We start from the raw sequence: 115,343 nt of genomic DNA, 5'->3' as shown, positions 1-115,343 counted from the left end.
CTTCGGTTTTGGCAAACGCGCCTGCGTCAGCCAGTTTTGTCATATTTCCGTTAACCAAATATAAATCGCCGCCTTCCTCAGCCGGTATGCGGTTCATATCCTCCAGTTCACGGATATCGTTGGCAGACATCCAGCCATTTTGTCGACCTGTAGCGTAGCCATTCATACGACTTTGGTAATCACCACGAAGCAGACCGTCCAAATTGAACTTGATAAACAGTGAAGTTTTCTCAGAAGGCAAAATAAGCGATTGCTGGAGACTTTGTTCCCATCGCACCACCCACGGATCGAGAGTGTATTTTACAAACTCCAAGGACTGCTGCTCAATATTGGAGAAACTAGACTTCTCAAGATCACCCACCATATGGGGTGGTACTCGGAAAATCCTCGCAATCTCATTAATTTGGAATTTCCGTGTTTCAAGAAATTGCGCCTGTTCCGGCGGGATACCAATGGCTTGAAACTTCATGCCTTCTTCCAACACAGCGATTTTATGAGCGTTGCCTGTGCCTTGGTAGGCGCTATTCCAACTATCCTTGACCCTCTGTATATCTTTGATTACTCCTGGGTGTTCCAGCACACCTCCAGGATTAGCACCATTGGCAAAGAATGCCGCACCGTACTCCTCAGTGGCAAGGGACATACCGATTGCATTTTTCGCCATAGCGATTGGGCTATAGCCAATGAGTCCATCAAAACCTAAGCCGGGTATGTGTAGAACTTCATCTTTACGGAGTGTGACATAGCCACCTTTGGGATTTAGACCACTTTCGTCAGTATCACGATAGTAGATATAGACCAGCTCTCCGTTTGTTGCTCGGCTAACTTCCATTTTGTTGGGGAGTAGGGGATAAAGAGCCACTGCCTGCCCACGACCGTTTCTGACCACCTGTGCATAGGCATTTCCCCAAAGCAAAAGATGACTCATCAGTGTTTCTCGAAACACAAATGAAGTCATCTCTGGATTTGGTTCATCATGAAGAAGGTAATACAGCGGGTGAAAAGGAATCTTTTCTTTACCTCCATCAGAACGATATCTATATGCATGTAGTGGCAGTCCTGCAATCGCTTCAGCCAGTATCCTTACGCAGGCATACACTGCTGTTGCCTGCATTGCAGTACGCTCATTCACTGTTTTGCCAGATGATGTACCGCCGAATAGGAAGGAAAATGCACTACCCATACGGTTTTGCGGTTTGTCTCTTGACCGAAACAGTCCTTTTATTAGATTCATAGGCGTCACCTCCAAATAAAAAACTGGCAATATTGTGTTAACTATTTAAATTTAAAAGATTATTAAACCTCTCTCATCATATACAGAATCTCCACTATTACCTGAGCCGCAACGGATGGCACGGTCAAGTGCCATGATAGTCGCCACCGCGCCATCTATTTTTTCTGTACTTTTTTCTTTATCCGGCTTCACGTTGCCCGCCGGATCAGTTTTTATAAAGATGTTGTCCATCATCCATCGAAGTACTGGATGCCCACCGTGTGCTATTTTTTCTTCTAATGTCAATTTCATCAGTTCTTTGGTTGGTGGTGACATATCCTTAAAGCCTTGACCGAATGGAACTACAGTAAAGCCTAACCCTTCAAGGTTCTGAACCATTTGAACAGCTCCCCAACGGTCAAAAGCAATTTCTCGAATATTATATTTTTCTCCCAGTTCTTCAATAAACCGCTCAATGAAGCCGTAATGTACAACATTTCCTTCTGTGGTTAGAATATGACCCTGCTTCTCCCAGAGGTCGTATTGCACATGGTCCCGTCGAACTCGTAGGTCAATGTTGTCCTCCGGCATCCAAAAATACGGTAGAACAGTGTATTTATCCGTTTCATCCTCCGGTGGGAACACCAACACAAAGGCTGTAATGTCTGTTGTAGAAGATAGGTCAAGTCCCCCGTAACACACCCGTCCCTCAAGACTTTCTGGTATAACTGGAAATGCACATGCATCCCATTTTGCCATCGGCATCCAACGGACAGACTGTTTAACCCACTGATTCAGGCGCAATTGCCGGAAGCTGTTCTCTTCAGCCGGGTTCTGCTTTGCACTTTCACAAGCAGCTCTTACCTTGTCAATCCCCACCGTAATTCCTAAGCTTGGATTTGCTTTCTTCCACACTTTTGGGTCTGTCCAATCATCCTCTTCTTTCGCCCCATAGATTACAGGATAAAAAGTAGGATCGTATTTTCTGCCCTCAATAATATCAACCGCTTTTTGGTGTGTTTCATAGCAGATACTTTGAGTATCCGTTCCCGCTGTGGTGATAAGAAAATACAGCGGTTGGGTCCTTGCATCCCCAGATCCCTTCGTCATAACATCAAATAGTTTCCGGTTTGGCTGAGTATGAAGTTCATCGAAAACAACACCATGTATATTGAAGCCGTGTTTGGAGTAGGCTTCAGCCGACAATACCTGATAGAAGCTGTTGGTCGGCAGGTACACCAATCGCTTAGTTGAAGCCAGCAACTTTACACGTTTATTCAGTGCTGGACACATCCGCACCATATCGGCCGCCACTTCAAATACAATTGATGCCTGCTGGCGGTCGGCGGCACAACCGTACACCTCCGCCCGCTCCTCACCATCACCGCAAGTGAGGAGAAGTGCGATTGCTGCGGCAAGCTCGCTTTTTCCCATCTTTTTAGGTATCTCTACATAAGCAGTATTAAACTGCCGATATCCATCTGGCTTTAAAATTCCGAATAAATCACGGATTATTTGCTCCTGCCAATCGATAAGTTCAAAAGGCTTACCTGCCCATAAACCTTTCGTGTGGGATAGTGCTTCGATAAAAGCCACAGCGTAATCAGCAGCATCCTTATCGTAATATGACCCATCAGCTATAAAGGCGGTCGGCTTATATTTCTTCAGTTTCCGCATAAACACCGCCCCTTTTATGAAAAAGGACAAAAGAAAGAGCCTCAATCCTAAAGATGAAGCCCTTTCCTTATCCTGTTTAAATTTTATTTACTTATTTTCATCCACTTCCCCTGTCAGTATGAAATGGGCATACTCCGCTTTATGGTCTATTAAATAGACTACTAATTCATAAAACCCTCGTTCATTTGCTTCATACTGGACTCGGTTCACATCAAACATATTTGTGACTCCACTTTCTCGGATGGAAAGGATTTGTTCCTTGATTATCTCATTCATTGGCTACCTCCTCCGATTCTACTGAATCGGTTGTTGCTTTGCGCAGGATTTCCACATCGAAGCATGCACTCTTATAGCCTTCTAAAATTGTACTGTAGTAATAACAGCTTGGCTGTCCAAGCGGTCTCCCGTCATTCATAATGTAGACCATTGCCTTGACGGTTTTGCCGTTCAATTTCACTTTTACGGTTTCCTTGCGATAAAGGAAAGGCCATCCTTCGTAGCGGTCAAGTGCCGCTTCATCAGCTGGTGTGATTTCCCACACCAAAACTGGTACATTGTCCTCCTTAAAAGGCTCAATGGTTGCCACAGCGCCCGCGTGTGCTCCTCTAAATAACAAGCGGTGGTTATTGATTTGGCTTGTTCCTACCACCTTCGCTGTGGGGCATCTGTTGGCCATTTGCTCCAGGTTAAGGTTGGAACCATAGGCAAGATATAATTTACTATTCATTGTCATCCTCCTTCTTAGCTTTTGGGGTTAAGGGCAGCTCAGGCCGCCCGAAACCGCCATGCAGCTGAACCCGAAAGTGCTGCGGTTAAATGTTCTCTGCAGTTTGCAAATTCGTCGCCGATAAAACCAATACGGTTTAGGTAGGTTCTCATGGCAAATTTCTCGTTCTCCACCTGGGGTTTCCTTGCCGATGCACACCTTTGTGTTAAGGCTTGGTGGTTAATGGCAAGTGATAGAACAATGTAGCTTCTTATCTTTCCAGCATGAAGCTCGCTGTTAAACCCTCGAAGTTCAACTGTATGGTTTCCAGTAAAAAAGCTGTGAAGGTTGAGGAAGTGGTAGCGGCTATTGTGATAGTGGGTGCTTCTGCTTTCGCTATAGCCCTCGTACCAAATATCCTCAATTTCTCTCAAAGTTTTAGGCTTCTTGCGGTTCATTTTCTCAACCAAAATGCTGTCCATCCTTTTGCAGTAGTTCATTCTCTGCGGTGCAATTTGAAGTGCTTTGTAAAATAAGTCGTTCTTGCTTGCGATGATATTTACAAAGTTTCGGATACTTCTCGGTGTATGCTCAGCACCGTCTAGATGAATGTGAATGCCGCAAGATGTATTTGTAAAGGCTCCAGCTTTGCGTAGCTTTCTCACCAACTCCTGTAATGTTTCAATGTCCTCTTGGTAGGTAAGGATGGGGCTGACCAACTCAACGCTGTACTCCCTGCCAGCGGCTACCTTTCTTCCGCCTTCTTTTCTTTGGCAGTAGATGCTCCCGTCACTCATGAACTTCCATACCCGACCGTCCGGTGTTTTTACCTTCTTGGTGTCGTAGTAAGTACCTCCTTCACTGTAAGTCCCTTGCAAAAATTCTGCTGCAACCTTTGCTGCTTTTTCCCTTGTGATTCCTGTGAACTCAATTTCAATTCCAAACTTGGCGTTTAGCATTTTTCTCGCTCCTTCTAAAGTGTGTGTGTCCTTTCGGCATGTACATATATCACTCTAAAAGGCTTTTATAGCAAGACAATTCCGCAATATAAATCTACATATTTACTGCCACATTTGGCTTAAATTGTGTATATTTTACTCTTCGATTTTCTTGCATAAATCCTCACCAAATGCCACTCCAAGGGAGCCACCGGAATCCCAACTGACATGAATCGTTCCTATGTCATCAACACTAGTAACCGTACCTTTCGCTCCAGGCTGAAGTTTGGTATAAGGGTCGTTCATTTTAAGTAGCATTACACGTGTTCCTGGAGTGTAATAGCTTCTAAGTTGCTTTAACATTTCTGGGTGAATGATATTCATTGTTCACTCACCTCCTGCTTGGCCGTTCCGCTTTTGAAAGCGGAGCTACCTGAAAGCTTGGAGAGGAGAATCTTTCGTTCTATCTTATATTCTGGGCCGATAAAACCAAGCCTTAGAAGGAAGCAACGGAAAGCGTACTTTTCATTCTCTACTGATTTCTCGGTGGAATTGACACGGGTCTGTTTTTTCGCCATTTCGCAAAGTGCCGTGACAAAATGGGTGTATGCCTTAACCTCCTTTGCGGAGCACTCACCTTGAAACCAAGGGAAGGCGACAAATTCATCATTTACAATGATGGGAATGGAATCCGTATCAAGTGCTTTCTTTATAAGAGCCGCTTTGCTCTCTGCCAATCCTTTTAGGTTCTCGAGTGCCGTGTCGGTAAAATCTGCCCGTGGCATTTGAATTATCAGACTGGTAGATTCTTCAGTTTCATCCACTTCTGCTTTCGGAGGTGGTGTGTCAAATTCTTCTGAAATTGCTTTGAAGTCGTGAAGTCCCAATAGATTATCGACCAATTCCTTATTATCTGGTCCACTTAGAACTCCGTTTTTGTTAACATTGTAGTCTGCCACCTCATATGCAAATGTAGGTGCTCCGAGATATTTTACAGGGGCATTTAGTTGTTGACTGATTGCGTTAACCAGTGCTTTTCTTTTTGGCCCTGTAACATTATAGTTAATCTGCATTTTCATACCGCCTTTCTATTTTCGGTACGTACATATATCACTCTAAAAGCTGTTAATATCAAGTCATTTAGAGCATCTTTCTGTAGAAAATACAGTTTCATTAATCGGCGGTATTTTGTGTAGATAACACAATGCCAGTCAGCACAAAACAAACGCATGGAAGTGCTACGCCATTACCCCACATTTTGTATTCAGCTGCATCGGAATGGGGATTGTTAAGCCATTTTATAATCTGCTTTCTTGTTTTTGGCTTTTTGCTTTTACCTATAATTTTGCGGTGAGTTTCCCAAACCTCCGTCCAGAATGAGATTTCATCTTCTGTAGGATTTTCTGTATCAAGATCGTCGCACCAATCATCGGGAAAACCTTGCAATCTTGCACATTCCGTTGGTGTAAGCCTTCGAACAATATAGTCCGGCTCAACCAATCCGTTTTGATAGCCTGGATTGGTACCATTGATAATCGTATTTGATGTACCGTCCTGTCTGTAGCATTGACTTTCAGCTTTCATCTGAGGATAAAACGAAGCTGGGTGTGCCACTGCTCCAGGACCTTTTGCTGTGAGCGTAGGTTGCTGTTCTTCATCTATAGAAGGTTTATATAGAGCGTTCTTTCCTTGATTAAAAGCCGCCCTATCGATACCGTAAGAAGGCTGAGTCACTACAGGGGCATCCTTGTAATCTCTCGACAATAGAGTTGGTGCTTTATCTTCTTCAACCTGTGCATAGGCTCCGGTAGTCATGGCATAGGCAACCGCATGGCGATCAGCGGTATTAAGCGTAAAAGAAACATCTTCATCTATACCGCTTCCTTGGGGACCATTTTTATCCTCTCTTCCAATCATCGAGCCTTGCAGAGCAACCACTGCAATACCACCTTGATTACATCCTGGATTTCCTCCATTGGCATCAATGGTTCGAGAAGTATCCGCTTCATATATACCGCTATGCGGATTACTAGACTGCATGGAATTGCTTTTATCAGAACAGATGCCATATGCTGTGGGCACAAAAACAGTCTGATCATTATTGCATCCAAGAGTTGCAGACTTATCATCTTGTATCAATGCACCCTTACCACCGCCTTCACAGCCGGAGCGGATTTTTAACGTTTTAGGAGTGTTCATAACAAGAGGGACATTCCCTCCACCAGTTCCCATACGAGAGGTAAGCGTCTGTACTTTATTATCCTCCGAGAGTTTTACTCGACTATCAGTTGGATGATTTTCTATTACAACAGCCGTTTGATTATCTCCCATGCTTGCACGAAGTGATCCACTTAAATTTTCATCCGTATGACCACCAATACGTGAAACCGCACCTGGTTCAAAGGACATGACTGTACCTGGAACAACACCTGCTCTAAGGGTAGGGGAGCGTTCTTCCTCATATCCTACACTTCTGCTCTTGGCACTGTGTTCGGTACAAAATCCGCTTGACTGCATTACGCAAGGCTGATGCCCGTGTTCCTCTGCTCTCAGCGTTGCAGTAATATCTTTAGAAACAGACATTGCTCTTCCGCCTTGGTCATTTAGGCAAGTTATGCTATCGCCTGTTTTTCCAGTGCTGTTTTTAGCATTTTCGGCAGTTCTTTTCCACGGGCTGCCGCTCGGCGTAAAATCCCTTGACAAGCCTTCGGACTCAAATAGTATTTCTCCGGCACATCTATCTGCAAAATCTGCGACAAGGTAGATTCTGCGACGGCGTTGGGGGACTCCGAAATATTGCGCATCGATAGTTCGGTAAGCCACACTCCATCCGTCTCCCATATAAATGTCTGCGTAAGGCCATCGTCCTTTTTCAGGTAAAGGCACCGAGGTGTTCGGCTCTTTGACGCTGATGACCGTTTCGAGGACTGCCTTGAAGTCTTCTCCTTTATTTGACGAGAATGCGCCGGGGACATTTTCCCAGACTGCGTACCTTGGATATTGTCCATTGGTCTTACACCTCATTTCCTTGATAATTCGGATTGCTTCATAAAAAAGGACGGATTGCTCTCCATCCAGTCCAGCTCTTTTACCCGCCACACTCATATCCGTGCAGGGAGAGCCAAAGGTTATAATATCTACAGGCGGAAGCTCCGCACCATTCAATTTGTTGATATCCCCATAATGCTTCATCTGAGGGATGCGTTTGGTCGTAACCCGTACAGGAAACGGCTCAATTTCAGATGCCCATAAAGGCTCAATGCCACAAAGCAAACCACCTAAAGGAAAACCACCACTGCCATCAAAGAGGGAACCAAGTGTCAATTTACTCATCTTCACTCACCTCTGGCAAATCACAATATCTGAATTTCGAACCATCTCTTAAAAGAAACACACCATCAGAGTTTCCAACTTGCTCAATATACCTTTTCACGATGACATCGCAGTACTTTTCATCCAGTTCAATGGTGTAACAAATTCTATCTGTCTGCTCACAGGCAATCAGTGTACTTCCTGAACCTCCAAAGGGATCAAGCACGATACAGTTACTAAGGCTCGAATTCATAATAGGGTATGCCACAAGTGCCACTGGTTTCATGGTTGGGTGGTCGCCGTTTTTCTTCGGTTTCTCAAACTCCCAGATGGTGGTCTGCTTACGATCTGAATACCAAAGATGCTTGCCTTTCTTTTTCCAACCGAAAAGAACTGGTTCATGCTGCCATTGGTAAGGAGAGCGTCCAAGAACAAGGGACTGCTTTTTCCATATACAAGTACCAGAAAGATAAAATCCTGCATCGGAGAATGCTCTTCTGAAATTGAGTCCTTCCGTATCAGCATGGAATACATAAATAGAAGCGTCCTTTGCCATCGCTGCTTCGGTGTTTTGAAATGCCGCAAGCAGAAAATCATAGAACGCTTCATTCGCCATATTGTCATTTTTAATTTTTCCGGCAGTGCCTTCATAGTTAACGTTATATGGAGGGTCCGTAACTACCAGATTGGCAGCTTTCCTTTCCATCAAGACATCAAAGGTGTCTTTCTTTGTACTGTCTCCGCAGACTAATCGATGCTGTCCAAGTATCCAAACATCCCCTAAATGCGAAACAGCGGGCTTTTTCAGCTCGCTGTCTACATCAAATTCATCTTCTTTTATATTATCCTTAAGGGAATCTTTAAAAAGATCCTCCAACTCTCCTGGGTCAAATCCTGTAAGAGAAACATCAAAATCAGAAGCATTTAGGTCTGTAATGAGAAGTGCCAATTTATCCTTATCCCAATCACCACTTATTTTATTAAGTGCAATGTTCAGGGCCTTTTCCTTTTGCTCATCCATTTCGACAACTACGCATTCTATCTCATCTATCCCCATGCTCAGCAGGACCTTCAAACGCTGATGACCTCCGATGACTCTGCCTGTAGTCTTGTTCCATATAACGGGTTCAACATATCCAAACTCCTCAAGGGAACGTTTAAGTTTTTCATATTCTGGATCACCCGGTTTTAAATCTTTCCTTGGGTTATATTCAGCGGGGATGAGTTGTTTCGTTTTAATCTTCTCTATCAACATACTTTTCCACCGCCTTTCTAAATTCACTGTATTTATTTACATCCTCCCACGGGAACAGACAACTATTAAAGTGACCATAAGCCGCGGTGTCAGAGTAAATCACATTTCTAAGACGCAGTTTTTCAATGATGGCTGCGGGTCTTAAGTTAAAAATCTCCTGGGAAGCAAGAGTTAATATTTCATCAGAAACAGTGCCAGTACCAAGGGTATTTACAGTAAAGGCTACTGGGTTTGCCTTACCAATGGCATAGGAAATACTAACTTCACATTTCTTTGCATAACCACACCAAACGATATGCTTGGCAATATACCGAGCCATGTAAGCACCGCTTCGGTCAACTTTGGTTGGGTCTTTACCACAAAGGGCACCACCTCCATGAGATGCAAGTCCTCCATAGGTATCAACCATGATTTTTCTTCCAGTCAAACCCGTATCGGCAGCAGGACCACCAAGAACGAACTGACCTGATGGATTGATGAGAAGTTCTGTTTCATCATCAAAGGGGAAGTCCTCAAAGCACTGCCATAAGACATTGTTAAGGATATCTGCCTTAAGTTCTTCCTTTGTTTTATTCTTCTCGTGCTGTACCGATATCACGATCGCCTTTATTCTCACTGGAGTGTCAGCTTCATATTCCACCGTTACTTGTGCTTTACCATCGGGAAGAATCCCTTTTATTAGCTTTCCTTTGCGACAATCATCCAGTCTCTTTACTATTCTGTGAGACAGTACAAGAGGGAGGGGAAGCATTTCCCTTGTTTCCTTTGTAGCATAGCCATACATAGTTCCCTGGTCTCCAGCACCTATGGAACCGTACTGTTCGTTTATTCCATTTCGTGCTTCCAGTGCAGTATTCACACCAGCAGCAATATCTACACTTTGATTATGTACATATACATAAATCAAAAATTTTAGAGGGTTGTATCCAATCTCTTTTAAGACATTTCTAACAATGTATCGGATGTCGATTTTCTCGCTGCAGGAGATCTCGCCCGCCACGATAATTTTTCCCTTGGTTGCCATTACCTCGCAAGCCACCCTTGACGCCCTATCTTTACGTAAGCAAGCTTCCAAAATGCTATCTGCAATGATGTCGCATAGTTTGTCAGGATGTCCAGCACATACACTTTCTGCTGTTAAGTACCTTTTACTCATTACATCATATCTCCTTATCTTTATTTTCCTCTGCGGGCAGATAGCAGTCGCTCCATCACGTCGTCCTGTGGATTTAAACCAGAATACTCTGTAGCACAATTCTCTCGAACGATTTGATATATCTCCATCCATAGCCTGTTTGTCTGACTCATAAAGTTCTGACTCATCGCTACATAAGGACTTTGAATAGCATTGCCGGTGGTTGGGTGCTTGGCTAGAAAGCCAAACTCGGTTACTGCTTCCTCACACTGTATCCATCTGGCCGCACTCATGGCATATCGCTCTAGAAGCTGTGGAAGTACCAAGTGAGCACAGCCTCGCTCCTCAAGCCATTTCCATGTAATTTCATAGATTTCACTCGCTACTAGGGTTTTTCCATCCTTTTGCACTGCGGAGAGCATGGCCATTGGCTTTGGCATTTCCTGCCCCTTAAGGTCAGCGGTATTTTGGAACTCAACGACTTCAAGTTTTCTTTTACCAGGGTTCCCCTCTGCAATTTTGTCAGCAAGTGGTTTCTTTTTTTGACCGGAGCCTATACGGGCGCCGCCACGATTTGTTCCATCTTTGGCCATTCACTCACCTCTTTTCGTCGATGGGCCTATTACCCCGTTTGAAACCGCGAATTTTCACGCGTTGCCCCACGCCCGTTACACAAATGAAAAGCTGTAGAGATTTGACTCCCCCTACCGGGTTCCCCAACGGTCTCCATCTCTTGCTGTGATTGCAGAGTGGCAAGGAGTACAAAGAGCCATCAGATTGCTTCTATCGTGAGTTCCTCCTCTTGCAAGAGGAAGAATGTGATGCACTTCAGCCGCTGGGGTCAGCTTTCCTTCTCTTTTACATTCCTCACAAAGAGGATGAGCCGCAATGTAGCGGTCACGTATCCTTTTCCAAGCACGACCATAACGTTTACGGGTTGCTGGATCACGCTGATACTTCTCATACCGTGCAGCTTCCTTCTTGCTATGCTCTTCACAAAAGCGCTTGTCAGTCAGCTCTGGGCAACCGGGGTAAGAGCACGGTCGCTTAGGTTTCTTTGGCATACTTGCACCTCCTTTTGCCCATAGAAAAAGCCCTCGCAGGAGAAATGCTCCCGTGAAGGCTTCCGTTTACTAATATTCCATACTACCATTATATAACTTTCACTGCGGACAAACAGTGTCATCGTATGCCAAACTGTGCCAAAGTGTGCCAACTTTTATTTGGGAACCTTTAAGTGTTGCAAAGCGGATGAATGAAGTCTATGCACGGTTCTCATAGAAACATTAAGGTTGACACAGATTTCTTCCCAGTTAAGAAAGTTAATGTATCGGTAGCGAAGGAGTAGCTTCTCATCCACGTTTTCCATCTGGTTAATCGCTTCACGGATATCTGATTTCAGCTTTATTAATCGTTCAACCTCATGTTGTATCTGTTGCTCCAAATCTATTATCCTAATCACATATTTTTCAAAGGGTGGGTCAGTACTTTTGGTTCGACTGACTTTCTCATCAAGCACAGGGGTTGAAACACTTCTTGATAAATCTCTTAAGTTTTGCAACTCTTCAAGGTCGGAGTTAATCAATTCATTCAAACGGTAAGCCTGTTTTAAGAATTCCTTAGCTGTCATCATCGCACCACCTCCTCTTGTAGCTGTTGAATTAACATGTCAGGGTTTAGAGAGGTAAGGTCATTGAACAATCCAGAATGAAAGAAGCACTCAACCTCACGTTTCGTATATAAAGCAGAATCATTGCGAGGGTGTTTTGCTAGTCTTTTTAATGCAAAACGATAATCCTTAACTGCCTGAAGAATAATGGCATTTGCCAGTTTTTCAAATGCATCCATCATACGGCATCCCTCGCTTTCCCAAGATTTGCTTTGACCGCATTAATAAGATCGGATTGTGTCTTGTCCTTTCGTTTCAAGGCTCCCATCACATCTTCATCGATTGTGCCTTTAGTAATGATGTGATGGATTACTACTGTCTCTTTTTGTCCTTGTCTCCAAAGTCTCGCATTTGTTTGTTGATAGAGTTCCAGACTCCAAGTAAGTCCAAACCAGATAAGCGTTGAACCTCCACTTTGTAAGTTGAGACCGTGCCCCGCTGATGCAGGATGGATAACTGCCACAGAAATATCACCGTTGTTCCAATCCTTAATATCCTTGGAAGTTTTAATCTCTCTGACATTGAATTTTGCCTTAATACGCTCTAAATCGTGATTATACCAATAGGCAATAAGCACAGGTTTGCCGTTAGCACCTTCAATTAAATCCTCAAGAGCATCTAGCTTGCGGTCGTGGATAATATGGGGGTTTTTATCATCATCATAGATCGCACCGTTTGCCATTTGCAGAAGTTTGCCTGAAAGGACAGCTGCATTCATGGCATCTATTTCTTCATCGCCAAATTCAAGGACCATCTCTTCACGAAAGTGATCATATACTGATTGTTCTTTTTCATTTAGATAGACAGGTACTTCATTGATCACGCATTCTGGCATTTTGAGAAAATCTACCGACTTCATGGAAATGGTAATATCTGAAATGAGCCGATATATGGCATCTTCAGCACCTGGCAATGGTTTATATGAAAACACAATCTGCTGATTTCGTTTATCCGGTGTAAAGTAGGAATTGCGGTAGTGTGTTATGTACCTGCCGAGTCTTTTACCCATGTCGAGAATACGAAACTCTGCCCACAAATCCATTAACCCATTACTGGAGGGTGTACCCGTAAGACCCACAATCCGTTTTGCCCTCGGTCTTACTTTTAGTAAACTTTTAAACCTTTTTGCGCCATAGGACTTAAAAGATGATAGTTCATCAATGACCACCATATCGAAATTAAAAGGAATACCGCTTTTGTTTACCAACCAGTCAACATTTTCTCTATTTATAAGATAGACACTTGCAGGTTTTCTAAGAGCCGCCAATCGCTCCTGCTCTGTACCGATTGCTACCGAAAACTTGAGTCCTTTTAAATGCTCCCACTTATTTATCTCAGCTGGCCAAGTATCCCTAGCTACTCGAAGTGGAGCAATAACCAGAACCTTTCCAACTTCAAAACGATCAAGACATAGGTCAAATATAGCCGTTAGAGTAATGACGCTTTTGCCAAGACCCATTTCTAAAAACACCGCAGCAATGGGATGCTCTAGAATGAAGTTCGTTGCATAGGTCTGATATTTATGAGGATTGTATTTCACCCAGTATCCCTCCAATCTGCTTAACATCATCAATGACATAGCAGGCAAAGCCTAACTTCTGTAATTGCTTTATTCTTCTAATCTGTAACAGGCGAGGTTTCTTTCCGGGAGCCTTTAATTCCACAAAAGCCATCTTCCCATATGGTAAAAGCACAAGGCGGTCTGGCATCCCATCTAAACCTGGACTAACAAACTTCGCCGCAATGCCTCCCATCTTTTTTACCTCAGCCACCAGTTTCTTTTCTATATATTTTTCAAGCATATATACCTCCCATATAAAAAGGCTCGGAACAAGAAAACAACTTTGACCCAATTTTCCTATACGCGCGTGTATGCGTGTATGCACAGGCTGCTATTACTTCTTTTTACTATTAATAAATAAATAGGATACTTCTTGTTCCACTTGTTCCGAACCGTTGATTTTCCTTATCATTACTAACTTTAGGGAAAGAACCAGTACGGGAACAAGGTAAGGTACAACTTAGCGTTGTTCCTCGACTCGGGAATAAGCTCGTTGCTTTCCGTAGACAGGAAACGTTACAACACCATTCTTGTTCCCAGTGTACTTGTTCCACTCACTGATCTTTCTCATAATGGCACCGATGGCATAGGAATCTGAAGGCTTTAGCATTGATGCCTCTTTACCGAAACACTCACACCAAATTTCCATATTGCAGACAAGGGTTCTTTTTACTGTTCCAACACGGGTGCCGCCGCCAAATTCACTACCGCCGAGGAAATTTCTACGCTCGTACAAAGACATCGTGTCCCAATCATCCGGTAAGAGCGTATCCAAGTAAGTACGAACTAGTCCTTCTCGTTCATCCGTTTCCATAGCATCTGCCTGTTCACTGGTTGCCATGGTTACATCATCACCTTCAAGGTAGAGTTTTTCGCCCTTCTCATAAAGAACTAGAGCCTCTGCCCAAATCTGCTGTACTTCCTCTTTGGTCATCTGCCAAGCTTTCTTTTTACTGTTTCCGCTAATGCGGACTGGCCAAAATCTACGGTTACCCGTAATATCCCGAAGAAAGCCGCTTTCGGCATTCGTTGAACCTACAATTACACACTGACGGGGATGGCTTTCCACGTTGACCCCATAACTGGCGCGGTACTTATCATCCGCCCTCGAAATAAAGGACTTCACAATCTCCACATCCGTCTTACGCATTCCGGCAAGCTCACCCAGTTCCAACAACCAATATCCTTGAAGTTTTTCAGCACCTGATTTATCTTTCATGTCCGTAATGGTCAAGCTATCTGAAAACCAATCTCCGGCAAGCTTAGCAAAGAAGGTTGACTTACCGATACCTTGAGGACCGTTTAAGATAAGAACACTATCAAACTTTGTGCCTGGTCTATAAATACGGGCTACCGCCGCAACCATCGTTTTGCGAATTATTGCCTTTGTGTAGGAATTATCTGTTGCACCGAAATAATCAATGAGTAGATTTTCTACTCGGCTAATACCATCCCATTTTGGCAAGGAGTCTAGGTACTCCTTAACAGGATGGTATGCTCGTTCAGTCGCTACCGCTACCACAGCATCCTTGGTCTTGGTAGGAGAATAGACTCCGTATTTACTGCTTAAGTACACCTTAAGAAGTGCGTTATCCGAATCATTCCAACCCATCTTGATCTGTTCCCAAGGCAGACCACCTTTGGCATCGATACCATCACGGTGGCAATTGAAAGCGATATGCTGTAATTCCTCATCATGCCGAATAATCAAGACAATGTTATCCAGTGTGTCTTTTATCCGACCTTGCTTATCTAGTTCCAAACCTGTCTGCCAATCCTCATCACTAAACTCCTCTTCAGCCTGAGCCTGTCTTTCCTTTGCGAACTCGGCTTTTACCGCTTCGTCTTTTATAGCAAACTCGCACATTGCCACAAAAGACGGCATCCTGCCAGGAGCCGTAGTAGTGGAAGCTCTATCATCTAAAGAGCCGAATTTATGAATACGAACGAGGTCAAAAGCATTGAGGAGCAGGCCGCTTGCTGGATCAGTAGCATGGTGGCTGTATGCAAATTTATCATCATAAATAATCACACCCGCACTACTGTCAGCTGGAATATAGTCATAACGCCCTTCCATAGCAGATGGTGCATAAACTGCACCTAAAAATTTATCAATTGCTTCACGAACGGAATAGGCTCGACAGAAAGTTCCTACCACACCTTCCTTTAAAAGCGGATCGGCTTGTTCTTTAAGACTACGTTTAATAACTTCAGACTGCCTGCTTGATACAGGCCAAGTTGATGTATCTCGCCAGTTTTCATATTTTACAAGATAAGCATCTGGGTCAAGTAATGCTCCATCCTGTTCTTCATAGACAAATTCACCATTAGAGGGAGTGGATGGCCAATACATAAGGCGATGGGCTTCATATGTCGTATCATCGAAAAGGTCAATACCAATCTCTTTTGCCACCATACGTCCAACAGCTGCATATTCTTCTTCGCTGATCTCACGAGCAAGGGGAACGATAAGTCTGAGTCTCGGATTTTCTGGTGTGTGCTTATGAGTGGAGTAAACGCAACATTTGAAATCGAAAAGCATACTGATTTGTTCCCAGATATCGGGTCTACCGTAATCCATATCAAGGGTAAGCAAAGAACGACACAGAACATTGCCCTTCTTTCGCCTTCCTTCTTTTAAATGTCCCCCGACAAAGCCGCCCACGTCTTTGATATCATCTTGTTGACCTTTTTTAAGTTTCCGATATTCTTCTACCGTTTCTGTAGTACGTTGGGTTGTCTTTACACGGGAACAAAAATCCCCCCAGGATATATCTTTGTTTTTCCATTTTCTATCCATCCGGCTATTGCCTACTGCAATTTTCATAAGCTATCAACCTCCTCATGCTCCGGACTAAAATACCTGACCATTTGTCTGCGTTTCTTGGCTACTTCAATTTCCCTCGCCATACCGCTTGAGATGGTATTGCCCAGCACCCACACCTCGGAGCATTTGCCCATAAGCACGATGTCCATAAATATGGCAAGCTCTCGTTCCTCTGGGTTTTCATCATCCATAAACTGTGGAAACATAAGATGAGGAGCAATCGGAATACAGTTTTGGTCTAAGGCAAACCTGCAAAAACTACGAGCCTTTTTAACGTTTCCTTCTACATCACCGGAATAGGGAGAACAGATATATACAAGCGGCTTAAAGGCAGATTTTTTCTCTGCCTTTTCCTTTCTCATTATGTTGGTTAGTGCTTCATGGGGAGTTGGGTCATGGTATCCTTCATGGTTAAATTTGTTGATTCCCATTACACACCCTCCATTTCTATCTGAGGCAAAATACCATCCGCCTTCATCAGTTCGTAAATGAAGAGTCTGCCTTTTTGAGTCCAATATGTATGGACCTTTGTATGCTGTTCACCGTTACTGCCAAGGTAGCTATGTGTCTTAGTACTGGTGTATCCTTTTTCCGCATGCTTCTGATATAAAAGCCAGATACCACCTTGCTTAAACTGGACGCCCTTTTTATTAAGATAGCGGTTCATCCAAATAGCTGATTTGCCATAATCTTTGGCAATTGCTGATGTGGAAATGAGGTCTTTGCAATTTAAAACCACATCGTAATAAGAGACTTTCGGTTTCATTTCTGCAATTTGCTGATTCTGAACAGCAACTGTACCTTCAAGCACTTTATTTTGTTTCCTTACTTGTGTTAGCTGTTGATTGGCAATCTGAAGTGCCCTTGCCATGATCGCTTCTGGGGAATTCCATCTTCTTTCTATTTCAAGAAAGTATTGACGGCACTCTTTCCCTTTTGGAGTACGCTGTATCATGCACAGCTCTTTTGCCATGTCAATTGTTAACCGATGGTCAATGCTTGGTCTGCCTCCAGTACTTTCGCTCAAAAATGAGCTAAAGTCTGATCCTTCCTCAAATCCGTACTCACACATTCTTGGAAACCAGTCTTTATAAGCGGTCTTTACTTCCAAGGCTTCATGTAAATCACGACCGAGTACGGTTGGTCGTTGATTTTCATAGTTGATTTTTACTAATTCGTCCATACGAATTACCTCCTGCAATATAGTCAGAGAGGAAACCCCTCTACCTAATAGCCACAGGAGGTAATGATTGTTGAGGATTTTGAAAAAATTTATTTTAATCTTTTTGATAAAACTGACACTCATAGCCATCAGCACTAAGTAACAGGCCATTTGCCCATGTTGGTGTCCTAGCCATCTGTTCACAGATAGCGGAAAGTGACATTCCCATATCCGCCTCGATGATAATTTCATCATGTACATGAGCCACAATAGAACAATTCTTCAATGTCTGCATGGCATGACACAAAATGTCTCGACTAATTGCCTGAACAATATTCTCTACAAATTTTGGGCCATAACTTTCGATTCTTTCCCATTTTTTCGTCCCACCGACACCTTCGTAAGTAACCGACTCACCGCCGAACATATTCTCTCCCATACGAGGTTTCACATAGGCAAGCCGTCTACCAGAAGGGAGGACAATAAAGAGCATTCCACTTTGATATATAAATTTAATGCCGTGTGTCGCTGTGGGAGTCTTTTGCTTAACACAAGTTTTTACCGCACGGTCAACATCCCACCACAATTTTGTAATATTGGGATTGGATTGTCTCCAAGCCGTTACAAGGGGCTGAAGTTCCTCTTCTTCAATTCCCATCTCCAAAGCACCCATTGATTTTAATGCTCCAATAGATCCACCGTAACCAAGGGCCAGTTCAGCAATTTTACCTTTTTGACGAAGGTGACCGTTCACACCATGCTTTTCAACAGGTACATTAAACATCTGAGATGCACTGGCACAGTAGATGTCACCGCCCTTTTGGAATACATCTAATCTCCATTTTTCACCTGCAAGCCAAGCAATGACGCGAGCCTCAATCGCTGAAAAATCTGCAACGATGAACTTCATGCCATCTTGGGGTATAAAAGCTGTACGGATAAGTTCCGACAGTACCTCTGGGATTGAATCATAAAGTAAAGTAAGTGCATCAAAGTTTCCGCTTCGAACTAAAGCTCGAGCCTGTTCTAAATCGGGCATATGGTTTTGGGGGAGATTTTGTAGTTGAATCAGCCTGCCAGAGAATCTGCCGGTTCTGTTGGCTCCATAAAACTGGAACATTCCTCTTGCACGACTGTCATTACATACCGCATTCTCCATTGCCGTGTATTTTTTCACCGATGATTTTGCAAGCTGCTGGCGAAGTTCCAAAACAGTGCCTAGTGGTTCAGGTGCTGTCTTTAACATCTCAGCAACTGCTTTTTTACCAAGGGTATCTGTTTCTAGCCCATTATCGGCAAGCCAGTCTTTCATTTGTTGTACAGAATTTGGATTATCTAAATTGGTTATATTCTGCATTAAAGCCATTAGCTTTTCACGGGAATGTTCATCTATTGCAACAGCCTGTTTTACGAAAGTCATGTCAATGGCAATGCCACGGTCATTGATTACCTGGTCGAGATGATATTCCTCCCAGATGTTCTCAGGCATCGGAAACTTAGATAATTTCTGTTGTATAGACATCTCGGCTTCCACATCACGAAGGTTATATGCTTTAAACCGCTCCCATTTATCCATGTCATGTTCTGGCAGATTACGAACTCGACCACCATTTGATTTAGTAGGGGAGCAAGGTGTACAGAAATATTTAATGAGGTCTTTACCCTCTGTTAACTTTTGTTTCTCCAAACCTAGAACTGCACCAACTCCCTCCAAAGAAAGAGGTAATCCCATATATGCCGACCATATCATGGAACATTTCCAGGATGCAGGATCAAGATAATCTGCAAGGTTAAGCCATTTTGATAGACACACACGCTCAAACATTGCATTGAAAGCCCACTTAGTAACGGAATTATCCATAAGTGCATTTATAATTTCATCTGGTATTTCCTCCCCGCTGGCAAGGTCAACAACTTGTACTTCGCCACCGTCCACCGAATAGCCAAATAGTAGAATTTCAAAATCATCACTCTCGGCATAACGGTAAACTCCAGACTTTTGAAGATTGGCACTACTAAATGTTTCAATATCAATAGAAATAGAATTCATGTATTACCCCTCTTTCCAATGCAAACAAGGTGGCAGAAGAACAACCTCCACCACCTCGTCTGTATTTATTCTTTATGCTAGAAAATCATCATCTTCAATAGTTGTGAAGTCATCAGCTGCATTGGTTCTTCCGCCTAAAGGCTCTCCATCGCTTATCTTCTGGATGTTGCCAAGTCCACATGCTACACCCTTATTGCCATTAGAGTTAAAAGCATAGAAATTTAGGGATACTCTTGCATAACAACCACTGTAAACCTCGTTACGATCCAAGATAGGTCTGACTGCTTTATCTACTATTTGGGGTGGAGTCTTGCTGTTGGCATTTACAAAGTAATGTCCTTTGTAAGCCTCGTCATCACGTTCTACGTCACCGTCTCGAAGTGGCAGTTTGATAGCAGCCTTATTCGGCTTTTTACCGCCAAACTTTGCAATGCCCTCTTCAACGGCTGCATCTACGGCTGCATTGATAGCATTGATGGTTTCCTTATCTGTTTTTGGAATCAATACGGAAACGCTGTATTTTTCTGCTCCACCATTGATGGATACGGGTTCCCAGCCATGAAAGTAGCTGAGTCGTGTGTTAACGCTTGTAACAACCTTAGTTCTGTTTTGATTATTCATATTCCGATTCCTCCGTTATTTCGTTAAATTCGTTTTTTACGTTTGATATATTCATAGCTGGCCGCTTATCCGAAATTGGAACCAGCGTTGGCTTACCTGGTGGTTTATGTATGAGACCACCGAGGATTTCTTCGAATTTCGATTTACTCATCAGCTTCTGCATTTCCGTAAGGGTAATGAGACTCTGACGGTAGATATCTTTATAGCCATTTGCCTTGGCTGCTTCAGCCACAGCCTCTTCGTCCTTATATTTACGGATAGACCTTCCCTCGACTACCTTAAAACCGTGCCACTCTTTCCCGTGATTAACGGCAGCATCCGTGGCATAAGCAATGATTTCATTTGCCCACTTTGTAAGGTCGGACAATTTAGAGAGAACTTCCTCAATTTCAGAATCCGTAAGCAGGGGTGGCAGTTTAAACTCCATCTGTGCTAATTTCAGCTTTTCTTCTGCTCTTGCACGGCATTTGACAGCCGCTCGACAGAAAGTACACCATTCACCTGGAAGATAGTCACCTTCGCCTTCATAGGCCTTCTTCGCCTTTGGCTTCAGTTCATTTTCTGCCCAGTCTTTTAATTCCTTTACCGGGATTGTCCATGTGCTGACATTTTCCCTGCGGGGTTGGAAGATGGTCATGGAAACCTCCTCGATGTCATACAGGCTATCATAGATTTCCAAAGCTCCAAGGGCATATAATTTCATTTGCGGATTATCTACCGCATCTACCAGCACACCCATACCATACTTAAAATCGATAATATGAAGCTTTTTATCGCCAATGATGATGCAGTCACCAGTTCCGAACCCCTGTGGTACATAGCAGGAAAAATCAAGACGTTGTTCAATAAGTATTAACGGGTCCGTACAGCTTTGCCTTGCCAGTTCAAGCTGCTCCATTACAAATTCCACATAGGCATCGCTGTGTTCTTCCATCTCATCGGTGTTATAAGCCGAGACAGGACGCTTACTCCTCATGTGAAGTGCTTTTTTAAGTTTATGTTCACAGAGAGCATGGGCGGCTGTACCTTCAGCGGCCGCATTGGATTCGCTATTTTCAAATTCTAGTTCCAATCTTGCAGATGGAAGGCAATTAAGCCACCTATGGGACCCTGATGCGGAAAGTACTGCGTGATCACTCATTACCTAGTACCTCCGCATCTTTCAACATATCTGCATAATGTTTTGGGTCAACTTCGCTTAATTTAGAGCCACCGTATTTTTGGATGATTTCCCTCACTTGGGCAGTAAGGCCAACCTGACTTTTTTCAGCAAGTTTTGCTCTGACTTCCTCCAGAGTGATTTCCTTTTTCTTTGGCACAGATTCTTTTACGGTTGTAGTCGGTTCTTTTGTTTCCACAGGTTCATTGCCGGCCATTACATCAGCAACCGCTTGTATACTGTCCGCCAAAGAACGCATATCAGAAACCACATCAAGAAGTAGTTTGATTTTGCTCATGGTTTAATCCTCCCTCCTTAATCTCACTGATGGCGAGTTCCTGAACGGTGTCACCCGGAACAAGGATAGTCAGTTTCTGCTTATCACCAAGTAAGAAACGAAGGAAACGCTCCCTTATGGTGACATTACGACAGGAAACAATCCCGCCAGATTGTGGAGTTTTTGAAACACTGATTTTCAAATTGTGTTTCATGTTCTTCACCTCTTTCCGAGAGCGTTTATGTGTTGCCCTCTACCTATTAGCCCTGGCAAGAGGGGAAAGTTGAGGATTCTGGAAAAACTTTTTTGAAATTCTTCTTAGCTGTATCTAAACGGTGTGAAATGGCACTTTTACTAACACCCTCACGCTCTGCATACTCTGTTACAGAAACACCATCTAGGAATATAGCAATCAATAACTCTGCTTGTTTTTCCTTGAGGGTCTTGCGGATAACTTCACAGAGGTATTCATACTCTTCTTTTTTATCCCGAGCCACTTCATCGGTGTTATCAGGGAAATAGTCCATATGATCCGTAGCATCTTCGGATTCATCATCCTTGCGGAAGGTCCTTTTTGGCATCCCTCTGTGTCTGTCAAATTTATGCCAGTTATTGTACTCGGGCTTGTTAAAACGCTCGTCCATAATCTCCTGTGGCGAACGACGAGTTACAGTTTCCTTGTCCTCGACAGAAGACAGCCTGTCCTCGTAATCTGCATCAATCATTAAGGTGAAGTCCTCGTCTGGTACCTCTAGATAGATAGATTTGTTTTCGTGCTGAATTCTAATTTTCATTTTGCATCCTTTCCGCCGGACTGCATTGGCGGCAAAGGATATAAAAATAGGTCTGTGCCTCGAAGTACACAGACCCTTTGTCCTGAAAATGAGCGCAACAAGGAAAGGTACTTCTATTGCAACGTATAACAATCCTTAACGGACTGAAACGTAACAATATGTATCCTTTGCCCTTATTGCAAATCAGGCATTTGATATTTTTTTGTAGACAGGATCGGGTCGTCCTATCGGACTACAAAGAACCTATCCTTTGTCTGATTTCATTTTATGACTTCCAAAAAGTAACTGATAGTCAGCATATTAACTATTACTTTTTTAGAATATTTTTCTAATAGTTATTGTTAATATTATGAAAATGAGATATTATTAACCTATAATTATTTTTATAATTACTAATTTTGGAAAATTAAAATAATAGATTACTATTACCATTACTTTTGAGTGTTAAGGGGGTTGCGCTAATGGCTCAAAATACTGAAAATTTTTTTGAAAATAATTTATTTCGATTTGGCAGTTGCTCCTGTGATTGCGTTGAAGATATCATTCATACTGCACCTGGACAGCCAGAGAAACGAGTTTTAAAGATACAAGCTGTACCAACAGATACCATTCACTTTGCTTTCGCAGCTGGTGATGTAGGATTAGTTCGTCTTGGTACCAAAGGTGCATTAATTGAAAAGAATATACTGGGTAATTTAATCTCTATTAAAAATGGGGACACTGCTGAATTATTTAGTTTTTTCAAAAGAAATGGTTTCTTTTTCAACGTAAGCAGTACAGAATATGAGGAGATTGACGGGGCATTAATCTTTGAATTAATTAATAGAATTAGAGCAACCGTAGAGCTTATGAGTGCCCTTACAGCGATCCGTAGAGATTATGACAGGATATTGCACTTAACTTTATATTTGCTTTTATCGGAGCCTATCGCTTTAGACCTTCCTTCACTGGAAACCCCATATACAACTTGTAAGCATCCTTTTTTAGAGAAAATAAAAAACGCCTCTAATCTACCAGTAGTAGACCGAGGTCAAGAAAGTTTTGATAAATATACATATTCGATTTGTGATACCATCTACTCTCCAATTTATGAGTTGGATATTAATGACTACAATGATATTGTTGGTGGTTATATGAAATCCAAAATTGGGTCTGATAATCCTAATTTTAAGAACCTAACACTTTTATACTGTAATGGAATTTATGAAGATCTACGGCTCCGGGAAATCATTGATTTTCTATTTCACTATCAATATGATGTTGGCATTATAAAAGCAATTGACTATGAAAATGGCATAGAATATTTCACAGCACCAGACAGAGACAATTTTGATAAACCTCTCAAAGATGCTTTAATTAAAGTTGCACAAATTGTGTTAGGGGAAGAAGTAAATGCTAATCTTGATGGCATTCACCCTCAATACGATGCTGTTAAAATGTCTCCATCTTGGAACATTGATACTTTGATGGCGGCACTTTACTTTTCAATTTTTTATATGACTCAATCTGAATTATATCGCCGTTGTGCTAATCCAAACTGTGGTGTGTATTTTCTTGTAAGAACCACTTCAACACGGAAAAGATACTGTTCAGATGAATGCCGTAACAGATTCCAGCAACATAAACACCGACAAAAGAAACGTTCCGAGCTAGAACGACTTGAATGAAAAAAGGCCTCTGCTATACAGTTAAACTGCATAACAGAGGCCTTTCTTCAGTTATTCTCTTGTAATTTAGGTGGCGGCACTTCACCTTTAGAAAGAACCGCCTCTATGCAATCTGCTAATTGCACTTTGAATTTTATAGGATTTCCAGTATACACGTACATTAAGTATCTAGTATCTACCACAATTCCTTGAATTCTTTCATAGTTTAATTTATTAGATTTCCAATCTCCAACTGCCTCTCCTATTGTTCCAATAGGTTCCCCTAAGTTAAAGTAGTTATCTGCCATATTGTATGGCATTATGAAAGCATTAAATAGTGACTCATTAGCTATTTTTCGAGTTTGATGTAAATACTCACCATACGTAATCTGCTTATTTATCGAGGATGCATTAGGTAAGTCGTCTGGATTACCAGTTCGCCCATATTTATAGTACTTGGCATCTAATACATAATACTTACCGTTGTATATCATAATACTATCTGGAAGCAACGGACGCTTTTCTTTGTATTTACCATAGTCAAGCAGCCAGCGAGTTCGAGGAAAGTATTTGTCTTTATCCTTCTCTCCAAATACTCTATCTATCAATCTCTCCCAAACGCCTTCAAAGTTATCTGTACCAAAGTAAAATTGCTTTTCAGATGTCTTTTCATCCAAATATTCTAGCATATCCTTCATAGCCTTAAATAATCTCTTATCTTTATCATTGAAGGTGTGCATCAATTTATCATTGATTATGATAATTGATGTTTTTATATCAGGATGTGGACCTGGTGGTGGCGGCATATATGGAACATATAACCAACCCAATTTTTCAAAGCTCTCATAAACGCAATACCTGTTAATCTGGGTTATAAGTTTTGTTTCATTAGGTGTAACCGAACGGACTGTAAATTGTGTATAAATAAGCGAGTTTACACCATCTTTTTGTTGTACAAGCGGAGTCTGATTCCGGAATGTTTTGGGCCAATGAGCACTACCTCTTGCACTTGTTACATAGGTTGGATCTGTTTCAACGTAATACTGCCCGCCTTTTCCTAAGTAATAATTGATTACTTCTAAGTAGGCATGGATGGGAAAGTCCACAGTCTGTGGTGCCTCGAATTTATTCATTGCAAGCACACGGTCTTTTTTTTCTGTGAATTCCGAAAGCACTTGAAAAAGATGCTTTATATCAGTCCTAATTTCTGCATCTGTTTCAGGCAACTGATATCCTAATGGAAAATAGACGATAGCATCATCGGAATCCGCCTTCACTCCTACAAAACGATCTCCATCTTCATTCGTATTTACATGGCAGCGCCTTCTAATATCTAAATCTCTCTCCATATAGAATCACCGCCCTACTAGTTTTGCCTAGTGTTATTCTGATTTGTAAATGCATCACGTACATTTTGTTTAAATATTTCAAAACGTTCAAATTTCTTAGATTGCATAAATTTACGGATAACTGCTTCTAAACTTTGATATTCGTTTGTCTCAAAGATTACCTCACGTGAGAATTTGAATGCATCATCCCACAAGTACTTGATAACCTTTTCTGGGAATCTACGATTTTGTTGCATTGCATCTCTGATTTCAACAAGACGCATTTCTTCTTCAGAAGTAAGAATTCCTTCCTTTTCTTTTTCACAAAGGCTTTCATATTCACCCTCTGTCCTATCTTCAGATGCGGCATTATACTTTAAATCTCTCAAATGCACAAAATACGCACCCAATCTTTTGTCTTCTGCAGAAGTCATCCTTGCGTTGTTTCCAACAATAATATCATTGATAGAAACACAGAAATTTTTCCATGTAACCGTTGTATCTAGAATCTCTGCATTTGCAAAGTTCGAATCCACTCTCTCAAAACTGTTTTCGATCATACGCATTTCCCATCTACGTTGAAAAGCAGTATCCAAAGTAAATACATTTTGATCAGATGTATTCATTGTTCCTATAATAGAGAGGTTTGATGGAATACGAACCTTGCGTCTGGCATCCCCATAAACCTCAAGCGCTATATTTTTATTAGTAATTCCATATTCGCTTGTACCAATAGGAAACTCGTCATCATCATCTTTAATTTCTACTTTTCTATCGAGTAGTTGGAACACTTCTCCAAAAATTGCTGGTGCATTTCCACGGTTAATTTCTTCAATTATAAGAATGTATTCTTTCTGAGGATTAACATATGCATCATGCAAAATAGTAGTGAAGGGACCTGGGGTAAACTTGTAGCTAACTTGTCCATCTTCCGATACATCCGGTAAAATCTGACCAATAAAATCAGAGTAGGTGTAATCAGGGTGGAATACCAATCGTTCCACATTACTGTCCTTCTTGCAATACTCATGTTCGATAGTCCAACTCTTACCAGAACCTGGAACGCCATAAAGCAGTATATTTCTCCCCCCAGCAACCCTAGATGTTTCGTATGTATATTCACTTGAGCCTTCCCGAAGATACATATTCTCTGTTTCACTAACTTCAGGCGTTAAAATATATCTAGTATTTGATAAGCTTAAAGACGCATCGACACGCTTTTGATATGCCCTCAACTTATCTCCTAACCCATCTTTAATAGCAACTCCATTTGCATTGCCATATGTTAAAAATGGATTTAATTTATCCGATAGTGCAGATTTTAATATACGGAGTGAACCCTTTGCTTCTTTTCTATCGTTAATATCAACTGCAGATTCTTCTTCCTCCAGCAATTTCATATATACACTGTTCATATTAAAGATGATATCTTGATCCCCATCAGTTAGTTTGTACACCGCTTCCTCAGATATATAAACAAGCAAATGCAACAAAGCTTCTTCAAATGTAGATTCAATAGGGATATTTAACCCTATCCATGATAAGAGAACTTTTGAATACTGTTCATCGTCTGAGGATAGCACTGTATCAAGAATATCCATATTTTTTGTGAACAGGAGAGTTTTAGGATATCTTTTACCACCAGTTCTCTCAGATGATGCTGGCATATTGTTGTCAAACTTAATTTTTGCAACACGCCAAATTAATTCAAATGCTACAATCAATGATTCTAGCTGTGATTTGAACAACTGGTTATTATTCACACGTTCAAGAAACTGTTCATCGGAAATTCCAATAGACGAATAAATAGGGTGATACTTTTCAATCAATCTAGTTTTTAACTCATCTGAAACTTCTATTGAATTACCTGCTTCTTTCGAGTATGCAAGTTCATCTGGATTGTTTGATGCTCTCCAAAACATCATTAATAATCCCAAGGTTGCCTTTACACTTGGTAAAGAAGATTTAATTCCTAGTTTTAAATCCACTTCTGGATATTTAACCATATTGTCTGGTCTTAACATTTTTTATCCTCCTGTTATATCATTCATAACAACCGTTGCAATAGCTTTGGCAAGCAATGGCGGAACAGCATTTCCAACTTGCTTCATCTGTGAACCTTTTGTACCTATAAAATGAAACGTATCAGGAAACGACTGAATCCTTGCAGCCTCTCGCACGGTTATTGCTCGATGTAAAAATGGATGAGTGAACTTACCAGAAGAAGGAGTATCAAATCTAGTTGTAATAGTTACAGATATCTCATCTTTGACCATCCTAGTCCAGGTTCCACTATAGATTGATTTAGTTAAATGTTCTTTAGGTAATACCTCTTTCCCTCTATTTGGAGGTATCATCTTTAATCTCTCAATTGCCAGCTCTGAATGTTTTGTCGCTTTATGATTATATAGATTATCGCTACCTTCGCGCATCATACGTTGATATTCACTTTGAGGAGGGTACCTATATGAATCACATTCTACACCTTCACCTGAATTTAAATATGCTAGATCACTAATTGCATCCCATATTGTAACTTTATAATCAAGTGGTCTTGGCATTGCAATTGCAGATTCTCCTTGTTTACCAATAATCACAGCTCTTCTTCTATTTTGAGGAACACCATAGTCGGCGGCATTGAGTGTGTCTGTTGACAATGTATATCCTAAACCCTCAAATAAATCTATAATTTCTTCCTTAAAGTAACCATTCTCCGCAGTTAAAAGATTCGGTACATTTTCCATTACAAAATATCGTGGACGTACAAAATCAACAACAGCTACAAAGTACTTAAATAAAAAGTTCCGTTCATCGTTGATGGTTTTTCTTTGTCCTTTCTGGGAAAACCCCTGACAGGGAGGGCCTCCAATAATAACATCTACCTTTCTACGATACTCATGAAATATTTTTTCAATGGGTAAATTTGTAATATCCTCAACAATCATTTTTGTATTTGGATGATTTAATTTATATGCTTTAGCTATAGATTCGTCATATTCATTTGCGAGCACAATATTAAAACCGGCCATTTCAAACCCAAGCGAAAGACCACCAACGCCCGCAAACAAATCAATCACTGTTGGCTTCATTCTTTCACCTCTTGAATACGGCGTGTAGCGATTTGAAAATAATCCTCACTTATTTCTACACCTATGAAATTCCTATTATTTAATTTTGCAGCCACACCGGCACTACCGCTACCCATAAAGGGATCAAGAACCGTCTCTCCTTCATTGGTCAGCACTTTAACAAAGAACTCCATCAATTGTACAGGTTTTTGTGTTGGATGTTTACCAAACTTGCGCTCACCGTTTGCTGCAACGCCTGTTTCAATAAAGTCATGTAGCACCTTTCCATCATTATTAAATGTGCCTGTTTTCTTCTTGTAAGTAAAATAAACCCACGCTTCCGTCGAATTAACAAAATGTAGATTCATGTTACGTGGCATAGGATTTAATTTATGCCAAATACCAGTAGTCTTATAATATAGTCCATGTCGCTCTGCAATTTTAATAATACTCTCTACCTTAATAATAGCCATGAATACAATCATAGCTCCACCCTTTTTAAGAACTCGAACGGATTCTTCGAAAAAGCTATCCATTGATTTTTCCCAATCCTCAAAACTTAGATTATCCCAACCAGCAGCCCCAAAAAAGTTATCACGCATCTTCTTTAGATTTGTATCTCTGCCTTTCATGAAATTACCTAAATTGTATGGTGGATCAGTTAATATAAGGTCTATAGAACCATTAGCGAGACGCTTCATAGAACGTATACAGTCTTCGTTATATAATATAGAATCAGCCATAACTCATTTCCTCTGCTTTAAATTTTATTAGTAGTACTTATGACCGATTGTCGAGTTCAACCTCAACAATCTCACTCAACTGGCAATTTAACTCATTACAAATACGCACTAGTACATCAAGAGAAACATATTCATTTTTACGCATCTTAGAAAAAGTACTAGGAGCAATGCCAGTGGCAAGATGCAAATCTGATACACATAACTCTTCATCTATCAATCTCTTCCAGAGTTTTTTATAGTTAACTCCCATTTTGCACCTCTCGTTTACATGGTAAAGTCATACGATTATTAATTATATCACATCTAATTCGAGTTTTCAATATATATTTTGATATCTCGAAACATATTAGTAAAAGTCAAAATGGAGATCCGCGCATTCCAATCCTACTTTTTTATACATCTAATCCATCTCCTCAACCCTATGAAGTTATCTAATCTGTCAACTCAACCCCACGCACTTTATTACAGTCGACCTGTTTCCTCAATAAACAAAAACAAGGATTTTCAAGATTGAAAGGCACTGCCAGACATCAGGCAGATAATCCTTCAACCTCGGAAATCCTTTATTTATCAGCGTTTGAGTAGCCCCTATTTCTCCACCCTTGACATCAAGACAACACACTCAACGAGCTTGGAATTAGAGGATATATCCATCTGAATACCGGTCATAATGCCAGTTGGCGCAAAGAAAGAGGCCTGTTTTCAATTGATGATTTCAGATATGACGGTAAGAATGACTGCTATATCTGTCCAAATGGTTGCACATTACATTACATAGGCGTAAGAAAAGTGCGTTATCGAGTTGGTAAAAACTATGTGTCAAGATCACAAGATTGTAAAAGCTGTCCTTTGAAAAACCGTTGCATTACCGGAAAGGCTAGTTATAAGGAGGTCCGACGGGATTTCTATCAAGAGGATCAGGAACGCAATCACGCTTTAATTGGTACTGCTATCTACCGACATGTAATGCGAAAACGTCAAGTGATCAGTGAAGGGAACTTTGCTTTGCAAAAACGATGTCACAACTTAAGGTTTACCCGAAAACGAGGCGTCTGGAAGGTTCAAGAACAATGCTTCCTTTCAGCAATGGCATTAAATCTTAAAAGACTAGTGAAATATGGGACAGCACCGCTCTTGCCGGCTGTCCCATATCTTCTTTATATTCTAGATGTTGTTTTAAAGAGAAATATCCGATTAAGGCCCGTTTACTAAGTATATATATTTCATTTTAAGCCAGGTTTGTCAACAGACCCGTTGTAAGAAATTTATCCCATTTGGGAATAATCTTTGGAAATTTACGCTCAATGACTTTTGAAATTTCCGTTATTGAGTAACTACAAATAATCAAGTAATGTTGCTCAATAAGCAATGTCAGAAGCTTACTTGCTATTGATGATTCTGATAACACAGCAGATACCAGGATATTTGAATCAACGAATACGCGTAAGGCATTACTTTTTCCGCTCATTCCACATTTCCTCCCGAACTACTTCCAGTTCATTAAGAAGGTCTTGTTCGGTGATACCTTTCTCTTGTGCCTCTGTACTCAGAGCATCTTGCAATTCGCGTAAGGCAATTAGACTGGCCTTCGTAATTACAACCTTGCCATTGTCCTCCAAGAATGCGACTCTATCACCTTCATTTAATTTCAACATGTCTCGAATAGGCTTCGGAATCGTAACCTGTCCTTTGGAGCTAATTCTTGATATTTCCATAACAGAACCACCTTTCTATTTTCCTTTACATCTTTACTTTCTTTACCTCTATTATACTACCGTAATAGGTACATGTGCAATTTACAAGTTTCTCCTTATTCCCTTAAAATTTGTCGTTACCGTCTGATATTGATGATTTGAAAATAACTTAAATTCGCAACTGGGGGTCTGTTGACAAACGGTGTAGAATAACTCAATTTTAATATTTGACAATTTTGAAATTTACTATACTAGTGTACTCAAATTCTAAACGACGAAATTTAAAACTTTCCCCAAGGTCTTGTAAAATCAAACGATATCACCCTCTGGAATGGTATAATGAAATAGGGTGATGACGATGATGACAGAGCAAAAAAGCAGACAAAATCGGATGCTGTGCGTATTAATGGAAGACCTTGTACCTAAAGGACACTTCCTTCGGAAGCTGGATGCGGCAATAGATTTCAGCTTCATATATGAAATCATGAGGCCGGTGTACAGTGACATAGGACGACCATCAGTTGACCCGGTCATTTTAGTAAAAATGCTACTTATCGGCTATTTGTACGGGATAGATTCGGAGCGAAAGCTCGAGGAAGAGATTACGGTCAACATCGCCTACCGCTGGTTTCTTGGCCTTGATCTGGAAGACAAAGTTCCGGATCACTCCGTCTTTTCCCAAAACCGCAAGCGCAGGTTTAAGGATACAGAAGTGTTTCAGGAGATATTTAACACAGTGGTTAAAAAATGTGCTGAAGCTGGACTTATTGGCGGTGAATGCGTGGTTATGGATTCCACGCATATCAAAGCTAACGCTGCTAATGGCAATGCAGAGAAAGTGCTTCTCATGGAAGGGCCCAATGAGTACTGGCAAAAACTAAATGACGAATATGGCCAGGACATCCGGCAAAAAAGTGAAGATGCCGACATGACTGTGACCATAAAAAAAAAGGCCGTCTCCGATCCTGAAGCTGGATGGATGCACAGACATCCCAAGCCGGCAGGATTCCACTACCTTTGCCATCAAAGCGCAGATATCCAATACGGTATCATAACAGACGTGCATGTTACGCCGGGAGATGTGACAGATGCTCCCTATTGTGTTAAACGTATAGCATACCAGAAACAGAAACTAAAAATACCGTTCCGCTTCGCCGGATTGGACAGCGGCTATGATACAGTCGCAGTACATCATGGTCTCCACAAGCTTGGAATTAGAGGATATATCCATCTGAATACCGGTCATAATGCCAGTTGGCGCAAAGAAAGAGGCCTGTTTTCAATTGATGATTTCAGATATGACGGTAAGAATGACTGCTATATCTGTCCAAATGGTTGCACATTACATTACATAGGCGTAAGAAAAGTGCGTTATCGAGTTGGTAAAAACTATGTGTCAAGATCACAAGATTGTAAAAGCTGTCCTTTGAAAAACCGTTGCATTACCGGAAAGGCTAGTTATAAGGAGGTCCGACGGGATTTCTATCAAGAGGATCAGGAACGCAATCACGCTTTAATTGGTACTGCTATCTACCGACATGTAATGCGAAAACGTCAAGTGATCAGTGAAGGGAACTTTGCTTTGCAAAAACGATGTCACAACTTAAGGTTTACCCGAAAACGAGGCGTCTGGAAGGTTCAAGAACAATGCTTCCTTTCAGCAATGGCATTAAATCTTAAAAGACTAGTGAAATATGGGACAGCACCGCTCTTGCCGGCTGTCCCATATCTTCTTTATATTCTAGATGTTGTTTTAAAGAGAAATATCCGATTAAGGCCCGTTTACTAAGTATATATATTTCATTTTAAGCCAGGTTTGTCAACAGACCCCCGGTTGCGAATTTGGGATACCGTCTCCGTCGAGAAGGCAAAAGAAAAATAGATTCCTTCAAAGCGTTGGCTTACCGCTATAGTTGGTTTCCATTTTCCATTCTATTTTTCCCTCCATACAATAATTCAGTAGCAAGTTTAGTCAAATATCTTTATATGTGATACATCATACCATTCCTTATATATCCTATTTTGTAGTATTTTGTAATGTAAAACATTTATTGACCGGATATTATCCTTGACATGCGTTATGCCATTTGTTATGATTTTATTTGTTCTTCAGAAGAGACATCGGGGCGTGGCGCAGTTTGGTAGCGTGCTTGGTTCGGGACCAAGAGGCCGCAGGTTCGAATCCTGTCGCCCCGACCATTGAAACTCAAAAGAAACTCCGGGTTTATACCCGGAGCTTATTTTTTATATTTATATATTTGATCCACTTTTGAACCTCTTTATTAATTGTCATATTTAAGCTAAATGTTAAAAACTTACTGAACTAAAATAAACTACCTGTGTATTTTATTCCTATATGCAGATACTACAGATAGATAAATAATAAATAAAAAGGAGGGATATTGAATGGCTAAGTATAAACTGCCGGTTAACAAACAAAGTGTTGCCAGCGAGCTTAATGTTAACCTAGGTCCAGACACCTCCGCAAGACAAAACGGCTCTGTTGGAGGTAGCATGGTTAAGAAAACTTTTGAATATATTAACAGTAGAATCTAGTCACTAAGTTAATGAAAAATAATTTACTCCGGGTTTTTTGCCCGGAGTAAATTTATCTATAACTTAAAACTCTTCCGCAGTACAGACACCATTTTTGATGCTTTCTTTTTTCAGTTCCTGATAGAAATTAGTAAACGTAATTTGCATGTAAGGCATCAGCCAGATATAGCCAAGACAGAACGGGATCGTGGCCAGGATCGCCCAGCCAATGAAGCTGAGCGTAAGCAGGAATAGCTTGCCGCGATAGCCATAGCTGATTTTTTTGCTGAGATCAAAGGCCTTTCTGATACCCATATCAGGATTATCAGCATAAATATAAAAGCTCATCATATAGCCGTACGCTTTAACGATCCCCGGAATAATGAGAAGCAGTGACCATAAAAGTGTCCACAGCACATACCAGAGATACAGCCCGGCGCAGTTAACGGCGTTTTTGAATCCAGACAGAACCACTTCAACGTTCGGATCTTCCCCGCGGCAGAACTTTAAGGTAAAGGTCACCAGGCCAATCATGAGCGGCCCCGCAATTAAGAGCGTAATAATCGGACCAGCACACGGGATCCAAGACAGGATGAACACGATTACAGCATAAATCAGACAGGCCAGGATTGGTCTCAGCCATTGCCCTTTTAACTGGGTGCGGGCCATGGCCCTTAATTCTTTGTTTTCAAGCATTTTCTAGTCCCCTTTCAAAATTATTAATGATGACTCCAGATGAATTATTTCATCTTAACGAAAGAAGCAACAAAATTCAAGCATTTTTGCTATATTTTACCTTATTTTGCATTTGCTTCTCCTTCTACTTGATCTTATTTCTCTACATGCTAAACTATGATTACTTAAACGCATTTTTGTTTGGAAGGTGACTGCCATGTTAAACGGCAAACGAACCCAAATCCGTCCGCTCGAAATGGATGATCTGGACACCTTGTATGAATGGTATAATGATCACGACTTCTCTTACTGGGTCAGCGGCAATTGGCCGCTGACAACCCTGCTGCGCCGGGAAGATCTGGAGAGCAAACTTTTTGAAGAGGATGCCAACCGCTATGCGATTACGGATTTACAAGGCAGCCTTATCGGTACAATTGGTTTCGATCAGGTCAATATTCCGGCCAGATCGGCCCGCATCTATGTCGGAATTGGTCTCCAAGATTACTGGGGAAAAGGTTACGGGACCGATGCGCTGACTGCTTTTATCCGCTACCTGTTTGGCCAGTGGAATTTTCGGAGACTGACCGCTGAGACCTGGGTCAATAACACCAGGGCGCTCTCCTGCTATCAGAAGCTCGGCTTCATTGCCGAAGGCAGGCTGCGTGAAGCCTATTATGTGGAAGGGCAATATTTTGACGCAATCATCTTAGGTTTATTAAAAAAAGATGAGGTCGTCCGCCTTTAGACTCTCTTGATCTCTGTGCAAAATGGTTGCATTCTTGGCAGGATTGCAGTATGATAATTGCAAGTTCGATTGATCTATGCAGCAAAACTGAATACGTTCTTTACTCTGGGGATAGGTGTAATTCCTTACCGGCGGTACAGCCCGCGAGCCTTATGGCAGATTCGTTGAAATTACGAAGCCGACAGTTAAAGTCTGGATGGAAAGAGCAAAACATGGTGTGATCGTGCACGTGCTTGTCATGTTTGTCGCGTAGCCTCTCACCTGCTTGTTTTGAATGACTGTTGATCTGAATGATGACGCCCGGAGTATTTCCGGGCATTTTTTATTATTTTTTCATAATTTATCAATGATTTATATTTCCATTTGTCGTTGACACGCTAATGACTGGAGGGTACATCCATTGCCTGATCGTTTTACCGCAGAAGATAAAAACTACATGGAACGCGCGCTGAATCTTGCCGTACTGGCAGCAGGCAGAACCAGTCCAAATCCGCTTGTGGGCTGTGTTATTGTCCGGGACGGTCAGATTGTCGGGGAAGGCTACCATAGGAAAGCCGGTACGCCGCATGCGGAAGTCCATGCCTTAAATGCTGCAGGATCAAGCGCAGAAGGTGCCGATGTCTATGTCACACTGGAACCCTGCTCCCATTACGGCCGTACACCTCCCTGCACCGATGCGCTGATTGCAGCAGGCGTAAAGAAAGTAATTGTAGCGATGACGGATCCGAATCCGCTGGTCAGCGGTCAGGGTGTGAAAAAGCTGCAGGATGCCGGTATTCTTGTCGAAACAGGTCTGCTGGCTGAAAAAGCCCGAAAAATTAATGAGCCTTTTCTGAAAGCGATTACCACAAAAATGCCCTTTGTACTTTATAAAGCTGCAATGACGCTCGATGGCCGGACTGCCGTAGAATCAGGAAACTCCAAATGGATCACTTCGGAAGAGGCCAGACATTTCGTCCATGGCCTAAGAAATACTTTTGACGTCATTATGGTCGGCAGTCAAACAGTCCTTCAGGATAACCCGCTCTTAACCTGCCGCAATATTGAGAATGGCCGGGACCCGGTCCGGCTAGTCGTCGATGGTTCCCTGTCTGTTCCGTTGAACGCGCAGGTCCTCCGGAACGAATCCGCCAGCCGCTGCATCATCGCGACAACAAAAGCTGCTGACCAGAACAAACTGCTGCGAATGCGTGAAACATTTGCTGCCGACAAGGTTGATATCTGGCAGTATGATACCTCCAGACAGGTTCCCTTGCCGGATCTGCTGAGAGATATCGCGGCCGGAGGCTTAAACAGCATCTTATTGGAAGGCGGCGGTACGCTTGCCGGTAAAATGCTGGAATCCAGGCTGATTGATCAAATCATGTTTATGATGGCCCCGAAACTGGCCGGATCAGGCTTCTCCCCGCTCTCAGGCCTGCACCTCACCAGCATGTCTGAGGCAGTAAATGTCAGTCAACTAGCGGTCTGTGAGCTGGGAGGAAATTATAGTTTTACCGGAACAGTTGACTATAACCATACCAATAAAATGGGAAGTGACAAATAATGTTTACCGGAATCATTGAAGAACTGGGCACAATAAAAAACATAGACCTGCTGAAAGACTCCGCCAGATTAACCATTGATGCTTCACTTGTGCTAAAGGGATCCCAAATCGGAGACAGCATTGCCGTCAACGGGGTCTGTCTTACAGCGACCGCCATTGGTTCCGGAAGTTTTTCTGTCGATGTTATGTACGAGACCCTGCAGCGAACAAACCTTCAAGAATTAAAGCCGCAGACAAAAGTCAACCTGGAAAGAGCGCTGCAGCTGCAAAGCCGTTTGGGCGGCCATCTGGTGAGCGGTCATGTCGATGGCACCGGAAAAATTACTGCCATCAGTCCGGTCAGCATTGCTCAAATCTATCGAATTCAAACCTCCCCGGAGATAACCTCCTCCCTGCTGCCGAAAGGGTCAGTGGCCATTGATGGAATCTCGTTAACGGTCATTGATGCCGGGGATGCCTTTTTTACCGTCTCCTTGATCCCCCACACCTTTCAGCATACGACACTCGGCTTTAAACGCGTTGGTTCTACGGTGAATCTTGAAACCGATCTCATCGGAAAATATGTAGCAAAATTCCTGCAAAAGGACCACAGCCCGCCCCAAACCAAAACGGAAATTTCCCTCGCATTTCTAACTGAAAATGGTTTTATCTAACGTTTAGCAAACGTTTTATCTAACGAAAGGAGCTTAAACAGATGACACAACAAGAAAATATTTTTGCAAGCATTCCGGAGGCTATCGAAGATATCCGTCAGGGCAAAATGATTATCGTCGTCGATGATGAAGACAGGGAAAATGAAGGCGATATTATCATGGCTGCTTCCAAGGTGACTCCTGACGCGATCAATTTTATGGCTACCTACGGCCGGGGGTTGATCTGTACTTCCCTGACTGCCGCAAGGCTTAAAGAACTGGATTTGGATCTGATGGTCCGGAACAACACAGATCCCCACGGCACAGCTTTTACGGTCAGCGTTGATGCCGCAACCAGCACCACAGGAATTTCCGCGTTTGAGCGGGCTGCTACGATTCAGGTGCTGATTAATAAAGATAGTAAGGCGGAAGATTTGCGCAGACCGGGTCATATTTTCCCGCTGCAGGCCCGGGAAGGCGGTGTCCTTGTCAGAGCCGGCCATACCGAAGGATCGGTCGATCTGGCCCGGCTGGCCGGTCTTGAACCGGCCGGGGTCCTTTGTGAAATCATGAATGAAGACGGGACAATGGCCAGAGTGAACGACCTGCTGAAATTTAAGGAAAAACACAATCTGAAAATGGTGACGATCAAAGATTTGATCAGTTACCGCCGCCTGAACGAGAGACTTATCGAAAGAGCCGAAAGTATTGATTTCCCAACAGAATTTGGGACGTTTAAGGCAGTCGGTTTTAAAAGTAAAATTGACGGCAAGGAACATCTGGCCCTGGTCAAAGGCAATGTCGGCGACGGGGAACCCGTTTTGGTCAGAGTCCACTCCGAATGTCTGACCGGAGATGTTTTTTATTCGCGAAGATGCGACTGCCGGGACCAGTTAACGGCAGCCATTCAGCAAATCGAACGCGAAGGGCGCGGCCTGCTTCTCTATATGCGCCAGGAAGGCCGCGGAATCGGACTTCTGAATAAATTGAAGGCGTATAAACTTCAGGAAGAAGGCAAAGACACTGTCGAAGCAAATCTGGCGCTGGGTTTCCCGCCTGATCTGCGTGATTATGGCGTCGGTGCTCAAATATTAGCTGATCTCGGTATCACCAAAGTCCGTCTGATGACGAATAATCCCAAGAAAATCGTAGGTCTGGAAGGCTACGGCATTCAAGTTACCGAACGCGTCCCAATTGAAATGCCCGCGAAACCTGAAAATGAATACTACCTGTCAACTAAAAAAGAAAAAATGGGCCATTTTTTGACCAATATTCGCTGACCAGTGATAATCGGCAATCCTTAATTGACGAATGACAAAGACATTAAGGAGTATAGAGAACTAAAGACCAAATATCATAACCAAATAGCCTAAAAGAAATATGACCAAACAGGCTGCAAAAGAAAGGATGGATATCATTTGAAAACCATTGAAGGAAAACTGTTGGCTGAGAATTTAAAGTTTGCGATTGTTGCCGGAAGATTTAATGAGTTTATTACGAATAAGCTTATTGGCGGCGCTTTGGATGCGCTGAAAAGACATGGCGCTGATGAGGACAATATCGAACTCGTCTGGGTCCCCGGTGCTTTTGAAATTCCGTTGGCCGCCAAAAAGATCGCTGAACAAAAACGCTTTGATGCGGTCATCTGCCTTGGCGCAGTGATCAGAGGGGCTACGCCGCATTTTGACTATGTCAGCAGCGAAGTCAGCAAAGGTGTCGCCAATGTCGGTCTGGAAACAGGCGTTCCTGTGATCTTCGGCGTTCTGACCACCGACACGATTGAACAGGCCATTGAACGGGCAGGCACAAAATCCGGCAATAAAGGTTTTGATGCTGCCGTAACCGCGATTGAAACCGCGAATCTGTTTAAGCAGCTTGCGTAGTAGATCGATTCTTAAAACAAGGCAAATAAAAGACGGGAAGGCTATACCGCTGTATAACCTTCCCGTCTTTTTTACTCATGGATCTCCACTTGCTAACAAATAATCTTAGATCGATCCTCCGGATTTTTCAATAAGTTTCCCAAGCCGTTCATAGACTTTACTTGCTTCATTCGCCAGCTGAAGATAGCGGTGCCGGATTTCATCATTCGAGGCTTTGGTGGCAAATGTCATATACCCGGAAGCCGCTGCCGAGACATCTTTTTCGTAGTCATACATCATATCTAGATCCGAAAAATTACTCATAAACTTAATAATCCCCTTCCTACATGATTTGAGCAAGTTTACTTTTAAGGAAGCCGTTTAATCCCTCGAGTGCGCTTGCCTGATCCTTGAAAAATGCTTTTACTTCCCTGTCGTGAGCCATCTCACTGAACATTTCACATTTCCTCATCGATACTTCGCTTTCAACTAGAGATCTTGTTATCATTCCCTGATCGAGAATTTTCTTGATTTCACTTTGACTATGCTGCATGATATCCCACCTTCCAAAATTCTTAAGTATTTTAGAATTAAGTATTTTCAGGATATACAAAAAGAGCTGAATTTATGCATTATTCCCTGTCATAATAATAAAAACAACATGGGTTTAACAGATAAAACCCGTGTTGTTTTTTTATATTAATGTTTCAGACTCGTTCGATCGTTTTTTTGTTAAATCTTCTTAAACTGATAGTCCTGGTCATAATCCACGAGGATTTTGGTGCCTTCTGGAAATTCACCCTGCAGAATCTGTTTAGCCAGCAGATTCTGGATCCGCTGCTGAATCACTCTCTTCAGCGGTCTGGCCCCGAATACGGGATCATAGCCTTCTTCTGTAAGCATGTGCAAAGCCTTGTCGGCTAAAGTCAGGGTAAGTCCTCTTTCTTTGAGGCGGTTCCGAAGCAGGTCAAGCTGAATTTCCACGATCCGGACAAGATCTTCTTTCTTTAACGGATCAAAGATGATGATCTCATCAAGTCTGTTGATAAATTCGGGCCGGAAATACCGGCTTAACTCGGCTTCGATCATTTTGCGGATCAATTCCGGACTGCTGTGGTTTTCATTCATTTCCCGGATCTCCTGTCCGGCAATATTGCTGGTCAGGATCACAACCGTATTCTTGAAATTGACAATCCTGCCCTGGCCGTCTGTGAGTCTGCCGTCATCAAGCAGCTGCAGCAGAACATTAAAGACATCACCATGCGCTTTCTCAACTTCGTCGAGTAAAATGACGGCGTACGGTTTTCTGCGGACTGCTTCCGTCAGCTGTCCGCCTTCATCATAGCCGACATAGCCGGGAGGAGCCCCAATCAGCCGGGCTACGGAATGCTTCTCCATATATTCCGACATATCAATCCGGATCAGGGCTTGTTCATTGTCAAACAGAAATTCTGCCAGGGCTTTGGCCAGCTCTGTCTTCCCTACTCCGGTAGGGCCGAGGAACAGGAATGAACCCAGCGGACGGTTCGGGTCCTGCAAACCGGTACGGGCTCTCCGGACCGCATCAGCTACCGCTTGGACAGCTTTATCCTGACCGATGACCCGTTGATGCAGGTTTTCCTCCATCGTAATTAGTTTCTCGGCTTCACTTTCCAGAAGCTTGGAGACTGGGATATGCGTCCATTTGGCAACGATCTCAGCAATATCGCTTGCCGAGACTTCCTGCTTCAGCAGCGTATTCTCCCGGCCCGATACGAGCTGTTCAAGTTCGGCCAGCTCTTTCTCAAGCTTTGGCAGTACGCCGTACTGAAGTTCGGCAGCCTTATTATAGTCGTATTTTTGCTGGGCATTTTCAATCTCCACCCTCGTCCGGTCAATATCTTCCTTCAGCTTGTGAATATTGCCCAATTTTTCGCGTTCTTCCTGAAGCTTGGCCTCTAGGGCACTTCTTTTTTCCTTCAGGTCCCCAAGTTCCTTTTCAATATTGGCCAGTCTTTCCTGACTCGCTTTGTCTTTTTCTTTTTTCAACGCTTCCCTTTCAATCTCGAGCTGCATGATTCTGCGTTTGATATCGTCGAGTTCCTGCGGCTCACTGGTGATTTCCATCCGCAGCCTGGCCGCTGCCTCATCGATCAAGTCAATCGCCTTGTCCGGCAGGAACCGTTCACTGATATAGCGGTCGGAAAGAATACTCGCTGCGATGATCGCACTGTCGGTAATCCTGACGCCATGATGCGTCTCATAACGTTCTTTCAAGCCCCTCAGGATCGAGATCGTATCCTCGACTGTGGGCGGTGCAACGATCACCGTCTGAAAACGTCTTTCCAGCGCCGCATCCTTTTCGATGTGCTTACGGTATTCGTCCAAGGTCGTGGCTCCGACCATCCTGAGCTCCCCGCGGGCCAGCATCGGTTTCAGCATATTGCCAGCGTCCATCGCGCCTTCGGCAGCTCCTGCCCCGACGACAGTGTGCAGTTCATCAATAAATAAAATAATATTTTCGCGGCTTTCAACTTCCTTTAAAACAGCCTTCAGCCGCTCTTCGAACTCCCCGCGGTATTTGGCACCGGCAATCAGCACGCCCATATCAAGGGAGATTACTTCTTTATTCTTAATCGCTTCAGGAACATCACCGCGCACGATTCTTTGGGCCAGCCCTTCGACAATGGCCGTCTTTCCTACGCCTGGTTCGCCAATCAGAACCGGGTTGTTTTTTGTCCGGCGGGACAGAATCTGCAGTACTCTGCGGATTTCCTCATCCCTGCCGATAACCGGATCAAGTTTTCCTCTTCTGGCCAGTGTCACGAGGTTTCGGCCGTACTGTTCCAAGGCAGCATAGGTCCCTTCCGGATTTTGACCGGTAACCCGCTGAGATCCGCGGATTTCCTTTAGAACTTTCAGCAGGGCTTCCCGGGTAACTCCGGCTTCTTTCAGGGTCTTTCCGGCCTCTCCGCCGGCCTGATCAACAATGGCCAGCAAAAGATGTTCCGTGCTGACATAATCATCCCCAAACGGTTCCATCTGGTCATGGGCGTTCACCAGTACTGTTCTCATTCTCGGAGAAATGCTCAACTGAGAAGCCGCTCCCATCATTCTGGGCAGTCTCGCGATGCTGGATTTGGTCTTCTCGCTGACGCTAGCTAGCGAAATATTTAATTTATTCAGAATCTGAGGCACAACGCCTTCATTTTGTTCCAATAAGGCCAGTAGCAGATGTTCGGGTTCCACCTGACTGTTATGGTTACTTTCTGCGTTGTTTTGCGCAGCGATGATTGCCTCCTGGGATTTCTGGGTAAAACGGTTGGTATCAAAAGCCATGCGTATCACTCCTTTGAGTTAACATACCGGTATTTGTGGTAGGTCAACGGAATATATAAATAGGTAAGCATATTTGGGTCTGGTCTGCATGCCACAATACCGCTTTCGGCAGATTGCGCCCTCCATGCTCCGCTTGACGCCGGTAATTGCGGCATGCAGACCTAACTCTGGAGTAATCAGGTGTTTCTTTCCTGGCTTAATTCCTGAAGCGTACTCATTTCTTTCTCAGACATCTCTTCGGGCAGGACAAGCGTAATCTTTGCGTAAAAATCGCCGAAATGGCCCGGTTTGTTGAGAATAGGCATTCCTTTCCCTCTCAGACGGAAACTTTTTCCGGTTTGGGTGCGCGGAGGAATCTTGATGGATATATCTTCGCCTAAGGTTTTGACTCGGGCTTCTCCGCCAAGTACGGCCTTGAAGAAATCGATTTCGATGTTGGCGGACAAATCATCTCCGTCCCGGGTATAGACAGGATGTGGAATGATTTTTACCGTTAACAGAAGGTCTCCTTTGTTTCCGTTTTTCGCTCCTGCTTGTCCCTGTCCGCTGAGCCTAATTTTATTGTTATGCTTAATACCTTTCGGAACAGTGGCTTCAATTCTCCGGCCGCCGACTTCAATCATCCGTTTGGTTCCATGATAGGCTTCTTCAAGCGTAATACTGATTTCACCTTCAATGTCCCTGCCGGCCTGCGGTCTTCTGATCCTATCCGAATAATAATCATCGGAATCATCAGCATAGCCTGCTCCCATGCCAAAGATCGAGGAAAAGAAATCAGAAAATCCCCCCATGCCCCTGCCGGCACCAGAGCCAAAACCTCTGTCCCCAAATGTTTCCGCGAACTCTTCCGGCGTCATTGTACGGGTATAGCGGTTGCTCCCCGGTGATTCCTGCCAGGCCGACCAGTCAAAAGAATTCCCTCTGCCGCCGTGCGACTGCCATTGCTGGTAGTTTGCCCTTAAATCATCATATTTTTGTCTTTTGGCAGGATCGGATATCGCCTGATAGGCTTCATTAATTTCCTTAAATTTCTCTTCTGAGGCTTTATCACCCTGGTTTAAATCAGGATGATACTTTTTGGCCAGTGCCTGGTATGCTTTTTTGATGGCCTTATTGTCTGCATCCGGAGAAACGCCTAAGATTTGATAATAATCTTTAAAATCCACTGTCTTCACCACCTCAAAACTGCTTTCCTTACCCATTAATTGTATTATATGCAAAATTCCTTTAAAGGTCAATATTGGTCAGACATATATTTGTCTTTAGCTGACCTTGCAGAATCTTCGTCTATATGCGTATTCATCCGTATGGTTTTAATGTTAACGGAAACTTATACCCATAGTTTCAAACACTTAGGGATTACCCGGTATGCCTTCGGACATACCCCCGGGATCTCCCCGTCGGTTTCAAAAAGTATGGAATCCGGCATATGCAGTGCAATTTCCTTACAGCGGAACACTTGGACTTCAGGAAGATGGATATGTTGACCTTTATAAAGCAGCGGAAAGCGTGAAAAGAGCCTAGACAGCTTCATTTCTTTTATCACAACCAGATCGAACAAACCATCATCCAGGCGGGCATCAGGCGCAATACGCATTCCGCCGCCAATATATTGACCGTTGCAGACCATAAGCCCCCAGATATTCCCTTCCCAGAATGTATCCTGGTCCATTTTCAGAGAAACGCAGACGCTCTTGTACGATAGAACAGCTTCTAAAGTACTGGTCAGATAAGAGAGCTTGCTGCCCATCGCTTTACTCCGGCAATTGGTCCTGTGGACCGCTTCCGCGCCGACTCCGACATTGGATGCATTCAGAAAATAACGTGTCCGTTCTTCCCCTTCAAAATTCAGAAAGTCAACTCGGCCAAGATCAGAAAGAATGATATTGGGCTCCTTCAGCATCCTGATCAAGGCTTTCAGACCTTTTTCTTTGCCTGTTTTTATTGTCCTTACAAAATCGCCGCCTGTTCCCTGTTCAAAAACAGCCAGTTCGATATCGTCCGCAACAAGCCGGTCCTTCTCAATAAGACCATTAAGCACCTCATTGACAGTTCCGTCTCCGCCGACCGCAATTATCCTCCGATACCCTTCGTCTAGAGCCATACGTGTTATTTCTGTTCCTCCCCCGGAGCGGGAGGTCAGTGCATAATCCACCTGTATTCCTGCCTGACGAAGCCGCTGATAATACCCTGGCCAAAGTCCTTGCGTTCTTCCATTTGCTGACCGGGGATTCACAACAGCAAACCATGATTTTTGCTGGCTCATTTTCATCTTCCTATCATCTTAGTCTTTCTCGGTCTTTTTCTCGATCATTTTTCTCTGTTCATCTGCTGACGTGATTTAGTTTTCAAACATATTGTTTCGCTAATACCGAGAAATTCCCTTTATGCGCAAGAAATTATTTTTCTAACAATTCAGAATCAAAATTCTGAATTTTCTTTGGCTTTCCTTCAGTCACTATCCTTGCCAAAAAACTGCAGCATATTCATACATTCCATTTCCTTCCCCGGATCTGCGGCTATTCATAAATCAGGCCCAAATGGTACAAAATATTGATTACAATGGTTTCATCAAATAAAATAGAATCTCAAAACCAGGCATTCATTTTTTTAATGCCATAGGAAGAATCTAGAAAATATAATAAGGAGGTAACTAAAAAATGATGCGAGGCTGGTATGGACCAGATGGAGGCTGGATGATGGGAGGAAATTATTCCTGGATGGGATTTGTTGCCATGATCATCCAATTGCTTTTCTGGCTAGGAATTATTTATCTTGCAGTTAGGCTTATTAGAAGTTATTTGGACAGAAAGAACACCTCCGGTAAACCGGAAGACCGCGCTATGACCATCTTACGAGAACGATATGCCAAAGGGGAAATCGATCTGGAAGAATACAATACCCGAAAAGGTGAGTTAGAGAAATAAAAGCACATCATAATTATAAAATATCAAGGGAAAATCCTTGATATTTTACATTACCTTTGCGCATTTTTAATTATCGAAGCCTAAAAATATAACGATTAATTCGGGGTAATTTTAGATGTTAATAATTATGAATAGATTTAATACGTTAGTTCCTCATCCGCAATAAGGTTACATAATTTATTAAGATCGTAAATCTTTATGACTTTTTTATTCTTTTTTATGATGCCTTCTCTACTAAGATAAGTAAACAATTTACAAACGGTCACAGGATGGGTACCTGTTATTTTGGCAATCATTTTTTGTGATATATTCTCAACCGCCAACTCATAATGGTCATTCACCCGTTTTCCTTTTGTGAGACATAGATCATATAGAAAAGAGAATACCCTAGACGAAGAACGGCATTGATATAAGTCCCTTGCTTGATGCTCGAAGTAATGAACTTTTTGTACGATATTCAAGATGAATTTTTTTAATAAATTAGCATCCTGCGACAATATTTCAACCATCATATCTAAAGTAAAAAAATACACAATGCAATCTTTTACTGCAGTAATTTGAAATTCATGATCATCATTTGGGTTTATGGCCACCCCAATACAGTTCTTACAAATTTCAAAAAGATACTTCTCCTCACCAGTCCGCGATACTATACTCGCTTCAAGTTGTCCTGAAATCAGATAAATGATACTATAAAAAGGTATACCGGGCGAGATGATCTTGCTTCCCTTTATAAAAGTATGCAGGCTTCCAAGGGAAGTATACATATTTAGCTCTTCAATGGGATCAAATACTGGAATAATAGGTATCTTTATTTTATTATCTGGTATTTTCCTGTTTTCCAAAGTATTCCCACCTTTTTAAGAGAAAATATAAACTATTAGGCTTAATACTGATTATTTTTTAAATACCGCTTCAAATAGTTATGCCAGATTATAGAAGTTTATCAAAGTGCATATTATCAATGGTAGCCACAGGCTACCCTCAGCGTCAGGATGAGAATGCAGTAATCTAATCTGATATAATACTTGTCATAGCAAACCTCCAAAGTACTAGTTATTGGGTTTGTAATTTATTTTCATTATACCAGTTATGGTAATTTTCTTGTTGTTTTAAGCCTAGTTTTCTAATATTTAATTATAATAGGTTGTGCGTAGTCTATTTGCTGAAAACAAAAAAGTCATTATAAAAAGAAGGAGGATTTTCTCAAATGACGCTTGGATCTCCATAATATTTTTAATGTAATGAACATCTGTTTTCATATATCTTTAAGCGGCAAGATGAAGCTCCAGCCGCTTAAAGATATACCTAATAAGGAAACTGAACTTATTATTGCTTAGCAGCTAATACCTCTCGGGCCATTCCAGCCACCATTTGAATTTCTCAATTTGTTCCGTTCCATAGCCAAACATATCATCAATCTGTTTGAGTAATCTGGATGAGGTCTCACCTTTACTGCCGATCCATGTACCTGCATCATGGAACCAGGAGTTTTCTTTAGAGTCCCAGGGGCATACCTTCATACACATGCCGCAGGAAGAGCCTTCTTTATTCGTTGACCGGAATTCTGTGCATTTTTTCCAGTCACTGTTCCAACGCAGGTAACCATTATGCTCAACTGGATCTTTATCAAAAGTGATTGCACCTCCAGGGCAATTTTCGGCACATTTGCCACATACCCGGCAAAAGTCTAGCAAGCCAAAATCAATAGGGTTATCAGGAACGAGCGGCAAATCCGTGGTTACAGCTCCGCCCTTATGGCGAAATCCCAGCCGGGGATGAATCGTACAGTCACCTGTTCTGGATAGTTCACCCAATCCCGATGCTATGAGGCAGGGGCCCAAGACTAATTCGAAGTTGCCAGCATGCTGTGCTCTGGCATTATAACCCAGGTTACGAATATAACTCGCTAAGATGACAGCAATAACAGCAGATGCATGGTATGAGCGAAAGGATTGGCCAGCACTGATACCATCATATCCAGTCGAACCTAACATCGTTTCCAAATGCTGGTCAACTACAAAAGTAATCACATAGGGTAGACTCTCCGTGACGGGAATTGACTTAGATAAATCATCCTTAAACAAATCATCCTGACTAGGGTTCCTATAACTATAATACGCATAAGGGGGCATCTTACCGATCCCAACTTCGTCAGCCCGCAAAAAATACGCACAATCCTTAATGTGTTGGGACATTTGTGCAGGATCAGGAATCGACAGCTTTTCAGGAGACGGCTTACCGCTAACCAGTGTGTCTGGACTGATAGCACCCAGAAAACCCACAATTGCGGCATTGAAAGGATGCTTAGTAACGAAATGAAAACCACTGGATTCTATACGAGCCTGGGGTGAAAGTTTGCCGCGCATCGCATAACTGAATCCTGTGTCCGCTTCATGGGTCTTTTTAATAGGTCCAACGATCTTTGAAGTTCCGAGCCATTGATCGTTATTCTCAACAAATCGGACACTAGCGCCACCATAATCTACATTGGGGTGCAGCTTGGATTTGGCTCCGTTTTGAGAACCTGTCTGGCTTGCCATAGCTTCTACCGGCAAAACTCCGATTGCGCCAACAATCCCTGCCGCCAGTGCAGAAGCAGCCCCTGCCTTCAAAAATTTACGTCGGTTCATTTGGGATCCTTGTTCCTGCTGTTTTTTTTCTTGTTCCAAAGATTTTAACATTACTTTTCACCTCTTAACTCGTCAAATTTGGACTTTTCTGTTTCTTGCCTTGACCTATCAATCCCACTAATCTTGCTAATACGATTCCGATGATGACAGATAACCCAAAGAAGAGAAAGATTCCGGTACTTGTAGCTTTGACATGACCAATCCGAGCATTAAGGACAATGAAAGATAACCCGATACAAGTAATTAGAAACCATATCAAATACAGAGACCAATTAAGCACAGTTTTCTTTTTGTCCGCCTTATTTGCGTAAGGTCTCAAGGCTAAAATACCTGCTAAAAAAAGCATTCCAACAATAAAAATGAGAACTACATTCAACACTTTAACACCCCCTTTCCATACTTTTTCACATCGAGTCTATAAAACAATCTCGAATCACTAGTATTATATCTCTGTAATACATGATTTCTCTTAGTGGCCACTAATTGCTGATTATTTTTCAAATACAGGAACTTTTTTTTAAAATAAATAAAGCTAGGATGTAGCGTCATACAGCGACATCCTAGCTTTCCCATCGATCGTTAAGTTCAAATATAAGTCATGGCAACTCATAATTGATGCTTATGGGAAATAAAAACTGATAGATATCTAAATTACTGATATTTTATATTACCCCTGCCCAACAGAATTAATATGTTAATTCCTCATTTGCAATAAGGTTACATAATTTATTGAGATCGTAAACCTTTATGACTTTTCTATTCTTTTTTATAATGCCTTCTTTACTAAGATAAGTAAATAATTTACAAACGGTCACAGGATGGGTTCCTGTTATTTTGGCAATCGTCTTTTGTGACACATTCTCAACCGCTAACTCATAATAGTCATTCACCCGATTTCCTTTTGTCAGACAGAGGTTATATAGAAAAGAGAATACCCTAGCGGAAGGACGGCTTTGATAGAAGTCCCTTGATTGATACATAAAGTATTGCGTTTTTTGTATAAGATTCAAGATAAAATTTTTTAATAAACGCGTATTCTGCGATAATATTGCAACCATCATGTCCAAAGGAAAAAAACAGACAGTGCAATCTTTTACTGCAGTAATTTGAAATTCATGATCATCATTTTGGTTTAAAGCCACCGCTATGCCGTTCTTAAAAACTTCAAGCAGATACTTCTCCTCACCATTCCGCGATACCATGCTCACGTCAAGTTGTCCTGAAATCAAGAAAATAACATTACTAAAAGGTATGCCGGGCGAAACGATCTTGCTTCCTCTTGCAAATGTATGCAGGCTTCCAAGAGAAGTATACATGTTTAGCTCTTCAATGGGATCAAATGTTGGAATAATAGGCATCTTTATTATACAATCCGGTAGTTTCCCGTTTTCCAAAGTTATCCCCACCTTTAAAAGAAAATATCCTATGGTTACTCTCATTATACCCGTTATGGTGGTTTTCTTGTTGTTTTAAGCCTAGTCTTCTAAAATTTAATAGGTATTAGTCCCTTGAAAGGGATGGGAAAGTTGAGGTACATTACGATGGGTTGAGCGAAGGCTATTTGCTGAAACCAAAAAAGTCATTAGAAAAAAGAAGGATGATTCTTTTCAAATGACGATTAAATCTCTGCAATATTTTTTGATGAAGACCCATTGCAAGTAATAAACATCTGTTTTCGTATATCTTTAAGCGGCAAGATAAAGCCCCGGCCGCTTAAAGATATACCTAATGAGAAAACTGAACCGATTATTGTTTGGCGGCTAATACCTCTCGGGCCATTCCAGCCACCATTTGTATTTTTCGATCTGTTCCGTACCATAGCCGAACATATCATCGATTGTCTTAAGCAATCTGGATGAGTTCTCACCTTTACTGCCGATCCAAGTACCTGCTTCATGGAACCAGGATTGTTCCTTTGAATCCCAAGGGCATACTTTCATACACCTGCCGCAGGAAGAGCCTTCTTTGTTTGTTGACCGGAATATGGTGCATTTTAGAGAGTCAGAGTTCCATCGCAAGTATCCATTGTGCTCGACTGGATCATCATCAAATGTAATAGCGCCGCCTGGACAGTTGTCAGCACATTTTTTACACACCCGACAAAAATCCTGCAAGCCAAAATCAATGGGATTATCGGGAACGAGCGGCAAATCCGTGGTTACAGCTGCACACTTATGGCGGAATCCCAGACGGGGATGAGCTACGCAGTCTCCTGTTCTGGATAGCTCGCCCAATCCCGACGCTATCAGGCAGGGACCCATGACTGCTTCATAGTTGGAAATATGATTTGCCCTGGCATTATAACCCAGGTTACGAATATAACTCGCTAAGATGACAGCAATAACACCGGACGCATGATATGAACGGAAGGATTGACCGGCACTGATACCATCATATCCAGTCGAACCCAACATCGTTTCCAAATGCTGGTCAACCATAAACGTAATGACATAAGGCATCCTCTCTGTGACCGGAATTGACTTAGACAAATCATCCCCATTCTTAAACAAATTATCCTGCGAAGGGGACCTGTAACTATAATAAGCATAAGCGGGCATCTTGCCGATTCCAACTTCGTCAGCCCGTAAAAAATACGCGCAATCCTTAATGTGTTGGGACATTTGTGCAGGATCAGGAATCGGCAGTTTTTCAGGAGCCGGTTTCCCGCCGCACAGTGCGTCTGGACCGATAACACCGACGAATCCCATAAGAGCAGCATTAAGAGGATGTTTACCAACAAAGTGATAGTGGAAGGATTCTTTTTGAGCTTCGGGGGTTAGTTTACCACGAATAGCATAATTGAATCCTGCGTCTGCTGCATGAGTTTTTTTAATAGAACCGACGATCTTTGAAGTTCCGAGCCATTGATCATTATTCTCAACGAACCGGACAGTGGCACCACCATAATCTGCATTGGGATGCAGCTTGGATTTGGCTCCGTTTTGAGAACCTGTCTGGCTTGCCATAGCTTCTGACGGCAAAACTCCGATTGCGCCAACAACCCCTACTGCCAGTGCCGAAGCAGCCCCTGCTTTCAAAAATTTACGTCGATTCATCTGGAATCCTTGTTCCTGCTGTTTTTCTTCTAGAAATTTTGACATTACTTCTCACCTCTTAACTCGTCAAATTAGAACTTTTTTGTTTCTTACCTAGACCTATCAATCCCACTAATCTTGCTAATACGATTCCGATAACGATGGATAGCCCAAAAAAGAGAAAGATTCCGGTACTCGTAGCTTTGACATGACCAATCTGAGCATTAAGCACAATGAAAGATAACCCGATACAAGTAATCAGAAACCAGACCAAATACAGAAACCAATTAAGCACAGTTTTCTTTTTGTCCGCCTTGTTTGCGTAAGGTCTCAGGGCTAAAATACCTGCTAAAAAGAGCATTCCAACAACAAAAATGAGAACTACATTCAACACGTTAACACCCCCTTTCCATACTTTTTCACATCGAGTCTATAAAATAAACTCAAGTCACTCGCATTATATCTCTGTAATACGTAATATCTCTTAGTAGCTACTAATTAGTGATTATTTTTCTAATTCCAGGAATTTCTCTGTTTTTTTATTTAAAATAAATCTATAAAAAATAAGCTAGGATGTAGCGTCGTACAACGACATCCTAGCTTTATCATCGATCTTTTCGTTATAAATATAAGGTTTTATTTTTCATCTTCCTTATTTCGTCTAAAGCTCTTCTCCGAAAGCATCCTGCGTTTTCTAATGATCCGGCAGACCAGCCAGATCAGCAGCAGAACCGCCAATACCGGCAGCGCATAGCCGATGAAGACCAACACATAGTTGAGCGCATTCCAGAGGAAGCTTACAGTCTTGATCAGAGCATTCTTCACGGCAATCAAGGTATTCTTCAGCGATATCGGCTGCCAGGGATTATTGACCGTCAGGTCGTTCCGGGCCTGCTCAATATTGATGGTGACCTGGGAGTATTCCACCCGGTTATCATAGTATTTAAGCTGCCCTTTCAGGCTTTCAATCTCTTGTCGGACAACAGCCAGGGAGTTTTCAATTTTTAGAATGTCTTCGACAGAATTCGCTTTTTGGAGAATTTCCAAATACCGTTTTTCCTGAGCCTCCCAAGATCTTAAACGGGTCTCTGTATCAAAATAAGCCATCGATACATCTTCGGTATTCTGGTGTTCATTGACGACGATGCCGAACTGAGAAATACTGTTTTTAAACGTCTCAAATTGTTCTGAAGGTATTCTTAAAGAAAGAAAAGCCGTCACACTGTCGTCATAATTGGTCCGGGTCGATTCGGCGACGTACCCGCCGAGAGTCTTAGCTTTCTCCTCGAGTGCCTTTGACGCAACTTTGACATCATCTGCCTTCAGGGAAATATTGAGCATATAAATGGTTTTCTGCCGGGAAAAATCATATTCTGCAGATCCATTTGGAACTGAATTCTCCAAACTTTTTTTCTGAGCATCAGATCCAGTAAACGAAGGAGAAACCGAATTAGCGGAGTCAGTTGCTACCCCTCCGGTAGATTCAGTCGCAACACCGGCATCAGGAGGGCTCACTGCAGATCCATTCGCCATATCATCCGTGGCACGATCTGTTGTCGTTTGCAGTGAACTGACCTGTTTCTGCAAACCATCCCCCATCAGGATTCCATTTACGCCAAGACCAACGGCCAGCACTACGACAGCGGCACAGCCGATCAATGCAAATGCTTTTTTATTTCCATATAAAAGTTTGTTTTTTAGCCGTGCTGCGAGCGCAGATAATCTGTTCTTCTTTTGCCGTGTTTGCAAGAAAGGAATGCTGGTATTGGCTTCAGCAGCTACGAAGGTCATGTTTTCCAGCGGCTGATTTTTAACAGAATCCAAAATTTTTCCCCGGGTTTTATCTTTGATCCGCTCCTTAAGACCGTCGTCCTGATAGACATAACCAAAAAATTTCTTAAGACGCATGAGATCACCATCTTCTTCCCACATGGCTTTTATTTTATCTTCAGACATCAGCATTCACCTCCAGCCACTTCCGCCTGATAGGCTGTCCGGAAACTTTTTTTGGCCCGGTAGAGCAGGCTGTCTACCGCCTGTTGCGTGGTACCGAGAATTGTCGCCGTTTCGGATGCGCTGAATCCATCGATCAGCCGTAATTGGATCACAGCTACTTGATGTTCTGTCAACTGAGAAAGGGTATTACTTACAGAAAGGACAGTACCCAGGTCCTCCCCATAATCCCTGCTGTTATTTGCATCCTGGATCTCTTCTGTAATCGGAATCAGATTAACCTGTTTCCTGCCCCGGTAAAAATCCGCGATATAATTCGAAGCAATTTTTAACGCCCAGCACTTCAAAGAGCTTCTTCCCTCAAAGCCGGCCAGTGATCTCCAGACCTTAGCCATGACTTCGGAAGTAACATCTTCAATTTCTGATGAAGGAATCCTCAGACAGACAAACCTGTAAACAGACGGGAATAGTTCCTCATAGATTTCATCAAATGAGACCTCTGTTTGATTCATACCCAGACCCACCCCCTTAAACCGAAACATTGAATTCTACCCGGGCAACAGTATAGACGGAAAGATCAGTGTATTTCTGATTCAAAATTTTTTTTAAAAATGAATATCCCCAGAATCATGGAAATGACAACCAGAAATGCCGGATTTAATCCAGGCCAAATCAGCATAATGGCAAAAGCTGTAATCCCCAGGACCCAGGTCACTTTATCCTTAAAAGCACTCTGACCCATCTGCAGCGCCGACTGAGCCAAAAGCACTACAACGACAGGTCTGACCCCTTTCAGCATAGCCTGCAGTGCAGGTGAGTCAGCATAGTTGATCAGCAGGTGACCCAAGAATATCATAATAAGCGCCGTCGGCAGAACAGCGCCAATGATTGCAGCCAGCGCTCCGCTCCAACCCTTGACTCTATGTCCGATCATTCCTGCCAGTTTCGTCGCGATCGGTGCCGGCAAAGAATTGGATATGGCCACAACGTTTGTAAAATCTTCATTGGTAAGCCATTGATATTTGTGCACCGTTTCCTTCTGGATGATCGGAATCATGGCCGGCCCGCCGCCGAAACTAAAGTTACTGGCTCTGAAAAAAGCAATAAATAAGTCCCAAAGCACTTTCATGTCATACTCCCAAAATCTGAATTTGAAATGTTCAAACCGAGCAAATCAATAGATCAGGTAACCGATGACCATGGAAAGGACAATCAGCAATACCGGATGAATTTTAAAATAATACAGCGCTGCTGCAGACCCGACCGCGATCAATACAGTGGTATAATCCAGAGGCACTTGAATCTGAAAAGCATCAACAGCCATTTCATAAGCTACGATGATCAGCAAAGCAGTCACAACGGGTCTCACACCGCTCAACGCGGCCTTCAAATTACTGGAATTCGCATATTTTTTTAAGATACCGCCTAAGACAATCAATACAAGTACTGTAGGCAGGATCGTTGCCAGCAAGGCGACAATCGCTCCCGGCCAGGAAGCAACCTGATAGCCTAGATAGGCCGCTACTTTGGTTCCAAGCGGCCCGGGAAGCGCATTTGCCATGGCAATAGCATCAGCAAACTGCGCATTGGTCAGCCAGTGATGATTATCAACGGTCTCTGCCTGAATCAACGGAATCATCGCCGGCCCGCCGCCAAAGGACAAGTTGCTCGCCCGAAAAAAAGCGATAAACAAATTCCACAAATCGGTTGCCATTTGTTCTCCTTCTATTCCTGTTCCTATCTTGTCATGATGCTTTAACCCAATTCAATTATAGCAAACGTTTTTGGTCTTTCAAATCAATTCAAAAGTGCCCTTTTTCATCCAATAAGCTGTTGTCATGTTGACGATGAAATGACATAACACGGGAACCCAGAGTGTTAAAGAAACGGCATAGGCAACTCCGAGAAGGATTCCCATCAAGAAGACTTCCACAAGGATAAACACCTGGCGCCAATATCTGTAGTGAATCAGCGTAAAGACAACAGCCGTCAACCATAACCCTAAAATTGGCTGAATCATGCCTCTGAACAGGAATTCCTCACTGAAAGCACCGAGGAAAAATATTGGAAATAGCTCTGTCAGTGAGAATTTGTCCATCAGGATAAGGTTAATCTCATCAAACAGCCTTTCCTTCGGCAGATATTTCAAGAAGAAAAATTGAAACGCAATCAGAACGGCACAGCCGACGGCCAACGTAATCAAGGCTTTACTTAAACTACCGATCGTGAACATTTCTGCCAGCACGATTTCTCTGTCCAATGATTTCAGCATGACCCAGAGGCCCAGGGCAATAACAATCAGGATCACCTGCGATAACAGGATATTCAAACCTAGCATCTTTTTAGATATTTCCATCGCCGTTACATCCTTTCCAGCAGTCCGAGCGCAGAGCATGCCAGAACCCGGGTTCCTATGCTAAGCGCCTCTTCATCAATATTAAAGCACGGATGATGGTGCGGATGGCTGATTCCTTTCTTCTTATTCCCCGCTCCGATGAATATCAGCATGCCGGGTAAGCGATGAAGATAAGCGGAAAAGTCTTCACCCCACATCACCGGATTGGCTTTAACCAATGCTTTTGCTCCGAATTCTTCTTTTAGTATTTCCGTTACTTTGCCGACAACGGAACTGCTGTTAACAACAGGATCATAACCGAGCTCATAATCGAAGGTGTATTTTGCGCCATAAGCAATACAGATTCCTTTAATGATATTTTCCATTTGTTTCGGAACTTCCAAACGGGTGTCCCTGTCAAATGTCCTGACGGTTCCTTTCAGGTCTACCCGCTCCGGTATGATATTAAAGGCCGAGCCCCCTTGAATATTCGTAATAGACAAGACTACGGATTTCAGAGCGCTGGTCTGACGGGATACGATATTTTGCAGAGCGGTAACGATCTGTGCACTGATCAATACCGGGTCGATGGTATCCTCCGGCATCGCGGCATGACCTCCTTTACCCAATATCGATATTGTAAAGTTATCCGGGGCAGCCATTAAAGGGCCCGAGGCTAAGCCGATCTTGCCAGCAGGCAAAGACGTAAAGAGATGAAGAGCAAGAACCGCATCGACCCCGTTCAGGAGACCAAGTTTGACAAGATCTTGGGCTCCGCCGGGATGTTTTTCTTCAGCATGCTGAAAGATGCAGCGGATTTCTCCTTTCATGTCGGATCTTAGTTCCGCAAGAACTTTTGCAGCCCCGACCAGCATGGCCGCATGTCCGTCATGACCGCAGGCATGCATGGTTCCAATATTTTGGGACCGGTAAGGCAGATCGTTTTCTTCCTGGATCGGCAGCGCGTCAATATCACTCCTGAGCGCTACCATTTTTCCCGGCATACTGCCTTTAATGGCAGCCAGAACACTGGTCTCTGTCGGTCTCGACACCTCAATGCCCGGAACTTTATGCAATCTGTCGAAGATCATATCTGCTGTATGATACTCCTGAAAAGATAATTCAGGATAGCGATGAAAGGTCCTCCTCAGATCGACGATTTCTTCGTTCCTTTCGGCAACAAGTCCGCTAATGGCTGTGATTCGTTCGTTTTCCGGCATATCGTCAACTCCTGTATCGGATAAGTATCACCTATTAATTCTCCAAAAATGTGCATAATCCTTGAAACGCCGGACTTTTATTGGCCGATCGGCAATGAATACAAAATTCTTTGGTTAAATTTCTTGCATTATGCCGGCATTCTGCTACGATAGATTCAGATAAATAGTAAACACGGACAACGATGTCCTCGGGATTTAATCCCGGGGACTATTTTTTTTGCAAATACTGTTTATCAAAAATATTATTGATCGAAGAGGTGAATAAAATGAAAAAAATTGAGTGTATTATTCGGCCAGCCAAATTGGAAAATGTGAAAGAAGCCCTCGGAAAATTCGGTATCAAAGGAATGACGGTCACCAACGTCATCGGCTGCGGACTGCAGCAGGGAAAAACAGAAGTATACCGTGGCAATGCCTATACCATCAATCTATTGCCCAAATACAAAATCGAAATTATTGTCCCGGACGAATCCGTGGATAAAGTTATCGAAATCATTACCGAGACTGCCAGAACCGGAGAAATCGGTGACGGAAAGATCTTCGTCTATGATGTGCTGAACGCCGTGCGGATCAGAACAGGAGAATCGGGAGAAAAAGCCGTCTAAATTTTTTTTAAAAAATTTCATATTAATGGTTACAATGAGCTTTTTCCAGATATGTTACTTCCTAAAATATAAGCAAACAATTACCGGGTTTAAGAAAATCAAATTCACAAATAATAAGAACGACTCCCAAACAAAAAACTTATATTTTTAGGAGGAAAATGACATGGCTGGTGAAAGAAATTCAAACACTCCTGCCGTCCAGGGCGTAGGAAAAGGATTGGATCAACTGAAATACGAGATCGCTAATGAAATGAACGCTACGCTGGGTGCAGACCGCACTTCCCGTGAAAACGGAACTGTCGGCGGTAATATGACCAAACGCATGATACAATTTGCTGAGCAGCAGTTGAAAAACGGACAGAGAATCTAACTTCTCTTTGATCACTTTTAGAAGCAACGTACAAGAAGCATTCCTTAATCGGAATGCTTCTTTACTTTCATAAAACAAAAAAATTCTCACCATGTTTCTAAGATTATTTTCAAGATTATTTATTCATCTTTGCCCAACTGTCCCGCAGTCCGACGATCTGGTTAAAGACCGGATGATCACTGGCATGGTCTTTTAAGTCGGCGCAGAAATAACCCTGTCTCAAGAATTGATATTTGCTGCCGGGATCAGCTTCTTTCAAACCCGGTTCAACTTTGCACCTTGTTAGAATCTGCCGGGAGTCCGGATTGATTCTGGCAAGGAAGTCGTCGCTCTCTGCTGAATCATCCTCCGTATACTGGTCATCCCTGATCAGATAATCATACAAGCGTATCTCGGCATCTTCGGCATGGGCCGCCGAAACCCAGTGAAGCGTCCCTTTCACTTTTCTCGAGCTTGCCGATCCGCCGCTTTTGGTGTCCGGATCATACGTACAATGGATTTCTATAATCTGGCCATCTTCATCTTTCAGGACTCTTTCACATTGAATAATATAGGCATGTTTTAGCCGGACTTCATTACCGGGGGAAAGACGGAAGAATTTTTTGGGTGGCTCCTCCATAAAGTCCTCGCGTTCAATATAAATCGTTCGCGAAAACGGGATCAATCTGACTCCTGCCTCCGGATCCTCCGGACTGTTCTCTGCTTCCAGGAATTCATCCTGGTCTTCCGGATAATTGATCAGGACGACCTTGATCGGATCCAAAACAGCCATGACCCTCTTTGCTTTGGAATTCAGATCTTCACGCAGGCAATGTTCCAGCAAAGCGACATCGACAATGCTGTTGGCTTTAGCTACTCCGATACGGTCGCAGAAATCTCTGATCGCTTCCGGCGTATAGCCTCTGCGCCTTAAACCGGAGATCGTCGGCATCCGAGGATCATCCCATCCCTGAACATAGCCGCCTTCAACCAGCTGACGAAGCTTTCTTTTGCTCATGACTGTATTCGTCAGATCCAGACGTGCAAACTCATATTGCCGGGGCCTGTCCCCTTCAATCAGCTGTTCTGTCAGCCAGTCATAGAGCGGCCGGTGGTCTTCAAACTCCATCGTGCAGATCGAATGGGTAATATGTTCAAGCGCATCCGATAAAGGATGCGCAAAGTCATACATCGGGTAAATGCACCAGGTGTCTCCGGTCCGATGATGCGACGCATGCATGATGCGGTAAATCACTGGATCGCGCATATTTAAATTCGGAGAACTCATATCAATTTTTGCTCTGAGCACTTTCGCGCCGTTCGGGAATTCTCCGGCTCTCATTCTTTGGAACAGGTCAAGATTTTCTTCGACACAACGGGTACGGTAAGGGCTGTCCGTTCCAGGCTGGGTCAGCGTCCCACGGTATTCCCGTATTTCCTCTGCCGACAAATCACAGACAAAAGCCTTGCCTTTTTCAATCAGCTCTACGGCAAACGCGTACAGCTTTTCAAAGTAATCGGAAGTATAGTACATCCTGTCCTGCCAGGAAAACCCCAGCCATTGGACATCTTCCTGAATCGACTCGACAAACTCAGTTTCCTCTTTGCTCGGGTTGGTGTCGTCAAACCTAAGATTGCAGCATCCGTTAAATTCCAGCGCGGTGCCAAAATTCAAACAGATGGATTTGGCGTGTCCGATATGAAGATAGCCGTTAGGTTCAGGCGGAAAACGTGTATGTACCCTGCCGTTGTTTTTATTCAGCTTTAAATCTTCCCGGATAATATTTTGAATGAAATTGGATGATGAATAAGATGTATTTGATGTATTTGATGTATTTGATGTATTAATAGCAGTAACCCCCTACGAAAACACTTATATTATCTTAGTATAGTAGATTTCTAAAAAATTTCAAATACCTATTTTCGGGTCCCTATCAATAGCAAGCAGCCTGTCCGTCAGCGCTAAGAGTTCATCTCTTCGCGAGAGCTTCTCCAGCCACCTGGAAGGCAGGTTCTCTATGCCATAGCAGGCACCGGCTATCCCGCCGGTTACTGCGCCGATCGTATCCGCGTCTCCTCCGAGGTTTACGGCCATTACCAGCGCTTCTTCCAGAGAATTGGTCTGAAAGGCACAGTTTAAGGCCGTTTCCAATGTATGGACAACATAACCGCTTGTTTTCATTTGATCCGTACTTAAGTTCATTTTCAGGGCAAACGGAGCATCCGCCTGAGCCCTTTCCAGCACGATGCGGAGATCTTCTCCTAAAAGCAATTCCCTGACAATTTTACAGTAAAAAACCACACAAGCTCCTGCCAGTGGATCATAATGGGTCAGCGCCGATAATCTTGCCGCCAGATCCGTCATTTTCGGCAGGTTATTGTGATAGGCAATGACCACCGGGACCGTTCTCATCAGCGAACCATTGCCGCCGCTTCTCCCGCCGCTGAGTCGATGGGCATTCTCAGCGATTTGCAGCCATTCCTGTTCGTTATCCGCTTCTGTCCGGATTCCTTCCTGCAGAACCATCCGGCAGATATTTCCGATACATTTGGGCTCTTGCCGGGACCATTCCCGAAAATGACGGGCGACGTGCTTTACCGGGTCTGCAGGGGCTTCAAGAATCCCGTTGGCTGCCGCAAGGGTCATTTCTGTATCATCGGTAATTTCTCCGGGCGCCAGTTTCCAGAATCCCCCTCCGGTCATATCCCGGTGTCGGCCATAGGTATGAACAATTTCTTCGCGGCTCATAAATTCAAGGGTTGCCCCAAGCGCATCCCCGGCTGCCACCCCGAGCATTGCTCCCCTTGCTCTGGAAATCAGATCTGCCATTTTGTTTTCCCCTTATCCAAATCGCACAACTTCTTGTTGAGGTTGCAACCATTAATTGCTATACCGTTATCATAACCTTTCATTCCAAAATGAGCTATCCGAATTTCAAATAAACGGTGACTTCATATCCAGATCATTTGCATTCACGCTATCTATAAATTAATTCTATTTTGCTTAAAATACTGAATGATCTGTTCCTTCTCGGCTTCTTCCGCATGGTTGGTTGTGAGGATTTCCCCGCCTTTCATACCATTCCATTTGATATACAGCGTTTGTTCAAAGCTTTCATTGATGATCGGGTCTTCATATCTCAAAACAATGACAAAGAAATAGGGAGGCACATCTTTTAATGTCTTTTGTTTGTTGATGCCTTCGAGACTAATCAGTAAGGTGGCCGAAGCATTTTTAGGAATATCATTGACGAGCGCGTATTCGTCAATTGTGACCGGTTTTTCCTTTAAGCCGGACTGAAAAACAATAGACTTGCTCCAAAGACTAACGGCAGGATGCTCGCCGACATTGGTAAAAACCATCTCAAATTCAGGCGACTCTCTCAATACCACTTCGGGCGAATCCTTAAACGTAAAGTACGGACGGTTGGCTTCTCTCTCCTCGTTCCAGGCAGATACGGTGATATAGACGGTAATCAGTGCCGTCACAGCAAGTATGGCTGTCCCAACAGTGGCAATCATATTAGAATAACTGACAAGTTTATTTTTTTTCTTTGACAATTTGCACACTCCCAGCTATCGTTAAACAAAATCATTATTTGCAGGTTCACAGAAATCTAAACGAAATGCAGAATGCAATTTTTTCATTTTAATATATTATTGTCTTTTCGTTGATATGTTTTATTTTACACAGGCCAGCACCATGTCAACCCTATATCTTTATAATTTTAGGATTAACTAGGTACTAGCTTCGCTCTGTTTAAGAATATATATAAAATAAATGGAAAAACTAGGTTTACAAAAAGCACTATTAAAAAGTAAAATTATAAATGTATAGCTACCTTCAAGGATCTTTGGACAATAATAGGTTGCTGGAAAGGGGAAGTTATGATGCGGATACTTTTTCTTCCGTTCCTTCAAATCCCTACGGGTCATCATACCGTAGCCGATGCAATGATTCGTTCCTTAGAAAACCGAATCAGTAATCTTAAATGCTCAAAGATAGATTTCTTCAGTTATGCGGACAAACGGCTGGAGAAAGCATTTCGGTTAACTTACCTGACCTGGATCGACCATTCTCCCCAAACCTTCGTCTGGATTTACCGGAACTTTGTGTACCCGACCAAATCAACCAAGCACTTTAACTGGTATGAATATAAATTCCTTGACAAAATGAATAGCCTGCTGCAAGAAGAACAGCCTGATTTGATCGTATGTACCCAGGCTTTTCCTTCCTTCTTAATCGACAGGCTTAGAAATTCCGGTATCGCAACTGCGCCCGTAATCAATGTCTACACTGATTTCTTTGTTAATAAGCTTTGGGGAACAGAATACATCGATTACCATTTTGTCCCTGATCAACATATTAAGGCGCAATTAATCTCCCAGAATAACATTGATCCGTCTAAAATATTTGTGACGGGTATTCCTGTTGATGAGTGCTTCCTGCCTCGGACAGCCTCCGAACCGACGCTTCCTTACCATATTCTGATTTCCGGCGGAAGCGGCGGTCTCGGTGATATCGAGCATTTGCTTTACAGCCTGCCGGGTAAAAAAGAAAAATCCTATACTTTTTCCCTGCTATGCGGCAAAAACAAGAAATTGTATAAAGATATTCGCTCCCTGAAACTGCCTAACTTAAAGCCCCTGTCCTATATTTCATCCAGGGAAACCCTCAACTCACTGTATGACGAGGCCGATGCCATTATTACCAAACCCGGCGGCGTAACCATCAGTGAGACCCTTCATAAAAAACTGCCGATTTTTGTCCATTCCGCACTTCCAGGGCAGGAACAAATCAATAAGAATTATCTCAGCGAAAAAAAATTGATCTATGACTTAGATTTGAATTACCCAGTCGCCAAACAGTTGGACGCCTTTTTTAAAGATCAAAACGAACAGGTGCTTTGGCGAAACCGCGTTGACAGCTACTTATCGGAAATAGAGTACCATGCCTGGGAAAAGATTTTGGAACTAGCCCTCGGTCAATCCGTAAAGCCTCAGATCTACAAAGAAACGGTCAATATTTCCCAAGTCCCGAGCTGATTTCGCGGACCTCAAGGATTCGGATAAACCTTCAAAGTCAACATAAGGGAAGTGAATCTGCAGTGTCCACAACCTTGCTGTGCGCCTTCATCGTCGCAATTTCAGTCTTTGCGGTCTATGCTCTTATTCCCGAACTATTTGTGCATTTTTTCGGTATTGGTTCCTGGAAACGTCATTATTCTCCAGGTGTCACCTTAACATTTGATGACGGACCCGACCCCAGATACACTCCGAGATTCCTGACAATTTTAGAGGAGCAAAACGTTCGGGCCTGTTTTTTTCTGGTTGCTGAAAAGGCTGAAAAACAGCCGGAACTTGTCAAGAGCATCCTAGACCACGGTCATACCGTCGGCAGTCACGGCTACCGTCACCGGCACGCTTGGCTGATGCCCCCGCTAAAGACCTGGAACTTGTGGAATAAAGCGATGGAGGAAATGCGCCGTCTGACCGGTCAGGAACCCGTCTATGTCAGAGCTCCCTGGGGAGGGGTTAATCTTTCTTTTTTATTTTGGTGCCGTTTCAAAGGCAAAAAGCTGATTAGTTGGAGTGCCGACGGCAGAGACTGGCACATTGAAAGAACTCCGCACCGTATTGTGCAAAGAATAATCCGCCGAACCAAAGAAGGCACAATTATCCTGCTTCATGATAGCGGCGGCGATGAGGGCGCTCCTGAAAATACCTTAGCTGCCCTGAAACCACTGATCATGAAAATACAAAAAGAACGTAAGCTGCCGCTCATTCCGCTTCAGCTTCCCGACTGGTCACTGCCAAGAAGAATTGGTTTCTGCGTTTGGGAGAAATGGGAGCTTTTTTACGCGCGGCGTAAACAAATTACCAGAATTGATGAACGCAATATTTTTCGCCTGGGTCTTACCCGCTACCATGGCCCTGAACTGTTTAATGAAAACGGTGAATTAATCGCCTCAGCAGGTGATCTGGTCGGTGAAATCCACTTAGACAATACCCGCTTCCAGAGCCTTGGTGCCAATATCCAAAAAATCGGCTATAATGTTTTAAAACAAGCCCGGCTCTCCCTGCCTGTTCTGGCAAGCTATATCTCTTTGAATCCGGGTTATAAGGATATCAAGGTTTTCCTGGGTGTTACACTCATCAACCGTGGTGTCAAAGGCCTCGGGTTTAACGTTACTGAATATACGAATGGTAATGCCGGATTCATTGGTTTCATGCAAAAAATCGTTTACCGAGTCTATAACCCGTCCCGGAAAAAAGATACAGAAAAACTTGGAACAAAGCCCAAAGTCGTCTGGATCAGTAAAGACGCCCTGCTTGAGAAATACCTGACAAAAAAGTCATCCACGCAAGGATGACTTTTTTCATTGAATAATTCTGTTCACTTCATTCTCCAGTTATTTATTTAATCGTCAGTAGCCCCACCATCGCCAAATACCGGAATGACATCGCCCAAAAAAGTCGGTTTGGGCTTGATTATTTTAGTCCAGAGAAAATCTTTATTTCGGGCTGCAATCTCTCTTATCTGATAGTAGGCCATTGCCTGTCCGTAATCATGCCGGTCTGAGGCAACGCCATAAGCTTCAAGTCCTAAAGACCTGGCGACAAAAACTGCCCGCTTCAAATGATATTCCTGCGTAACGATGATTACCTTTTTCGCAAGAAAAATATCCCTCGCTCTGTATAGACTTTCATATGTACTAAAACCAGCGTGATCCATAAAGACATTTTGACCCTTGACGCCTTTTTCCAGGAGAAAGCGCTTCATGGCATTGACTTCATCATAATCTGTCCGTCCATGATCACCACTCACAAGAATTTTGGGAGCCTTGCCTTGCTGGTAAAGCTCATAACCGACGGTCAAGCGGTCGGCAAGCATGGATGAAGCAGTTCCATCCGGGAAAACATAGGCACCTAACACCAGGATCGCGTCAACCTCAGGTACATGATCCACATCGCCGATGTATTTCGTACCAACCCGTTCCACATAGTTATTGATCATCAGCATAGAACCAAGGAGAATCACTGTGATCGCCAGCAGGCTACCTATCAGAACCTTTATCCGAATTCGCAAACGTTTCTTCATTTCATATCCCTACCAAAGTTTTCATATTTACCTAGCGTTTCTATGTTGGAGTAAGCTTTACTGCCTTAAGCTTATACTTCTTGCTATCTCCTGTAGCTAATTATATAATAAATCTAGTTTCTTGGGGGTGATAAAATGCAATTCGATAGTAGTATCCTGGTTATTCTAATCGTTCATCTGACTTTGATCTTAGCTGTCTCCTGGGCCGCAATCAAACTATTGCATTCTTCTTCCAGCAGTGTCAGATACGCGGATACTTACCTTTCGAGTTGTCTGATCAGCTCCTCATCTCCCATAAATCTTCAGGTAAATAAGTATTTAATCTTTAGGAGAAAAATAAAGACCAGCCTTGATGATGACTCACCTTATTCAAACCTCCTTGTTTTATAAGAAATAAAACTTTGGAGGATGTTTCAATGAATATGATTAGCATAGTCCTTTCCCAGTTATTAGCATTCCTTGTCAGTACTACGGGTGATTGGTTCATTGCGGTTGCTCTGATTACATTAGGGATAAAACTCTTGTTATTTCCTTTGTCAATAAAACAGCAAAAAGTACAATTATTAACCGCAAATCTGACCAAAGCCAGAACAATTTTATCTGGAAAATTTCACAATCAAATTAAAAAAGTTAACTCTGAATCAATGAAAATTGCATCTAAATATAAAATCAATCCACTGTTTACGTTTGCAACACTTATTATCCAGGCCCCGGTTTTTTTCTCCTTGTACGTTGCTATTACGCATCTGAGTATACCCGTCGGCAGCATTCTTATTCCGTGGGTATCTGATCTCCATATGGCAGATCATCTTCATATTTTGCCGGTTATTGCCGGTCTGCTTCAGACGCTGAGTGTATTTACAGCAGAAAACAAAAATTTACTGATGTTCATATTCCCGGTTGCTATTGGCGTCGTTTTTCTGTGGAAAGCTCCTGTTGCCCTGAGCGCTTACTGGATTGCCAACTCGGTCCTTCGGTTTGTCGAGGTCCAGATCTTTCGTCTAGGCCCTATCCAGCGAAAATATTTGAATATCCCTTCTCCGGAAGAGATGGTCCAAAGACTTTAAACAAAGGGGACGTATCGCGGCGTCCCCTTCACCTATCTAACCCAATATTATTAGAGTTTTTATCCAGTTACTACTGCCATCATTCTCATATTATGAGCGACACATCCATTTTTCTCATTCATACCATATTTAAATCTTAAATTCTCTATATTTCTTCTGATTGCTTCAAATATTGTAGACTTGCACAAGATGCGGAAGCGAGCGCTAAGTGCCAGCAGCGTTAAGCGAACAGGAATCCGCAGCGTTAAGCCATGCCAGCGGTTTCTGGCTACGGATGGCCTACTGTCGCGGTGCCATGGATGGCAAGGAGCGGCACGTTAAGCACGGACACGGTCAATAAACCTTTTGATTTTGTCCGGGTCTTTCCGTCCCTCCGTCTCGACACTGCTGCTGACATCCAGGCAATAGGGATGAAATAAGGAAATTGCCGACGCAGCATTCTCTTCATTTAAGCCTCCGGCCAGAATCATTGGAATATCCCGGCCTTTGTTTTTATCGGATTGGCCGTTCTGATCTCTTTGCAGAAGGTTCCAGTCAAAGCGTTTCCCGGTCCCGCCATAAGCTTCAGGGTCAAATTTATCGTACACAAAACCGTCAACCAGGCCCTGATACGCTTCCATGTTCAGCTCTGCCCGATTCGCATGTCCTACCCTGACAGCTTTCCAGACCGTTACTTGATGATGAGCCTGGTATTTTCCCATGAGCCGCGCTTGTAATTGACGCATATATTCCAAAGGCTCATCGCCATGAATCTGAAGTATTTGCAGACCGGCTTCCACGGCGCACAATAAGTCATCCGGGTCCTGATTAACGAAAACCCCAACCGGGATGATCTTTTTGTCCAAGGAAGCAATCAGCGTTTTCAATTCGTTGAGCGAGACCTGTCTTTTGCTCGGGGCTAGCACAAATCCGGCAAAATCCGGTTTCAGCTCATTGATAATCCTGATATCCTCCAGGGTACGAACCCCGCAAATCTTGACTTTTGGCGTCGGCCCGGCATAGATACCTTTCACATTATCTTCCATCCCTACCATTTCAACTCCTAAATCATGCGTTATCTGTACGCAATTGTCAGTATGTCCCTATATCTTGTCAATCCTAAAATATTATTATCATCCGCCTAAGGCAAACGATGCCATGAACGACAAATATATTCGATTTAGGGTCGATATGGCGCCTGAAGAAGCTCTGCAAATTTTTGTTCAAGACTGCCTGCCTTCATGAACGCCTCTCCGACCAGAACAGCATCAAATCCCCATGCTTGCACCGTCAGGATATCCTCGCCCGTATGAATCCCGCTTTCGGAGACCTTGATCAGATGATCCGGGATCATCGCAGCGATTCTGCGGCTGTGGTTCAAATCCACCTCGAACGTTTCAAGGTTCCGGTTATTGATTCCGATAATACTGGCTCCTGCTGCCATGGCCCTTGCCGCTTCTGCTTCGTCATGAACTTCCACAAGACAATCCAGACCGATCTGTTCAGCTATCCCCAGGAATTCTTTCAACTGCTGATCATCCAATATTTTTACGATGAGCAGAATAGCATCCGCCCCCAAAACCTTTGCTTCGTAAATCTGATAAGGGTCAATCATAAAATCCTTTCGCAGCAGCGGAATCTTGACGGATTCTCTAATTTCCCTCAGATAATCCGGACTCCCGAGAAAGTAATCCTGCTCTGTTAAGACGGAGATTGCCGCAGCCCCCAGCTGTTCATACATGCTGGCTATTTGCAGATAATCGAAGTCCGGAACCAGGACTCCTTTGGATGGAGAAGCCTTTTTGACTTCCGCGATTATGGAAATCCCTGCTTTATCTTTGCTCAGGCGTCCCGCAGTCAGGGCTGAGGCAAAGACGCCTGCAGGCCGCTCCATGTTAACATCATGCTTAAGATTATCATGATTATTATTGATTTTCAGCTTTTTTGTTAGCTTTTCTATGATATCTTCAATTGGAACATTTTTCTTCTGTTCGGAAAGCCGTTTTATTTTGGCCTCTACAATTTTATCGAGGATCATTTTTATCCCCTTTCTTCAAACTTTCCACAGGTACAAGTCCCTTCTATGGCACTAAACTGAGACCTGTACTTAAACCCGGACTTGATAAAGCCGGTTTCTGCTGAATGCTAATGCTGTCTCGTCACAGCGATAAACTCGTTTAGAACCGACAGCGCTTTCTTTTCCCGGACTGTGGCCCTGGCCATCTCGATCCCCTCCTGCAAACTTTTGGCTTTGCCTCCGACATAAATTGCAGCTCCGGCATTCAGGATGACGGTGTCTGCTTTGGGGCCCTGACCTCCTGCAAGAATATCCAAGGTGATCCGCGCGTTTTCCTGCGGCGTTCCGCCTACAAGATCCTGCGGCGTACAAAGGGAAAAACCATAATCTTCCGGATGGATGACAAACTCGGTTACCTTTCCGTCCTTGAGTTCTGCTGCGTAAGACGGTCCTGTCAGGGTGATTTCGTCGAGACCGTCACTGCCGTGGACAATGAGTGCGTGTACAGCCTGATGTCTGTTCAGTACTTCTGCAGCCACGGGCACAAGGCTTTTGTCGTAAACGCCGATCAGCTGTCTTGGGGCTGCGGCCGGATTGGCTAATGGCCCGAGGATATTAAAGATGGTTTTGAAGCCAAGTGCTTTACGCACCGGCATCGCATATTTCATCGAAGTATGGAAATGCGGAGCGAACATAAAACCAAGGCCGACTTGGTCGATACATTGACCAACCGCCTCAGGCGGCAGCGCAATCTCGACCCCTAACGCTTCGAGGACGTCGGCAGCCCCGCTCTTGCTGGTAATGCTCCGGTTGCCATGCTTGGCAATTTTTACACCACAGCCGGCAGCAACGAACATTGCTGTTGTCGAAATGTTAAACGTATGAGCGCCATCTCCGCCTGTTCCGCAGGTGTCCACCAGATTTTCTGATGCGCACGCCACTTTGAGGGCTTTTTCCCGCATCACCTTACTTGTCCCGTAAATCTCTTCAATGGTCTCTCCTTTCAGGCGGAGCGCCGTTAAAAAGGCTGCCATGGAGATTTCACTGGCTTCACCGCTCATCATCTCCGTCATGGAATCATAGGCCAGCTGAGCACTGAGATTCTCTCTATTGGAAAGTTTTTTTAAAGCTATCTCCATTCCCATCATTCATTCCTCCTTATTCACACGCGCAATATCGCCTAAAAACTGATCCAGACCGGACAGCCCTTCAGTCTCAAGCACCAGCTGGATCTTACTGCCGATGATCGCTATATCGGCAGTTCCAATTAAATGGGCGACATCTTCCGGGCCTTGAATCCCGAAACCTACGGCGATTGTTTTGCCGGTCTCTTTCTTTGCTTTTTGGATTCCGTCCAAAATCTCAGAGTCAAAAGTTGTTTTGCTGCCGGTTACCCCTTTGCGGGGAACGTAATAGATAAATCCGCTCCCGATATCGGCAATTTCCTGCAGTCGCTTCGGATCGGAATAAGGTGTCGCTATGCTTACGGCAGCCAACCCCTGTTGGCGGGAATAATCGTAGTAGACTCTGGCCTCATCAAGCGGAGCATCCGGTACGATGGTTCCCTGGACGCCGATCTCTTTGCACCGGTCAATAAATGCTTCGACGCCGTATTGGTACAAGATATTGTAGTAGGTCATGACCAGAAACGGGATCGGGTATTTGCGAGCCATTCTCTCGATAAACTTCAGGCAGTCGCTGACTTTAATCCCCTTTTCCAATACGGCCTGGTTTGATTTTGTAAATACCGGTCCGTCGGCAATCGGGTCAGAAAAAGGTATTTGCAGTTCAATCAGGTCGACCCCGTTGTTATAAAAGCATTCAATCGCTTTTTCATTGGCGGCAAAATCAGGATAGCCGATAATTTGGTGGGTCATCAGCAGTATTTTCTTCTCTCTTCTCATAGCTTCAATTTGTTTTTCAATCTGCATATGCCTTACCTCTTTCTGTGACAAATGTTTTCCAGCCCTGATCCTGCAATGCTTCCCCAATATTGAAGATATCTTTGTCTCCACGGCCGGACATATTGACAACGATGACATCTTCCGGTTGGGTGTCAGCAATTTCCCTGAAAAGTCCGGCGAAAGCATGCGTGGATTCAAGCGCCGGTATCAGCCCTTCCTTGCTGATGATCAGTTTAAAGGCCTCAATGACTTCGGTATCTGTGGCGGCTAAAACCCGGACCCTCTTGGTTTCCGCCAGATGAGCCAGGATTGGTGATACGCCTACATAATCAAGTCCGGCGGAAATGCTCCAGGTATCCAGCATCTGTCCGTCATCATCCTGGAGAAACAGTGTCTTGTAGCCCTGAGAGACGCCGGTTTTGGCTTTGGCATAAGCGATCCGCGAAGCATGCTTTCCGGATGCTTCGCCCTTGCCGCCTGCCTCGACAGCAACGAGTTCTACGCCGGGCTCCTGCAGAAACTCCACAAAAGCCCCCATCGCATTGGAACCGCCGCCCAGACAGGCATAGATCCGGTCCGGATTTTTGCCGCAGATATCGTTGATTTGTTTTTTCATCTCTTTACTGATTACGGACTGAAAGAAAGTGACCATCTCCGGGAATGGCCTTGGTCCGCACGCCGTACCAAGTGCATAATGCGTGTTGTCAAAATTTCCTGCCCAGTCGCGAAGTGCTTCGTTAATGGCATCCTTAAGCGTTGCCGTACCGGTGGTAACGGGAACAACTTCAGCTCCGAGCTGTTTCATCCAGAAGACGTTGGCATATTGCCGTTCAGCATCTTCAGCTCCCATATAGATCGTCGCCTGAAATCCCATTTTCGCTGCCATGATCGCCGTTGCGACACCGTGCTGGCCTGCGCCGGTCTCAGCGATGACTCTGGTCTTGCCCAGTTTTTTCATGAGCAGGCCCTGCCCGAGCACATTATTGATTTTATGGGCGCCGGAATGATTCAAATCCTCCCGCTTGATAAAGATTTTGGCTTTACCAAAATACGCACTAAGCCCTGCCGCATACGTCAGCGGTGTCGGCCTGCCCGAAAAGTCCATCAGGAGGTTATAGTATTGCTTATAGAAGTCCTCGTCCCGCAATATTTCCTGAAAAGCCTGGTTCAGTTCATCGACAGCCGGTATCAGGATTTCCGGGACATATCTCCCGCCATAGGCGCCAAAATAGCCATTTTGACCTAGATAATTAATCATTTCGTTCTTCATACCTGCACCTCACTTTGAAAATGATTATAGATTCGGATCAGATCTTCGCCAGCCCCCTGGATACTATAGACAGGATGCTGGTTGAAAATCCCCGTTAAGAGCTGCTTCGGGCAGTACCCCCAAGAATGTTCGTCACCATCATGGATGTAGTAATCATTAATCAGCGCGAGTACAGGCTTTAAATCATAATTTTCTTTGCCAGCATAGGGCAAAAGACATTCCAGCGGACAGTTGCCGGCTCCCCTGCCCATCCCGTTGACACTCGCATCAAGGAAGTCAGCACCGCTTTCAATTGCCGTAATGGTGTTGGAGAAGGCCAGCTGCATGTTGTTGTGCACGTGAATTCCCACCTTTATACTGTTTAATTCTTCCTTGTACAGTGATACCAGCTTTTTGACATCCTCCGGATAAAGCGCCCCGTAACTGTCTACCACATAGACTGCCACTGCAGGGATTTGCGCTTTGATTTTTCTTAAGCCGCAAACGATTTCCGGGATTCTTTCTCTGGAAATTGCCATGATATTCAGGGTTGTCTCATAGCCTTTATTTTGCAGAAAGCGGACATCTTCGACGGCCTCTTCGATCTGGTCCAAATAGCAGGCAACCCGGCCCATGGTAAACGGTGACACATTGGCGTCTTCAACCGTTTGCCGGTCAAATCTGCCGACATCCACCATAAAAGCCAGTTTGGGGAGCCCCGGAATTCCTTGGATGATGCCACGTATCTCACTGTCATCACAGAATTTCAGTTTACCGTAGGCTGTCCGTTCATAATACGCGGGATCGGCTTTATACCCCAGCTCGAGATAATCAACCTTTGCTTCGGAAATCTTTTGCACATGATCTTTGATATACTTTTCCGGGAACCGGAAGTTGTTGGTCAATCCTCCGTCTCTGAGCGTGCAGTCCAGAATAGTCAGCTTACGCACAGCAGGCACCTCCTAATTTGTTCAAAACATTGGTGATGATCCGGAATCCCTTATCCTCATCCATCGACATGATGGATTCAGGGTGAAATTGGACCGCCAGAATGGTTTTGTCTTTGCTTTCAACCGCCATCACGACACCGTCTTCGCTCCAGGCCGTAACCTCAAGTTCCGACGGTACTTCTTCGGCAAACAGCGAATGATATCTGCCTACGCTTAGATTAGCCAAATTTTGAAAGATTACTGATCCCGGAGCTATTTTTAACACCGATTGTTTGCCATGCACTGGTACATCCAATACACCGAGCTTTCCGTTAAAGTATTCGACAATACCCTGCAACCCCAGACAGACCCCAAAGAGAGGAATCCCTTTATCCAGACAGAGCCCGATTGTTTCCCTGAGTTTAAAATCAGACGGTTTGCCCGGGCCCGGGGATAGCACGACCAAATCATACCGTTCTTTTTTTAAGGCTTCTCTGGCCAGATGGTGCCGCATCGTGACCACCTGACAGCCAGCTTTACGGAAATAACTGGCCAGCGTATGCACGAAGGAGTCCTCATGATCGACCAGCAGCACCTGCAAAGGTACCTGCAAAAGATCAGCGGCGTTTTCTTGCCGCGGTGAGGAGCCGGCGGGCAGATCGCTTGTATTTTCAGTCACACTGGCTTTCGCATCGCCCAATACTTTGAGAAGGGCTTCAGCCTTGACGATCGTTTCTTTTTCTTCCTCTTCGGGAATGGAATCATACAGCAGCGTCGCGCCGACTCTGACCCCGGCGATCCCGTCTTTTAAGCGGATGGTCCTGAGCGTGAGTCCTGTATTCATCCGGCCGTCAAAACTAAGGATTCCAACTGCCCCGCCATACCACATCCGATTGGACTCCTCATGGTCTTCAATCCATTGGACGGCAGCTTTTTTGGGAGCCCCGGTCACTGTTACGGCCCACATATGGGTCATAAAAGCGTCAAGAGCGTCATACCCGTCTGCCAGGATCCCCTCCACATGGTCCACAGTGTGGATCAGGTGCGAATACATCTCGATCTGGCGCCTTCCCAACACCTTCACCGTACCCGGTACACAGATCCTGGATTTATCGTTGCGGTCAACATCCGTACACATCGTAAGTTCCGACTCATCTTTATTGGAGTTCAGCAGCTGACGGATTCTCTCGGCATCTTCAAGCGCGTCCCGGCCTCTTGGAATTGTACCGGAAATCGGGCAGGTCTCGATTCTCTTGCCCTCGACCCTGACGAACATTTCCGGGGAAGAACCAATCAAGTACTCATCCCCAAGATGAATCAGGAACCCATACGGGCTCGGATTGATCTTTGTCAAATTTCTAAATATTTCCGAAGGCCTGATCTTACAGGGCCGGTAAAAGGTATGAGACGGAACGACCTCAAAAAGATCACCGCGTTTAAAATAGGCTTTGGCAGTCCGGACTTTTTCCGCATATTGTCCTTCGTTATCGTTTGGTAGCTCCTGAACCTGCGTTTTCTGAGTGTTTGATATTTTTCCGGCTGCCGACAGATTTTTTTTCGCCTGACCAAGACTGGAAAGACCATTGAATTCAAAGTCATACCTGGTTCGGAAGCAGTCATCCTTCTGATGGTCGATGATAAAGATTTCATCTGGGATAAACAAGACCATATCGGCCTGCGCTTCATCCCGCGGTCTTTTCAGATGGATGCTTTCAAACTGGAAGATCAGATCATAGCCGAAGCTGCCATAGAGACCCAGAAACGTATCCTGATCTGAATGAAACGCTTCCAGAAGGCTGCGGACTACAGAAAAAACGGATTTTTGCCTGCTTCTTTGCTCTTCGGGAAAAAATTCCTGACTTTGGACAACCCTACACGTTATTTTGTGCTGATCGCGGACCAGTGTTTCCAGGTATGCCTCCTGCAGCAGAACGTTATCAATAAATTCCAGCAGGATCAGCCCTTTTTGATCCAACGCCGTTATTTCAATATTCCGGCCAAATGTCCGAATCTCGATCGGAGGATTAATAAATCCGATGTCCCAGCGGGTATACCTGCCCGGATATTCAAAGCTGCTGCAAAAGTAGGCACCCCGAACATTATTTAGTTCCGTAATGATTTTCTCACGATAGGACTTGTCAGTTTCTTCCGTTACGGAATGAATCAGAAGCCTGCCGCTGGTGTAATACGGTTTGATTGAAGTATTCATATTGTTTAGCCTCCCCCAAGTTTGCTATAGAATACCGCTCTTTGCCATCCCTGGTAAAAGCGATGCGCCAAATCTATCCTTTGGATACCCGGTTAACATGGTACCTCGCTAATGCGTGGTCTCCGTTCGGCATCAAGTCTTCCGTGAATATAAAAAGCCCCTTATCCCTAGAAAGGGACAAGAGGCTATATCTCCTGCGGTACCACCCAAATTGGTATATTACTATACCCGCTCAATCATGTACAAACATACACGTCCTGATGATAACGGGTAGGATTCCCGACGACGCCTACTATCGATGATTTCGGGTCGTACTCATGAGGCCATTCGTCATAAACTTCCCTGCCGCAATCACACCAGCCTGCGACTCTCTGTAATTTTCCGTTTATGGTTACTATTCTCAATCTTCGCTTTAAAGCTATGCAGTTATTGTAAATCATTATATACAAATGCTTTTTATTTAGCAAGTGAATTCACGAAAATTATTTTGAAACATCCGGTTATGCCGGTCATATACATAGTATTAGATGATACCAGCTATCATTATTTCATTACTTAAGGAGTGAATAGCTTTGTGCGGAATTACAGGCTGGCTGGATTGGACGCAGGATCTGTCCGAATCCGGCCCTGTCATTGACAAAATGGTTGAAACCCTTACTCCCCGCGGTCCTGATGCTCGGGGAAAATGGCTTTATCCCGAAATTGCTTTGGGCCACAGCAGGCTGGCGGTTGTAGATATTGAAGGAGGAAAGCAACCCATGACCCGCTGGCGCGGCGGCTGGGCCTATACGATTACTTATAACGGAGAATTGTATAACACCGAAGAAATCCGCCAGGCTCTCTCAGTGAAAGGGTATTCCTTCCAAGGGCATTCTGATACGGAAGTCCTGCTTCTGTCTTATCTGGAATGGGGCGTGGATTGCGTTCAGAAGCTCAATGGCATTTTCGCGTTTGGGATCTGGGACTGCCGGGAAAAATCCCTCTTTCTGGCCCGGGACAGGATGGGCGTTAAACCGCTGTTTTATTATCACAAATACCCATCGTTCATTTTTGCTTCAGAAATGAAAGCGCTGCTTGCCCATCCGGATATCCCTGCGGTCATTGACCGTGAAGGCCTCGCCGAACTTTTTATGATTGCCCCGGCCAGGACTCCGGGTTTTGGTGTTATTAAAAACATTTGTGAACTTAAACCCGGATACGCCATGCTTGTTAAGTATGAGGGGATAAGACAGTGGCCGTACTGGCAGCTTGAGAACAAACCTCATACAGACGATATCCGAACAACGGTTGATCATGTTCGCGAGCTGGTCATCGATGCCATTTCCCGTCAGCTTGTCTCCGATGTTCCGCTCGGGACTTTATTGTCCGGAGGTCTGGATTCCAGTATCATAACGGCTATCGCTGCGAAGAAGTATCAGGCTGAAGGGAAAATCCTCCCCACGTTCTCTATTGACTACATTGCCAACGATAAATATTTTCAAGCAAATGACTATCAGCCTGATCCGGATGCTCCATGGGTGCGTAAAATGGCCAATTGCTTCAACACTAACCATCATAATCTGTTCCTGGATACTGCAGAGCTGGTCGAAGCTTTGACAGACGCTGCCGCAGCCAGAGACCTGCCTGGTATGGCCGATGTCGATTCTTCCCTGCTGCTGTTCAGCCGGAAAATCAAAGAGTCGGTGACGGTCGGACTCTCCGGGGAATGCGCAGATGAAGTTTTTGGCGGATATCCGTGGTTTCACCGGGATGATCTTAAAAATGCAGATACCTTTCCGTGGTCAACGGACCTTCAAACCCGCCTCCAGATCCTATCTCCGGAAATTCTCCAGATCATCGCACCTTTAGATTATGTAAGAGAGCGCTACCGGGAAGCCGTTTCAGAAGTTCCCGTTTCGGGGACCGCGAACGCCAAAGCAGATAACGATAAACGAATCAGTTACCTGACTTTGACCAGGTTCATGCCCACCTTGCTTGACCGCAAAGACAGAATGACGATGGCTTCCGGTCTGGAAGTCCGCGTGCCTTTCTGTGATCACCGGATTGTAGAATATGTCTGGAATATTCCTTGGGAAATGAAGTACTGGCAAAATCGTGAAAAAGGCCTTTTGCGAACCGCCCTGGAAGGCATCCTTCCTGAAGATGTTCTATGGCGGCGCAAAAGCCCTTACCCCAAAACCCACCATCCGCAATTCCTGGAAATGGTCACCGGCAGACTTCGTACTGTTCTGGAAGACTCTGCCTCACCGCTGTATGATTTGGTGAATAAAAAACAGCTTCAGGAGTTAATGGCCAATCCGTCATCCGATGCCAATCGACCATGGTTCGGTCAGCTAATGGACACACCCAGACTTTTTGCCTTTCTGCTGCAGCTGGATTTCTGGTTCAAAAAATATAAAATCAGGATCATCTGATCTTTAGAGGAAATTATACAGGCGGTTACATCGAAGAGGCCAATAATGCCTAAAAGTAGCGCTTTTTCTATTCGGAATTCGCCAAGATTCAGATCCTGAATTCCCAACATGACGGCTTAAGAAGAAAGCTTATCACACTATCCTGCATCTCTTAAAATACTAACGTAACGTAATCCAATCGCGCCCAAGCGGAACAAGGATGTGGAGCGCGGCTGTTAGCGCCAGGAGGGCGCTATCTGCCGCAGAGCGGTTGGATTACGTTACGAAAACATGCATATCGTTATCTGAGCTGCAAATAATATCATCAAAAGAGAAACTGCCCCGCGGAGAGCATTTGCTTTATTCCTCTCCGGAGGCAGTTTGACTTTTTCGGACAAATTCAATCACTTTTTCATCATCCTCTTCACCAATGACATTCGTAAGCAGGAAGTCAAGACCAGGCAGTGAGGTCTTGGTCCTTGCCTCACCGGTCTGCAGCAATTCTTCCACGCGTACGAGGTCGAAATCCACCTCGGGTCTGGGATTTCCCCTGCTCTGAGGAATACCGTTCATTAACGGCCGCATGACTGTTTCATCCGCAGCAGCAATCGTGCTGTAGCCCAGCTCCTCCATGGCCACCTCATTCATCACCGGGCTTTGACCGGCGCTCTTATCAAGCCGCAGAACGTTATTTTGCCTTGCCCAACCGTCCTGAGGATTTCTGAACTCATTGTTTTGGACAATCGCAGTTTTCAGGGCATTTTTAACAAAAGCGGACCGTTCCTCCGGAGGGATCTGCGAAAGAACCCTCCAGAGCTCAAAATCTTCATTTTCAGAAATGTAAAGTACAAGATGACCTGTTGTTTTCATTATTCAACATTTACTTTCCTGGTAAGATTATTGACCAGGTTTGCGGCCATAATCCGGAAACCTGCTGCATTTCCAAACTGAGGATCGTCAATCAGAACCTTATTTTCCAGATTCAGATATTCGAAGATCATTTCCCCGACTTTACCGGCAACAAGAATTGTATGAATCCTGCCGGCCATCGGTTTCAGCGTCTTCATAATTTCCCTGGAAATATCGGCGGCCAGCTGGGCCAGCATCTTCTTCATGACAGGATTAAGGTCAATTGCTCCGTTATTCCACGGATATAATCCTTTATTCACTCTGAAAATTTTATCAAGTTCCTTGTCATCCGTCTCGATCGGGTTGGTATGGTCCATGGTCATTTCTTTGAGTTTTTCGGCTACGCCGGCATACGCCCATTGCAGCCCCTTCTCAATGCTGAATGAATTCGGTGGATCAAGCATAATGCCATCGTAAAATGTGGCAATATCCGTCGTTCTGAAACCGGGATCTATGACAACAACATAACCGCCGAAAAGCTTCGGATTGGTCGGTTTGCCGTCTTCAGTCAGTGTCTCCTTGATGAATACGCCGTAACTTTGAGGCAGCACTCTCGAACGGAGAATGTTCATACTGCGCGTTTGTCCCTTGAATGTGCCGGACAGAAAAGTCACAGAAAAAGAACCCTTTAATTCCGCCTCGTATTTGTCTTTCAGAGAGGCGTAGAATTTGACAGGAACCCCGGTTCCGAGATAGATGTTCGTCTTAGGATAAGGCTGGGCCAAAGCTAAGCCCACGATCAGCAAAGACATCGCTTCTTCATCCGTAGATTTATCTTCATCCCAGCAATAATGAGCTTCTTTGGGATTCAGACTCTCGGCCAGGCTTCCCATAAAATAATGCCGTTCTACGCCGCTGGAATTATTTCTGACAATGACATCAAGAGAAGCGATTTGTTTATCGAGATCCGATCCTTTTTCAAGCTCAGTTCTGCCCAAGGTTGAGAAAATTCTCTCATTACCATTACAGATGACTGCAGGAAATAATATCTTCGTATCGCCAATATCGAGCTTTATGGCGCCAAAACCAGGATCTGCACCAGCAACCAGTATGTCGTTTTCGAACACGTGCTTTCCTCCCTATTCTACAAAAAATATGAATTTCCAAAATAATTCTATCATTCTATTCATTGTATATCAAAACAAAGTTCTTGGGAAGATTTTAAACGCTCCATTTTCTTGATTTTTTTGGTAATCACATGGCATTTTCATCATAACTTTCAGAAAATCGAGAATAAATTGCCTGGACAAGGAAAAAATTAATAGAGATATGGACCGAAAGGAGCGCAAGCCATTGCTGATCGGTATTGTTCGAACGATTATCCTCTATTTGATTATTGTCCTCGTCTTAAGAGTCATGGGCAAAAGACAAATTGGTCAGCTCCAGCCTTTTGAGCTTGTTATTATTCTGATGATTTCCGAACTTGCCGTTATCCCGAGTCAGGATTCTGGTATTCCGCTGGTGGCGGGCTTATTTCCGGTCCTGATCCTGCTTCTGCTCGGTCTGGCCATTTCGGAGATCGCTTTAAAGAGTGAAAAAGCCCGCGGTATTATCTGCGGTACACCGACCATTCTGATCAATAAGGGGCAAATCCTTGAAGGAGAACTCAGAAAACTCCGCTACAACCTCAGTGATCTGCTTGAACAGCTCCGGTCGAAAAATCTGCCGAACATCGCCGATGTTGAATATGCGATTTTAGAAACCAACGGTCAGCTTAGTGTTATCCCCAAAATAGGCAAACGTCCGGTGAATACGCAGGATTTGAAGCTGCAGATAACAGCTGAAGGTCTGCCTTTAGCCTTGATCATGGACGGTAAGCTCCAGCAAAAGAATCTGGAGAAATCCGGTGTCAATATTCAATGGCTGAATAAGGAACTGACCAAAGCAAATGTTCCCGATATTAAGAAGGTGTTTTTTGCGAGCATCGACTCCCAGCGCAAGCTCTATATTCAGCAAAAAGCAGACCCAAACAAATAATCCCAAACAAATATTCTCTTTTGAAAAGGAGGAGACAGCATGCGTTCGACGCTCACCATTATCCTGGGTTTCGTGATTCTAATCGGATCGACCTTGTGGGTTGCCGACAGGATCGATTCTACTTCCGGCGCTGTGCTGGATAATCTGAATCAGGTCGAGCTTCTGATCGCCTCTGAGAAATGGGACGAAGCCTCCTTAAAGATACAGCAAACTTATGACCATTGGACCAAACTGCACGATTGGTGGTCCATTTTTCTCAATCACAGTATCCTGAACAATATAGAAATCTCCTACAAACGCCTTTCCCAATACGTTAAGTACAAAGAAAAAAGCCATTCCATGGCTGAATTGAATACCCTGACTTTCCTGTTGCAGGAGGTCCCAAAATCAGAAACGCTGAAGTTAAATAACATTTTGTAAAAGTTAAGCAGGATCAGGCTTGTTCAAAACTGCGGGGCTGACAATATGAACTGGCGTAGCTTTTTCCGGAAGTATGTCCGGATCATCTCCATCAATGAATTATTTGCGCTTAGCGGACAGGTTGCCTACTACATCATCCTGTCCTTTTTCCCGTTTGTTATTTTTCTTCTGACCCTGGTCGGTTTTCTGAACATCAGCAATGCTGAGTTTTTCAGCAGTTTTAAGTTCCTGCTGCCTGCAGAAACCGTCCAAATGGTTGAAACCATTGTCAATGAGGTCTTCGGCGTCCGCAGCAGCCCTGCTTTGCTTATCGTAAGCATGCTTGGGGCTCTGTGGGCATCTTTGAATGGTATCAACGCCTTGATGAGAGGAGCCGGCAAAGCCTACGGTCTTCAGGAAACCTGGTCGTTTTTTCGTTTGAAACTTTCGGCTTTGCTTTTTTTTGTTATCGTTGCGCTGGCTGTCGTCGGTTCATTCCTGGTATTAATCTTCGGCCAAAAACTGGCCAATATTTTTGTCTATCTTTTAGGGCCGGACAACATCTTTCCACTCATTTGGCAGAACCTTCGCCTGCTTATCCAGTTTATTTTTCTGATTATGATCTTCATCCTGCTGAATATCATCGCAACCCACAACAAATATCCGATCCGCAGTTACTTTGCCGGTTCGTTATTTTCCGCAGGCGGATGGATCATTATTTCGATGGTTTTTGCCTATTACGTGAATCATTTCAACAGCTATACCCTGGCCTACGGAAGCATTGCGGGCATCATCCTTCTTTTGTTGTGGCTGTACTGGAGCTGTGTTATACTGCTGCTCGGCAGCGCGTTGAATGCTGTATTCATTGACAGGACTAATTAAGCCCGGAAAAATCCAGCGTTGCAAAATAATCGTCAATGGTTTCGGCTCTTCTGATCATCTCAACCCGGCCGTCAGGTTTCAGAAGAAGTTCTTTGGATCTGAGCTTGCCGTTATAATTGAATCCCATGGCATGTCCATGTGCGCCCGTATCGTGAATCACCACAAGATCCCCGATATCTATTTTGGGCAAAATCCTGTCTACCGCAAATTTATCGTTGTTCTCACAAAGCCCTCCGGTCACATCATACTGATGGTCCGGTATCAACTGTTCTTTCCCGACAACCGTGATATGATGATAAGCGCCGTAAATCCCCGGACGCATCAGATCAGCCATGCTGGCATCAAGTCCGATATAGTTCTTATAGATTTCTTTTTTATGAAGCGTTCTGGCAACCACATAACCGTAAGGTCCTGTAATCATCCGCCCGCACTCCATGGCTACCTTCAACGGGTCCAGTCCGGACGGAATAAGCAGTTGTTCGTAAACCTGTTTGATCCGTTTCCCGACATATTCCAGATTTACAGGATCTTGACCCAGCCGGTACGGAATTCCGATCCCACCGCCAAGGTTAATGATTTCAATCCGGATACCGAGCTTTTCTTTCAGCTCCACCGCCAGTTCGAACATCATCCGGGCCGTCTCGACAAAAAACTCCGGATCAAGTTCATTGGAAATCACCATGGTATGAATACCGAATCTTTTGGCACCGAGACTTCTGACTTTGGCATACGCTTCAAAAAGCTGCTCTCTTGTCAGTCCGTATTTGGCATCTTCAGGTTTTCCGATAATCGTATTGCCCTCGCGCAGCGGACCGGGGTTATAGCGGAAAGAGATCATTTCAGGTATTCCGGCTTCTCTGTCCAGAAAATCGATATGGGTGATATCGTCCAGATTGATGATCGCTCCGAGGTCCCTGGCCTTGCAGAATTCGGCTGCCGGCGTATCATTGGAGGAGAATACGATGTTTTCCCCTTTCAACCCGGCCTTCTCGGCCAAAATAAGTTCTGGAAGAGAACTGCAGTCCGCGCCGGTGCCCTCTTCGGCTAAAATTTTTAAGATATACGGATTAGGCGTCGCCTTTACCGCAAAATATTCTTTAAAGCCTGGATTCCAGGCAAAGGCAGCCTGAAGCCTGCGTACGTTCTCCCGGATTGCTTTTTCATCATAAATATGAAAAGGCGTTCCATACTCCTGGGCAATTCTTTCAATTTCCTGACTGGAAAAAGGCAGTGATTTATTCGACATGGTCGCATCCTCCTCATTTCTCATACACTAAAAAGGTTTACGGACACTACCCGTAAACCTGAAAAATCCTATTTTACCGGCATATCAAACACCGGAATTTGAAAGGTTCCGAATAGCGCTTCATTCCGTTTCAGAATGACAGTTTTATACTCTTTCAGTATAAACCCAGCCGGACTCTTGGCCATCATCCGGCTTCGGCAGTGTTTCCTTTCTTTATTCGTCATCGACTGGCATCTCAGAATCATTACTCTTAAGCACTGCGCCTCTATCCCTAAATATTCAATTCGTTCAATTATTTTAGCATATACGACAAAAAAAGACAACTTTTCCGATCAGAATCATTGAGATTGTTTTACCACTCAACCAATATAGCACCTGAAGTAAGTCCTCCACCAAAGGCTACGAAAATAAGCAAGTCTCCTCTGCAGATTTTATTATTGCTGACAACTTCATCAAGTGCAATTGGAATAGTAGCCGACAATTTGGTTTATGATCTAAATCCTCAGAATTCGAGGGATTAAAAAATATCCCAAACATTAGCTTTGGGATATTTTCAAACTGATTAGACATTTTCTGACCGTTCTTCCTCAAAATACGTTGAAGCTTCCTCTTCCTCTTCTTCTGCCGTATGCTCCAGCGGCGGGAGATCCTGAATAGATTTCAGGCCAAAGTGGATAAGAAAATCTTCAGTTGTCCCGTAAAGGATCGGGCGTCCCGGACCATCCTTCCGTCCCAAGTCTTTGACCAGTCCTCTTTCAACCAGCGTGGCCAGCGCCCGGTCGGATTGGACGCCGCGGATAAAATCAATTTCGCCGCGGGTAATCGGCTGCTTGTAAGCAATAATCGACAGGACTTCCAGCGCTGCATTCGACAGCACCTGAGAAGGCTGTTTGTATAAGACCTCGATATAACCGGCAAGTTCAGGCTTTGTTCCAAGCCGGAAACCCTGTTCCAGCTCGATAATCACCAGACCACTCGCGGGATCTTCATATCTGTCCTTTAGAACCTGCAGAAATTCAGGCACATGATCGACCGGTATCTCCAGTATCTCTGCAATCTTCGTCATGCTCAGCGGTTCCTTAGCCACAAAAAGCAAAGCTTCCAGGGCAGCAATCTCCGTATCCTGAAACAGCATCATCCCAATTCCTCATTTCGAAAGTCCCAAGCTTTTTCGGTTGGAACCAAAAATATTTCATTGGCCTCCTTGCTTTGCTCCGCCCTGACTTTTCCTTCTTTGAGCAGCTCAAGCAAGGCAATAAAGGCTACTACAATTTCTACTCTCGACCCGTATCTTAGAAGCTGACTGAACTTCAACCCTCTGGGATGCAGGATCATTCTGCGCATGATGTCGCTCGTCATCATCTCCACAGGGATTTCCTCGATCTGCACATACTGGATATCCTCACCTTTTTCAACCCGCTCCAGAACAGCTTGAAATGCCTTGAACAAATCCTCCATGACAATGCCCTGCAAAGGGTTCGGCGGCGGGATCCTGGAAAGGATCTCTTCCAGATCGATTTCCCGAAAATATCTGCTGCCCAGCGTTTCGTCCCTCGAGCTCAAAAACGAGGCAATACTTTTAAAAGCCCTGTAGGTGACAAGCCTTTCCACAAGGTCTTGTTTCATCTCTTCTTCCAGCAACAGCTCCTCTTCGGTCTTTTGCGGTTTTGGCAGCAGCTGCCGTGATTTCAGATACAACAAATGGGCCGCCAGCACCAGAAATTCCGAAGTCACTTCCATATCCAGCGCTTCTAATTTGCGGACAGTAGCGATGAATTGATCGGCAATAAGCGCGATAGGAATATCATAAATATCAACTTTATGCTCCTGGATCAGATGAAGGAGTAAATCCAGAGGGCCTTGAAAATTGGGAATTTTAATATAAGGTTTATGTTTTAGCGCATCATCCATCAGATTCCCAGCGCTGACCGGACTTCCGCCATGGTTGCCGCAGCGGTGATTCCGGCTTTTTCGGCGCCCTCCTGCAGTACTTTTTCAACCTTGCCGTCTTCATCCCAGAATAATCTTCTTTCCCGGTAGGGGGCAAGCACTTTATCGATGTTCTCGGCCAGATACTTCTTACAGGCGACGCAGCCGATCTTGCCGGCGCAGCATTCTTCTTCGACCCGGTTCACATCCGGCGTATAAATATGATGAAACTTGGAAACCACACAGACTTCCGGATGTCCCGGGTCGTCCTTGCGGAGGCGCTCGGGATCCGTGATCATCTGTCTGACCCTGATATTGATTTCTTCCGTTGAGGCTGTAAGCGAGATCGCGTTGTTATAGCTTTTGCTCATTTTTCGGCCGTCAACACCCGGCAGCAGCGGCACTTTGCCGATAAGGGCCTGCGGTTCGGGAAAAACGTTCCCATACAGGTAATTAAAGCGGCGTCCGACTTCCCGGCAAAGTTCGATATGCGGAATCTGATCTTCTCCTACCGGGACGGCTTTGGCCTTGTAGACGAGAATATCCGCCGCCTGCAGTAAAGGATAACCGAGAAAACCATACGTATGCAGGTCTTTGCCTTCATTCCCGAGCTGCTGGAGCTGATCCTTATACGTCGGCACTCTTTCCAGCCACGAAATCGGCGTGAACATGGAGAACAAAAGGTGAAGTTCCGCATGTTCCTTGACCTGGGATTGAATGAACACCGCGCTCTTTTCGGGATCAATGCCGATACTCAGCCAGTCCAGGGCCATTTCTCGGATGAAAGCCTTAAGGTCAAGCTTATCTTCATAACCAGTGGTCAGCGCATGCCAGTCGACAATGCCAAAATAGCATTCATATTCATCCTGGAGCGCAGCCCAGTTCTGCAGAACGCTTAAATGTCCTATATGCAGCGAACCTGTCGGCCGCATACCGCTAAAAATTCTGTTTCTCAAAGTCATTTCTCCCTTCAGGATTTTACAATTCATAAAAATCTATGATCTATTGGTTTATTATCTACGCAATCAGCTCTGTCATTTTTTTCGAGCAGGATTTGGAGATACCTTTTTTCTTCATCCGGAGTCCGAATTTTTCCTTCGAGCCAGGCCAGCCGAATCTGTTTCAGGATGCTGCCGATTTCCGGTCCTTCCCTGACGCCTAATTGCCGCAGATCTTTTCCGGTTGTTTTCATCTGGATTCCATCGCGCAGCAAACGGTATTTTTTCAGAGAATCCGTATAGGCATCATCACTGCCAAGAATATTAAACAACAATAACGGAACTCCTGCAAGTAATTCATCAACGTTTTTCAGATCGGTAAGATCTTCCAGTTTTAAGGCTTGCTTCAGCCGCAGATATTCCAGCGTAATCTTTTTGAGCGATTTATGTAAGGCCAGTCTGTCCAAAACAGCGGAAATCTCTGTACTGTCCAGATTTTTCAGGCTGATGAGCCATCGTTCGGTCAACGACCTTTGCTCACCGACGGACTCCGCCTCCTCAAAGTTCCAGGCATAATCCGCTTTAAACCAGGCTTTGAAAACACCGGTCCGTATTAATTCGCGGCCCATGTACTGAAATTTGGCTTCCTTATAGATCAGGATCAGTTCTTCCGTAAAGCGGTCCGCGCTGATTTTGGCAAAAACATCTTCTTTTAAGGCGATCGGTATCGCATCCGCCGTCACCTTGGCAAGCTTGAACGCATACCGAACTGCAAACTTTATGGCTCTGAGCATCCGGGTAGGATCGTCAATAAAGCTGAGGTTATGCAAGAAACGAATTTCCTTTTGCTGCAGGTCACGAAAACCGCCATAATAATCAATGATATCGCCAAAACTGTCTTCGTTCAAACATAAAGCCATGGCATTAATGGTGAAATCTCTCCGGAGCAAATCCTCTCTGAGGGTTGACTCCTCCACAACCGGCAAAGCTCCGGGAAAATCATAATCCTCCCGGCGGGTTGAAGCAATGTCCAAATGCGTGCCGTTGCTAAACATCAGACTCGCTGTGCCAAAGGAGTGATGCAAGACCAATTTATCGCAAGCCAGTTTCTTACTTAGGATCTTGCCCAGTTCAATCCCGTTGCCTTCGACAACAATATCCAGATCATGGTTCGGCATATTCATCAGTAAATCTCTGACAAAACCGCCAACCAGATAGACCTGGTTCCCCATTTCCGAAGCGGCTTCCCGAATTGCCGCCAGATCATCCTGAATGTACTGGGGAAGCTCTGCAATATGCCGCAGGATTTCTTCCCGTCTGGCTATGCTTCTGTCTCTGGCAAGCTCATTTAAGGTCGGTACGACGCTGCCATAAATGAGCCGCATCACATCGGATCTCGACACAATACCGGTAAGGATCTCGTTTTCCACCACCGGGATTCTGCCGATATCATGTAAAACCATCAGCTTCTGGACTTCTTCCCAACTTAAATCCGGCTGGACCGTAATCACGTCCCGGGTCATAAATCCCTTAACCGGAGCGTGCTGCAGCCCGTGTTTCAGGGCCTTGTCCACGTCCCTGCGCGAGATGATCCCGACAAGTTTTTCAGCCTGGACAACAGGCAGGCCGGTATGCCCGTACTTTAGAAGCATCTTGCCTACCTCTTCGATCGAGGTATCCGGGAAAACCGTTTTAACAGGATAACTCATAATGTCGCGTATCGTCGTTGGTTTCTCTGCCCTCAGCTTGATTTCTTCTCGTAACAGCCTGAGGATGCTGTCGATATTGCCATTTTTGATTACGGCTGAAGCGGCTTTTTCATGACCTCCGCCACCAAAAGCCTGAACAATTTCATTGAGCGGCAGGCTGCTGCCTCCTCTTGCTCTTCCGACAAGATAGACCCTGTCTTCCATCTTCACGACGAGGAAAAAGATCTCCGCATTCTCAAATTCACCGATCCGGTGAGCAAGCAAAGCCAGCCCTGAAAAATATTCCTTGCTTTCGGCATAGGAGATAAAAACCGGCATTTCGTTATATTTTTCGATCATGCCGTTATCCAGTAACTGCTGGAATAAGTCCTTTTGCTCCGAGGTAAGCGGTCTCTGCAGATACTCCGCCATGACGGCAAGCTCGGCCCCTTCTTCCAAAAGATAGGCGGCTGCCAGCAGATCCCTCGGTGTTGTGTTGGCAAAAAGCAGGCTCCCGGTGTCATCATAAATCCCCAGAGCCATTAACGTCGCATCAAAACTGGTCAGGTTAATGCCTCTTTGCTGAATCTGTTCCACCAGAATCGTTGTACAGGCCCCAACCATTTCAACCGTCCGGTCCCGGCCATCCGGTTCAAGGACAGGATGATGGTCAATGATCTCAATCGGGATGGTCCGAAGCCGGTCCATAAGATTTTTATTGCCGATGGACCGTTCGATTTCCTGTGTATCCACGAGAATGATCTTTTCTACCTTGTCCACGTCAATATCTTTGAAGCGGTAGTAGGGCAACTGTTCTTTGGCCAGCGATAAAAACTCCTGTACATAAGAACCGTATTTGCCGTCGATCACCAATACGGCTTCCGGACATAGCTTTTGCGCTGCGGCCATCGCTGCAAGCGCATCAAAATCGAGAAATTGATGTGACAGGATAATGATCATCGCTGATTCTCCATCCATACCCTTTTCGCCGATAAATCCCGAACGTCTTTACTGCTCAGCAGCCTTATTTATCTCACCCATTACCGCGTCAATCTCATTCTGCGTCATTCCTTCTTTTTTCAGCCGATGATCAATCGCATCGACCCAAAATCCGCATTTGGCAGCCATTTTTTTGAAGGCTTTCCCATTCACTTTGCTTCTCTGGGCACGAGATTCGGCGTTTCCCTGAACGATACTGCAGATATACCTGGCTTTCAAGCAGGCAGCCTGGTCCATCTCGTTATACGTTTTGTTCAGCTGTTCAATCACACTGGTATAATAGGTCTTGAATTCTTCGAAAGCAATCTCTGTCTCCATTTGAAGGTATTCCTTCAATTTGGCCATTTTTTCGTCCATTGTACCCTCCTGTATCTCCTCTTCAATCGGAGCGATCTTTTTGATTGGAATTCCTCCATATATTATATCAGTTTATTATATAAGAAAATAAAGAATTTGGAAAATATAAATATTTGTCCTGCTCGCCTCATACTTGTTGATTAATTTGCCAAGAATGTCATAATGTATGAGGAAAAAGTTTACTGTCCAAAGACGAAGGAGGCCTCTCAACTATGGAATTCACACCTGCCATGACACTGTCTGTCATCATCTTTGCGGCTGCCTATCTGCTCATCGTGACTGAAAAGATTGACAGAGTGATCATCGCGCTCGGCGGCGGTGTCCTGATGGCGCTTACGGGGCTTTTAGACCAGGAGAATCCTTACGAAGCCATCGACTTTAACACCCTTGCCCTGCTGATCAGCATGATGGTGATCGTCATGATTACCCAGCGCACCGGTGTGTTCGAATTTCTGGCCATTAAAGTTGTCAAGCTGGCCAAGGGAGAACCCTGGAAAGTGTTGGTGTACCTTTCCTTCATCACAGCGGTCGCTTCAGCCTTCCTGGACAATGTAACCACAATCCTGTTGATTCTCCCGATCACGCTGGATGTCACAAAAGACCTTAAGATAAAGCCCATCCCGTTCGTCATCAGCCAGATCTTTGCCTCGAACATCGGCGGCACGGCGACCCTGATTGGCGACCCGCCAAATATCATGATCGGGACAAAGGCGGGCTTAAGCTTTATGGATTTTGTTATTAATGTTGCACCAATCATTGTTCCTATCCTGCTCGTCACGATTGGAGCATTTCTGCTGGTCTATAAAAAATATCTCCATACAAAAGAAGAGAACAAAAAAAAGGTCCTGCTGTTCAACGAATACGAAGCACTCAAGGATAAGAAGCTCCTTACTAAATGCCTCATCGTACTGAGCCTGACCATCCTGGGCTTTATCCTGCATGGCGTTTTAAATTATCCGTCTTCGGTCGTAGCCATGACCGGGGCAGTCCTTCTTCTGCTGATTTCCAAAGTCAAACCGGAGAAAGTATTGAAAGAAGTCGAGTGGAAAACGATCTTCTTCTTTGCCGGTCTTTTTATGCTGGTGGGCGGTCTGGAACGGGCCGGAGTTTTGGAAGTGCTCGCAAAAAGCATCGTTCAGCAAACCAACGGTGACATGTTTTTACTCGGAATGGCCGTTCTCTGGGTTTCCGCGATCGCTTCGGCCTTTGTTGACAACATCCCGTTTACCGCGACCATGATCCCGCTGATTCAGGAAGTCGGCGTGCTGACCGGAATGGATATTACACCGTTATGGTGGGCGCTCTCACTGGGGGCCTGTCTGGGCGGAAACGGCACCATTATCGGGGCAAGTGCCAATGTTGTGGCTTCCGGCATGGCCGAGGAAGCAGGATATAAAATAACCTTCGGCCAGTACTTTAAAGTCTGCTTCCCCATAATGCTGATCACCGTCGCCATCAGTACGGTTTACCTTGTTCTGCGCTATTTGATTTAGCCCAGAACGCCATGCAAGAATTCTTTCCCTGCATGGCGTTGACCCCACCGGTACCTTTTTTATAAATCATTGAAATTCTCATCGGCTTAATAGAACCAAATAAATACGTCTCTTCCTTGTCTACACAAATACCTTTATCATCAGTGTTATAGGAGTCCACCCTTTCGTATTTATTTTTAACTGAGAATGTTAATTGGTTCATAAGGATCGGTAGAAAAGAGGAAGATATGTTGGTCTTTTCCACTGATTTCTGATTTGAATATTTAATATCGAAGCAAAATATTGGGGGTAATTAGCATTTCCATATTAATATGTTGCCGTAGGAGAATACGCCGTAGCAGTTTCCAGCAAATTTCCAGAAGAATTATAAACTTTAGCTGTAGCAGATACCCGATAGGTTCCGCTGACAACATAATAGTTTTGTAATATTGTCGTGCCAGACATCCCAACTCCCGATGACGTCCAGGTTTTAATTGCACTCCAGCTACTGCCGGTAAATTTCTGCAATTGTACCGTTAAATCTACACGATTGGTACCGGAGTAAAGAGTAGCTTTACCCAAACAAGCCGCTTTCCCTGATGAATCAATCTCAAGACCTACATTTAGTTGTAAAATGTAAGTAAATAAAGGGCTTACCGTTCCTGATCCTTGTGTACTTACGCTTTTTCCATCAATAGCGGCATAAGCCGGAACTGCAGAAAAAATAGCCATAAGTACAATTAGACTCATACAGATTATTTTTTTCATAAATAAAAAACCTCCTTTGTAATATCTTCCATTTACGAAAGACAACAAAGAAGGTTTTTTGCAACAAATTTTTACAATTTAATTAATATATTTTACTTCCTCAGCAATCTTTTGCGCAGTATCCTGATCCGTCGATGCATTCACCGTAAATATATGGCCTTCCATTTGCCATACTATTGTAACCGTGGAGTTTTTCACCGTAAGCGTCCCTTTGTGGCCGTTTATACTGATTTCTTTAAAGACGGATGCATTTTCCGTGTCCACTTGGGCTATGCTGCCTTCAGTTAACTCCGAATAAACAATAAACATATCCTGTTGATTTTTAAATATAATTTCTTTGTACATTTCACTATTGGAAGAGTTAGTGACTTTGTATCCTTCCGGTATATATGTCGGAATATAGGCATTGGTCCAGTTGACAACCGGTCCGCCGTTGCCCGATACATTGCCAGTTTCATTTACCTGATAAGATGTATATTTCGGCTGAATATCCATGAAAAAGTTCAATACTTTGACTCTAATCGCTTGTACGCTGGCTACGGTGGTAAACAATAGAATAATAACAATCAGCATAGCTACCGCAGACCTATTCAAGATCCTGAAAGTTTTTTGCCTTAACGCATAAGCCTTCTTCTTTTTCAAGATATTATCCAATTGAGCTCTGAACTTTTGAACAGCTTCCTCCGATGGAACAAATGCGGGATCATTTTTCAGCTTTTCTCTTTCTTCCAGTAAAGCTTTTCCTTCTTTTTCCGCAGTCTCGTACATAACCAGCCTGAACAAACTGTCTTCATATTCCTCATAAAGTTTCTTCTGCATTGATTGTGAGTGCTTATTCACCATGTTATACCACCTCCTTTTTGATCAGTTTTTGGGCTTTTCTCCTTGCCCTGGTTAAATACTGCCGGACACTGCCCGGTTTAATTCCCAAAATTTCTGCGAGTTCTTCATTATTCATTTCTAAGATATATTTGAAATATAACAGATCTTTTTCTTTTTCGGGAAGTCTTAAAATGGTTTCGTTCATCTCCGATGCCTCTTCCTGACTAATGATCATGCCCTCCACACCGCCTTTAAGGTCGATAACCGTTTCGGCAAGGTCTGCGTCCTCCCCATAATACATATGCTTTTTTTCCACATCGCGATGTTTAATAAAATTGATTGCCACGCTCCTGGAAGTATAGACAATATAAGCAGCTGTTTTGCAACTTTCAAATGTACGCAGTAAGGGAATTTTACCGATAAGTTTGAGAAAAGTATCATCAATCAGGTCTTCCACAATATTCGTATCATGGGTGATATTATAAACGGTCTTCCGTACGAGGCCATAATAGTTTCGATATAAGTCCACCATATAATCCTTATCGTCATCATTTGTCAATGCTGTCATTATCATCATTATTATCAAAACACACTCCTTTGATAACAATAATAACATATTCTGGGTATCAGAAGACAAAGATAAGGAAAGAAATAAAATATATAAAAGACAATCATGAAGTATTTTTGCAGCATTTTTAATCGTTTTTTGATTTTGTGAATAAAGTAAATTATTACCATATTTTAAGGTTATCTGTATTGGTTAAGCTTACTTAAGGCAGCGGAAAGTTCCGCTGCCTTAGTCTTATACTAATAAGTTGTAGGCGGCAAATGGTAATAACTGTATTTGGCATTGTAGACTTGGTCAAAAAGACTTGAAACAGAAGTATAACCAATCCCGTATGCAGCCGTACCTGTTATGTGTGGAGTAAGAGTGAGTAGGCTACACTTAACTGGACAGTTTTCTTAAGGTCTTGTAAATTAAGATCAAAAGTAAAGAAGCGAATACAATGACCAAAAGAAAACGCAGATCCTTTTCCGGTGAATTCAAGAATCAAATGGTTCAGTTATATTTGAACGGCAAGCCAAGAGCCGAAATATCGAAGGAATATGACATATAATAAAATATTGTTGAACTTTAAGCAAGGTTTACAATTCCAGCATATTTATCTCTCGTTTCACTGTCAATATAGCCATTAAGTTGAGTTGTAACTAACGAATTATTTGATGCATTGTACAATTGAATTTTCAATTCTGGTTGGAACTAAGAGAACAGTCTGGCCGGATAAATTCCGGCTCTTAACAAGGGATACTCTGGGGTAGACTTGACCATGGGACCCCACGACGAATGCTTCAATGGCTCGTGGGATGTGGCTCAAATGATGTATTCCTTCTAGGTTAGCCCCATCCCATGCTTAAGGGTAGCATCAGTCGCCCCCATATCAAGTCTTGCTTTGGGGTCAAGATAATAACCAGAGACTCGTACCAAGCAGAATAAAATTTGCGAAGAATTATTGACAGTACCCATTGGTAGAACTGTAAAAGCCAAAATTTGTTGTAGTCATTTTACAAATATGGTCTTATATAATGTAAAAAAGATGACTCCTGAATTCAGAAATCATCTAATGATTGACTGATTGTTACTTTCCGCCTGTTAATTCAGTTGTCGTTGGTTCAATCCCCACAATCGGAATATTTATCCTGTTCCCATTGATATCTTCGTATACGACTGCAGCAATGTTTTCTTCAGACATATCTACACTAACCCCCGGCACTACTAAAAAGACTCCAGGTTCATACGTTTTATTTTTCTTTTCTGCGAGAGATTTCCGGAAAGATTCTGTCTGTTTATACCCAACATCCAATGAATAATCTATTCCGGCTTCTTCATCCTTAGTAACAATATTGTAGACTTTGCTGCTTGTTCCAAGCATTGCTACGATTGCCCTTTCGGCAGCATTGCTTTATACTATTTTTATCTTTTCAAAATTTACACTTCGTTTCCTTATGTTTAATAAACTAAGTTAACATAGTAAGCATATATATTACCTGTTCAAATCGAAATTTACAGTTCGATAACCCTTCGCGCCTTATCTTTAATTTTTTGATCATGGGTCACGATAATGACGGTTTTACCTTCGGTATTCAGAGAAAATAGAATATCCATAATGATTTGAGCGTTTTTGGCGTCCAGCGAGCCTGTTGGTTCGTCAGCTAAAATAATGTCACATTTTTTAAGAAATAGACGAGCCAACGCTACGCGCTGCTGCTCTCCGCCGGACAGGGTATACACCTTGCTATGCAGCTTACTTTCCAGCCCGACTCTTTCCAGCACTTCTTCAATCGTATAATTCATGCGGCTGTCCCGCCTGATCAACTCAAGGTTCTGTTTCACTGTTTTACTTTCGATCAGCGCAAAATTTTGAAATAGGAAACCGACAACAGAGCGAAAATACGCCAGTTTTTGCTTATTTGTCGTGTACTCGGTTCCGTTAATTCTTAAACTTCCGGCGTCAACCGGCTCGATTAAGCCAATCATGTTCAATAATGTGGTCTTTCCCGTTCCGCTGGCACCGGAAAAGCATACGAATTCCTGATCCTTAATCAGAAAACTATAATCTTGAAACAGAGTCAAACCATCAAATTTTTTGGTGATATTAATTCCTTCAATCATAATACCCTTCCTTTTAGAATGGCAGGTACATTGGCTTTTTCCACTGTACTTGCCTTCTTAGCAATAAATATTAACTCAACCGCCAGCAAAATGAGCCCTCCCCAGATGAAATCGGCACCTTCGGCAATCCCTAAAAGCTCTCTAAATAAAAACGCCAGGATGATGCTCACCAGAAAAACGACTAACGTGATAAGTATCAACCTCTTATTTCTGGCAAAGAGTGAGTATCCAAGTACTTTTTTCAGCGCCAGTTCCATTGCGTTGAACTGATACTCCAGTTTGATAATAAAACTGATCAGCGCGATTTCCAGAGCCAGCAAGAAGATCGATAAAATAACGACTAATTTCACATTGCGTAAGATAATCGCCCAATTGTGTTCATAGATATCCAGGGCATTGGATTTGACCCTGATTTGATCAGACAGCTGATACTCCGCGATGAACTGATTGAAGTCCTGTTCGGGGATATTGTACATCGTATCATAGGCATAGTACATATCGTTACCTGCCTGATATTCATCAATTTTTTGAAGCGTATTATTGAAAATTATGATCGGGTTCGCCATTGGTCGGCTTACGTACTTGTTCGGCTGATTATGAATGCCCACAAAACTCATGTCGCCGTCATATACTTTGGTTTTAACGCTTGAAAGAATTTTTTCTCCAAAAAAAGCAGTGATCATTTCTTTCGCAATAAAACATTCCTGAGAATCCTCCGATATGCCGGACGGGATCAGGATATAATAATCGTCGTCGGCGCTTTTGACCGTCGCTGTCAAGGCATTGCTTACTCTTGATATTTCTTCAAAGGCGTTTCTATTGATTAAGATAACAGGGTACGGGCTGCTGAAATTAGCTGTCAAATCGTTGTATTGCAAGGAATATTTTTGAAACCGTTTATAGAATTCTTGATTCATCATGCTTTCATCTGATATTGTTTTACCTAAGTGATTATTCACCCTGTAATTCAATTGATAGTAACTATAATCCTTATGTTCGGAGAAAAAATCATGCTGCTTATACATCAGATACCCTTGAGCTAGGATGGAGAAATTGCTGGACAAGACAATGAGGGTGAGTATGGTGGTTATGGTTTTCAGGATATAGTTGGCTGTAAGCAGTCCGCCGCCGGAGCGTCTGACGGCGATATCTTTTTTAAAGTTAACGCGCAAAATTGCCGCATTGATCAGGGTATTTACAATTATTAACACCAGAAAGGACAGGGCAAGGGCTTTAATTTTAAAAAGTACATTGGAATTGGATAATAGGCTTAATATGAACGGCAAGCTAAGGAAGGCACTGACCAGGATACCGATATCAGCCAAAGCATTTTTGCCAAAAACAGTTCGGACATCCTCCCCAAGGGTTATCCGCACCGTGATCTCCTTCTTCAGACTGATGATTTCATAAATCGTCAGCAGCAAGATCAAGCCAAAAACGATAGACCAAACCGCCGATAGATTCAGCCAAGTCTCTTTATCGGAACTGAACAATTTAGGGAGTCCGCCTCCGTATTTACCTACCAAGCTCGCTTTAAATAAGCGCATGGCTTTCAGTTGGGATTGATCGCCGATGTAATAACAGTCTTTGAACTTTTCCATCGTCTTAATCTTACTGAAATCCGCATATCTAACTTGTGTTTCTCCCATAAAAAGGCTGTTATGCTTTCCTTCAAGAATACCTTTGATTTGTAATGTTTTCAAAGCGTTGGGCGTGCCGAATACCGTGATCTCTTTTGCGTAGGCCGAGATAATCGTACTGTCCACAAAGAAGAAATCGACATCATACTCCTTTCCTGCATCGAGAAAATCCTGGATGACTTCTTTTTCCCCGATAGCAGCTTCTCGATTCACAAAATCAAATCCCGACTGGTAATAGGATTCTTGAAAGCCGTCCAGATAAAGAATGAACAATTCCCCATTAAAAATAAAGCCTATAGTGATTAACAAGTATATGACGATCACTTTTATTTTCTTCATAATACAGAAAACCCTTCTCTATTAGTTGTGGCAAATACGGGGCTAAAGAATGCCTCCATATCGTCATATCGTAACCAAACCTTTAAACTCACTTATATTATATCGAAAGTACATGAGCTTTCAATCTGATTGAATTGAAAGCTCATGTATTATTCAAATATTAAGCTTATTGTGCAATACTATAATAATTCACTGTGGTTCCGGAATGTTGTACTTCAAGATTCGAGTCTTCTCTTGCAACTACCATGGGTCCATTATGAGTCCCACTTCCGTTTTTAATTCTAGCGCAATGTATGCTTCCATCACTATAAGCATACGCAACATCTTCATTAATCAAGAAAGTATTAAATCCATAATCCAGTCTTTCCGTAGATCCTAAATAGGACTTTGTTGCATAATCCGTCCAAGGAGTAATGAAATAACTTGCTCCCGATCTACTCGCATTTACAAGAGTCGATTCTGCAAATGATGCGACAGGAAGCGCAAGGGATAAGCACAGAGATAAAGCAAGCAATACGGTTAATTTTTTTCTACTTTTTGTTTTCATGTGAACACCAATCCTTTCATCCTCTTTTTATAGTATCTGATGAGAGATCCTTTTAACGTAGACGGAGATCTTATATGGGCCATAGCCTGTCCACCTCCCTTTGTGACATAAACCTTTGGGAAGTAACATTAATCTCATAATTTCAGAGTTAATTTCTAAACAGGTCTTTTTTTCACTTTAATTGGCTTGCATTTTGATTTGAGATTAATGTTATTACAATTTACATTTTGTAATAATTTCCACATAATGTAAACCGTATTTACTACAGGTTATCCTAAAAAAACTCAATTTCAGATTGCCGAATATTACATTATTCCACGCCTTATTTCTTTATAATTCAACACTGCTTCCAATCGGGATTTTGCTCCAAGCTTTTCCAAAATGTTGCTGACATGATACTCCACTGTACGTTTCGAAATTCCCAAACTTGCGGCAATTTCCTTATTTCTTAAACCTTTTGCAATTAGAATGAGGATTTCAGATTCCCTCTCTGTTAGAACTTCTTGCGAATTATTCACATTTAAGGAAGCATTATGAAACAGAAATGGATCGGAATCATTCATTCTACTCCGTAAATGTGCAGGAATTGGCTTCAAATAAACCGAAAGGTTTTGGGATAAATACACCTCTCCCTTAATCGCTTTTCTGATGGCTGTAACTATTTCATTTTTTGTACAGTCTTTTAAGAGAAATCCTGCTAACCCTTGAACAAAAGATACTTCTATAAATTCTTCTGGGCTTTGCCCAGTAAGGATAATAATCTTTGTGTCAGGAAATTCTTTATTAATCCAGTCCATTATGTCGACACTGCAAACATCTGATAAATTGATATCCAACAACACAACATCCGGATAAGCTTTTTTTACTATTTCAAGACAATCCGCTGTATTTAGGGCGATACCCACAAATTCAATATCTGATTCCTGCAATAATAACGAGGCCATCCCTTCTGCAAAAAGTGTCTGCCTATCTGCGATCAATACCTCAATTTTTGAACGTTTCACTATTGTATCCTCCTAAAGAACAGTAAAAAAACTCAAAGAATAATAGTATTAGAATTGTGTTTTTTATTCACTTTATTTAATAGACAATCTAAGGCAACTTTTGCAACACTTTCTGTAGTCATTTTACAAATATGGTCTTTTATAATGTAAAAAAGATGACTCCTGAATTCAGAGATCATCTAATGATTGACTGATTGTTACTTTCCGGCCTGTTAATTCAGTTGTCGTTGGTGTAATGCCTACAGTTACTCAACATCCTTTTATTCCGGTCAGTATGACCGGTTGCCTTCCGGCGAGAACGGGGTTTGAGGCAGCGCTCACACACTTCACACGTAGTTACCACTCCCCTTGCACTTCCGCATCCCGATGGTCAACACTGAAATCCGGTTTGTCAAAATAATTGTATATAGTCCCGAAAGTAGCGTCAACATTAACCCACCTGTCCTCTTCCGGAATATAAACTTGATTCCAGGCATGATCGCCCCAGCTTGATCCGCTGTATCCCAGACCGGTAACCAGGCGGACCTTCAGGTCGACCGCCCGGCACATGGAGACATAGAGACACGCATAGTCGAAACAGACACCTCTGCGGGTATTGAATGCCATGACCGAACCCGAATCCATTCCGCTTAAATCTTTACTGAGCTGAGCCGCTTTCCGCTCATCATAGGTTAGGTTCCGGGTGATCCATTCGTAGATGAAATAGGCTTTTTGACGGCTGTTCTGTAAGCGTCGCCTGCCACCTGGCGTGCGGCGGCATCGATTTGCGGATCTGATTGAACGGCTTCATCCAGGGTTACCCCATTAAAATAGGTGATTACCCACCCCTTACTCTTCGTCGGATCGGAAACCGCATTTTGCCTGAAATAGTCATTGACCAGCACCGGTATCTTTTGTGCAAGATTGGAGTTCAGGACGGGAGAAACGGCATTTTTGTAGATAAACTGATAACCGCTCGAATCATTCATCATTCGGGTCAAAGGCTGGGAAGGAAAATAATAGGCATAGAAATTCAGCAGCAGTGCGGAAATAAAGACCATTACGGCAGTCCGGGGCAGCTGGACCAAAGCGCCGATTATACGTCTCAGCCCGCTTCCGGCAAGAATTAACAGCTTATACAAACCATTAGCCAGAGGGCTTAATACAGCATTGTAAACCGGACGGGTAATGAACCCGATCAGACCGCTGAGCAGCGAAGCGATCAGCGGGACGGCGACCATGTATATCAGTACATCCTTACCGGCCAGCAGTCCCCGGATCTGGTCGGGAATCCCATGATAGATCCGGGCAAATATGCCGTAATTATGCTGAAAGAAAATCCCTCTGGTCAGATAGATCGCAAGAAAAAGCGCCAATATAAACGCTAAGCCATCGCCCAATGACCGTAAGGATAATTGGATTTTTTCACGGGAAAATTCCGCAAAAGCCCCTATGAGTATGGGCAGCGCAAATATTGCAATCAAAATCAGCGTCAGAAAGTCTGCGTTAAACATGAAATACTCCTTCAACATTGCTTAGAAATTCTAAATTTCGACAAAATATCTCGCTTTCCTGCCTGGTTTATGGTTATTATTCCCACAGGCTGCATCATGTAGTCTTTTAAAAATCAGCCAAATTAACGGTGGCCGCAAGACCGCCGTTAATTTTTTACTTCAATAACCGAAGAATTTGTAGGCGCATACAAATTCTTTAAATTCAGAAATTTTGCCGTATGGAAGATTCACGTCAAAAGGCTTGGCAACATATCATGCTGGGAAAGGGAATAACCGGGGAGGACGTTAATCATGAAGACAAATCATATCACAGATGTAAGCGTAAGAACACCGGACATTATCGCTGGTGAAATAGTGGCAATCAAAGAGCAAACAAAAAAAATCCTGCTCGTCAGCGCCGTGGAAATAGGATATCGCCTCATGGAGGCCAAGGAAAAGATCCCTTATGGCGAATTTGTCGCATGGTTGGAGAATGCCGTGGAGTATTCAGAGAGCACGGCCTATAAACTCATGCGCATAGCTGAAGCGTACGGGCCCGATCTGTCCGGCACCGTCGACTCAGGCGCCACCGCCCCCGGCGTCAGCGAGAAAATAGAGCCGTTTGCTAAGCTGGGCTATACCCAGGCGTTCCTCCTCCTGGGGCTCCCGGCAGAGGAACGGGAGGAATTCATTACCCAATTTGATCTTGAGAACATGGCCATCCGCGAACTGCAGCAGGCGGTCAATGACAGGAAACAGGCCCTCGCTGAGAAAGAAGCGCTGCAGAAAGACCGTGACGCCCAAAAGAGCGCCATCTCCCAATTATCCAATGAGCTTGGCCAGGCGAAAAAAGAAGCCACGGATAACCTGCAAGCCGTATGGGCCGAGCAGGGAAATGTTTTGAAGCTGCAGCGGAAGCTTGACGTACTTGAAAATGAAAATGCAGCAGCCAAGCGCATCGCCGAAATAGAACTTGAAAGCAAGATCTTAAAGCTCAACCTGTCCATGACCCAGGCAGACGCCCGCTTCGTTCTGATAACCAAAGGATTCGACGATCTGTTTATCGCTATGAGCGAAATGGCCGCAGCGGACCCGAATGCTTTTAAGCTTTATTTAATTCATACCAACCAGTTTATATCAAAAATGTCGAAGAAGTTAAGGCGAATTGAGAAAGCTATTCCCGCAGCCCCTGAAGTTCCGGCAACTCCTGAAACTCCCGCCCCATGAGCGCTCTTAAAAAGCTGTCGGTCGGTGGACTTTTGTCCCACGATTGGCAGCTTTATTTCTTAAAATAAACAGCTCAGTTTTCGGAAATAACAAACTGAGTACTATTCAAAATATTGCCAAAGGCAAGATCCTCATTCCAAAATATTTGTTGAGTGAACTCGACTGGTTAGAACAAAGAGAAGATAAACAATAAAAAAATTAAACAATCTTCACATGTTCTACCAACATAGGTTCGTACATCATAATTGCATGATTTTCCGTGACAAAATCATCACCTATTTGATTATCATCAAGATCAAACACCTTACGTCTAATAATGTTGTGGCGCATGTAACCCCCCCCACCATTCCTGTGTGATCAAATGGTCACTTTCGTAAACCTCATATTTGGGGGTCAATGGTTGTTCACATCGCCATTCGCCTTCTAAATCCGATTCCCCTACCCTTATTAGAAGCTGATACCTGTATTGGGTATCGTTCTTTATTTGGAGATCTATATAATTGTAAACGATTGTGGCCCCACTTCCGAATGGTTGAGTTCGATTGGCGTCCGGGAATATGTCGTGTGTGTGACGCCATCGTTCCGTGCGCTATATTGGCTCATGCGGACACTTTAAATGGTTGTATTCTTGATAATTCATAGAATAGTGGCGATTTATAACCCAATGCTGAATGAAGCCTTCGGCAATTGTAGTAAATATTAATCCATTGCTTAAGTCCAATCTGAGCTTGCTCAATACTCTGAAAGTATCGCTTGTAAACAAATTCTGTCTTCAAGGTTTGAAAGAATGATTCCATTGGAGCATTGTCATAAGGATTCCCTTTACGGCTCATACTGCCGAGAATTTTGTGCTTATCCAGTAACTCCCGGAATGCCTTGCTAGTATACTGACTGCCACGATCTGAATGATGAATAAGTCCTGGAGCAGGCCGCTCCTTGGCAATTGCCAAGGAAAGAGCCCGACAAACCAATTTGGCATTTGGCTTCGTTCCAAGTGCCCAACCTACTATTTTTCTACGGCACAAATCCATGACAGCTGCGAGATAAGACCATTTTCCGTTTGTTCTGATGTAGGTAATGTCGGCTAGCCAAACTTTATTAATCTCTGTAACTTTAAACTCTTGGCCCAGCAGATTGGGAAATGCCTGTTCATTGGGATCAGCCTTCGTGGTTTGCGGCTTGTACTTGCTCTTGATCTTCGCTTTAATGCCATTCTGATGCATAATCCTTTGAACTTTGCTCCGGCCGCACTTGACGTTATGTTCCTTGTTCAGAGATTCATAAACGCGCTTGACACCGTAGTTATGATCATTATCCCGTTCAATCTTTCTGATCTTGGCAAGGACCACGGCGTCTTTATCCTGGTGACTCGGACAGCCGGAAGCCACCCACTGATAATATCCGCTTCGGGAAACTTCTATGACTTGGCATAACTTCTTAACAGCATATTTGAAGCGGTATTTATAAATAAAGGCGTATTTTACTTGCTGTTCTTTGCGAAGTATGCCGTGGCTTTTTTTAGGATCTCGACCTCTTCTTCAAGTTCTTTAATACGTCTTTGGGCTTTCTTTAACTCAGCGTCTTCAGGTTTGAGGTTCCCTGATCCAGGGAAGGCATTTTCAGGATCTGTTTTGAATTGTTCAGCCCATTTATATATGGTATTAACATGCAATCCCAGTTCTTCTGCTAGGCTTGTAGCTGTTCTTCTTCCTTCAAGATAGACCTGGGTAATTTCTCTCTTGAATTCCGGATCAAAATTCTTTCTTGTACTCATTTTCTGACACCTCTCTGGCTTTATTATACTAGCCATTTGCGGTGTCCACAAAATCCATTACGGGGCACCGCAACCCGCAATGGCGTATGTAAGGTCATCCAATAAATAAGATTTGAGAGTTGACACAGGCCTCCTCCTACTCCGGGAACGAACGAACCGTTATGTAGGACCATTCCTTCGGTAAAACCTTTTTTCTTTGTCGGTTTACCAATTAAACGCCAAAGGGAAAGTGTCTCTCCTGGTTTGAGAATTAGGCCATTTATCTTTGCCGTAGCCAACTTCAAATTGGTTACTTTGTTTTCCTGCAACCACATATCAACATTTCGGAGGTGCCGATACAATGGGGTGCTATGTTCTGCCACTTTGAAGTAATTTGAACCATCCTCTGAAGACTTTGTGAGTACCTTCTCCTTTGGCTTTGAACCCAACAAAGGCTTTTTTAAATCTAAAAATCGTACGGAATTTCAGTACTGAAAGAATGGCTATTCCAGGTAAGAAAAAGAGAGCCCAATTTGTTTGCACATTGGGCCCTCTATAGGAAATCTATGTATGAGTGAATGATCGGAGCCGATATGAACCGAGAGGTTCACGTATGGATCTGAGAGAGCCTCGAGGTGAATCTCCCCTTGGCTACTCGACTGGAAGGCCGGCCATTCAAATAATGGATGGCCTCCTATCCTATTTTTTATTCAAAGCTTGGGTAAGTTCCGGAACAATTTCATACAAATCTCCGGCAATACCATAGTCGCTGTAACGGAATATAGGGGCTCGAGGGTCCTTGTTGATGCATACAATGACCCGGGACTCGTTCACGCCGACCATATGCTGGGTTTGACCGGAAATACCCACAGCAATGTATAGTTCCGGCTTAAGCTGAATCCCGGAGACCCCGATGTACGGCTCACCTTCCGCAAAGGGCGGATTTCCTTCGGTAACAGGACGTGAATAGCCAACCTCACCGCCGAGCGCATCGGCGAGCCCTCTGGCCAGCCCGAGGTCTTCCTTGGTGGTAAAACCTCTTCCAGCCCCAACAACAATCTTCGCCGCGCCAATATTGGAGGCATTTGATTTTTTAGGTTTACTCTCCAGCTTGGTTATTTGGGTCACAGGCTCAACGAATTCAACGTGTTCCAGTTGGTCGCTGCGGGAAGTGTCGGCTACAGCCTTAGTAAAAACTCCCGAACGGACTGTTGTAATAAGCGTACCCCCCAACGGTTGTTCAACACGTATGACGGCTCCGCCCAGAATTATATGCCGAACCTGAAATGATCCGTCTACCACTTTTATTTCCTTAGCGTTTACTATTGCTGCCATATCGAGAGCAGCTGCCACACGGCCGGCAACGGCCTTTCCTCTTGTGGTCGCCGCAACCAGAAAAGCCGCTGGTTTTTCGGTCATGATAAGTTTATTGAGGGTTGGCACAAAATCGTCGATGATTCTATTGCCTATCTGACCGAGCCAGTATACTTTATCTGCTCCCATAGAAGCTGCCGACATGGCCTCAGATTCTGAACCGATGATTATGGCAGCTATGCTCCCCCCGCTTGTCCCAACGAGCTCGTTGGCCCCGCCCAACATTTCAGGCAGCAATGTTGCGTTGTCCGAAAATATAAAGATATTCATTTTATTCTCTCCTTCGGAGTATTGTCACGTTCCTACAGAAGCCCTTCCGCCTCGATATTACGGATCAGTTCGGCGACCGTTTCCTGGATAGTGCCGTTTATGATTATACCTTTACGGTCCACATTTTCCGGTGCCGACGCACTTATGACATCGATACGGGCAGCCTGACCGGCATCAATGCCGGCGTCACTTAAGCTCCAAACTTTAACAGATTTTTTACCCGCTGAAAGGATCGCCTTCATACCGGGCATAGACGGCGTGTTAATACTGGAGGTAACTGTGAGCACAGCCGGGAGCCGGACTTCCAGAACCTCGATTTCATCTTCCAGCAACCGCTCAACTCTTACCCGGTCCCCCATAGGCTCAATAGCGTCAATCGAATTGAGATTGGCCCAGGCGAGTCTCTCGCCAACCTGTAAGCCGGTTTGCTGGAAATAATAATCCGCCGAACCATCGCCAAAGAGCACCAGATCGGCTTCTAGCTTTTTGATCATCTCAGCCAACACCTTGCTTATTACAGCAGTATCGGCATCCCCCAAAATAGAATCGGTTACCAGATGAAGTTCCTCAGGTCCGCGGGATAACAGATCCTTTCTCAATTGTGTAGCCTCGATACGGGAAGAACCGACTGAAAGCGCGAGCAGTCTGCTACCGGTAGTGTTAGCCAGCTGAACTCCAGCTTCTATAGCTTGAAGGTCATAATCGCTGATTTGCCATTCAGCCTTATCGAGACTGTATGAGCCGTCCGGCCGGATTTCTATGTCCTGGGTATTGGGAACAAATTTGCAACAGACAATAATATTCATGTTTTTCCTCCTTTCCTCTTTATAGAATTTATAATCGGATTTTAACAGAGGAGAATAATCGGGAAATCAACAACGAATCAACAACGTTATTTGATAAACATACTTCTATTAATATCGCCTGAGATTTTATTGATTTATCAACAACATATTTTGGCATTAAACAAAAAGAAAATAACATCTTTTGATATATTTGTTGATTATACGTTGCTTATGTAGTTATTCCTCATCAATAAAATATACTCAAAGTCATAGTTGCTAACAGATATACTAGGTAAGCTGATTTTGTTCAGTTCTAGAAATCAAAACTGAAAGGGGTTATAAGAGTGGGGTTATCATATGCTACAAATTCACACTCGATGTCCGGGAGATCAAAGTCAATGCCGATGGCTCAACCAGTCTAAGAACAGAAAGGAGGTTCACAAATGAGTGACTATGATGCCATTGTGGTAGGGGCGGGACCGGCCGGTTTAGCTGCCGCCTACAGGCTTGCTAAGGCAGGCGTGGAAGTCTTGGTGATAGAGCGTGGCTCTTACCCCGGGGCGAAAAACCTCTCAGGCGGGCTGTTGTTTGGCCGGATTCTGAGGGAACTTATCCCTAAGTTTCCGCAGGAAGCGCCTCTGGAGCGCCACATCAACCGCTATATTTTAACCTTCATGACTGAGGACTCCACATTCAACCTTGACTTTAAGGGCCAGGGCTTTTCGCAGGAACCGCATAACGGTTATTCGGTTCTGCGGGCTAAGTTTGATCGTTGGTTGGGGGAAAAAGCTGAAGAAGCCGGAGCCACCCTTATTACTAATATTAAGGTTGATTCACTGCTTATGGAAAACAACGTTGTTAAAGGTATTGTGGCCGGGGAAGAAGAAATGACGGCGAATGTCGTAATCGCTGCCGATGGGGTCCTTTCCTTTCTCGCTGAACAAGCCGGTCTCCGTGATCGGTACAATCCTGCTAACTTTGCCGTCGGGGTAAAAGAATTGATCGGATTGGACCGAACTACGCTGGAAGAACGTTTTGGTCTTACCGGTAATGAAGGTACCGAATACGCTATGCTCGGCTATCCGACCAAAGGTGTTTCCGGAGGCGCTTTTTTCTATACGAATGCCGATAGTATTTCGGTTGGTCTGGTCATGCATATAGATCACACCAGTTCCCATCAGGTCAGCCCGTCCGAGGCCCTGGAGGATTTTCTGGCTCATCCGGCTATTGCACCGCTGATCCGCGGCGGCAAGGTATTGGAGTACGGTGCCCATGTTGTGCCTGAAGGCGGCTACAACGCGCTCCAGAAACTATTCACCGACGGTCTTTTAGTAGTTGGCGATGCGGCCGGCTTGGGTTCCAATAACGGCTTTACAGTAAGAGGGATGGATTTGGCGATAGCCTCCGGCATTTATGCTGCAGATACAATCCTGGAGGCTAAAGCCAAAGGGGACTTCTCCGCCGCAACACTGGCCTCGTATAAAAAGAAATTAGAAGACAGTTTTGTGCTCAAGGACATGAAAACCTATGCCGGCGCGGCAGCTTTCATGAAGGGTGATCGGCTATTTAACGCCTATCCGAAATTGGTGGAAGGCATATTCACTTCAATCTATACCCAGGAGAGCATCCCGAAGGAGAATCTTTTAAAGAGCGTATTGCAGGCCAGGAAAGAGAACGGTGTTAGCTACATGAGCTTGGGTAGTGATGTTTGGAAGGCGGTGAAAAATCTATGAACGGCTTGAGTGTTCCAGAAAAACTTTCTATTAATAAGTATGAACTCGACGAGAGTCCGCACATCAAGGTTGACCAAGAAATCTGCCGGGAACGTTGTCAGAACAGGGTCTGTTTGTTTATTTGTCCCGCCAAAGTCTACAATGAACAGAATGGTGAACTTGCTGTCGATCACGCGGGCTGTCTGGAATGCGGTACTTGTTTAGTCGCCTGTACCCAGAAAGCCATAGATTGGCAATACCCGGCAGGCGGTTTTGGCATAGTCTATCGAAACGGTTAAACAAAGAATTTGATTAAAAATGGTTCAAGAAACTAACAAGAGCGGTAAAGAACACCACTCCAAAACAATTATCCGTGCTCACTTCGCTTAGCAGTAGGTGGGCACGGATTTTATTATGTTACATTGTAAGCACACGGAGAAGCCGTCTCTCCTTTGCCATCTTTCGTTATCTTTCCGTAGAGTTTTTAGAGGTTCCCCTTATTATTCTTGAACAGACAGAGCAATATTTGAATGAAGCCATTGACGCCGGGATGGGGTTAATAGCTGATAGGCTCCTTCTCGCACCATAGGATTATCAAAAGCATAACGTTGTTCATTGTCAATAACTATAAAACCTTTTTCCAGTAAATCTTCAATGCCTTTAAGCACCTCTGTTTTGGATAAATTAGTCGCCTTAACTATCGTAGCGTAATCGAAAACTTTACCGCAAACTGCGGCGGCATCTAAAACGTTGCGGGCTTGCTCCGACAGATCAACAAATTGCGAAAAAAGTCCGTCCCTAATAGTCTGAGGTAAAACAAATTTATTAATAATAGAATTAATATCCACATTACCTTCGAGCGCCGCTTCAATTTTATCTCGAGCATATCTGAGCAACTCAATCATAATAGAAGGATTTCCATCTGAAAGCTTCTTTAGCCAATCGACCAGAACCTCGCTATCGCCCATTTGGAAATACTGGGCAAAAACACGGATGCTGGCGTTGTCTAATGGTTTTAGGGATATGACATTAAGCATGTTTAATTTGTTCAGAAGCTGCTTAAATTTAACCAGCATCGGATTGATGCCACTCAGTAAGCCTTCTGTACAGAGAAAAAATACATCCAGATTTTCACTATACTCAATAATATTCCCTAATAATATTAGGGAATTGTTATCTATCCACTGAATATCATCAATAGCAAAAAGCAATTTTCGTTTTTTACTTAAAATAACTATAAATTGATAAATAGATTCAATTATATCATAATCGTGGCAGGGTTTTTGAAAAGGCGATTTGTCTTGAGGGGCAATTTCCGGTACAAAGCATCGTAATTCACCCCACCAATCAGGGCTTAGCTCCGTTTTTACATCCTCTTTTAACTCATCCCAATTTACGGTTTGAATAAATCTTCGAATAGCGCTGGAAATGGGGTGGAATAGAATATTATTATTCAACTCAAGACATTCACCATAAAAAATAAAGCCTTCCCAGTTTTGCATGAACTCTTGTATAAGTCTGGTCTTACCAATACCAGGAGAACCGTGAACCAACACAAGCTTTCCTGGGAGGCACAATCTTTCAAGCATTTTCATTTCCCCGTCCCGACCATTGAAAGGCACGTAGAAGCGCGAAGCGGCGCCATGATTATATCCAGTTTTTTGAGCATTTTTGTTGATTCTTTGTTGAGCATGAACAAACTCTTTTATAGGCTTTTCATTAATAATTGCTGCATACAGTTCCTGCACCTCTTTCATTGGCGGCAGTCCAACTTCTTCAGACAAAATATGCCTCAGCTTTTCATATGCTTGCGTTACCTTAAGATAATTTCCCATATGATAATGGGCAAGTATGGCGTTGCGGTATAATTCTTCGCATAAGGGATCAATACTTAATGCTTTTTGTATGACAAACAAGCATTGTTGATAATCACACGCATCCAAATAAAGCTCCGATAAAGTTACTAAGCCCCTTAACATCAGCATTTTGTAATGCTCTTGCAGTAGTATTATCCAATCATTGAACGCCGGGGATTCGCTAAGGGAGAATCCGTCCAAAAAATCGCCACGGTATAAGTTGAGGGTAGATAATGTGTCTTTTATTGAGTTAGAGTTATTTACAATAAATGATTCAAATATTTGTGTATCCCTTTTTACCTCCGGTGCAATTGATACATAGGCTTCATTGCTGATAATTATGTTGGGAATGTACTTTTTAATTTCATAAAGATGTACATTAAGATTATGCTGCGCACTATAAATATCTCTATTCGGCCAGAAGAGTTCTATAAGGCGTTCTCTTCCGATTGGTCTGTTTTGTTCCGCTAAGTAATAGATAAGTCCCCTGCACTTTTTACGTTTAAGCTGTAATTGGAGTTCATTACTGGAGATGATAGGCTTTCCCAAGAGGAAGATTCTCAAAGCATTATCATGAGTAGACATAATGTTCCCTCCTAGTATTGAAAATGCGTTGCTGAAAACCCCTTAACTATACTAAATCACCAGTTTTATTTGAAATTGCTTACTTTTTGTTGATTTCACCGTTATTGTTAATTGTTTTAATAACAGTGAACTAATTTTAAAACAATGTTCCATTACAGAATTTCCCAAGCGTATTGTATTACCTTTTTTTAATCATTGTCAACAAATTTTTTACTTTGCGAAATTCTTAAACTAGGGAAGACGGACGGCAATAAACCGACCCGGCTTTGGCAAAAGGATGGAAAGGGACACGGCTGGCTGCCGCGCCCATTACCATAAATTTATTACAGAAAGGATAGATATTATGAAAGAGCATTTGGAAATGCGCGTCGGTCGCGGATCAAATTCAGAGAGGGGCGGTGAACAAATTGGATAAGAACAAGAAAATTATTATTGTTGGCGCTGGCTGCGCGGGGCTTACAACCGCCCACAAGCTGATGAAGGAAGGTTATACCAACTTCGAGATTCTGGAGCGAAATCCCGTTGGCGGCGGACGTATGCTCACCTATAAGGAGAACGGTTATTCTTGTGACCTAGCGGCCCAAGTCGTGCATCCCGGGTATAAGTACGCCAAGAATCTCATCCACGAGCTCGGCATGGATGACCAACTCTGCACGGTAAAATTGAGCCAAATGTTGATTGACGACGGGGAAAAACTAATCCCGACAATACCGACCGGAACCCCGGAACTTGATAAATACAACGCCGAATGGCTGGCTAAAATGGGGCCTGAAAACTTCATGAGGCTGGCGGCGGACATAAAAGCGCTCTGTGATAATGAAAAGTACCACGAGGGTTCTGTAGAATGGGGCATACACTTGGACAACAAAGGAAACTTCAGGGACTATATTGTTGACAACTATGGTGAGGGTGTGCTGAAAGGATTTGTCGAGCCCGTACTGTCGGCGATTGGTCTGGTGCATCCGGAGAACACCGGCGTCATATTCGGCTCGATGATAATGTGGACCATGCTGGCTGGCGCAGCGGATGTCCTTGCCAACGGAGTAGGCAGCCTTGCCGAGGCCATTATCAAAAAGTGCGGAGATAAGGTTAAGACGGGCGTCGAGGTACAGGAGATCGTCATCAAAGACGGAAAGGCTGTTGGCGTCAAGACAAAGAGCGGATTTATGCCGGCCGACGCTGTTGTCTGTGCCGCGTCCGCAAATAAAGCCCTAAAGATTCTGCCCAACGCTCCCGAATCAATTCGCTCCGCGCTCTCAAAGGTTACTTACTGTCCGACGATAACCACGCTTCTCTTCCTCGATAGGGACAAGGCGCGGTTTCCATATGACGCCACTGGAGCACTGCTCATGCGGAGCAACGGTAACCCAATGGGTGCAATTTCGCTGTCGTCCTCCAAAACTGAACGCTGCGTCCCGCCCGGAAAAGAGTGTATCCTTATGTGCCTTTATGAGGAAGGGGCAAGGAAGCTTTGGAACGCAAGCGATGAGGAAGTGCTAAATGAGGTTATGCGTTATATGGGTCGCATCATGCCAGAAACCGTAAACGCCATAGAGGGTATTCATACTGCCAGATTTGCTGAAGGGAACTATATCATGGAACCGGGTTGCGCAACAGCGATAAAGTACATGCGCGAGAATCACTACAAGGATGTGGAGGGGTTGTATCTCTGCGGCGAGTATATGTACACCGGTTCCTACGAGTCGGCTATCGCGGCGGGAGGCCGTACCGCCCAAGTAATCGTGGGGCAGTTGGAGCACATATAGCTTCGCGGCTTTTAAAAGAAACTCATATAGGCCCAGCGGTCAGGCAGGTGCAAAACATTTTGAACTAATCTGCCGGCGCGGTAGAGTGACGGAACAGACAATCCCTTAGCCAAAAGCAAAAATATCAGATACCTGTTTTAGAGCATAGAAAAGGCTTAAATACAGGTATTTTTTTATTTTGGAAGCGACAAATTTTTGTGACAAAAGTTTTGGTTGAATAGCGAAAACACCAAGGACTGAGGACAATTAGTCCGAAAGCTCATACCCTTGGTGTTATTTCGCTTTTTGTATTTGGTATTTTGTTACGGAGTTTACGTTACAGTCCCGCTGATAACATGATTACGAATGTTTTATACACACTCAAATTCTGCGCCAGGCAGCCCCATGTATTTGGCAGCGGTAGCCAACTGCATCTCGCTGGTGCAAACTCCGATTCCGAACCCCACTGCGTCACGTAAATAACGTTCGATACCTGTATCGGGGTTATACCCTGCACAGCCCCACAACTGAATACAGTCGGAAGTAATTTCACGGGCAGTATCACAGATATACGCCTTAGCAAGGGATGCGTAAAGTACTGCGTCTTTATGGTTCGTTTCAATCATTCTGGTTGCGGCGATTAAGAAAGAGCGGCTCGCTTCTATTTTGCACTTCATAAGCGCAAGCTTGTACTGGATTGAGCCAAGAGATGCCAGTGGCTGGAAATTTGTAGTGCGATGCTTGAGATATTCTACAGTCTTGTCAAAAGCTGCTCCCATTGCCCCCATAGAAAGAGCGGCAGTTCCTACTGCATTTCCTTTCCCACTAGGTACTGCATCCACCTTTTTCCTATTAATAACAGTGCCCGTCTTGGCTCCAAATTCTTTAGGTACGCGGACGTTATTCAGCTCTATCGTACCATACATCGGACTATTTCCCATTTCAGGAGCGGGGGTTATTTTCAGACCAGGAGTATTCTTTGCATCCATTGCCCATCTGTGCATATCGCCGTCAACAAGCCCGGTTACCATAAGAACGTCACAGAAAGATGCACCTGATGAAAATGCCTTAGTGCCATTTAGTACCCACTCGTCTCCTTCGAGCCTCCCGATATCGGCGTGTTCACTATAGTTACACTGTCCCTCGGGACTATTCTCCGCATCCGCAATAATAAGTTCGCCTGAGAGAAGCGCCTCTCCCCATTTGGCGAAAGCGGCAGGTACCTCTATCGCAAGCAGAAGTGCAAACCCACCGTTTTCCCCAGTGTGGATAGCTAATCCTCCGTTAACTCTGGCAACCTCTTCAAGGATTATAGTTTGAGCGGTTAATCTCTGCCCATACCCGCCAAGCTCTTCCGGCACATTTATTCTGAGATAACCTTTATCCCCAAACTTCTTGATAAATTCCTTTAATAAAGGATCTGCCGTTTCTGCCTTAAATGATTCTCTGAACCTGGGATCAATGAATTCCTCACAAAATTGTCTAACATTTTTCTTTAGCAGCCACTCCTCTTCCGTATACCCGTAACCTTCCCCGCCGGTTGCTATGCCCGGCATAGCGCCATGTAAATCGGACATTACTCTCTTGCCCCTTTCTCATTCAAATTTATAAATATGCCTTATAAAAAAATAATAATCATTAGACGTCAACATAAAGACAACAAATAGTAACAGTATTGCACACCACGGGCAGCAGTTCGCTGACACTTTTCATTGGCATTTTTTTAGATCTTGCTAATTTCTTTGATCCCATAACTGGTCAGAAGCATTAAAGACATGGGCGGTCTTGCGCTGAAGCTCATAACACCGGGATACGATGGCATGCCGAACCGGTTAGTACTACTGCCTAATGCCAAGAGAGGTATGGGTTTTTCCTGATCCAGGGTTACCGATCATGACGATGTTTTGTCTATTCTTAATAAAATCACAAGATGCAAGTTCTGAATATATCCTTCTGAAACATGTTCTAATCTGGTAAAGTCAAATTCGTCCAAAGTCTTCATTACAGGAAATCCGGTTTTTCTGATTCTGCGAAGCTGACCGGCTTCCTGTCTTTGCCTGAGCTCAGCTTTCATCAGTTCACATAAGAATTTATCGTAGCCATCGCCTGGCGAGAGTTGCCTTATGATATTTTCGTAACCGCTGAATGTTGGGGGCCTCAGTTGTTTAGCGTAGAGTTTAATCGTCTCTTTTAAAGGATTGATACTACTCATACCACAGCACCCACACTAAGGAAGCTGTCGTATTTTTCAAACTGTGGTTTTGTTACTTTGACATCCCATCTTGAAGGCATTTTTACCGGTTGAGAAGTCGTCTACTCTGGCAATGAGGTTTCGCCCAGGATCAAATTTAAATTTAGGAAGGTTAGCCATCCTTGCACTTGCGCTCTGCGCCATGACGCCAACGGTTTGCTCTCTGCCTGTGATGTTGTTCTCCCGGTATTTTAGACACCGGCGCAGGATTTCCGCATTTAGCTCCTCGATGGTTGCTACCCGGGGGATGGGAACAAGGATATTGCGTCTTACCCAGCCGACCAGCCCCTCAACGAGCCCTTTTTCATGTCCGGCTGCGATGTTGCAAGATTCTGCTTTGAAAGCATAGTGAGCGGCTAGAGCAGCATACCTGTACTGTATTCCGGCATGGAAGCCAAAGCCTTCTTTTACTGCTACTTTGGCATTGTCAAAGATCACTTTGCGAGGATCCCCGCCAAAATACTCCAATCCACAGACTTGTCCTTCAAGGAAGCTTTCTTCGTTTTGCCGGTAAAATTCTTGGCAATAGATATCTGAACTGTAACATTCCCGCCTTTTCTTTCATTTCTAAAATTAGACTCCGCTTTAAATAAGGTTTAAATCCATTACTAATGCCCGTACGCCCCTTGATAATGCTTCACGCACAAATAAATATCGTAGGCGTCTTTAGGTTTTCCTCTGCCTAACGCTGCAGTTTTCATAACTAAAAAGGGAATTATGGAAACAACCCTAGCTGTACCGGAATCACCCGCCCCATCGGGGCGTTTCGCTTCTAATACAATTTCTGTTGCCCCTACTTCAAAAGCAAAATTACCACCTTTAGCTTTTAATGCTTTTAATCCTTGAATATGTTGACTTCTTTTGCTTTCATTTGTACCACCATACAAACCGGCGAGTATATCTAAGTCAACCTCATAAGTTTGGGCTTCATCAAACCCTTCCTTACCTGTGCCTCCACTGACAATGATATATTGAAAATATTTGTCTTTATAGAGTTCCGCGGCTTTATCTAATCTACCCTGTAATCTTTGTGACGGAGTTCCATCCAATTCAACCTTATTTCCTAAAACGATCCCAACATCACACTGACCCAGGTTATCGACTAATCCATCAATCGTGATCAAAATAGTATGTGATAGAAACCATAGTAGACCGGCAATTATTATTAATTTAAAAAACCTCTTCAGCATCACTTTATAGCAGCCTTCTCCCTGCGCAATTTCCAGTGCTTTTTTCAGCAACCTTGTACCGTATCCTTTATTGCGATAACCCTCGTGCGTAACAACATTTTCGATCAATCCATACGGCTTTGCTCCCCTTGTCAGATTATTAACAATCACAAGGACACCATCTTCTTCATGGGTACAAATGTTATTCCATCCTTCGTAGCTTGTTGTCCTGTTACTTCAAACCCAAGTTTTTTATATATTTAACTGCATATGGCGACGAATTTACACTTATCTCGCCAATCTCTGATTTTTTCTGAACACACTTCTTTAAAGCATCTGAAAAAAGGGCTTTGGCAATTCCCCTGCCGTGATATGCTTTATTAACAAAAAGCAGGCTGATATGACTATGGTCCCTCATCGCTATGACGCCTACAAGTTCTTCGCCGTCAAAACAGCCTGATATAAAAAATCTTCCGCTTTCCAGTAATATTTTAAGTTCTTCCGGCTGTATGAATTTTCTAAATGTATCAATCCCCTCCTGAGAATAGCCAGGCGCGACATATTGTGAAAAAACAATCCATATAAGGCTTGAAGCCTCGGCTAAATTATCGGGTTTTAATTCTCTGATTTCCATCTCTGTTCCTTTAACCTGCTCCCTTATATCGTTTTATGATTGGTTAAATAACCCAAGGTTATAACTGGAAATTTATTTCTAATATAACATGGTGTGTGACCAACTTCCATGTTTTTATGTCCATTTCGTTTGTTTATAAAAATTCTCTGATTTCAGTCCAAATCTTACTCAATAATACAAAAAAGACGCTGTTTGAATCTGGCATCTCCTTGACGGCAGGCCATATTTCTAAAAAGCATCTATAATGATAAATTAACTCTCAAATCAGTATCTGTAAGTAATCCCGGATTAAAAGCATTAACGGTAATCTGTTTTCATATGAATCGCCTTTCATTGCGGTACGTAGACAGACACAGACAAGCCCTGATCATTAATCAGGGCTTCGTACTACATTACTTTTCCCCGTCTAACTCCCGGTTAATTCTTTCCTCAATTTCCTGATCGGTCAAATCATACGCGTCCATCAATTCCCTGGCCCTTTGTCTCTGTTCATAGTAGTAGGCGCGTTTTCTCCGTCTGAGTTCTGAGATATCACTGCCCCTATCATCAGTCCAGTCAACGTTCCGTCGTCCCCTGATCGCTTTAAAGAAAAAATAAGACAACGAAGCTGTTACGACCAGCATCAAAAGCGCCGTTAACGGACTTCCAAAACCAAAACCTATGATCACAATTAACCTCTCCCCATAAATTACTATTAATGTAGCACAATGGTAATTGTTTTCGTATAATACCTTAGCATGATCAACTTTTATATTCTTTCTTTATCTTATCATATTTTTGTTGAGTTTTATGCTTTCAAATCAGGTATCCGGTACGAATTAATTGAGGGAGATCAACATGAGCAATATGTTGTTTACCAACCATATGTCTTTGGCAGCAGCTGCAAACGATCCGCGTTATTTTTCTATGACCAGCGGAAATTACGGTAATCCCCGCACAGTTTCATACCCGTATTCCCACACAGGACAGACAGGACAGCCAAGGGCCGTACTTCCGGCGGCATTTTTACCTGGTACCGTTCTGTCGACTGCAAAGCTGCCAGGTGCACTCCTGCCGAGCCCGGTTCTGCGAAGTCCTGTTCTCCCCTCTTCTATTCTTCCAGGTTCTTATCAAAACGGCTATTTGATACCTGCTGCCCCGCAGGTGACTATCTCTGCAAATAATCTGAATAAGATCCTAATCGCCATTTTACTTCTTGTTTCCCTGGACTTGGTGTTTGTCCGGCCGGGCCGCTCTTTGCCATCCATGGCATTGCGGCACTAGGCCGTCCGTGGCCGTCGCCGGGCCTTGTCTTTCGTGAACATCCGTCTAGGGATTTGTTCTTTCTTTAGGCTGTTTTCCCTTCGTTTGTTTATCCTTAGGCTGCCTGATTCGATCCTTTGGTTTGAAGATACTCGGTCTAAGGTTGTTAATCGGGACCGGATTACGTATCAGGATTGTAGACAGCGCCTTAATATCCATTGGAATCAACGGCCAGAGATACGGTACACCAAAAGAATTGGTCCGCAGCAGAATAAATAAAACAAGCAAAACGCCCGCTCCAAATCCCCAGAAATTAAACAACCCGGCAGCCAGGACAAGGAATAGGCGGACAAGCCTGTTAGCCTGAGCCAGTTCATAACTTGGTGTCGCAAATGTCCCGACTGCCGCAATAGCGGTATACATCACAACCTCCGGTGTAAACAGCCCGACCTGTATCGCCACATCACCCATCATGAACACCGCGATTAAACCCAGGGCTGTAGCCAGAGGCGACGGGGTATGAATCGCCGCCATCCGCAGCATATCGATTGATAATTCTCCCATTAGCACCTGAAATAACAAAGGAATTCTAGCCGGTTCTTGTACTCCGATAAACTTAAGCCCTTC

Annotated in this window: 117 protein-coding genes, 1 tRNA gene, 3 pseudogenes, 2 riboswitches and 1 other annotated feature (2 of these 124 only partly in view); of the genes and pseudogenes, 26 read left to right on the top strand and 95 right to left on the bottom strand. The window is 43.7% G+C overall.

The window, feature by feature from the left end:
- The 25 genes from AAH944_RS06795 to AAH944_RS06675 all read right to left on the bottom strand — a co-directional run.
- A protein-coding gene (locus AAH944_RS06795; protein ID WP_415537532.1) for a phage portal protein crosses the window boundary here: on the bottom strand, positions 1 to 1,234 show its 5' portion. It extends 11 nt beyond the left edge of the window; 1,234 of the gene's 1,245 nt are visible here — the first part of the coding sequence; the start codon lies at positions 1,232 to 1,234; its stop codon lies beyond the left edge, outside the window.
- 51 nt (positions 1,235 to 1,285) lie between these two features.
- Positions 1,286 to 2,890, bottom strand: coding sequence for a terminase large subunit (locus tag AAH944_RS06790; RefSeq protein ID WP_415537530.1), 1,605 nt, complete (start codon positions 2,888 to 2,890; stop codon positions 1,286 to 1,288).
- 87 nt (positions 2,891 to 2,977) lie between these two features.
- Entirely contained in the window at positions 2,978 to 3,166 is a 189-nt protein-coding gene (locus AAH944_RS06785) for a DUF5049 domain-containing protein (protein ID WP_415537528.1), read from the bottom strand.
- On the bottom strand, positions 3,159 to 3,617 hold the full coding sequence (locus tag AAH944_RS06780; protein WP_415537527.1) for a gamma-glutamylcyclotransferase family protein: 459 nt from the start codon (positions 3,615 to 3,617) through the stop codon (positions 3,159 to 3,161). The genes AAH944_RS06785 and AAH944_RS06780 overlap by 8 nt, the downstream gene beginning before the upstream one ends.
- 38 nt (positions 3,618 to 3,655) lie before the next feature.
- Complete coding sequence (locus AAH944_RS06775) at positions 3,656 to 4,555, bottom strand: amidoligase family protein (RefSeq protein WP_042357497.1); 900 nt, start codon at positions 4,553 to 4,555, stop codon at positions 3,656 to 3,658.
- Positions 4,556 to 4,690: 135 nt separating this feature from the next.
- A complete protein-coding gene (locus AAH944_RS06770) occupies positions 4,691 to 4,918 on the bottom strand; it encodes a DUF4314 domain-containing protein (protein ID WP_072903420.1) in 228 nt (75 codons plus the stop codon).
- Entirely contained in the window at positions 4,915 to 5,607 is a 693-nt protein-coding gene (locus AAH944_RS06765; RefSeq protein WP_415537524.1) for a virulence protein, read from the bottom strand. Before AAH944_RS06765 ends, AAH944_RS06770 begins: the two co-directional genes overlap by 4 nt.
- A gap of 100 nt (positions 5,608 to 5,707) precedes the next feature.
- The gene (locus tag AAH944_RS06760; RefSeq protein ID WP_415537522.1) at positions 5,708 to 7,867 is read right to left on the bottom strand and encodes a DNA cytosine methyltransferase; all 2,160 of its coding nucleotides are present in this window, start codon (positions 7,865 to 7,867) and stop codon (positions 5,708 to 5,710) included.
- Positions 7,860 to 9,101 (bottom strand): site-specific DNA-methyltransferase, encoded by a 1,242-nt coding sequence (locus tag AAH944_RS06755; RefSeq protein ID WP_415537520.1) that lies wholly within the window; start codon positions 9,099 to 9,101, stop codon positions 7,860 to 7,862. The genes AAH944_RS06760 and AAH944_RS06755 overlap by 8 nt, the downstream gene beginning before the upstream one ends.
- On the bottom strand, positions 9,082 to 10,257 hold the full coding sequence (gene metK, locus AAH944_RS06750; RefSeq protein ID WP_415537519.1) for a methionine adenosyltransferase: 1,176 nt from the start codon (positions 10,255 to 10,257) through the stop codon (positions 9,082 to 9,084). The genes AAH944_RS06755 and metK overlap by 20 nt, the downstream gene beginning before the upstream one ends.
- Before the next feature lie 20 nt (positions 10,258 to 10,277).
- Positions 10,278 to 10,829: a P27 family phage terminase small subunit gene (locus AAH944_RS06745; protein ID WP_001029957.1), complete on the bottom strand. Its 552-nt coding sequence runs from the start codon at positions 10,827 to 10,829 to the stop codon at positions 10,278 to 10,280.
- A gap of 111 nt (positions 10,830 to 10,940) precedes the next feature.
- Entirely contained in the window at positions 10,941 to 11,300 is a 360-nt protein-coding gene (locus tag AAH944_RS06740; RefSeq protein WP_039236553.1) for an HNH endonuclease, read from the bottom strand.
- Positions 11,301 to 11,455: 155 nt separating this feature from the next.
- A complete protein-coding gene (locus tag AAH944_RS06735) occupies positions 11,456 to 11,869 on the bottom strand; it encodes a DUF1492 domain-containing protein (RefSeq protein WP_015926211.1) in 414 nt (137 codons plus the stop codon).
- Positions 11,866 to 12,084, bottom strand: coding sequence for a hypothetical protein (locus AAH944_RS06730; protein WP_415537515.1), 219 nt, complete (start codon positions 12,082 to 12,084; stop codon positions 11,866 to 11,868). Before AAH944_RS06730 ends, AAH944_RS06735 begins: the two co-directional genes overlap by 4 nt.
- Complete coding sequence (locus tag AAH944_RS06725; protein ID WP_415537513.1) at positions 12,084 to 13,445, bottom strand: SNF2-related protein; 1,362 nt, start codon at positions 13,443 to 13,445, stop codon at positions 12,084 to 12,086. The genes AAH944_RS06730 and AAH944_RS06725 overlap by 1 nt, the downstream gene beginning before the upstream one ends.
- Positions 13,426 to 13,707 carry a VRR-NUC domain-containing protein gene (locus AAH944_RS06720; RefSeq protein WP_415537511.1) on the bottom strand — a complete coding sequence of 94 codons (282 nt, stop codon included), beginning with the start codon at positions 13,705 to 13,707 and terminating at the stop codon, positions 13,426 to 13,428. Before AAH944_RS06720 ends, AAH944_RS06725 begins: the two co-directional genes overlap by 20 nt.
- Before the next feature lie 219 nt (positions 13,708 to 13,926).
- On the bottom strand, positions 13,927 to 16,293 hold the full coding sequence (locus AAH944_RS06715; protein WP_415537509.1) for a VapE domain-containing protein: 2,367 nt from the start codon (positions 16,291 to 16,293) through the stop codon (positions 13,927 to 13,929).
- Complete coding sequence (locus AAH944_RS06710; protein WP_144515342.1) at positions 16,290 to 16,724, bottom strand: DUF4406 domain-containing protein; 435 nt, start codon at positions 16,722 to 16,724, stop codon at positions 16,290 to 16,292. The genes AAH944_RS06715 and AAH944_RS06710 overlap by 4 nt, the downstream gene beginning before the upstream one ends.
- A complete protein-coding gene (locus AAH944_RS06705) occupies positions 16,724 to 17,476 on the bottom strand; it encodes a phage antirepressor KilAC domain-containing protein (RefSeq protein WP_415537507.1) in 753 nt (250 codons plus the stop codon). Before AAH944_RS06705 ends, AAH944_RS06710 begins: the two co-directional genes overlap by 1 nt.
- A 94-nt stretch (positions 17,477 to 17,570) precedes the next feature.
- A complete protein-coding gene (locus AAH944_RS06700; RefSeq protein ID WP_415537505.1) occupies positions 17,571 to 19,505 on the bottom strand; it encodes a DNA polymerase in 1,935 nt (644 codons plus the stop codon).
- Between the two features lie 72 nt (positions 19,506 to 19,577).
- Positions 19,578 to 20,126 (bottom strand): DUF2815 family protein, encoded by a 549-nt coding sequence (locus tag AAH944_RS06695; RefSeq protein WP_415537503.1) that lies wholly within the window; start codon positions 20,124 to 20,126, stop codon positions 19,578 to 19,580.
- Positions 20,119 to 21,267 (bottom strand): DUF2800 domain-containing protein, encoded by a 1,149-nt coding sequence (locus AAH944_RS06690; RefSeq protein WP_370832101.1) that lies wholly within the window; start codon positions 21,265 to 21,267, stop codon positions 20,119 to 20,121. The genes AAH944_RS06695 and AAH944_RS06690 overlap by 8 nt, the downstream gene beginning before the upstream one ends.
- A complete protein-coding gene (locus AAH944_RS06685) occupies positions 21,260 to 21,583 on the bottom strand; it encodes an rRNA biogenesis protein rrp5 (RefSeq protein WP_415537500.1) in 324 nt (107 codons plus the stop codon). Before AAH944_RS06685 ends, AAH944_RS06690 begins: the two co-directional genes overlap by 8 nt.
- On the bottom strand, positions 21,558 to 21,776 hold the full coding sequence (locus tag AAH944_RS06680) for a hypothetical protein (RefSeq protein ID WP_000682242.1): 219 nt from the start codon (positions 21,774 to 21,776) through the stop codon (positions 21,558 to 21,560). Before AAH944_RS06680 ends, AAH944_RS06685 begins: the two co-directional genes overlap by 26 nt.
- Before the next feature lie 46 nt (positions 21,777 to 21,822).
- Positions 21,823 to 22,356: an RNA polymerase sigma factor gene (locus AAH944_RS06675; protein WP_415537498.1), complete on the bottom strand. Its 534-nt coding sequence runs from the start codon at positions 22,354 to 22,356 to the stop codon at positions 21,823 to 21,825.
- A gap of 461 nt (positions 22,357 to 22,817) precedes the next feature.
- Between AAH944_RS06675 and AAH944_RS06670 the strand changes: the two genes are divergently transcribed.
- A complete protein-coding gene (locus AAH944_RS06670) occupies positions 22,818 to 24,023 on the top strand; it encodes a CGNR zinc finger domain-containing protein (protein ID WP_415537496.1) in 1,206 nt (401 codons plus the stop codon).
- Between the two features lie 47 nt (positions 24,024 to 24,070).
- Here the strand turns inward: AAH944_RS06670 and AAH944_RS06665 are convergent, their stop codons facing one another.
- From AAH944_RS06665 to AAH944_RS06645, 5 genes are read right to left on the bottom strand one after another with little or no spacing between them, the layout of a single operon-like run.
- Complete coding sequence (locus AAH944_RS06665; RefSeq protein WP_340773414.1) at positions 24,071 to 25,351, bottom strand: LlaJI family restriction endonuclease; 1,281 nt, start codon at positions 25,349 to 25,351, stop codon at positions 24,071 to 24,073.
- Positions 25,352 to 25,368: 17 nt separating this feature from the next.
- A complete protein-coding gene (locus AAH944_RS06660) occupies positions 25,369 to 27,354 on the bottom strand; it encodes an McrB family protein (RefSeq protein WP_204797899.1) in 1,986 nt (661 codons plus the stop codon).
- Between the two features lie 3 nt (positions 27,355 to 27,357).
- Positions 27,358 to 28,419, bottom strand: coding sequence for a DNA cytosine methyltransferase (locus AAH944_RS06655; RefSeq protein WP_340773418.1), 1,062 nt, complete (start codon positions 28,417 to 28,419; stop codon positions 27,358 to 27,360).
- Positions 28,416 to 29,141, bottom strand: coding sequence for a site-specific DNA-methyltransferase (locus AAH944_RS06650; RefSeq protein WP_340773420.1), 726 nt, complete (start codon positions 29,139 to 29,141; stop codon positions 28,416 to 28,418). The genes AAH944_RS06655 and AAH944_RS06650 overlap by 4 nt, the downstream gene beginning before the upstream one ends.
- A gap of 37 nt (positions 29,142 to 29,178) precedes the next feature.
- Entirely contained in the window at positions 29,179 to 29,391 is a 213-nt protein-coding gene (locus AAH944_RS06645) for a helix-turn-helix domain-containing protein (protein WP_046058007.1), read from the bottom strand.
- 386 nt (positions 29,392 to 29,777) lie between these two features.
- Here AAH944_RS06645 and AAH944_RS06640 point away from each other — a divergent pair, with 386 nt between their 5' ends.
- The gene (locus AAH944_RS06640; RefSeq protein ID WP_415537811.1) at positions 29,778 to 30,353 is read left to right on the top strand and encodes a transposase; all 576 of its coding nucleotides are present in this window, start codon (positions 29,778 to 29,780) and stop codon (positions 30,351 to 30,353) included.
- Positions 30,354 to 30,369: 16 nt separating this feature from the next.
- Here the strand turns inward: AAH944_RS06640 and AAH944_RS06635 are convergent, their stop codons facing one another.
- Both AAH944_RS06635 and AAH944_RS06630 read right to left on the bottom strand, forming a co-directional pair.
- Positions 30,370 to 30,609, bottom strand: coding sequence for a hypothetical protein (locus tag AAH944_RS06635; protein WP_415537492.1), 240 nt, complete (start codon positions 30,607 to 30,609; stop codon positions 30,370 to 30,372).
- Positions 30,593 to 30,856 (bottom strand): AbrB/MazE/SpoVT family DNA-binding domain-containing protein, encoded by a 264-nt coding sequence (locus AAH944_RS06630; protein WP_415537490.1) that lies wholly within the window; start codon positions 30,854 to 30,856, stop codon positions 30,593 to 30,595. The genes AAH944_RS06635 and AAH944_RS06630 overlap by 17 nt, the downstream gene beginning before the upstream one ends.
- A gap of 340 nt (positions 30,857 to 31,196) precedes the next feature.
- On the opposite strand from AAH944_RS06630, the gene AAH944_RS06625 reads away from it, so the two are divergent.
- The 3 genes from AAH944_RS06625 (at position 31,197) to AAH944_RS06615 (ending at position 33,391) form a co-directional block, all read left to right on the top strand.
- Positions 31,197 to 32,624, top strand: coding sequence for a transposase (locus AAH944_RS06625; RefSeq protein ID WP_415537488.1), 1,428 nt, complete (start codon positions 31,197 to 31,199; stop codon positions 32,622 to 32,624).
- Positions 32,625 to 32,957: 333 nt separating this feature from the next.
- A tRNA-Pro gene (locus AAH944_RS06620) sits at positions 32,958 to 33,034 on the top strand.
- Positions 33,035 to 33,241: 207 nt separating this feature from the next.
- A complete protein-coding gene (locus AAH944_RS06615) occupies positions 33,242 to 33,391 on the top strand; it encodes a small, acid-soluble spore protein, alpha/beta type (RefSeq protein WP_019226900.1) in 150 nt (49 codons plus the stop codon).
- A 63-nt stretch (positions 33,392 to 33,454) separates the two neighbouring features.
- Here AAH944_RS06615 and AAH944_RS06610 read toward each other — a convergent pair whose 3' ends face one another.
- Positions 33,455 to 34,066 carry a DUF975 family protein gene (locus AAH944_RS06610; RefSeq protein WP_415537486.1) on the bottom strand — a complete coding sequence of 204 codons (612 nt, stop codon included), beginning with the start codon at positions 34,064 to 34,066 and terminating at the stop codon, positions 33,455 to 33,457.
- A 196-nt stretch (positions 34,067 to 34,262) separates the two neighbouring features.
- Here AAH944_RS06610 and AAH944_RS06605 point away from each other — a divergent pair, with 196 nt between their 5' ends.
- From AAH944_RS06605 to ribE, 5 genes are all read left to right on the top strand, one after another.
- A complete protein-coding gene (locus tag AAH944_RS06605) occupies positions 34,263 to 34,790 on the top strand; it encodes a GNAT family N-acetyltransferase (protein ID WP_415537484.1) in 528 nt (175 codons plus the stop codon).
- Positions 34,791 to 34,887: 97 nt separating this feature from the next.
- Positions 34,888 to 35,002, top strand: a riboswitch (FMN riboswitch).
- 188 nt (positions 35,003 to 35,190) lie between these two features.
- Entirely contained in the window at positions 35,191 to 36,336 is a 1,146-nt protein-coding gene (ribD, locus tag AAH944_RS06600; protein WP_415537482.1) for a bifunctional diaminohydroxyphosphoribosylaminopyrimidine deaminase/5-amino-6-(5-phosphoribosylamino)uracil reductase RibD, read from the top strand.
- Positions 36,336 to 36,989, top strand: coding sequence for a riboflavin synthase (locus tag AAH944_RS06595; RefSeq protein WP_415537480.1), 654 nt, complete (start codon positions 36,336 to 36,338; stop codon positions 36,987 to 36,989). Before ribD ends, AAH944_RS06595 begins: the two co-directional genes overlap by 1 nt.
- Positions 36,990 to 37,030: 41 nt before the next feature.
- On the top strand, positions 37,031 to 38,248 hold the full coding sequence (locus AAH944_RS06590; RefSeq protein ID WP_019226905.1) for a bifunctional 3,4-dihydroxy-2-butanone-4-phosphate synthase/GTP cyclohydrolase II: 1,218 nt from the start codon (positions 37,031 to 37,033) through the stop codon (positions 38,246 to 38,248).
- A gap of 138 nt (positions 38,249 to 38,386) precedes the next feature.
- Positions 38,387 to 38,851 carry a 6,7-dimethyl-8-ribityllumazine synthase gene (ribE, locus tag AAH944_RS06585; protein ID WP_015042627.1) on the top strand — a complete coding sequence of 155 codons (465 nt, stop codon included), beginning with the start codon at positions 38,387 to 38,389 and terminating at the stop codon, positions 38,849 to 38,851.
- A gap of 105 nt (positions 38,852 to 38,956) precedes the next feature.
- Here the strand turns inward: ribE and AAH944_RS06580 are convergent, their stop codons facing one another.
- The 5 genes from AAH944_RS06580 to AAH944_RS06560 all read right to left on the bottom strand — a co-directional run bounded on the left by AAH944_RS06580 (position 38,957) and on the right by AAH944_RS06560 (position 44,414).
- Complete coding sequence (locus AAH944_RS06580; protein ID WP_015042626.1) at positions 38,957 to 39,154, bottom strand: spore coat protein; 198 nt, start codon at positions 39,152 to 39,154, stop codon at positions 38,957 to 38,959.
- 19 nt (positions 39,155 to 39,173) lie between these two features.
- The gene (locus tag AAH944_RS06575; protein ID WP_415537477.1) at positions 39,174 to 39,383 is read right to left on the bottom strand and encodes a hypothetical protein; all 210 of its coding nucleotides are present in this window, start codon (positions 39,381 to 39,383) and stop codon (positions 39,174 to 39,176) included.
- A gap of 179 nt (positions 39,384 to 39,562) precedes the next feature.
- Positions 39,563 to 42,148 (bottom strand): ATP-dependent chaperone ClpB, encoded by a 2,586-nt coding sequence (gene clpB, locus AAH944_RS06570; RefSeq protein ID WP_415537475.1) that lies wholly within the window; start codon positions 42,146 to 42,148, stop codon positions 39,563 to 39,565.
- 176 nt (positions 42,149 to 42,324) lie between these two features.
- The gene (locus tag AAH944_RS06565) at positions 42,325 to 43,314 is read right to left on the bottom strand and encodes a DnaJ C-terminal domain-containing protein (protein WP_415537810.1); all 990 of its coding nucleotides are present in this window, start codon (positions 43,312 to 43,314) and stop codon (positions 42,325 to 42,327) included.
- Between the two features lie 164 nt (positions 43,315 to 43,478).
- On the bottom strand, positions 43,479 to 44,414 hold the full coding sequence (locus AAH944_RS06560) for a diacylglycerol/lipid kinase family protein (protein WP_368292503.1): 936 nt from the start codon (positions 44,412 to 44,414) through the stop codon (positions 43,479 to 43,481).
- Between the two features lie 394 nt (positions 44,415 to 44,808).
- On the opposite strand from AAH944_RS06560, the gene AAH944_RS06555 reads away from it, so the two are divergent.
- Positions 44,809 to 45,075, top strand: a complete 267-nt coding sequence (locus AAH944_RS06555; protein ID WP_368292505.1) for an SHOCT domain-containing protein — start codon at positions 44,809 to 44,811, stop codon at positions 45,073 to 45,075.
- Between the two features lie 137 nt (positions 45,076 to 45,212).
- Here the strand turns inward: AAH944_RS06555 and AAH944_RS06550 are convergent, their stop codons facing one another.
- From AAH944_RS06550 to AAH944_RS06495, 12 genes are all read right to left on the bottom strand, one after another.
- Positions 45,213 to 45,920: a Crp/Fnr family transcriptional regulator gene (locus AAH944_RS06550; RefSeq protein ID WP_368292507.1), complete on the bottom strand. Its 708-nt coding sequence runs from the start codon at positions 45,918 to 45,920 to the stop codon at positions 45,213 to 45,215.
- 498 nt (positions 45,921 to 46,418) lie between these two features.
- Positions 46,419 to 47,759, bottom strand: a complete 1,341-nt coding sequence (locus tag AAH944_RS06545; RefSeq protein WP_368292509.1) for a reductive dehalogenase — start codon at positions 47,757 to 47,759, stop codon at positions 46,419 to 46,421.
- A 13-nt stretch (positions 47,760 to 47,772) separates the two neighbouring features.
- The gene (locus tag AAH944_RS06540; protein ID WP_368292510.1) at positions 47,773 to 48,087 is read right to left on the bottom strand and encodes a dehalogenase; all 315 of its coding nucleotides are present in this window, start codon (positions 48,085 to 48,087) and stop codon (positions 47,773 to 47,775) included.
- A gap of 307 nt (positions 48,088 to 48,394) precedes the next feature.
- Positions 48,395 to 49,102 (bottom strand): Crp/Fnr family transcriptional regulator, encoded by a 708-nt coding sequence (locus tag AAH944_RS06535; RefSeq protein ID WP_368292512.1) that lies wholly within the window; start codon positions 49,100 to 49,102, stop codon positions 48,395 to 48,397.
- 366 nt (positions 49,103 to 49,468) lie between these two features.
- Positions 49,469 to 50,809, bottom strand: coding sequence for a reductive dehalogenase (locus tag AAH944_RS06530; RefSeq protein WP_415537471.1), 1,341 nt, complete (start codon positions 50,807 to 50,809; stop codon positions 49,469 to 49,471).
- A gap of 13 nt (positions 50,810 to 50,822) precedes the next feature.
- Positions 50,823 to 51,137: a hypothetical protein gene (locus AAH944_RS06525; RefSeq protein WP_019225509.1), complete on the bottom strand. Its 315-nt coding sequence runs from the start codon at positions 51,135 to 51,137 to the stop codon at positions 50,823 to 50,825.
- Positions 51,138 to 51,379: 242 nt separating this feature from the next.
- Positions 51,380 to 52,699 carry a DUF4349 domain-containing protein gene (locus tag AAH944_RS06520; RefSeq protein WP_368292515.1) on the bottom strand — a complete coding sequence of 440 codons (1,320 nt, stop codon included), beginning with the start codon at positions 52,697 to 52,699 and terminating at the stop codon, positions 51,380 to 51,382.
- Complete coding sequence (locus tag AAH944_RS06515) at positions 52,699 to 53,208, bottom strand: RNA polymerase sigma factor (RefSeq protein WP_368292517.1); 510 nt, start codon at positions 53,206 to 53,208, stop codon at positions 52,699 to 52,701. Before AAH944_RS06515 ends, AAH944_RS06520 begins: the two co-directional genes overlap by 1 nt.
- A gap of 65 nt (positions 53,209 to 53,273) precedes the next feature.
- A complete protein-coding gene (locus tag AAH944_RS06510; RefSeq protein ID WP_368292518.1) occupies positions 53,274 to 53,825 on the bottom strand; it encodes a chromate transporter in 552 nt (183 codons plus the stop codon).
- Positions 53,826 to 53,870: 45 nt separating this feature from the next.
- The gene (locus tag AAH944_RS06505) at positions 53,871 to 54,410 is read right to left on the bottom strand and encodes a chromate transporter (RefSeq protein ID WP_368292519.1); all 540 of its coding nucleotides are present in this window, start codon (positions 54,408 to 54,410) and stop codon (positions 53,871 to 53,873) included.
- 78 nt (positions 54,411 to 54,488) lie between these two features.
- Positions 54,489 to 55,052, bottom strand: a complete 564-nt coding sequence (locus AAH944_RS06500; RefSeq protein WP_015042611.1) for a CPBP family intramembrane glutamic endopeptidase — start codon at positions 55,050 to 55,052, stop codon at positions 54,489 to 54,491.
- A gap of 5 nt (positions 55,053 to 55,057) precedes the next feature.
- Positions 55,058 to 56,251 carry an amidohydrolase gene (locus tag AAH944_RS06495; RefSeq protein ID WP_415537467.1) on the bottom strand — a complete coding sequence of 398 codons (1,194 nt, stop codon included), beginning with the start codon at positions 56,249 to 56,251 and terminating at the stop codon, positions 55,058 to 55,060.
- A gap of 266 nt (positions 56,252 to 56,517) precedes the next feature.
- On the opposite strand from AAH944_RS06495, the gene AAH944_RS06490 reads away from it, so the two are divergent.
- Complete coding sequence (locus AAH944_RS06490) at positions 56,518 to 56,856, top strand: P-II family nitrogen regulator (protein WP_025205581.1); 339 nt, start codon at positions 56,518 to 56,520, stop codon at positions 56,854 to 56,856.
- A 163-nt stretch (positions 56,857 to 57,019) separates the two neighbouring features.
- Positions 57,020 to 57,226: an alpha/beta-type small acid-soluble spore protein gene (locus AAH944_RS06485; protein ID WP_015042608.1), complete on the top strand. Its 207-nt coding sequence runs from the start codon at positions 57,020 to 57,022 to the stop codon at positions 57,224 to 57,226.
- Between the two features lie 115 nt (positions 57,227 to 57,341).
- On the opposite strand, the gene AAH944_RS06480 is transcribed toward AAH944_RS06485, so the two are convergent.
- From AAH944_RS06480 to AAH944_RS06470, 3 genes are all read right to left on the bottom strand, one after another.
- Entirely contained in the window at positions 57,342 to 59,054 is a 1,713-nt protein-coding gene (locus AAH944_RS06480; protein WP_415537809.1) for a glutamine--tRNA ligase/YqeY domain fusion protein, read from the bottom strand.
- 60 nt (positions 59,055 to 59,114) lie between these two features.
- Positions 59,115 to 60,035 carry an ADP-ribosylglycohydrolase family protein gene (locus AAH944_RS06475; protein WP_415537464.1) on the bottom strand — a complete coding sequence of 307 codons (921 nt, stop codon included), beginning with the start codon at positions 60,033 to 60,035 and terminating at the stop codon, positions 59,115 to 59,117.
- A 152-nt stretch (positions 60,036 to 60,187) separates the two neighbouring features.
- Positions 60,188 to 60,775: a hypothetical protein gene (locus tag AAH944_RS06470; protein ID WP_415537462.1), complete on the bottom strand. Its 588-nt coding sequence runs from the start codon at positions 60,773 to 60,775 to the stop codon at positions 60,188 to 60,190.
- A 321-nt stretch (positions 60,776 to 61,096) separates the two neighbouring features.
- On the opposite strand from AAH944_RS06470, the gene AAH944_RS06465 reads away from it, so the two are divergent.
- Together AAH944_RS06465 and AAH944_RS06460 are read left to right on the top strand one after the other, a co-directional pair.
- On the top strand, positions 61,097 to 62,251 hold the full coding sequence (locus AAH944_RS06465) for an MGDG synthase family glycosyltransferase (protein WP_415537461.1): 1,155 nt from the start codon (positions 61,097 to 61,099) through the stop codon (positions 62,249 to 62,251).
- Between the two features lie 62 nt (positions 62,252 to 62,313).
- Positions 62,314 to 63,579 (top strand): polysaccharide deacetylase family protein, encoded by a 1,266-nt coding sequence (locus AAH944_RS06460; RefSeq protein WP_415537459.1) that lies wholly within the window; start codon positions 62,314 to 62,316, stop codon positions 63,577 to 63,579.
- Positions 63,580 to 63,626: 47 nt separating this feature from the next.
- Here AAH944_RS06460 and AAH944_RS06455 read toward each other — a convergent pair whose 3' ends face one another.
- Positions 63,627 to 64,307, bottom strand: coding sequence for a SanA/YdcF family protein (locus AAH944_RS06455; RefSeq protein WP_415537457.1), 681 nt, complete (start codon positions 64,305 to 64,307; stop codon positions 63,627 to 63,629).
- 416 nt (positions 64,308 to 64,723) lie between these two features.
- Here AAH944_RS06455 and AAH944_RS06450 point away from each other — a divergent pair, with 416 nt between their 5' ends.
- The gene (locus AAH944_RS06450; protein WP_415537455.1) at positions 64,724 to 65,374 is read left to right on the top strand and encodes a YidC/Oxa1 family membrane protein insertase; all 651 of its coding nucleotides are present in this window, start codon (positions 64,724 to 64,726) and stop codon (positions 65,372 to 65,374) included.
- A 317-nt stretch (positions 65,375 to 65,691) separates the two neighbouring features.
- On the opposite strand, the gene AAH944_RS06445 is transcribed toward AAH944_RS06450, so the two are convergent.
- The 7 genes from AAH944_RS06445 to AAH944_RS06415 all read right to left on the bottom strand — a co-directional run bounded on the left by AAH944_RS06445 (position 65,692) and on the right by AAH944_RS06415 (position 73,661).
- On the bottom strand, positions 65,692 to 66,399 hold the full coding sequence (locus AAH944_RS06445; protein WP_415537453.1) for a phosphoribosylanthranilate isomerase: 708 nt from the start codon (positions 66,397 to 66,399) through the stop codon (positions 65,692 to 65,694).
- Between the two features lie 134 nt (positions 66,400 to 66,533).
- Complete coding sequence (gene trpC / locus AAH944_RS06440; protein ID WP_415537451.1) at positions 66,534 to 67,391, bottom strand: indole-3-glycerol phosphate synthase TrpC; 858 nt, start codon at positions 67,389 to 67,391, stop codon at positions 66,534 to 66,536.
- 107 nt (positions 67,392 to 67,498) lie between these two features.
- Positions 67,499 to 68,515 carry an anthranilate phosphoribosyltransferase gene (gene trpD / locus AAH944_RS06435; RefSeq protein ID WP_415537449.1) on the bottom strand — a complete coding sequence of 339 codons (1,017 nt, stop codon included), beginning with the start codon at positions 68,513 to 68,515 and terminating at the stop codon, positions 67,499 to 67,501.
- 3 nt (positions 68,516 to 68,518) lie between these two features.
- Positions 68,519 to 69,301: a tryptophan synthase subunit alpha gene (gene trpA, locus AAH944_RS06430; protein WP_415537447.1), complete on the bottom strand. Its 783-nt coding sequence runs from the start codon at positions 69,299 to 69,301 to the stop codon at positions 68,519 to 68,521.
- Positions 69,291 to 70,544 carry a tryptophan synthase subunit beta gene (gene trpB / locus AAH944_RS06425; protein ID WP_415537445.1) on the bottom strand — a complete coding sequence of 418 codons (1,254 nt, stop codon included), beginning with the start codon at positions 70,542 to 70,544 and terminating at the stop codon, positions 69,291 to 69,293. Before trpB ends, trpA begins: the two co-directional genes overlap by 11 nt.
- Complete coding sequence (locus tag AAH944_RS06420; protein WP_415537443.1) at positions 70,541 to 71,473, bottom strand: aldolase catalytic domain-containing protein; 933 nt, start codon at positions 71,471 to 71,473, stop codon at positions 70,541 to 70,543. Before AAH944_RS06420 ends, trpB begins: the two co-directional genes overlap by 4 nt.
- Positions 71,466 to 73,661 carry an anthranilate synthase component I gene (locus AAH944_RS06415; RefSeq protein ID WP_415537441.1) on the bottom strand — a complete coding sequence of 732 codons (2,196 nt, stop codon included), beginning with the start codon at positions 73,659 to 73,661 and terminating at the stop codon, positions 71,466 to 71,468. Before AAH944_RS06415 ends, AAH944_RS06420 begins: the two co-directional genes overlap by 8 nt.
- 170 nt (positions 73,662 to 73,831) lie before the next feature.
- Positions 73,832 to 74,078 (bottom strand) — a binding site (T-box leader).
- 155 nt (positions 74,079 to 74,233) lie between these two features.
- Here AAH944_RS06415 and asnB point away from each other — a divergent pair.
- The gene (gene asnB, locus AAH944_RS06410) at positions 74,234 to 76,075 is read left to right on the top strand and encodes an asparagine synthase (glutamine-hydrolyzing) (RefSeq protein WP_415537439.1); all 1,842 of its coding nucleotides are present in this window, start codon (positions 74,234 to 74,236) and stop codon (positions 76,073 to 76,075) included.
- Between the two features lie 339 nt (positions 76,076 to 76,414).
- On the opposite strand, the gene AAH944_RS06405 is transcribed toward asnB, so the two are convergent.
- Both AAH944_RS06405 and AAH944_RS06400 read right to left on the bottom strand, forming a co-directional pair.
- Positions 76,415 to 76,924: a hypothetical protein gene (locus AAH944_RS06405; protein ID WP_415537437.1), complete on the bottom strand. Its 510-nt coding sequence runs from the start codon at positions 76,922 to 76,924 to the stop codon at positions 76,415 to 76,417.
- Positions 76,924 to 78,030, bottom strand: coding sequence for a chromosome segregation protein ParM (locus tag AAH944_RS06400; RefSeq protein WP_415537435.1), 1,107 nt, complete (start codon positions 78,028 to 78,030; stop codon positions 76,924 to 76,926). The genes AAH944_RS06405 and AAH944_RS06400 overlap by 1 nt, the downstream gene beginning before the upstream one ends.
- 226 nt (positions 78,031 to 78,256) lie before the next feature.
- On the opposite strand from AAH944_RS06400, the gene AAH944_RS06395 reads away from it, so the two are divergent.
- Genes AAH944_RS06395 through AAH944_RS06385 form a run of 3 tightly spaced genes read left to right on the top strand, consistent with a single transcriptional unit; the run spans position 78,257 to position 80,221 of the window.
- Positions 78,257 to 78,940 carry a DUF421 domain-containing protein gene (locus tag AAH944_RS06395; protein ID WP_415537807.1) on the top strand — a complete coding sequence of 228 codons (684 nt, stop codon included), beginning with the start codon at positions 78,257 to 78,259 and terminating at the stop codon, positions 78,938 to 78,940.
- Between the two features lie 39 nt (positions 78,941 to 78,979).
- Complete coding sequence (locus AAH944_RS06390; protein WP_415537433.1) at positions 78,980 to 79,360, top strand: DUF4363 family protein; 381 nt, start codon at positions 78,980 to 78,982, stop codon at positions 79,358 to 79,360.
- 45 nt (positions 79,361 to 79,405) lie between these two features.
- Positions 79,406 to 80,221, top strand: coding sequence for a YihY/virulence factor BrkB family protein (locus AAH944_RS06385; RefSeq protein ID WP_415537431.1), 816 nt, complete (start codon positions 79,406 to 79,408; stop codon positions 80,219 to 80,221).
- On the opposite strand, the gene AAH944_RS06380 is transcribed toward AAH944_RS06385, so the two are convergent.
- The 7 genes from AAH944_RS06380 to AAH944_RS06350 form a co-directional block, all read right to left on the bottom strand.
- Entirely contained in the window at positions 80,214 to 81,467 is a 1,254-nt protein-coding gene (locus AAH944_RS06380) for a diaminopimelate decarboxylase family protein (RefSeq protein ID WP_415537429.1), read from the bottom strand. The genes AAH944_RS06385 and AAH944_RS06380 overlap by 8 nt on opposite strands.
- A 105-nt stretch (positions 81,468 to 81,572) precedes the next feature.
- Positions 81,573 to 81,743: riboswitch (Lysine riboswitch) on the bottom strand.
- Positions 81,744 to 81,819: 76 nt separating this feature from the next.
- Positions 81,820 to 81,948 (bottom strand): 3-oxoacyl-[acyl-carrier-protein] synthase III C-terminal domain-containing protein, encoded by a 129-nt coding sequence (locus AAH944_RS06375; protein ID WP_415537427.1) that lies wholly within the window; start codon positions 81,946 to 81,948, stop codon positions 81,820 to 81,822.
- Positions 81,949 to 82,029: 81 nt separating this feature from the next.
- Entirely contained in the window at positions 82,030 to 82,605 is a 576-nt protein-coding gene (gene scpB / locus AAH944_RS06370) for an SMC-Scp complex subunit ScpB (RefSeq protein WP_415537426.1), read from the bottom strand.
- The gene (locus AAH944_RS06365; protein ID WP_415537424.1) at positions 82,602 to 83,378 is read right to left on the bottom strand and encodes a segregation and condensation protein A; all 777 of its coding nucleotides are present in this window, start codon (positions 83,376 to 83,378) and stop codon (positions 82,602 to 82,604) included. The genes scpB and AAH944_RS06365 overlap by 4 nt, the downstream gene beginning before the upstream one ends.
- On the bottom strand, positions 83,378 to 84,352 hold the full coding sequence (trpS, locus tag AAH944_RS06360; RefSeq protein ID WP_415537422.1) for a tryptophan--tRNA ligase: 975 nt from the start codon (positions 84,350 to 84,352) through the stop codon (positions 83,378 to 83,380). Before trpS ends, AAH944_RS06365 begins: the two co-directional genes overlap by 1 nt.
- 29 nt (positions 84,353 to 84,381) lie before the next feature.
- Positions 84,382 to 87,000: a CBS domain-containing protein gene (locus tag AAH944_RS06355; protein WP_415537420.1), complete on the bottom strand. Its 2,619-nt coding sequence runs from the start codon at positions 86,998 to 87,000 to the stop codon at positions 84,382 to 84,384.
- 30 nt (positions 87,001 to 87,030) lie between these two features.
- Positions 87,031 to 87,378 carry a hypothetical protein gene (locus AAH944_RS06350; RefSeq protein WP_415537418.1) on the bottom strand — a complete coding sequence of 116 codons (348 nt, stop codon included), beginning with the start codon at positions 87,376 to 87,378 and terminating at the stop codon, positions 87,031 to 87,033.
- Between the two features lie 212 nt (positions 87,379 to 87,590).
- On the opposite strand from AAH944_RS06350, the gene AAH944_RS06345 reads away from it, so the two are divergent.
- Complete coding sequence (locus tag AAH944_RS06345) at positions 87,591 to 88,871, top strand: SLC13 family permease (protein ID WP_415537416.1); 1,281 nt, start codon at positions 87,591 to 87,593, stop codon at positions 88,869 to 88,871.
- 306 nt (positions 88,872 to 89,177) lie between these two features.
- Here AAH944_RS06345 and AAH944_RS06340 read toward each other — a convergent pair whose 3' ends face one another.
- From AAH944_RS06340 to AAH944_RS06295, 10 genes are all read right to left on the bottom strand, one after another.
- Positions 89,178 to 89,618, bottom strand: coding sequence for a hypothetical protein (locus AAH944_RS06340; RefSeq protein WP_415537414.1), 441 nt, complete (start codon positions 89,616 to 89,618; stop codon positions 89,178 to 89,180).
- Positions 89,619 to 89,696: 78 nt separating this feature from the next.
- Positions 89,697 to 90,461 (bottom strand): DUF4367 domain-containing protein, encoded by a 765-nt coding sequence (locus tag AAH944_RS06335; RefSeq protein WP_415537412.1) that lies wholly within the window; start codon positions 90,459 to 90,461, stop codon positions 89,697 to 89,699.
- 1 nt (position 90,462) lies between these two features.
- A complete protein-coding gene (locus AAH944_RS06330; RefSeq protein WP_415537805.1) occupies positions 90,463 to 91,017 on the bottom strand; it encodes an RNA polymerase sigma factor in 555 nt (184 codons plus the stop codon).
- Positions 91,018 to 92,077: 1,060 nt separating this feature from the next.
- On the bottom strand, positions 92,078 to 92,371 hold the full coding sequence (locus AAH944_RS06325; protein ID WP_415537410.1) for a hypothetical protein: 294 nt from the start codon (positions 92,369 to 92,371) through the stop codon (positions 92,078 to 92,080).
- Between the two features lie 131 nt (positions 92,372 to 92,502).
- The gene (locus tag AAH944_RS06320) at positions 92,503 to 93,111 is read right to left on the bottom strand and encodes an ATP-binding cassette domain-containing protein (RefSeq protein WP_415537408.1); all 609 of its coding nucleotides are present in this window, start codon (positions 93,109 to 93,111) and stop codon (positions 92,503 to 92,505) included.
- Positions 93,108 to 95,090 carry a DUF1430 domain-containing protein gene (locus AAH944_RS06315; protein ID WP_415537406.1) on the bottom strand — a complete coding sequence of 661 codons (1,983 nt, stop codon included), beginning with the start codon at positions 95,088 to 95,090 and terminating at the stop codon, positions 93,108 to 93,110. Before AAH944_RS06315 ends, AAH944_RS06320 begins: the two co-directional genes overlap by 4 nt.
- Positions 95,091 to 95,256: 166 nt before the next feature.
- On the bottom strand, positions 95,257 to 95,637 hold the full coding sequence (locus tag AAH944_RS06310; protein ID WP_415537404.1) for a hypothetical protein: 381 nt from the start codon (positions 95,635 to 95,637) through the stop codon (positions 95,257 to 95,259).
- A gap of 305 nt (positions 95,638 to 95,942) precedes the next feature.
- Positions 95,943 to 96,641 (bottom strand): LuxR C-terminal-related transcriptional regulator, encoded by a 699-nt coding sequence (locus AAH944_RS06305; RefSeq protein WP_415537402.1) that lies wholly within the window; start codon positions 96,639 to 96,641, stop codon positions 95,943 to 95,945.
- Between the two features lie 336 nt (positions 96,642 to 96,977).
- Positions 96,978 to 97,328, bottom strand: coding sequence for a transglutaminase-like domain-containing protein (locus tag AAH944_RS06300; protein ID WP_415537803.1), 351 nt, complete (start codon positions 97,326 to 97,328; stop codon positions 96,978 to 96,980).
- Positions 97,313 to 98,134 carry a hypothetical protein gene (locus AAH944_RS06295; RefSeq protein WP_415537400.1) on the bottom strand — a complete coding sequence of 274 codons (822 nt, stop codon included), beginning with the start codon at positions 98,132 to 98,134 and terminating at the stop codon, positions 97,313 to 97,315. Before AAH944_RS06295 ends, AAH944_RS06300 begins: the two co-directional genes overlap by 16 nt.
- A 291-nt stretch (positions 98,135 to 98,425) precedes the next feature.
- Here AAH944_RS06295 and AAH944_RS06290 point away from each other — a divergent pair, with 291 nt between their 5' ends.
- Positions 98,426 to 99,340 (top strand): DUF3102 domain-containing protein, encoded by a 915-nt coding sequence (locus AAH944_RS06290; protein WP_415537399.1) that lies wholly within the window; start codon positions 98,426 to 98,428, stop codon positions 99,338 to 99,340.
- Positions 99,341 to 99,538: 198 nt separating this feature from the next.
- Here AAH944_RS06290 and AAH944_RS06285 read toward each other — a convergent pair.
- The 6 genes and pseudogenes from AAH944_RS06285 to fixA form a co-directional block, all read right to left on the bottom strand.
- Positions 99,539 to 99,923, bottom strand: a pseudogene (locus AAH944_RS06285) (VanW family protein); the annotation flags it as partial.
- A gap of 16 nt (positions 99,924 to 99,939) precedes the next feature.
- Positions 99,940 to 100,809: an IS3 family transposase gene (locus AAH944_RS06280; RefSeq protein ID WP_415537801.1), complete on the bottom strand. Its 870-nt coding sequence runs from the start codon at positions 100,807 to 100,809 to the stop codon at positions 99,940 to 99,942.
- A gap of 11 nt (positions 100,810 to 100,820) precedes the next feature.
- Complete coding sequence (locus AAH944_RS06275) at positions 100,821 to 101,114, bottom strand: transposase (RefSeq protein WP_415534848.1); 294 nt, start codon at positions 101,112 to 101,114, stop codon at positions 100,821 to 100,823.
- A gap of 71 nt (positions 101,115 to 101,185) precedes the next feature.
- Positions 101,186 to 101,476 (bottom strand): annotated as a pseudogene (locus tag AAH944_RS06270) (VanW family protein); the annotation flags it as partial.
- 316 nt (positions 101,477 to 101,792) lie between these two features.
- Positions 101,793 to 102,737 (bottom strand): electron transfer flavoprotein subunit alpha/FixB family protein, encoded by a 945-nt coding sequence (locus AAH944_RS06265; RefSeq protein ID WP_415537397.1) that lies wholly within the window; start codon positions 102,735 to 102,737, stop codon positions 101,793 to 101,795.
- A 32-nt stretch (positions 102,738 to 102,769) separates the two neighbouring features.
- A complete protein-coding gene (fixA, locus tag AAH944_RS06260; RefSeq protein WP_415537395.1) occupies positions 102,770 to 103,543 on the bottom strand; it encodes a putative electron transfer flavoprotein FixA in 774 nt (257 codons plus the stop codon).
- Positions 103,544 to 103,965: 422 nt separating this feature from the next.
- Here fixA and AAH944_RS06255 point away from each other — a divergent pair, with 422 nt between their 5' ends.
- Both AAH944_RS06255 and AAH944_RS06250 read left to right on the top strand, forming a co-directional pair.
- Positions 103,966 to 105,255 (top strand): FAD-dependent oxidoreductase, encoded by a 1,290-nt coding sequence (locus AAH944_RS06255; protein WP_415537393.1) that lies wholly within the window; start codon positions 103,966 to 103,968, stop codon positions 105,253 to 105,255.
- Positions 105,252 to 105,533 carry a ferredoxin family protein gene (locus AAH944_RS06250; RefSeq protein ID WP_415537391.1) on the top strand — a complete coding sequence of 94 codons (282 nt, stop codon included), beginning with the start codon at positions 105,252 to 105,254 and terminating at the stop codon, positions 105,531 to 105,533. The genes AAH944_RS06255 and AAH944_RS06250 overlap by 4 nt, the downstream gene beginning before the upstream one ends.
- A 201-nt stretch (positions 105,534 to 105,734) precedes the next feature.
- Here AAH944_RS06250 and AAH944_RS06245 read toward each other — a convergent pair whose 3' ends face one another.
- Positions 105,735 to 107,675: an AAA family ATPase gene (locus tag AAH944_RS06245; protein ID WP_415537389.1), complete on the bottom strand. Its 1,941-nt coding sequence runs from the start codon at positions 107,673 to 107,675 to the stop codon at positions 105,735 to 105,737.
- 407 nt (positions 107,676 to 108,082) lie between these two features.
- On the opposite strand from AAH944_RS06245, the gene AAH944_RS06240 reads away from it, so the two are divergent.
- Positions 108,083 to 109,441 carry a protoporphyrinogen/coproporphyrinogen oxidase gene (locus tag AAH944_RS06240; RefSeq protein WP_415537388.1) on the top strand — a complete coding sequence of 453 codons (1,359 nt, stop codon included), beginning with the start codon at positions 108,083 to 108,085 and terminating at the stop codon, positions 109,439 to 109,441.
- Positions 109,442 to 109,791: 350 nt separating this feature from the next.
- Here the strand turns inward: AAH944_RS06240 and AAH944_RS06235 are convergent, their stop codons facing one another.
- The 7 genes and pseudogenes from AAH944_RS06235 to AAH944_RS06205 form a co-directional block, all read right to left on the bottom strand.
- Positions 109,792 to 110,997 carry an acyl-CoA dehydrogenase family protein gene (locus AAH944_RS06235; protein ID WP_415537386.1) on the bottom strand — a complete coding sequence of 402 codons (1,206 nt, stop codon included), beginning with the start codon at positions 110,995 to 110,997 and terminating at the stop codon, positions 109,792 to 109,794.
- A gap of 261 nt (positions 110,998 to 111,258) precedes the next feature.
- Positions 111,259 to 111,339 carry a hypothetical protein gene (locus AAH944_RS06230; RefSeq protein WP_415537799.1) on the bottom strand — a complete coding sequence of 27 codons (81 nt, stop codon included), beginning with the start codon at positions 111,337 to 111,339 and terminating at the stop codon, positions 111,259 to 111,261.
- Complete coding sequence (locus tag AAH944_RS06225) at positions 111,312 to 111,632, bottom strand: hypothetical protein (protein WP_415537384.1); 321 nt, start codon at positions 111,630 to 111,632, stop codon at positions 111,312 to 111,314. The genes AAH944_RS06230 and AAH944_RS06225 overlap by 28 nt, the downstream gene beginning before the upstream one ends.
- A 36-nt stretch (positions 111,633 to 111,668) precedes the next feature.
- Positions 111,669 to 112,109, bottom strand: coding sequence for a hypothetical protein (locus AAH944_RS06220; RefSeq protein ID WP_415537382.1), 441 nt, complete (start codon positions 112,107 to 112,109; stop codon positions 111,669 to 111,671).
- Positions 112,110 to 112,279: 170 nt separating this feature from the next.
- A complete protein-coding gene (locus AAH944_RS06215) occupies positions 112,280 to 113,011 on the bottom strand; it encodes a GNAT family N-acetyltransferase (RefSeq protein ID WP_415537380.1) in 732 nt (243 codons plus the stop codon).
- Positions 113,008 to 113,474, bottom strand: a pseudogene (locus tag AAH944_RS06210) (GNAT family N-acetyltransferase). The gene AAH944_RS06215 and the pseudogene AAH944_RS06210 overlap by 4 nt, the downstream one beginning before the upstream one ends.
- A gap of 392 nt (positions 113,475 to 113,866) precedes the next feature.
- Positions 113,867 to 114,142 (bottom strand): hypothetical protein, encoded by a 276-nt coding sequence (locus AAH944_RS06205; RefSeq protein ID WP_415537379.1) that lies wholly within the window; start codon positions 114,140 to 114,142, stop codon positions 113,867 to 113,869.
- A 169-nt stretch (positions 114,143 to 114,311) separates the two neighbouring features.
- Here AAH944_RS06205 and AAH944_RS06200 point away from each other — a divergent pair, with 169 nt between their 5' ends.
- Positions 114,312 to 114,737 carry a hypothetical protein gene (locus AAH944_RS06200; RefSeq protein WP_415537377.1) on the top strand — a complete coding sequence of 142 codons (426 nt, stop codon included), beginning with the start codon at positions 114,312 to 114,314 and terminating at the stop codon, positions 114,735 to 114,737.
- Positions 114,738 to 114,782: 45 nt separating this feature from the next.
- Here the strand turns inward: AAH944_RS06200 and AAH944_RS06195 are convergent, their stop codons facing one another.
- Positions 114,783 to 115,343: the final stretch of a spore germination protein gene (locus AAH944_RS06195; protein WP_415537375.1), read on the bottom strand. 963 nt of this gene lie beyond the right edge of the window; the window shows 561 of its 1,524 coding nt (coding positions 964-1,524); the start codon falls outside the window, past its right edge; its stop codon occupies positions 114,783 to 114,785.

The sequence above is a fragment of the Dehalobacter sp. CP genome, assembly GCF_047652685.1.
In the GTDB taxonomy this organism is placed as follows: domain Bacteria; phylum Bacillota; class Desulfitobacteriia; order Desulfitobacteriales; family Syntrophobotulaceae; genus Dehalobacter.
This window is presented reverse-complemented; position numbering and strand designations above follow the sequence as displayed.

What these genes read in the sequence shown, in the direction of transcription:
- AAH944_RS06365 (WP_415537424.1), bottom strand. Translation starts at nt 83,378, where the DNA reads ATGGATGATGCGCTAAAACATAAACCTTATATTAAAATTCCCAATTTT.
- AAH944_RS06510 (WP_368292518.1), bottom strand. Translation starts at nt 53,825, where the DNA reads ATGAAAGTGCTTTGGGACTTATTTATTGCTTTTTTCAGAGCCAGTAAC.
- AAH944_RS06315 (WP_415537406.1), bottom strand. Translation starts at nt 95,090, where the DNA reads ATGAAGAAAATAAAAGTGATCGTCATATACTTGTTAATCACTATAGGC.
- AAH944_RS06515 (WP_368292517.1), bottom strand. Translation starts at nt 53,208, where the DNA reads ATGAATCAAACAGAGGTCTCATTTGATGAAATCTATGAGGAACTATTC.
- AAH944_RS06485 (WP_015042608.1), top strand. Translation starts at nt 57,020, where the DNA reads ATGGCTGGTGAAAGAAATTCAAACACTCCTGCCGTCCAGGGCGTAGGA.
- AAH944_RS06680 (WP_000682242.1), bottom strand. Translation starts at nt 21,776, where the DNA reads ATGAAACACAATTTGAAAATCAGTGTTTCAAAAACTCCACAATCTGGC.
- AAH944_RS06700 (WP_415537505.1), bottom strand. Translation starts at nt 19,505, where the DNA reads ATGAATTCTATTTCTATTGATATTGAAACATTTAGTAGTGCCAATCTT.
- AAH944_RS06335 (WP_415537412.1), bottom strand. Translation starts at nt 90,461, where the DNA reads ATGGTGAATAAGCACTCACAATCAATGCAGAAGAAACTTTATGAGGAA.
- AAH944_RS06505 (WP_368292519.1), bottom strand. Translation starts at nt 54,410, where the DNA reads ATGGCAACCGATTTGTGGAATTTGTTTATCGCTTTTTTTCGGGCGAGC.
- AAH944_RS06645 (WP_046058007.1), bottom strand. Translation starts at nt 29,391, where the DNA reads ATGGGAGTTAACTATAAAAAACTCTGGAAGAGATTGATAGATGAAGAG.
- AAH944_RS06605 (WP_415537484.1), top strand. Translation starts at nt 34,263, where the DNA reads ATGTTAAACGGCAAACGAACCCAAATCCGTCCGCTCGAAATGGATGAT.
- AAH944_RS06720 (WP_415537511.1), bottom strand. Translation starts at nt 13,707, where the DNA reads ATGCTTGAAAAATATATAGAAAAGAAACTGGTGGCTGAGGTAAAAAAG.
- AAH944_RS06635 (WP_415537492.1), bottom strand. Translation starts at nt 30,609, where the DNA reads ATGAGCGGAAAAAGTAATGCCTTACGCGTATTCGTTGATTCAAATATC.
- AAH944_RS06225 (WP_415537384.1), bottom strand. Translation starts at nt 111,632, where the DNA reads ATGAGTAGTATCAATCCTTTAAAAGAGACGATTAAACTCTACGCTAAA.
- AAH944_RS06245 (WP_415537389.1), bottom strand. Translation starts at nt 107,675, where the DNA reads ATGTCTACTCATGATAATGCTTTGAGAATCTTCCTCTTGGGAAAGCCT.
- AAH944_RS06590 (WP_019226905.1), top strand. Translation starts at nt 37,031, where the DNA reads ATGACACAACAAGAAAATATTTTTGCAAGCATTCCGGAGGCTATCGAA.
- AAH944_RS06615 (WP_019226900.1), top strand. Translation starts at nt 33,242, where the DNA reads ATGGCTAAGTATAAACTGCCGGTTAACAAACAAAGTGTTGCCAGCGAG.
- AAH944_RS06255 (WP_415537393.1), top strand. Translation starts at nt 103,966, where the DNA reads ATGAGTGACTATGATGCCATTGTGGTAGGGGCGGGACCGGCCGGTTTA.
- AAH944_RS06790 (WP_415537530.1), bottom strand. Translation starts at nt 2,890, where the DNA reads ATGCGGAAACTGAAGAAATATAAGCCGACCGCCTTTATAGCTGATGGG.
- AAH944_RS06715 (WP_415537509.1), bottom strand. Translation starts at nt 16,293, where the DNA reads ATGAAAATTGCAGTAGGCAATAGCCGGATGGATAGAAAATGGAAAAAC.
- clpB (WP_415537475.1), bottom strand. Translation starts at nt 42,148, where the DNA reads ATGGCTTTTGATACCAACCGTTTTACCCAGAAATCCCAGGAGGCAATC.
- AAH944_RS06695 (WP_415537503.1), bottom strand. Translation starts at nt 20,126, where the DNA reads ATGAATAATCAAAACAGAACTAAGGTTGTTACAAGCGTTAACACACGA.
- metK (WP_415537519.1), bottom strand. Translation starts at nt 10,257, where the DNA reads ATGAGTAAAAGGTACTTAACAGCAGAAAGTGTATGTGCTGGACATCCT.
- AAH944_RS06490 (WP_025205581.1), top strand. Translation starts at nt 56,518, where the DNA reads ATGAAAAAAATTGAGTGTATTATTCGGCCAGCCAAATTGGAAAATGTG.
- AAH944_RS06580 (WP_015042626.1), bottom strand. Translation starts at nt 39,154, where the DNA reads ATGAGTAATTTTTCGGATCTAGATATGATGTATGACTACGAAAAAGAT.
- AAH944_RS06390 (WP_415537433.1), top strand. Translation starts at nt 78,980, where the DNA reads ATGCGTTCGACGCTCACCATTATCCTGGGTTTCGTGATTCTAATCGGA.
- AAH944_RS06500 (WP_015042611.1), bottom strand. Translation starts at nt 55,052, where the DNA reads ATGGAAATATCTAAAAAGATGCTAGGTTTGAATATCCTGTTATCGCAG.
- AAH944_RS06650 (WP_340773420.1), bottom strand. Translation starts at nt 29,141, where the DNA reads ATGGCTGATTCTATATTATATAACGAAGACTGTATACGTTCTATGAAG.
- AAH944_RS06250 (WP_415537391.1), top strand. Translation starts at nt 105,252, where the DNA reads ATGAACGGCTTGAGTGTTCCAGAAAAACTTTCTATTAATAAGTATGAA.
- AAH944_RS06495 (WP_415537467.1), bottom strand. Translation starts at nt 56,251, where the DNA reads ATGCCGGAAAACGAACGAATCACAGCCATTAGCGGACTTGTTGCCGAA.
- AAH944_RS06775 (WP_042357497.1), bottom strand. Translation starts at nt 4,555, where the DNA reads ATGCTAAACGCCAAGTTTGGAATTGAAATTGAGTTCACAGGAATCACA.
- AAH944_RS06295 (WP_415537400.1), bottom strand. Translation starts at nt 98,134, where the DNA reads ATGTTTAACGCAGACTTTCTGACGCTGATTTTGATTGCAATATTTGCG.
- AAH944_RS06330 (WP_415537805.1), bottom strand. Translation starts at nt 91,017, where the DNA reads ATGATGATAATGACAGCATTGACAAATGATGACGATAAGGATTATATG.
- AAH944_RS06770 (WP_072903420.1), bottom strand. Translation starts at nt 4,918, where the DNA reads ATGAATATCATTCACCCAGAAATGTTAAAGCAACTTAGAAGCTATTAC.
- trpD (WP_415537449.1), bottom strand. Translation starts at nt 68,515, where the DNA reads ATGGGAATGGAGATAGCTTTAAAAAAACTTTCCAATAGAGAGAATCTC.
- AAH944_RS06455 (WP_415537457.1), bottom strand. Translation starts at nt 64,307, where the DNA reads ATGAAGAAACGTTTGCGAATTCGGATAAAGGTTCTGATAGGTAGCCTG.
- AAH944_RS06730 (WP_415537515.1), bottom strand. Translation starts at nt 12,084, where the DNA reads ATGGATGCATTTGAAAAACTGGCAAATGCCATTATTCTTCAGGCAGTT.
- AAH944_RS06745 (WP_001029957.1), bottom strand. Translation starts at nt 10,829, where the DNA reads ATGGCCAAAGATGGAACAAATCGTGGCGGCGCCCGTATAGGCTCCGGT.
- AAH944_RS06450 (WP_415537455.1), top strand. Translation starts at nt 64,724, where the DNA reads ATGAATATGATTAGCATAGTCCTTTCCCAGTTATTAGCATTCCTTGTC.
- AAH944_RS06380 (WP_415537429.1), bottom strand. Translation starts at nt 81,467, where the DNA reads ATGTCGAATAAATCACTGCCTTTTTCCAGTCAGGAAATTGAAAGAATT.
- scpB (WP_415537426.1), bottom strand. Translation starts at nt 82,605, where the DNA reads ATGATGCTGTTTCAGGATACGGAGATTGCTGCCCTGGAAGCTTTGCTT.
- AAH944_RS06340 (WP_415537414.1), bottom strand. Translation starts at nt 89,618, where the DNA reads ATGAAAAAAATAATCTGTATGAGTCTAATTGTACTTATGGCTATTTTT.
- fixA (WP_415537395.1), bottom strand. Translation starts at nt 103,543, where the DNA reads ATGAATATTATTGTCTGTTGCAAATTTGTTCCCAATACCCAGGACATA.
- AAH944_RS06705 (WP_415537507.1), bottom strand. Translation starts at nt 17,476, where the DNA reads ATGGACGAATTAGTAAAAATCAACTATGAAAATCAACGACCAACCGTA.
- AAH944_RS06325 (WP_415537410.1), bottom strand. Translation starts at nt 92,371, where the DNA reads ATGCTTGGAACAAGCAGCAAAGTCTACAATATTGTTACTAAGGATGAA.
- AAH944_RS06345 (WP_415537416.1), top strand. Translation starts at nt 87,591, where the DNA reads ATGGAATTCACACCTGCCATGACACTGTCTGTCATCATCTTTGCGGCT.
- trpC (WP_415537451.1), bottom strand. Translation starts at nt 67,391, where the DNA reads ATGATCCTCGATAAAATTGTAGAGGCCAAAATAAAACGGCTTTCCGAA.
- AAH944_RS06545 (WP_368292509.1), bottom strand. Translation starts at nt 47,759, where the DNA reads ATGTTAAAATCTTTGGAACAAGAAAAAAAACAGCAGGAACAAGGATCC.
- AAH944_RS06405 (WP_415537437.1), bottom strand. Translation starts at nt 76,924, where the DNA reads ATGAAAACAACAGGTCATCTTGTACTTTACATTTCTGAAAATGAAGAT.
- AAH944_RS06265 (WP_415537397.1), bottom strand. Translation starts at nt 102,737, where the DNA reads ATGAATATCTTTATATTTTCGGACAACGCAACATTGCTGCCTGAAATG.
- AAH944_RS06690 (WP_370832101.1), bottom strand. Translation starts at nt 21,267, where the DNA reads ATGAGTGATCACGCAGTACTTTCCGCATCAGGGTCCCATAGGTGGCTT.
- AAH944_RS06785 (WP_415537528.1), bottom strand. Translation starts at nt 3,166, where the DNA reads ATGAATGAGATAATCAAGGAACAAATCCTTTCCATCCGAGAAAGTGGA.
- AAH944_RS06685 (WP_415537500.1), bottom strand. Translation starts at nt 21,583, where the DNA reads ATGAGCAAAATCAAACTACTTCTTGATGTGGTTTCTGATATGCGTTCT.
- AAH944_RS06740 (WP_039236553.1), bottom strand. Translation starts at nt 11,300, where the DNA reads ATGCCAAAGAAACCTAAGCGACCGTGCTCTTACCCCGGTTGCCCAGAG.
- AAH944_RS06415 (WP_415537441.1), bottom strand. Translation starts at nt 73,661, where the DNA reads ATGAATACTTCAATCAAACCGTATTACACCAGCGGCAGGCTTCTGATT.
- AAH944_RS06595 (WP_415537480.1), top strand. Translation starts at nt 36,336, where the DNA reads ATGTTTACCGGAATCATTGAAGAACTGGGCACAATAAAAAACATAGAC.
- AAH944_RS06675 (WP_415537498.1), bottom strand. Translation starts at nt 22,356, where the DNA reads ATGAAAATTAGAATTCAGCACGAAAACAAATCTATCTATCTAGAGGTA.
- AAH944_RS06385 (WP_415537431.1), top strand. Translation starts at nt 79,406, where the DNA reads ATGAACTGGCGTAGCTTTTTCCGGAAGTATGTCCGGATCATCTCCATC.
- AAH944_RS06475 (WP_415537464.1), bottom strand. Translation starts at nt 60,035, where the DNA reads ATGGCAGATCTGATTTCCAGAGCAAGGGGAGCAATGCTCGGGGTGGCA.
- AAH944_RS06520 (WP_368292515.1), bottom strand. Translation starts at nt 52,699, where the DNA reads ATGTCTGAAGATAAAATAAAAGCCATGTGGGAAGAAGATGGTGATCTC.
- AAH944_RS06765 (WP_415537524.1), bottom strand. Translation starts at nt 5,607, where the DNA reads ATGCAGATTAACTATAATGTTACAGGGCCAAAAAGAAAAGCACTGGTT.
- trpA (WP_415537447.1), bottom strand. Translation starts at nt 69,301, where the DNA reads ATGCAGATTGAAAAACAAATTGAAGCTATGAGAAGAGAGAAGAAAATA.
- AAH944_RS06660 (WP_204797899.1), bottom strand. Translation starts at nt 27,354, where the DNA reads ATGTTAAGACCAGACAATATGGTTAAATATCCAGAAGTGGATTTAAAA.
- trpB (WP_415537445.1), bottom strand. Translation starts at nt 70,544, where the DNA reads ATGAAGAACGAAATGATTAATTATCTAGGTCAAAATGGCTATTTTGGC.
- AAH944_RS06530 (WP_415537471.1), bottom strand. Translation starts at nt 50,809, where the DNA reads ATGTCAAAATTTCTAGAAGAAAAACAGCAGGAACAAGGATTCCAGATG.
- AAH944_RS06560 (WP_368292503.1), bottom strand. Translation starts at nt 44,414, where the DNA reads ATGAGCCAGCAAAAATCATGGTTTGCTGTTGTGAATCCCCGGTCAGCA.
- AAH944_RS06290 (WP_415537399.1), top strand. Translation starts at nt 98,426, where the DNA reads ATGAAGACAAATCATATCACAGATGTAAGCGTAAGAACACCGGACATT.
- AAH944_RS06655 (WP_340773418.1), bottom strand. Translation starts at nt 28,419, where the DNA reads ATGAAGCCAACAGTGATTGATTTGTTTGCGGGCGTTGGTGGTCTTTCG.
- AAH944_RS06235 (WP_415537386.1), bottom strand. Translation starts at nt 110,997, where the DNA reads ATGTCCGATTTACATGGCGCTATGCCGGGCATAGCAACCGGCGGGGAA.
- AAH944_RS06555 (WP_368292505.1), top strand. Translation starts at nt 44,809, where the DNA reads ATGATGCGAGGCTGGTATGGACCAGATGGAGGCTGGATGATGGGAGGA.
- AAH944_RS06735 (WP_015926211.1), bottom strand. Translation starts at nt 11,869, where the DNA reads ATGATGACAGCTAAGGAATTCTTAAAACAGGCTTACCGTTTGAATGAA.
- AAH944_RS06760 (WP_415537522.1), bottom strand. Translation starts at nt 7,867, where the DNA reads ATGAGTAAATTGACACTTGGTTCCCTCTTTGATGGCAGTGGTGGTTTT.
- AAH944_RS06465 (WP_415537461.1), top strand. Translation starts at nt 61,097, where the DNA reads ATGCGGATACTTTTTCTTCCGTTCCTTCAAATCCCTACGGGTCATCAT.
- AAH944_RS06780 (WP_415537527.1), bottom strand. Translation starts at nt 3,617, where the DNA reads ATGAATAGTAAATTATATCTTGCCTATGGTTCCAACCTTAACCTGGAG.
- AAH944_RS06310 (WP_415537404.1), bottom strand. Translation starts at nt 95,637, where the DNA reads ATGAAAACAAAAAGTAGAAAAAAATTAACCGTATTGCTTGCTTTATCT.
- AAH944_RS06610 (WP_415537486.1), bottom strand. Translation starts at nt 34,066, where the DNA reads ATGCTTGAAAACAAAGAATTAAGGGCCATGGCCCGCACCCAGTTAAAA.
- AAH944_RS06350 (WP_415537418.1), bottom strand. Translation starts at nt 87,378, where the DNA reads ATGGACGAAAAAATGGCCAAATTGAAGGAATACCTTCAAATGGAGACA.
- AAH944_RS06670 (WP_415537496.1), top strand. Translation starts at nt 22,818, where the DNA reads ATGGCTCAAAATACTGAAAATTTTTTTGAAAATAATTTATTTCGATTT.
- AAH944_RS06710 (WP_144515342.1), bottom strand. Translation starts at nt 16,724, where the DNA reads ATGGGAATCAACAAATTTAACCATGAAGGATACCATGACCCAACTCCC.
- AAH944_RS06575 (WP_415537477.1), bottom strand. Translation starts at nt 39,383, where the DNA reads ATGCAGCATAGTCAAAGTGAAATCAAGAAAATTCTCGATCAGGGAATG.
- AAH944_RS06355 (WP_415537420.1), bottom strand. Translation starts at nt 87,000, where the DNA reads ATGGATGGAGAATCAGCGATGATCATTATCCTGTCACATCAATTTCTC.
- AAH944_RS06625 (WP_415537488.1), top strand. Translation starts at nt 31,197, where the DNA reads ATGACAGAGCAAAAAAGCAGACAAAATCGGATGCTGTGCGTATTAATG.
- AAH944_RS06275 (WP_415534848.1), bottom strand. Translation starts at nt 101,114, where the DNA reads ATGAGTACAAGAAAGAATTTTGATCCGGAATTCAAGAGAGAAATTACC.
- AAH944_RS06320 (WP_415537408.1), bottom strand. Translation starts at nt 93,111, where the DNA reads ATGATTGAAGGAATTAATATCACCAAAAAATTTGATGGTTTGACTCTG.
- AAH944_RS06665 (WP_340773414.1), bottom strand. Translation starts at nt 25,351, where the DNA reads ATGGAGAGAGATTTAGATATTAGAAGGCGCTGCCATGTAAATACGAAT.
- AAH944_RS06200 (WP_415537377.1), top strand. Translation starts at nt 114,312, where the DNA reads ATGAGCAATATGTTGTTTACCAACCATATGTCTTTGGCAGCAGCTGCA.
- AAH944_RS06630 (WP_415537490.1), bottom strand. Translation starts at nt 30,856, where the DNA reads ATGGAAATATCAAGAATTAGCTCCAAAGGACAGGTTACGATTCCGAAG.
- AAH944_RS06445 (WP_415537453.1), bottom strand. Translation starts at nt 66,399, where the DNA reads ATGGAAGATAATGTGAAAGGTATCTATGCCGGGCCGACGCCAAAAGTC.
- AAH944_RS06755 (WP_415537520.1), bottom strand. Translation starts at nt 9,101, where the DNA reads ATGTTGATAGAGAAGATTAAAACGAAACAACTCATCCCCGCTGAATAT.